Here is a 115,343-nt window from a genome sequence, read left to right as displayed (position 1 = left end):
GAATTATCTCCATACTAGATGGCATGGACTACTATACTTGGACGATTAATATCTATCTTTTGACGTCTACAATTGCTACGATTCTTGTAGGTAAGCTTTCGGATATGTTCGGTCGTAAACCGTTCATATTAATCGGAATATTGCTATTTATTATTGGAGCTTTTTTAACGGGAACTTCAACAAATGTAGTGCAGTTTATTATTTATCGAGGAATTCAAGGGATTGGCGCGGGGATTGTACAGTCCACTGCCTTTATGTCCGTAGGAGATTTATTCGCTCCACGTGAACGAAGTAAGTGGATGGGCTTGTTAACAGCTGTCTTCGGATTCTCGAGTGTTATTGGTCCAACACTTGGAGGATATCTGATCGATCACATGGACTGGCATTGGTTATTCTGGATCTTCTTACCACTTGGGATTGTTGCGTTCATCATGATTCTTATTCTTTTCCCAAAAGTGGAACGCAAAGCAGGCGTGCATATTGACTACTTGGGCTCATTTTTACTCACGACGACGATTGTACCTTTATTATTAGCTTTCTCCATGGCCGGTCCAAAACATGCTTGGGGATCCACAATGATTCTCAATTTGTTCGCTGGAACCATTGTTTCAGGAATTCTATTTATACTGGTAGAGAGAAAAGCAGAGAATCCTGTTCTTCCCTTACATTTGTTCAAAAATAGTGTAGTTACAATCTCCAATATTATCGGATTCCTGATGAACTTCGGCATGTTAGGGGCAATGATCTATCTGTCCTTCTTCGTTCAAGGGGTATTGGCTATATCCGCCACCTATGCGGGGTATGTAACTATGCCGATGTCTATATTTATGGTGATTACAAGCGCTCTTGCTGGACAGCTCATCTCTAAGACGGGTAAATATAAACGTTTTGCCTTGATTGGCGTACCGATTATGATCTTAGGTATGGCCATTATGATTATTATGACGAAAGTATGGATGGCTGTTCTAGCCATGTGTGTATTCGGAATTGGTCTAGGCTTAGGGATGCCTGTATTTTCCTTGGCTACGCAAAATGCCGTATCCCACAAAGAACTGGGCGTGGCTACCGCTTCTTCGCAGTTGTTCCGAAACTTGGGAGGTACCATCGGTATTGCTGTTATGGGTACTGTAATGTCTAACAGACTTGTAGTGAATTTGAAGGATGCTATGCAATATTCGAATGCACCGAATCTTAGTACATTAGATCCTGCTACCGCTAAGAAAATGTTATCGTTTGCTAATCCTACGAATCTGATGAACAAACCCTTACTTGAGCAGACGCAGGCATCGTTGCCACCAGAAGCTCAAGGGTTATTCACACAAATGATCGATAACATTCGCGGGGCCCTTGGAGACACCTTGTCCACCGTGTTCTTGACCGGAACGCTAGTCTTAGTCATCGCGCTAGTCTTGGTGTTCTTCTTGAAGGAGATCCCACTGCGAACTTCCAATGCCGCAGCATCAAAGGATGCAACTAGGGAGCAAGAAATACAACCAGCCACTATGAGCTAATTTCTACAGATAAGCAAAGTCGGTGCTAAAAGCACCGACTTTTTTTGATTTCATAAGAAATGTGTTCCGTCTATACGTCGCTAACAAAGAAGCTAATTTACTTTTTAAAGGAAAATATAAGAGTAATTAGAACATTACACCTGCTTGGTATCTACTGTAGCTAGTGAACATCTCTTAACGTTGAAGTAGACCTCCTATATGGCAGGTCTTTTTACTTTTCTAAGAAAGCGAACTGGTCGCTCGTGAGAAGATTACGGAATACATACTTACTTGAGGGATACTTGAATTGTAGAGCAAACCCACCCTCTTCAATCGTCACGGATTGCAGTGCTCTAGTACGGACACGACTTCGAATTAAGTTGTGAACTAGTCTCTGATTATGTTGGCGTATCGCTCGTGCAAGTGCTCGTGCATATTCTTGGTTCACTGCTAGTGTAGTGTAGAGGGGGAGGACGTCTCTGGCTACTAAACGATGAATGCGGGCAGGGAAATAAAATTGGACTGAGCCCGGTGGAATCGTAACCCCATTCGTATAACTATCTCCAAAAGTCCCTACTTCTAAAGAGATGAAATAGCCAATTCCATTGGTGCCGAGCCCCTGCCTGGATGCAAAGGGTGCCACGGACGCTAACAGCAGCCGTAATTGATCCAGATTAGCGGAGACTACCGCCTCACTCCACTGTTGGGCAAATCGACGATTAAAAGCGATCGCGCGGTAAAAGGGAAGAAGGGCGATGGCTATCTTTTGTAATACACTGGCAGTTATTTCGGAATTTGGGTTAAAGGTTGTGGCTGATGAAGCAGAAGGGACATTCAGAAAAACATTTTTTGTAGAATTCGGACTATGACGTCGAATTTTATGTGTAGAAACACGCGTTGATTTGAAAACATGTTTGTTCAAGACATAACCACCTTATTCACATTGTTATCTTCATACAATGTATGGCGTCGGGGTAGCTTTGGGAATTCATTTGTTCAAAAAATGTAAGGAGATTAGTAAGTATAATTTTAGGTATGAATTTGAGTTGTTATTTTCTTCTAATTCATCTAATATAACTGCATGAAAGTTAGTAAAGGAGAGGTTAATATTGGCGAGTCTACTAGGCGGTTTGTTCAACAATTATTCAGAGGTATCAGCGGAAGAGCTTACTCAACAATATGGTATGTATCTAATGCCAAATGAAAAAATTCGATCGGGATTTAAGCTGATTAGAGATTCTTTTTTATTTACAGATCATAGGATTGTACTCATTGACCATCAAGGTGTAACGGGAAGAAAGACTAGAGTCGCCTCAATTGCATTAGACTCTATTTATGAAGTGACAATGGAGACCGGAGGAACTGGATTTGATGATTCTGAAATTACTTTACACTATATAACGTCTCCATTTTATAAATCGAATAATGTGCAGGTAGCCAGTTACAAGTTCGAATTCGGCAAAAAATTCAATGTTCAATCGCTGTATATAGCTTTTCTAACATTGGCTCATCAAAATCATCAGCGTATTAATGGGTAAGAACGAAGGTATACTCAGTTTTTATTCGGGGAAATAAATATTGTCCATGATTAAAGCAGGTCGTTAACAACGACCTGCTTTGCTATATTAAGCGTCTTAGCCATCCATGCGGGCGATTTCTCTATGCACAATAGGAGCGACTTTTGTACCAAAGAGTTCAATAGCATGGAGTACCTCTTGATGGGGCATGGTCCCTACGTTGACATGTAAGAAGAATCGATTCACGCCTAGATTTTTACGAAGAAGAATGATCTTCTCCGCTACGTATTCTGGATCGCCTACATATAAAGCACCTTTCAGACTTCGAGCCGCATCAAATGTAGCCCGGCTGTAATGCTGACCCCAGCCCCGTTCACGTCCGATGACATTCATTTGAGCTTGAGTAGGTGCGAAGAAAGCTTCTGCAGCCTGATCGTTGGTGTCTCCAACAAAACCATGAGAGTGTGTGGCGATCTGTAAGGTTTTAGGGTCATGTCCAGCTTGGATAGCCGCCTGTTTGTAAAGCTCAACTAAAGGAGCGAAGTTCTCAGGCATCCCGCCAATAATGGCAAAAGCAATCGGAAGACCTAAGACACCTGCGCGGATAGCAGATTCCGGATTCCCCCCGCTTGCGATCCATACGGGTAGAGGGCTTTGAATAGAACGAGGGTACACCCCCAAGTTGTGTATTGCTGGCCGATGTCCCCCACGCCAGGTCACTTTTTCGGAAGCTCTTATGGCTAATAATAGTTCTAAATTCTCTTCGAACAGTTCATCATAGTCTTCTAAGCTGTACCCAAATAAAGGGAAGGATTCTGTAAAAGAGCCTCTCCCTGCCATAATCTCCGCCCGTCCATTCGATAGGCCATCTAGGGTCGAGAACGACTGATATACTCGAACGGGATCATCAGAGGATAATACTGTTACAGCGCTAGTTAGACGTATTCGCTTCGTAACACTTGCTGCAGCAGCTAATATCACCGCAGGAGCTGTACCTGCGTAATCAATACGATGATGTTCACCTATGCCATATACATCAAGCCCCACTTGATCCGCTACTACAATTTCTTCTACAGCATTGCGAAGTCGCTCCGCGTGACTCATGACAAGGCCCGTCTTTAAATCCGGTGTAGTCTCTAAAAATGTACTTATTCCAAGCTCCATAGGTGCCATAGTGATTCGCCTCCATTAAAATGTTATACTATGTATAGTGTACTCATTTTTATATGGTTTCTCAACTTTAGTAAGTAGCTAATGAAAAGGTGAACTTACAAACAAAGATTGAAGTTAGATTCAATCGGTTATATTAGAGTTTGATTTCTGCATTTACTTCATTCATGATCTAATTTATTTTATTAAAAAGAGAGGGATTTCTATGATAAAAAGTCTACAGCGAATTAATGAACTCGCTAAAAAGCAACGGGAGGAAGGACTCACTAACGCAGAAAAAGTGGAACAACAAGTGTTGCGTGAGGATTATTTGTGTGAGATTCGAGGACAGGTGCTTCACACATTTTCGGGGCTAACCGTCATTGATCCACTTGGAAATGATATTACTCCCGATAAAGTTCGTTTTGAGAAAGAACAAGCACAAAAAAAACTCCCAGAGTAAGGGAGTTTTTTTGTGTAGTCCGGTTATCTTCGATTCCGTCCTGTAATAAGGGAGAAGATCAACCAAATTACTGCGATCACGAGCAAGATATGTATTAATCCACCTGCGATATGAAACGAAAACCCTAAAATCCAAAGTATCATAAGTATAAGAAAGACAGTCCAAATCATAATATTCACTCCTTGTTTGTTGTAGTATAATTCAGTGTTCCAAATCTTCGAATTGTTTATTCTTATGTTTGGCTAACTCTTTAAATACATTAATCATTTTTAGACAGATCGAAACATAGAAGGAGTTAAAAGAAAAAAAAAGGAATCGGTATTCACCGATTCCTTTGTAGTAATGTTTAATTTAATGTCCCATCATCATGGCAGCATTCGGTTGTTCGGAACCTTCCTCTAACTCATCCCCAGGTTTTACTTTGGGTTTACGAAGAATGAGGCTAATTAAAATCCCTGCTACAGCAAGCCAAGCGGTAATATAGAACGTATCGCCAAAGGCATGAGTCACACTGATGAGTGGGTTCGTTTTAGCACCAGCTTCTGCAAGGTAGTGATTAGACTGAGAAGTAAGGTATCCTGTTAGACCTGCAATAGCAAATGAAGATACGACTTGCTGCGCTGCCGTGGTGAGTGGCGTTACACGACTAACTAATCGACGTGGCGCAGAATTGAGTACATGTGTATTCAGCGCCATCATCGATAGACCCATACCAGATCCAATCATACCTAACGAAATCATGATGCTAGTTAGTGATGTATCCATACTAATACCCGATAACATGAATAATGCGATTGATATAATAATCATTCCAACAAATACAAGTGGACGTGCGCCAACTTTATCGAATAAAAACCCGCCAATCGGCATGAAAACTACAGATCCTAAAGCCATCGGAAGAGACAGAATTCCACTCTCTAAAGCTGTTTTGCCAAGCACACCTTGCAGATATAGTGGAACCATAAGAATGGCACCAAACATCGCAATTTGAGTTACCCAAGAGAGAATGACACCTCGTGTAAAGTCAGAAGACTTGAATACTCGGAGTTCAAGCAAAGGCTGCTGTTGCTTCAGCTCAACAATAATGAAGAGAATTAATGCCACACCACCTACAATAAGTCCGGTTAATGTCTTGGTAGAACCCCAATCTGTTGCGCCTTCACTTACACCATAAGCTAGCATGGAGAATGCAATAGGGGCGAGAATCATACCTAAAATATCTAAACTAGGTACTTTGTGTCTTTCAATATTAGGCAAATACTTGATACCTACCAGCAAAGCAGCAATACCAATGGGTAAGTTGATAATGAAGATCCAATGCCACGAAGCTACACCAATTAACCAACCAGATAGAATAGGGCCGGCAGCCGGTGCAAGCAGCATAGGAATACCTAGCATCCCCATAACTGCACCTCTTTTTTCAGGGGGAGCTAGTTTGAAGATCATGGCCATTCCGATAGGAGATACCATACCTCCTCCAACACCTTGAATAATTCGGTATATGATGAGTTGTTCAGGCGTCTTCGCAAAGGCGCATAAGACTGAACCTAAAGTAAACAAAGCAATGGTAATAAGAAAAATACGCTTAGCGCCAAATTTATCAGTCATCCATCCAGCAAGTGGAATAACAGCAGCAAGGGCGAGGGTATATCCTGTAATCGTCCATTGGATGACGTTCAGTGAAGCATGGAAGTACTCTTGCAGATTAGGAACAGCTACGTTGACTACCGTACTGTCCAGGATAACCATAATCATCCCGATAATTACAGCTAGAAGTGGGGCAATGATCTTTTTCATGGAGAATTCCTCCGGTGATGCCGTGCTTGGAAGCGTTTGTTGCGCGGTTGACATAATCACAATCTTCCTCTCTTATCCATGGATCTGGCTTGACTAGCCAGCCTTATCTCTATATATTTGACTTAAGGTTTTCTTGAAAAACTGATAAGTCATTACTAAGTTTATAACTGTATTTTTGTGTATTGTCAATTTAATTTGAGAAGAGGATTTATATTGAGCATTGTCAAGCAGACCATTATGGAATCCGCTGAGCGTTATTTTTCAGATAAAGGATATCTTGAAACTTCTATTCAGGATATTGTGAACGATTGCAGTATTGCTAAGGGTTCATTTTATAAATTTTTTTCATCCAAAACAGATTTGTTCATTGAAATCCATCTAATGAAGGAAAAAGGTCTTTTAGAAGGTATCGGACGAATTTCTGCACAAGAACATAAAGCTCCAAGAGATATTTTAATTGAAGTCATTGAATACGAATTCCAATTTTTCATTACCAATAAATTCATCATGAAAGAACTGATTGAACTTAATGTAACGGATAGCAAAATTTCTTCATATTCCTCTCGCCTGAGAGCTAACATCCTACAGACGAGCAGAGAAAACTTGATACGAAGATTTGGTCATGAGATCGACCCTCATATTTGGGATTTGGTCATGATTTACAGCGGTATTTTTCATAGTTATTTATTTCTACTCATTATGGAGAACAGATTACTGAACATTAGAGAGGTAGCGGAGTTTATTGTGGACCGCGTGGAAGACGTGGTGACAGGTTTGCTGCAAAAGAATAGTAAGCCTATTATTCAAAATGATATCATGTCAAATTATGTACACTGTACTTTAGCGGGAGAATCCATCTGTATTGCGGATCAAAAACTTGCGATATTCGAAGCTATGAACTCCACCATTCAAGAGTTGACCGTAACGAATTATCGAAAATCAGAATTATTAGAAGCTGTGGTCATTGTCCAAAAGGAAATGGAACAAGAGCAACCGCAAAGGGTTTTGCTTCATGCCATGCTTCATTTTCTTGCTGAAGAACATGATCTCAAAAGAATGGTTCACCATTTAGAGCGATTCCTTCCGGCTCATTAACTTTTTATAACTGCGAAAGACCTGCCAAAAGCAGGTCTATTTTTAATGAATTGAATATCTATTATAAAAATAAGTAAGTCCAAAGACATAGGAAATATGACGAATATAATAATTCATCTTCTGAATATTGGTTAGAGAATATTTTTATCAATTAAATGAATATTTATATTAGAATAACTGTCCTATGAATGAGATAGCTATTAATATCCAGTACATAAAATAATCTCAAAAAAGACCCGCGTATATGTGGGTCTTTTTCTTGTGAACTTTTTAACCAAGCAGAGTATTGCTCAAAGGGGGACAAGAGATAAATACTAAAAATACTGGATTCCTCTTATAGAACATTTGAATTGATCTACCTCCATTAATTCTGCATACTATATTCAACAATTAAGCTTGGAATAGTATGGCTTTATGCAATTTTAAAAAATTGGAGGATATTGGATGAACTATGCGCTTAAGTCTATGAAATTGTGGTGGTTGAGTTTGCTGATTCTTTTAATTATTGGAAGTAGCTACGGTTTTACTCCAGATGCAATGGCTGGCGGACAAGATATCGTAAATGCTAATCAGTGGAGAGACACCGCGGGTAATCCGATTCAGGCTCATGCAGGAGGAGCTCTGAAAGTTGGAGAGTATTATTACTGGTATGGTGTAGAGCGTAATGATGATCCAGGCAAGACGTTCAAACAAATCAACATGTACAAATCCTCCGACCTGAAAAATTGGACTTTCGTTCATTCCTTAATCACTCAAAATTCACATCCTGATCTTATTTCTAGCAAAATAGAACGCCCCAAAGTTATCTATAATGCAGCAACTGGAAAATATATAATGTGGATGCATTATGAGAACGGTGCAGACTATTCGTTGGCTGAGTCCGCTGTTGCAGAGAGCTCTACGATAGACGGGGACTATACCTTTTTAGGGCATGCCCGTCCTCAAGTCGGAGGTATATCATATGAATCTCGTGACTGTACTGCGTTCGTGGATGACAATGGGGTAGCCTACTTCATCTCCTCATCCAATGGTAACGCCAATCTAAATCTCTATCGACTGGCTCCGGACTACAAATCTATCCAATCTTTACAAGCGTCTTTGTTCAGCGGTCAGTATAGAGAGGCTCCAGCTCTTATCAAAAGAAACGGGTATTATTATCTACTCACCTCGGGTGCTACGGGTTGGAATTATAATCAGGCGAAATACGCTTACTCTAGCTCATTATCTACAGGATGGTCTGCTTTATTGAGCATAGGCAGCCCTTCGACTTACGAAGGGCAGGGCAATTACATTCTCCCTGTAATCGGAACGAGCGGAACGGATTACCTATATATGACCGACCGTCATGCAGGTGCTTTTGGAGAACCTTTTAACAATGGTAAATATGTATGGCATAAGATTCAGTTCGTCAGCGATACAAGTCTTAAGCTTGATTGGTTCCCTAAGCTAACGGTCGATACGTCCTTAGGTCTAATTACGAAAGTGAATCAAAATGGAGGAACGGGACTAGCTTTTAAAAAGGATTTTGGTCCAGATCCTACTTATTTAAGTATCAGTTACCCTGAAGAATACAGTTATATGAGCGATATTAAAAGTGTGGAATCCGTATGGGAGAAAATTGCTGTAGACGAAACCTATTTCATCTTAAAGCATAAGCGAACAGGGAGAATTCTGCATAGCAACCTTGCCACAACCAACAAACTGGACTTAGTAGATTCATCAGTCAGTGGCCCCGACGTTCAGTGGAAATTGGAGAACGCAGGAGGAGGGTATTCAAAAATTGTTCAGCGAAGCTCCGGTTATGTCATGACTTCGTATCCATATGGAGCCAATTTGTCACTTCAACCGCCTTCTAACTCTTCCAACACAACGAAATGGTTACTTGTTAACGAATAAGCTATTCTGTGCTACTTTCATAATTTGATATTTGATAAAAAGCAAAGAAACACATTCTTAAAGCGTGTGTTTCTTTGTTATGGTTAAGCCTACTTCTTCACCGTTGTAGCCGTAGTAGGTCTCCATTTCACAATCTTCATCAGCTGTTCTTGCATATACAGGGGAGAATGATGAAAATCGCTTTCAATCCAGTAAAATACGAGACCTAACAAAGCGTGAATGGAATAGGTGGCAAGGAGTTCCTGATTGATATCATGGTCGGGGTATTCCAAGTCATGCATGGATATATCTTTGAGGGCAATGAACATTTTTTCTCGAACATTGGAAAGAACATCGCTCTTTAATATAATTTTGTACACTAAGGCATGCTGATACACATGGTCAAAAATCATCACCGAATTTGCAGGTAATTCATGAACTCGAAACACATCTATTTTCTCATAAGGGGCTCGGAATGATCGAAGTAAATCTTGAATTAATTCTGAGATGATGTCATCTAGTAGGGCTTCTTTACTCTCATAATGAGTATAAAAGGTACCTCGGTTATAATCTGCAAGCTCCACAATTTCAGTTATGGAGATGGTCTTGAAGCTTTTCTTTGCCATAAGATCCAGCAGAGCTTTTTTTAATGCCTGTGTACTGCGTGCAATTCGCCGATCTTTTTTCTTCTCTTGTTCGCTCATGATTCTACATCCTTTAATATATGAATTGATTTATTGAACATTATCTAGGAACTTGTACGTTAGAGAACAAATAGGCTTAATCTAATGATTGTAAGGCATGATGTACACTTATTATAATAAGATTACAGATGTTTATTAATCAACAACTGTTAAATATTTATGATTATATTATTGGAGGCGTTCATCTTGAGACTTTCTGGAAAAGTAGCAGTAATTACCGGAGCGGCATCAGGTATGGGAAAAGCGATTGCGGAATTGTTCGCAGTTGAAGGAGCAAAAGTAGTTGTCTCGGACCTTCGAGTTGAAGCTGCACAAACTGTTGTTGCTGACATTGAAGCCAAAGGCGGAACAGCCTTAGCGGTGGCGGCTAATGTGGCAAAAGAAGAAGATGTGCAGCATCTAATAGATACTACAGTAGAACAATTTGGTACGCTCGATATCTTAATCAACAATGCCGGAATTATGGATAACTTTGTTCCCGCGGGTGATGTAACGGACGAGCTGTGGGAGCGCATATTTGCTATTAATACCACTGGTCCAATGAGAACAACTCGGAAGGCACTTTCAATATTTTTGGATAAAAAGAGTGGAGTCATTGTAAATATTGCTTCGGCAGGCGGTCTGTATGGATCCCGCGCAGGAGCAGCCTATACAGCCTCCAAACATGCGGTAGTTGGATTCACAAAAAATGTGGGTTTCCAATATGCAACTTCAGGCATTCGCTGTAATGCGATTGCACCGGGTGGTGTCAGTACCAATATTGGGACTACGATTAATGCACCCAATCCATTTGGGATGGAAAAAGCTATGGCAGGCATGGGTTTGAATCCTCGCGCTGGTGAACCCGAAGAGATTGCTAAAGTTGCCCTCTTCTTAGCCTCGGATGAATCTAGCTTCGTCAATGGTGCAGTCGTAACCGCCGATGCGGGTTGGACAGCTTATTAATAAGCGGATCCATTTCTAACTTTAAAAAATTATCGAAAAACGGCTTGCGAATTCCATTCTAAAGAAAAGAATGGATTCACAAGCCGTTTCTATTAAAATATGACATTAGAATTAAAATTAGGAGATTAGAAAGAAGACTGCGTGAATGTTACGGAAGTATTCGGCGTATCTCCGTGTCCCACTATAGTATATGTGTCATAAGGAAGGTTAGGAACAGTAAAGGAGAAATAAGCAGGTGAGGTATTGGATGCACGAACTTTGGAGAACACGACAGCACCACTTGAATTGGTTACAGTAAATGTTCCTTCCGGTCCGTAATAAGCGCCGCCACCTGTCAAATAGCCGGAGAAATACAGATTGCCTTGACCCGTTACTTGAACACTCGTCTGTGCAGCAGAAGCACCAGCAAAAGGGATTACCGTGAAGATTAGAAGCACCAGCATAAAAATAGACAATGTTCTCTTTTTCATAAATAAATTCATCCTCTCGCTAACATGAATTAGGGGGGACTTGGATGTCATTTCTGCTCGAACGCTGGCCAGCATTGCTTCGTTATTCAGCTCCCTACATAAATATACCATTAAAATCAAAAAATAATATATATACCAAAAAATAATTATAAAGGGGTAATACCTCCTAATTTCATAAGCTAAAATTACTAATTTTATACATTTATTATACATAAAATCCATTCAATAGATTCTGCGAATCAGTCAATGACTCAAAAGATTAGAGCCAGTGCTGAGGTCGAAGGAGTGCGGGTGGAATAAGGGTGTGAAGATTACCTTTGGAAGCTTGAAGCTGAGTTTGAGTCAAAAATATACAATGGGTGAGATCTGCATCGCTAAAATCTGCATCTCGAAGATCGGCGCCAAGAAAATCTGCCCATCTCAGATCTGCTTGCCGGAGATTCGCAGCAATAAGATAGGCTCCACGTAAGTCCATATATCTCAAATCTGCGCCGGCCAGACTGGCTCCAATCCAGTCCTCCCTAGTATCGGCTTCTTTAGTTGCTGCTAAAGGAAGAGAACCGTCGTGTAATGTTCTACCTTCGGCTCTCACTTTTTCACTGGTAAATCTTAATAAAGGTCGAATACTATCTCGTAACTCAGGAATATTCACTAAAAGGAGATCTGAGTACGGTTGCTGGATGATCTGATTAATTACACTGCAAAAATGCTCTAGGTCGGGATGAACCGGGGTCGCTGCGGAATAGCATATAGCTTCTTGAAGATACGAGAGCAATTCATGAAGCTGAGTCATGACGGGAAATACAGCAAACATCTCCGAGGCTAATTCAGGGAACTGCCGCCAGTCTCTCCCTTGAAATGTGTGCCGAGATACATATTGACCTGCTCCAAAACAGTCATACACGGTGCAACCTCGGAAGCCAATTTCTCTTAGATGAGTATGTATATCGCATTGAAATGTAGCGTTCAAATGATGACAAGCCTGTCCGGCACATTTGGTCATAGCAAAGTCTGTCGAAGCGGTGAAGGCAAGAGCGGTGCAGCATAATCCAAAGCATTGACTACAGTCTGCTTTTAAATGATGTCGATATAAGTATTCTTCATTGTGGGGTGAATGTTGAGTTTGAGGCACCATATTCATAACTCCTTCGTCATAGCACACATATATGTAACATTATAAATGAACTCTGCAGATGATCAGGATACTTTTTCATTTATAGTTGTTTTTGCCAGAATCATAATTCAATCGAGCAACGAATCTAATAGTAGAATGGTTGCATGTCTATAGTTACCAAAGCACTATTTTCTGCTTTTTTTATAATTGCTATTGACGACTAGTAAAGAACGGAGTAATATCACATCTAAATCATAGTAAGTCGATAAGTATTATGTAATTAAATCGACCGGACCACCGGAGGCACTGTTCATCTTGAGATGAATGTGTCTATTTTGTGTTAGCTGTTCATTACGAAATTAATTTGGGGGGAACGTTATGAAGGCTAGAGTCGACAAGTTCACAGGAGCTGCCGTTGCACTGTCCCTTACGATGTCTCTCTTGTTGACTGGATGCGGGGAGAGTAAGACCTTGGCCTCCAAAAATCAAGGGAAAAACGGGTTGGAAGTTAGTGAACTCCGATATCAGGGAGCGGTAGGATCCGTCAATTTCACGGAACTAGCCGAAGATCTTGGGTATCTTGCTCCGCTCAAACTTAAATACATTGGAAATACCATTAGTGGCCCGCAGGATATTCAATCCGTGGTGACTGGAGATATTGATTTTGGTGGTGCCTTTAACGGGGCTGTTATCAAGCTCCTTGCCGCTCATGCACCAATTACACCCGTGATTTCTTATTATGGGGTGGATGAAAACACATGGAGTGGCTATTGCGTACTAGATGGAAGTCCCATTAAGACCGCTAAAGACTTAATAGGCAAGAAAATTGCAGTCAATACGCTAGGTGCACATCATGAATTTGTAATTAAGGAGTATTTGCATAGACAGGGTCTCACTCCAAAGGAGATTGAACAAGTGACCCTAGTCGTTGTTCCTCCCGTTACTTCTGAACAGACACTGCGTGCAAAGCAGATTGATGTGGCTACTTTAGGTAGCATATTGCGGGATAAAGCTTTAGAACGAGGAGGCATTCACCCCTTATTTACCGACAAAGATTTATTTGGCACGTTTAGTGCTGGAACCTATGTACTAACCAATAGATTCATCAAAGAGAATCCTAAGGCTACCCGCAAATTTGTTGAAGCTACAGCGAAAGCCATTGAATGGGCTCGTTCCACACCAAGGGCGGAGGTTGTCGCCCGGTTTGAGAAGATTATTCATCAGCGTGGGCGAAAAGAAGATACTTCAGCAGTGAAATTTTGGAAGAGTACGGGTATTGCCGGCAAGGGAGGCGTTATTGCTACCAAGGAATTTTCGACTTGGGTAGATTGGTTGGTAAAGGAAGGAACGTTAAAAAAGGGTCAATTAGATGGCAAGATTTTATTCGATAATGAGTTCAATCCCTATAGTAAGTAATGAAGCAGGAAAGTAACAGAATCTATAACGCAAAAGGAGCCTTCCTATGAATGCCAAAATTAGCATACAGCAGGTACAGAAATCTTTTCGTGTGAGGAGAAATCTAGTCGATTCTAACGATCAGAAGAAGCCACTACTTGCGCTTGGGGAGATAACACTTGATGTGAAGCCTGGGGAATTCATGGTCATCGTCGGTCCTTCAGGTTGTGGGAAGTCGACGTTACTGGATTTATTAGCAGGGCTAACCCGTCCAAGTTCAGGTCAGATTCTGTTGGATGGACAGCTCATAACAGGGCCTAATCTGGATCGTGGTATTGTATTTCAGCAATATGCACTATTCCCTTGGAAAACGGCGTTGGCTAATGTGGAATTTGGTCTTCAGACGAAAGGGGTTCCTAGAAAAGAACGCAGAGATATAGCGCAGTCATTCATTCAGTTAGTAGGATTATCAGGGTGCGAGAATCGATACCCGCATGAGTTATCTGGCGGAATGAAGCAGCGTATCGCCATTGCTAGAAGCCTAGCTTACGATCCGGAGGTGCTCCTTATGGATGAACCTTTTGCTGCACTCGATGTGCAGACAAGAGAGACGCTTCAAAGCGAATTGCTGCGGATTTGGGAAGCTACCAAGAAGACTATCATCTTTATCACGCATGGCATTGAAGAAGCCGTGTACTTAGGTCAGCGAGTGGCTGTGATGTCATCCAGACCAGGGAGAATCAAAGATGTGATTGAAATTCCATTTGATAAATGCACAAAAGGGGAAGATGTACGTACACATCCGGCGTTCATCCGATTAAGGCATCAGATTTGGGATCTACTCAAAGATGAAGTGGAGCGTGCTCAAGCTCAAGAGAGAGGGGATACTTTGCAGTCCTCGAGATAGGGCAATTAAAGGAGGAAGCATATATGAGCAACACACCAATGAGCAATGCCCACACGGGCGATACGCTTGTACTTTTGAAAAAGGAACGAACGACACAGCGAAGACAGAGGGGAATGCGCTTAACTTTCACTACGTTATATCACGTCTTCAAACGAACCATCGTGATTTTACTTTTCCTGTCCTTGTGGGAGGTTGCTCCAAAGCTTGGATGGGTGGATGCTACATTTTTTCCGCCGTGTAGTGAAGTGCTCAAAGCTTGGTGGGGGTTAGTGCAGTCGGGAGACTTAAGCGAACATGTAGAAGCTAGTCTTGCTCGTTCCTTAGGTGGATTTTGCTTAGCGCTTCTCATTAGTATTCCTTTGGGACTCGTGGTTGGGTGGTGGAAGTCCGTTGCTGAATATTTGAATCCTTTACTTGAAATATTTCGTAATACGGCGGCCCTTGCCATTCTTCCAGTGTTCATTCTTTTACTAGGGCTTGGGGAGACCTCTAAGATTGCGATTGTCTTTTATGCATGTGTATTTCCGTTATTGCTGAACACGATTAGTGGTGTGCAAAATGTAGATCCTTTATTAATTAAATCTGCTCGTTCTATGGGTCTTTCTTCTGTAAGTTTGTTTCGGCGGGTCATTGTGCCCGCTTCATTACCTACTATTTTTGTAGGAATCAGGCAAGCTGGTGCGGGCTCCGTGTTAGTCTTAGTTGCGGCAGAAATGGCGGGGGCTAAATCGGGGCTGGGCTACTTAATTCAGTATACACAGTTCAGCTTCCAGATTCCTGAAATGTATGCCGGTATTCTCTCTATCTCTGTGATTGGCTTAGGCATTAATTATGCATTGGTATTCCTTGAACGAAGACTAACAGCTTGGAAGTCGACCTATACAGATGGATAAAACAGGCCAATGACCAACGAGGAGTGTGATGATTGTGACGCAGAGTTTAAGGCAGATGAACTTGAATGTGTTTATTTTGAATGCGGGTCATCATGAGGCGGCCTGGCGATACAAAGGGACAGAACCCCATCAAATGACGGATATTCGTTATTTCCAGAAGTTAGCCAAGATTGCGGAAGACGCCAAATTCGACTCGCTTTTCCTAGCGGATGGACTCGCAATCAACAATCATATTCGCTATGGCAGTTTCATTGGGCTCGAACCGTTCACTTTATTGTCTGCTCTTGCTGCTGTTACCCAGCATATTGGTCTGATTGGCACTGTATCCACCACCTATAATGAACCCTTTCATGTAGCTCGTAAGTTTGCCTCCTTGGATCACATTAGCCGAGGCCGCGCAGGATGGAACATAGTAACATCGGGGAGCGAAGCGGAAGCGGGAAACTTTGGTAGTGTGCCGCATTTGGAGCATAGCCAGCGATATGTCCGTGCAAAAGAGTTCCTTGAGGTGACGACACGTTTGTGGGATAGCTGGGAGGATGAGGCGATAGTTATGGATCGCAGAGCTGGTCAATTTGCAGATCCATCCAAGGTTCGGGAGATCCATCATGAGGGGGATGTATTCTCTGTACGAGGTCCTCTAAATGTACCTAGATCACCCCAAGGCTATCCAGTATTAGTCCAAGCGGGATCTTCTGAAGATGGAAAAGCGTTCGCTGCTCGTTATGCCGAGGCTATCTTCACAGCTCAACAGACCCTAGAAGAAGCAAAGCGATTTTATACGGATGTGAAGTCTCGCTTATCTTCCTACGGAAGACATCCCGACGAACTGAAAATACTTCCAGGGATCTGTGCCATCATTGGAGACACGGATGCGGAGGCGAAGGAAAAGGAGCAAGAGCTGAACGAGCTTACTATTCCTGAATATGGTCTAAAACAATTATCCAATATGCTTCAAGTCGATCTATCATCCTTTCCACTCGATGGACCTTTGCCCGAACTACCCGGAATCGAACGTATAAATGGCAACAAGAGCCGCTATCAACTTGTTACGGATTTATATACGCGAGAACAACTCACGATTCGTGAACTGATACACCGACTAGCGGGTGGAAGAGGACACCGGGTAATAGCTGGAACCCCGGCACACATTGCAGATGAGCTTGAAGCTTGGTTTACTCAGGGTGCCAGTGATGGTTTTAATGTGATGCCCCCTTATCTTCCCGAAGGTCTAGAACGATTTGCACAACAAATTGTTCCTGAATTACAGCGCCGTGGACTTTTTCGAAGGGAATATACGGGAGCGACCTTACGGGAACATTTTAACTTAAGCAGACCTGCGAATCAGTTCGTATCGACACCTGCAGTGCAGCATTAATCATTGAATCAGGGGAAGCTCAGAATGGAATTCTAGCATTGGCAGACCTTAATCTACCACCGTGCTCGGTTGGACTAGATTACAGTGTCTGATGTTATAGATTGCCAGTGTAATGATACGAATACTTTTGGGCCAAAATCGAAGGAGGTAATGAGATGAGCACAGTAGATCATAACGATGTCGTTAATGCAGAAGTTGAGGTGAAGCCGGTTGGCGGGAGAATAGGTGCGGAGATTGCGGGCGTGAAGCTTGGAGCGCATCTAAGTGAGAAGACGGTTCATGAGATTCGTCAAGCATTACTAGAATTCAAAGTGTTATTTTTTCGCGGTCAGTCGCACTTGGATGATGCAGGGCAAGAAGCGCTCGCTCATCTCTTCGGAGCTCCAGTAGCTCATCCAACGGTGCCGATCAAGGAAGGAACGGATTATGTATTAGAACTGGACTCCTCTCATGGAGGCCGGGCAGATTCTTGGCATACAGATGTAACATTTATCGATGCTTACCCGCAAGCCTCTATTCTTAGGTCCGTAGTTGTTCCTGCATCGGGCGGGGATACGGTATGGGCCAACACCGCGGCAGCTTACAATCATCTGCCAGAAGAGCTAAGAAACTTAGTGGATCGGTTGTGGGCCGTGCATTCCAATGCATACGACTATGCCGCTCACCGCGAGAAGATTGAGGAAGAAGCTCTCAAGCGCCATAAAGAGGTGTTCGCTTCAACCGTTTTTGAGACGGAGCATCCTGTGGTGCGGGTACATCCAGAGACTGGGGAGCGTACCTTGGTGCTAGGCCATTTTGCTAAAAAAATTGTGGGATTCTCTTCTAACGATTCCGCGCAATTGATCTCCTTACTGCAGTCTCATATCACTAAACTAGAGAATACAGTACGTTGGCGCTGGTCTGCGGGTGATGTAGTAATCTGGGATAACCGAGCCACTCAGCATTACGCTGTAAATGATTACGCAGATCAGCACCGTGTGGTTCGGCGCGTAACAATTGACGGAGATGTTCCCATCAGTATCGATGGGAGAACAAGTGTTACGCGTACCCCAGCAAAGGTAGCTGGAAGTACGGACAGTCAAACTGCATAAAAAATGGTTAGACTCCATGGGTAGAGAACATCTACATACCTTACATGGAGTCTTTTTATTTATTTCGCAGAAACTAATCAATCTTCTATTATTTTCAAATTAGGTTTCAGGTCATACGATTTTTGCAACTCTCGCTAAAATTAAATTAGAACAAATCTAGTAAAATCAAACGATAACTGGATGTTTAAAACGCATTATATGGAAGAAAAGAAATGAAAATGGCAATTAGTTGGAATTTTTTCATTAAAACTCTTCATTTAATGCTAAAATAATCCGATGAGTACTAATGTATGTACACTTACGCAGATTATAGGGATAATTAAAAAAATGGCAAAGCTATTGAAAAATAGTGACGCAAAGCTAAAGGGACTTGTCTGAGAAGATATGTCAGCCAGTTGTACAAAAACATGGGTGAGCTGTGGAATGGAACATTCCGCGGGTTCGCTATTTTTTTGTGAAAAAAGAGCTTTAGTAGAAAGGACATCAGACATGAAGGTTAATGCAAGACTTTATGAAGCGTAGCAAGCCGTGGTATTCTTCGTAGAAATACATATGAGATTTGTAAAGGAGAGCTTTCAGCATGAATAAGTCTAATGTATCGGTTAAACAATTGAATGTTTTAAGGAAGCGCAGTATTTTGACTCGAAATATGATTCTGACCAGTTTCTACATCTTCATCACGGGTGTGATCATGATTGGATACAGTTATTATCTACAAGGCAACGTATTGACCAAGCAGCTTCAATCGGATTCAGGTAAGACGATGGAGGCACTTGTCAAAAATGTACCTTCCGTAGATGCTGAAGCCGCTTTAAATAGCAAAGATCCTAACTCACCGATTCAGAAGAAATTATCTCAAGTCTTTAACGATCTCTCAAATACACATCCTAACATTGCCCAAGGTTATATTTTTGGACCTGAACTTGTAGATGGGAACAAGACCTCTATCGTAGCACTACCTACAGCTATTCTAGAAATTTTTGCCAAAGATAATATGAAGCTTGGCGATTTGTATCAGCAGCCTAAGGTTCATGCAGATGCAGTACGAGAGATGTTGAAATCCAAGAAGCTTGTCTATACGAATGCTTATACAGACAACTACGGTACTTGGATTACCGTGCTTTATCCTTTCCAGAATGATAAGGGTAAGATTATCGCATATATGGGGATTGACGTGGATGCGAGTCTTATTGCTGCGGGCAAGAAAGAGCTTATCACCTACTCTGTGATTGCATTAATGCTAACGCTGCTCGTGGTATTAATTTTGCAATATTTCACAATCAAGAAAACTTTCGCCCCTATTAAAGCGTTAAAAGGTGCATTAGAGAAGCTGAGTGAAGGTGACTTTACCGTCCAGCTTAAAGCGGGTGATGATGAGTTCGGCCAAGTCAATGCCAAGTTCAATACGACCGTTAACCATATCAAAGAATTGGTGACGACGATGAAGTCGGTATCGGAACAGTCTGCAGAGCAATCCAAATACTTATTCTCGGCTGTCGAATTGAATAATAAGAATTCATCAGCTATTACCAAAAACATCGAAGAGATGTCCGACCAGATCTCTATTCAAAGTACGTCGATTACGGAAAGTGTTGTCTCTCTTGAAGAGATCTCCTCTGGAGTCACAACGATTGCCAGCAATACCACGGACCTTTCGCATATCTCTCTTCAAATGAAAGAGCAGTCAGAGAAAGGGAACCAAAATATTGAGCAAGTCATAACGCAGATGCATTCGATTCATACGTCCGTAAAAAATGCTGTGGATATTATTCAAAACCTTCAGACCCGCTCGAATGAAATTGGGCAGATTGTAGAGGTCATTACAGAAATTGCTTCTCAGACCAATCTCCTATCTCTAAATGCGAGTATAGAAGCAGCTAGAGCTGGGGAACATGGACGTGGATTTGCGGTAGTCGCAGATGAAGTGAAAAAGCTATCTGAGGAGAGCCGTAGTTCGGCTGATCAGATTATTGAGTTAATTAGTTATATTCAGAATGAGACAACATCCGCAGTGAAAGCAATTCGTGATGGTGAGAAAAATGTAGCCGTAGGTATTGAAATTGTAAGAACTACAGGTACATTGTTCAATGGAATGTCAAATGCAACGGATACTGTAACTAGTCAAATTCAAGAAGTCTCTGCAGCTACCGAGGAAATGGTGGCAGAGACTGAACAGATTACATCTTCAATTAAAAACTTGGCTGTACTTGCTGAGAATAATTCTTCTGCCTCAGGTGAAATTCGTAAGAGTGCTCAAGATCAACAAGCTTCTTTTGTTACGATTTATGAATCCGCTGAACAGATGAAACAAATTTCCAAACAGTTAGAAGGGTTAGTCGAAAAGCTTCACGTATAATTTACAGAGAATCGGATATGGGGGTGAACAGCTTTGAACAGCACGATGTTGATAGACCACAATAAAGAATATATATTGCAGGAATTACAGCTTCCATTACCAGGTTTCCACCTGTATACAGAAGAATCTTCGCACAACGCAGACTTTAGTATTCAGTCTATGGAAATCCCTCTATATATCAGATTAGAAGAGCAGGAGCACTGCCGCCGTTCCTATGATTTTGAGACGTGTATGTTAACTAGTTATGTCATCTTCTTACACCGAATGACGAGTGATCCTGATCTTCTAATCGGTGTGAAGACTAAGCAGGGAAATCTGCTTCCACTGAGAATTAATCTCCAAAGTACTGATACGTTTCGAAATGTGTATGGACAGATTGCAGTTAAACTCGATCGCTTACAAGCCATGCTCTATACGAACGAGAATATGGAAGAGATGATCGGTCAAGCGATACATTACCCGGCGGTCTATGGCTTTGCTGATGCTTCTTCTTCTCATGGTTTGAATTGGTACGTTCAAGAAGAACCTGAGCGCTGGGTACTGCATATTTCATTTGCAAGCAATTTATATAACGAACCACTAATTTTAAAGTATAGCCAGCATTTTCAGCATCTGCTAAATGGAGCACTTCAACAGGCTGACCTAATGATTGGTCGGCTTCCTATCATTACGGAAGTAGATGTGGCTACGTATGCAGAGCTGAATGATACGAAAAGAGAACTACCTGAAGAGGCAACACTAGTGGCTATGTTCAGGAGCATTGTAAATCAGTTTCCCAATCATATTGCCTTATCGGAAGGTCAAGATCATCTTTCTTATAAAGAGTTGGACCGTGCTTCTAATCAAGTGGCGCACATGCTTCTTTCCCAAGGTTTAGATAAAGGTCAGTTCGTGTCTATTTTTATGAAAAGAAGCCTGAGTACGATTGTTAGTCTACTGGGGGTGCTTAAAGCGGGGGGAGCCTATATTCCGCTAGATCCTGCGCATCCTGATGAACGCAATGCCTATATTATTGAGGATACGAAGTCCTCTATCATCCTTACTCAGCACGAATTCTTGCCAAAGTTAGCGGGATTATTATCTGATTTTGAAGCGAAACCGCAACTCTTTTGTGTGGATGATGTTAGGCACAACTATTCAGAAGAAGCTTGCCATGTACTGAACCAGCCAGAGGATCTGGCCTATGTAATCTATACGTCTGGTTCTACGGGTAAACCGAAGGGTGCGCTGATTGGGCACAAGGGAGTGGTGAATTTGGCCTTATCTACCCAAGCCAGTCTACACTTAACCGAAGAGGATATTATTTTGCAATATGCTACGTTTAGCTTTGATGCTTCCGTATATGATATTTTTAGTTCGCTTGTCAGTGGGGCTAATCTTCATCTGCTCTCAGATGAAGAACGGTTTTCGATTGATGCGTTCACTGAGGCAGTGGAAGAGACGGGGGCTACACGTGTATCTATATTACCTACCGTATTCTTCAACCAATTGGCTACCTATATTCTGCTGGAAGATACAGATAAATATCGAAATATTAAGAGTATCGTAGTGGGCGGCGAGGCCTTATCTGGAGAGACCGTTCGTCTATTCCAGAGGAAACTTCAAATTCCAGTCGTAAATCTTTACGGCCCTACAGAGATCACGGTTGTAGCTACAGGTCATACTGTAGACTATCCTGTTCCAGAGAACCTCTCCTCTATCTATATTGGAACTCCACTTACGAACTACGAACTGTACATCGTAAATGAACAAAATGAACTTTGTCCTACTTGTGTAACTGGCGAATTACTTATTAGTTCAGTTGGTATTGGGAAGGGATATTTGAATCAACCCGAGAAGACGAAGGAAGTATTTATCTCCGATCCTATTCATCCCGATTCAGGTAAGAAATTTTATCGATCTGGAGATATGGTCCGCCTATTACCCCATGGACAAGTGGAGTATCGAGGCAGAAAAGATGCTCAGGTTAAAATCAGAGGATTCCGAATTGAGCTCGGAGAAATTGAGGATAATCTAGCAAAACACCATGCCATCAAAGATATTGCTGTTCTACCCAAAACCGATGAAGAGGGGAGCAAAATGCTTGCCGCTTTCTATACCTCTCATGATGGACTCGCTGTGTCCCATATGGATTTAGTTCAATTTCTTAGCAAAAAAGTGCCGAATTATATGGTGCCCAAACACTTCTGCTTTATTGAAGACATGCCCTTATCTCCAACGGGGAAAATAGATCGCAAGAAGCTGGACCTATTAGAGATTTCTATGCCCCCGCTCGATTCTGAATACATCCCTCCTGTGAATGAACTTCAATGGGAGATCAGCCGTGCATGGGAGAAGGCGCTTGGACAGACGAATATTAGTATCCATGACGATTTCTTCGACATGGGTGGATACTCCTTGAAGATTCTTGAAATTCTTGTGGTACTGAAGCCAAGTTTCCCTCAGCTCAAAATCAACGATTTCTTTGTATATCCGACGATTGCAACATTGTCGCAGAGGATTGAGGAATTAATAGCTTCTGGCGTGCCTCAGATGCAAGTTGATCTTACGCTTCCGCAGCAGCCTTTAGCAGAGTTCCCTGAATACTTTTATGGGGTTCCTAAAACGGACAGGGTTTTGTCAGACCAACAGTGTATTTTACTGACCGGAGCTACAGGCTATTTAGGGTCTCACTTGTTATATGAACTACTGCATCAATCTACTGAAGCTACCATCTACTGTCTAGTACGCCCTTCGGAAGAGCAACAACCTTTTGATCGGTTAGTTCAAGTGATGAAAGGATATTTTGGCGAGGAGATTGCTGAACGCATGCAAAGACGAGTCTTAGCAATAGAAGGAGATTTGGAGAAAGATAATCTCGGTCTAAGTATGCTTAATCGGATCATCGTAGATGAACAAATAGATTCTATTATTCATTGTGGAGCTGAAGTAAAACACTTTGGAGATGCAGAGTATTTCACTAGAGTGAATGTGGACAGTACAAACCGTCTACTGGATATGGCGAGAAGAAAACCTCAAATTAGGTTCCATTTCATTTCCACGTTGGGCATTCCGGAAGATCTGGCGGCTGGAGGTCAGTGGGAATCTATTGTGGATGGATCAGGATATGAGACATCAGCGATCGATAATGTATACACAAATAGCAAACTTGAAGCGGAGAAGTTAGTCGTTCGTGCTGGGCAAGAAGGGATAGCTGCAAGCATCTACCGTGTAGGTAATCTCTCTTGTAATTCTACGAATGGGATATTCCAAAAAAATATGGATCATAACGCATTTGTGAGAATGCTAAAAGCGATGCTACTTCTGAAAAAAGCACCCAAAGTGAAGTGGGAAGTGGATGTCACTCCTATTAATTACGCGGGGGCATCGATTACCTCCTTGCTGCTACAGCAGACCACAGTTGGACGTATGTTCCACATCTGTAATCCTGTCTCTGTTCCCTATGAGCAGATGGTCAACTATTTTAGGGACTATGGGTATGAAATTGCGTTGCTGGATTGGAAGGAATATGAAGCATGGGTTCTAGATCTAGGACAGGCCAAAGATCAAGAAGGGCTTGAGCTTGCTATGGCACAGCTTGAAGGGGATGGAGCTAAAGATTCCATTTTTAGATACGTGTGTCCACAGACCTCTACATATTTAGTAGGTACGGGTGTGGAGTGTGCCGAGCCGAATGAACACTTTTTTAAGAAACTGATTGATTATGCCATTCAGATTGGATATTTTAATCCGCCTGAATTGTTAGTATAAGCAGATAAAAACCTTGAAGGGCACGAATCCTTTCAAGGTTTTTTTGCGTTCCTTATGATGGGAATTTTAATTCTTTATATTTATCTCATGAAGCTATGGAACGGGTACGTGTAAATAACTGACGTAGGGCGGAAGCATTAACGAGTACGAGTCCTGTGATGATAATGAGTACACCTACTAGCATGTTCCAAGAGATAGGTTCATTATATATAACCATCCCAAGTCCAATAGCTATAATAGGAGAAATGTATAACCAAGTGGAAGGGAAAAGAGGTGTTGTTTTTACAACGAGCCAATAATAGAGTGTGTGCGCTACCATAGAGCCAATCACGATGAGGTAGATTAGAGAATAAATGGCATGTGGCTGAAGTAATACGTTCAGATGAATGTCTTCTGTACATAGCGATACTGTTAAAATACCCGCTCCCCCATACATCATCTGTACGGCATTAAGGGCGACGGGAGATACATTTTGGAACCTAGGCATGACTTGCTTAAGATAGAGGGTGCCTCCTGCATAGAATACCTCCCCCATTAATACAGTGGCACATGCGACGATCCAAAGGAAACCACCTTGATTCGTGGTTAGTGCAGGTAGTAGGAGTATCACCACACCAGCAAAACCAATAGTGCAACCAACGAAGGATGAGACTTTTGACTTTTGATGAAGTATACATGTCTGTAGGATTAAGATCATCAGCGGACCTGTCGCTGTAAGTGCTGCGGCGATGCCAGAAGCTATGTATTGTTCGGCCCAATATAGTGATCCGAATGTTCCAAAAGTTAAGCCGAGGCCGGTAAGTAACATCTCTTTTCGCAGAAGTAAGGATAAGGAAGCTTTACCTCTCCAGACCATGAAGCAGAAGAGGATCAGTCCTGCCAGAAAAAAGCGTAACCCTCCACCAAAGAAGGGGGTAAGTCCTGCATCAATTCCCCATTTAATTGCTAAAAAAGTTGTGCCGAAAATTAAACAAATCATTGAAAATGCTACATAAATCATTCACGATTCCTCCCTTTTCCTCTATTATAAGAGGTAGGAAACAGAACAGATGTAAAGCGATAGAACAGATGGGGTGTGCTGCTGAGGATGGAACGTATAGGAGGAGAGGATATGTTGAAGCCAGAGATTAGAAGTGAAATTGAATTAAACGCTAAGCAGAACATACAGAACAAAAAAATTTCGCCTATAGATCAGTACAAAGAAGCGGTACATAGCCGCCCAACGCTGTTATTTCGGCAAGTGTATAATTATTTGATCGAAAAATTAGCACAGGGAACATGGAAAGAGCATGAGAAACTCCCTTCTGTACGTAGCTTGTCTGAAGAACTACATGTTCATCGGTTAACTGTATTCAAAGCCTATCAGTTGCTCAAGGATACGGGGCGCATTTATGTCAAAGAAAAATCCGGTTATTATGCCTTTCCTATGACAAAGAAAGAATACCCTCTTCCCAACCATCTTGAGTATCACCCACCGGAGAATTTCCTGCTCGGTTCGGATCAATATTCTTTCTCACAAGCCTTAGTAGATCCTACTTTACTGCCCAATCGTTATTTCTCAGAGTATGCCAAAAAAGTATTTGATATCTATCCTAAAGTGCTTAGCACGTACTCTTCAGTTCAAGGCGATGAGGAGCTTCGATCCGTCCTCTCTGTTTATTTTGCAAATACGCATCAGCTCTATTTGGAACCAGACAATATTTTGATTACGACGGGTGCTCAGCAGGGGATTGATCTTATTACAAGAGCGTTCGTAAGGCAGGGGGATTATGTACTTATAGAAAGGCCGACTTATCATGCGGCCATTACGATATTCGAAGACCAAGGCGCCCAATTAATACCTATCGATATTCATGCAGAAGGCTATAATCTGGCTGCTGTAGAAGAACAGATGATTCGATACCAACCTCGTGTTTTTTACATCAACCCTACGTTCCATAATCCAACAGGGCATACGATACCGGCTTCTCAGCGCAAAAAAGTAGTAGAGTTAGCAGAAAAATACCAGTGTCTGGTCGTGGAAGATGATTCTTTTCGCGATATATACTTTGGTGACACCGCCCCGCCACCACCTGTGGCTTCTTACGATACGGAAGGATGGGTAGTGTATATTCGTAGCTTTAGTAAATATGCAGCACCTGGACTTCGAATTGCTGCTCTATGTACACATTCACCTCGGATGAACGCCCTAATGAACTATAAATATCGGATGGATAACGGAGCCCCCCTGCTGAATCAGAAAGTATTTCTTCTATATCTTGCATCCGAAAGACTAACGGGGCATTTAGAGAAGCTTCGAACGGCACTTTGCTTGCGTAAAGAAGCTATGGAACAAGAACTATATCAGGCAGGTTGGTCTTGGGATAGTCCGAAGGGCGGGCTAAGCTTGTGGGTGAAACTGCCTGCATTTGCTGGAGATACCCAGAGCATTATGGAACGTTGTCGTCAAAATAATGTTGTTTTCTCACCAGGGATTGCTCACGATTCTCTGCGCCAAATGGATCGCTATATTCGTTTAAGTTATTCGTTCATGAATGAGGATCAGATTCGGAAAGGGATGAAGATTCTTATTGAGGCTGTGAGGGAAGGACATCAAGATGTAACAGATGTTCCTTAATAACTTCGTGGGCCAAATTCACACCGATCGACAATGCAAAAAGCATTAGGAGTTTTATACTCTCAATGCTTTTTGCATTTTATATCGAAATGATATGTCAAGAATAATGAATACAGTTTCCGTTTCTTATTATTACTTATAGGTTTTGGCCTTTACAGCGTAAAGTTTCTCTAACTTACGGGCTGTAGTACGCCAACTGAATTTCGCTGTAACATCTTTTCGGGCTTGATGGGTCAGTTTTTTGGCTAGGGAAGGTTGCTTGGCAATTTTGATGATTTCTCTAGCAAAATGTTCGGGGCTGCGAAACTTGGATACTAAAAGACCATTATGACCGTGCCGAATAATTTCTGGAATTCCCCCATTTTTAGAGGCTACAGCCGGTACTCCTGAAGCCATGGCTTCGACATTCACTAGACCAAAGGCTTCGTGTCCTTGAGATGGACAGACGAAGCAATCTCCGGAACGGTAGAATTGTGGCATTTGACCGCGAGACACGGCGCCTTTAAAGGTTACAGGAATGCGAAGAGAAGAGGCTACTTGTTGTAAATGCCGTTTGTAGCTTGATTTGCCAGCCCCTCCCGCAAGGACAAGACGAGCCGATGGAATAGATTTTTTAACGAGATGTGTGGCTTTCATAAGAACGGGAATTCCTTTTATAGGAGTCAATCTGCCCGCATACAGAATAACGAACGGGCTTACCTTTGTTCGGATTCTTTCTTTTCTGAGTATGAATTGATTCAAGTCTACCCCCAAATGGACATGATGGACCTTATGTTGGAGGCTGGGGAATTTGCGCTTCACATGATTTTGTAAGGAAAGGCTGTTCCCTATGATAAGGTTTGCTTTCCCTAAATCACTTAAGGCCTGCTTAGCTGAAGTCTTGGAAGAAGAAATGAATGTAGTAGAGTGTAGAAAAATAGAGATGGGCGTACGTGGAAAGCATTGTCTAACCATTGGAATAAATCTTGGGCGGTTGTCAATTTGTATCATATCAAAATGTTTGCCTTTTACTGCTCTAAGCACTTGGGTGAGGTAGGATTCTTTACTCTTTCCCGTTACACGATAGATCGTAATATGACCGTGGATACTTTTAGCAGGGAGATGACCGCGTAATTTACTGAGGATGGTCACACGATGAATTGGAGATATTTTTTTAGCAATTTGATAGATACAATGTTCCACGGAACCTCCTACTGAAGGAGGAACTGGATTTTGTTCTGGCGCAATGATAAGAATGTGCACATCTGCACCTCCACACTCGAAATGGCATTCCCATTAATCTATTCAAAATGCAAGAAATTTCTTGGACGAACAGGCAGTAATAATAATACGAAATAGAGATAAATGTAACAGCGGTAGAATCTATGTAGCTCTATTGTTATGAGATATATATATCTTGAATTTGTCGAAAAGAGGCATGAATTTGAAAGGTTGAAGTGAAATTTTGTGATACAATAAATTCGTCTGTTTATTTAGAGTTGGACCGTTACTGAGGGGGAATAGAACATAATGTCACACACACCATTTATTGCTGTTGAAGGTCCGATAGGCGTTGGTAAGACTACGCTCGCTTCGATGTTAGCGAAGGAATTGAAGCTTCCCATAGTTCATGAAATTGTGGAGGAGAATCCTTTTATTGATAAATTTTACGACAATATGGAGACTTGGAGCTTTCAACTGGAAATGTTCTTTCTATGCAATCGATACAAGCAGTTGCAAGATACAATCCAAGCCTATATTTATCAAGGCAAACCGGTAATTTCGGATTACCATATTTACAAGAACTTAATCTTTAGTGAGCGAACGCTGCAAGGGAGCGAACGCGAGAAATACCGCCAAATTTATCATATTCTGACGGATGACTTCCCCTCACCGAATATCATTGTATATATAAAAGCAGATCTGAATACGCTTCTCTCCAGAATCGCCAAGCGAAATCGATCCTTCGAGCAGGACATGGATCATCAATATCTACTTCAACTTATCGAAGATTATGAGACAGCGATGAATTCACTCGCTCAGCATGGTCCTTCTATTCATATTCTTACAATTGATGGAAACTCGGTAGACTTTGTGGAGAACTCGCAGCATTTTGAACACATCGCGTCTCAAGTAAAGGAGCTTATGTCATGAATTCATATCACATCCCAGACAACGCCATTATAACGGTGGCCGGAACCGTTGGAGTGGGGAAATCTACGCTTACTACGGCATTAGCCAAGCAGCTTCAATTCCAGACTTCGTTTGAACAAGTCGATTCCAATCCCTATTTAGAGAAGTTTTATCATGATTTTGAGCGCTGGAGCTTCCATTTGCAGATTTACTTCCTAGCGGAACGGTTCAAGGAGCAGAAAAAGATTTTTGAATCCGGCGGTGGCTTCGTGCAGGATCGTTCGATCTATGAAGATACGGGGATTTTTGCCAAAATGCATGCAGATCAAGGCACGATGTCGAAGACCGATTATCATACTTATACTAGCTTGTTCGAGGCTATGGTGATGACGCCATTCTTCCCTCACCCGGATGTACTGATCTATATTGAAGGAAGTCTTCCGTCTATTCTTAGTAGAATACAGGAGAGAGGTCGCGAGATGGAGATTCAGACCGATGTGTCCTATTGGGAGCACATGCATGAGAGATATTCGGTCTGGATTAACGAATTCACCGCTTGTCCTGTGCTTAGGCTGAACATTGACGAATATGATGTGCATGATTCCGAATCCATGTCGAATATACTTACAAAAATAGGGCAGACCATCGCAAAGAAAGCTTAAACACATATGAACACGAAGAAGTAAGAGCTTAGATAAGAACAACACCCCATCATGTTAGTGAGGGGTGTTGTTTGTTGTGATTCCAAGTAACGGCTTCACGATGTGCTTCAAGGTATTCATTTGACCCTGAGTGCCAATCTGTTCGGGTGACAAGTAGATGGAGGTTAAAGTCAGTCCATCAATAAAGGTAAGGATAACTTTAGCAATGTCTTGGGTAGACAGAATCGGATGAAATCGTCCGAGCTGTACACCCATTTCTAAGAAATCAGAGCAGGCTTGTAGTGCAAGCTTGTAGCGTCTTTCCACCCTTTGTTGATGGGTCTTATTCTGCCAGCTGGTCATGAGGAACTCAATAATGGCGGGAAGATAGCTGTCTCGAACTAGGATGATCTGCTGTATTTCTTGATCCATATAACGCTCTAATGCATCCCAACCCGTAGTTGTACTTTCATATAGAAGAGATAGCCGTCGCTGATTCAGGTCCACATCAAAATCTTGCTGATCCCGTTGCTCCATTAGTGCTAACATTAATTGTTCTGTACTGGAAAAGTACATATATACACCGCCACGACTCATGCCGGATACACCAACAACATCTTTCATGGTCGCAGCTCGAAATCCTTTGGCTATGAACACTTGAGCGGCCGCGTCTAAAATCTCAAGTTGCCGTAATGTCTTATGTTCTTGCGATACCTTAGGTGACACCTAGGTTCCTCCATTCTACAGCAACTAATGCTTAGGGGTGTAACATAGATCTGTGTATCTTTTTTTCATAGTAACAAACTACATCATCTATTAAAAGCAAGAGAACCTGAAAAATTCGTATTAGCTCATATGAATTACTAAAACACTCAAACGCTACTATTCATGCGATTTAGATGCAATATTACTTCCTCAAAAACCTTATTTGCTTTCGTGTAAATAGTTCAATATGCGGATTGCTGAAACCTTTAGATGTCGCTACGATGTGATTATACTGAGCCTAAGTTAGGTAGGAAGTTCTAGGTTCTTATACATGATTTAATGGGACAAAACAGAGGAGGGATTTTACAGCAATGTACACTATGCAAAAGTCTAAAAGCTTCTTGTTGCGCCGAATGATCATCGCTGGAGTCATGTTTACGATGGGATGGAGCGTCAATATGGATACGGGGACAGCTTTCGGGCAAATCAAATCAGATGGGGGAGATCTTAACGTCATTTCGTGCAGTTCAAGTTCATGCTTATCCAGTGCTCTGAAGAAGGTAATCCCAGGCAAGCGCATTGTCCTTGCACCAGGAACCTATACGGGGAGTTTCTCCTCAGATGTTCAAGGCACAATAGATGCACCGATCACTATAGAAAGTCTCGATGCAGCCAATCCGGCTATACTCGCGGGTTATTCCTTAGCTTCGGGGTATGACCTCAGAGTGCGAGGGAATTATTGGATCATACAGAATCTAAAGTTCACCAATGCTCAGAAAGGAATTTTACTTGATCACTCTAGTTACACAACAATCCAACATGTGGAAGTGTACAACATTGGAAATGAAGGCGTCCATGTTCGGGATGGATCGTCCTATAGCACGGTTCAAGATTCCTCCATACATGATACTGGAAAGACTCAAGCGGGGTATGGGGAAGGAGTATATGTAGGATCTACCGACTCGGCAGGCTATAATCAAAATACACATTATAATACGATTCGAAATGTTGTGTTTGGTCCTAATATTACAGCCGAGCCGATTGATATTAAAGAGCGAACGCTTGGAACTCTAGTGGAGAATTGTACGTTCCATGGGCAAGGGATCAGCGGGGAGAACTTTGCTGATAGCTTTATGGATGTGAAGGGAAGTAACGCAATCATTAGGAATAATGTGGGTTATCAAGAAGGAAACAATGTAATTGTAGATGCATTTCAACTACATGAAGTGGTTAGCGGATGGGGAATGAATAATACATTCTCCAACAATACGTTATATTTGACCAATGCTTCGGCATATGTCATTGGTGCTTACAACAACACAACGGCGACAGCGATAAATAATACGAGAAGTCCCGCAGGCAATATGTACAAAGGGAATGTAAAAGTTCAGTAACAGATCTATTTCAAAAAGCCCCTATGAATCCGTGGCGAATGATGCTGCAATTCATAAGGGCTTTTTCTCAACGTTTAGTATCCTTCTATGGGAGAAGGTTGTCCTTCTATTACATCTATGAAGGCCGTGTATATATTAGGTGGATGCTCGGCAATGCGGTGACATAAATAAAGGTACCATTCTTCTCCATAAGGGAGATAGATTCTTACCGGAATATCCGTTTGTCTAGCCTGCAATCCAGCTTCAGGTCGAACACCAAATAGTAATTCAAGTTCAGCTTGTGGGTGATGCAAGTAACCTAGCCGAGTTACGTCTTGAATGAGCACTTGATCATGTGTTGCAATAGATACAGACTTTCCTTGTTCCTGAGCGATTTGTATTAAGTTCAAATAATGTGAGTTCAGTTTCTTAGAGCGGGGAAGAGCGACATTCGCAGCTTCTTGGAAGGCCCCTTTTACGATCCGCAGAGAGCAATCTATAGAATGTAGTGCTTGGAGATCTGCCGTTGAACGCATAAGCTGGGCCTGAAGGGTGATAACTAGATTGGGAAACTCAGCCGCAGCCTTATGGAATACTTCTAGCACGGCATCGGTCTTGGCCATTTCTTCCATACCTACAAAGATTTTCATCCCATGGTTGTGAGCTTGCTTGGCTAATATTTTAAGGTGCTTCAGTGCCAGTTGTGTATTAATCGATAACCCGATGTGCGACAAGTCTAGAGATATATAGGTCTGTAACTGTTGCTGCGCCGATGTGTGGATCAGTCGTTCAAACTCATGTACTACACGTTCACATTCTGTGGTGGAGGTAGTGTTCTCTCCTATGTATTCTATGTTTGTACTATACCCACGCTGATTCAGAGCTTCAGCTATAGTTAGGGCGGGCTTCTGATCTATGCCAGCCATGAAACGTTTGGCAGCGCTGCTAAGAAGTGGGCTGATGTCCGAGGACTCTAATATACGGGATTTCAGCTCATTATTTCGTGCAATGCCTTTTAATGAATGAGCAAAAGCAAGTTCTGTAGATGAGTAATTCATATAAGATGACTCCCCCTTCGTATGTTCTGCTCTTAGCATAAAGCTCTAAAGATGAAGGAGTCTTGTACAATATTGCTCTGTTTATAAGCTTGAAGCATAACGTCCCGGCGGGGCGCCTACATGACTTAGGAAAATACGGCTGAAATGACTTTGGTCATAGAATCCTGCCTCCAGGGCAATCTCTGTGATGGAGCGCTTCGGTTGTTCGCTGTTCTTACGAGCCAGCTCTTTTTTGGCATAGTTAATACGAAGTAAAATCTGATAGGCAGCAGGAGGAAGATTACACTCGCTTTGAAAAATACGGATAAGATGATATCTACTGACGCCTGTAAGATTCTCCAGCATATCTAAAGTGATTTTCTCTCGAAAATGGGAATGTATATAGTCTTGGGCTATTCGAAATGTTGCTCGCTCGCGGCCCTTGCGAATAGGAAGGTTTTGTCGTCCTCCACTGAAATGAATCAGTGCAGAGATCAGTCCCATAACAGAAGATTCAATTTCCATAGGAGTCTGTCTGGTCTGAAAAGCCCGCATACTGCGCGTCATCCATGCACTGCATGCACTAGCTTGTTGATCATTCATAATGAGCAGGTTCTGAAGGGGAGTAGGATTATCTACCCATAGATGAATCCAATCTGATTGAATGAACAGCATATCGTAAGACCAATCGCTATGCGCTTGGGGTTGGCAGGCATGTGGCATATGAGGGGGGAAGGAGATTAGGTTTCCTTCTGCAAGTTCCATCGACTTACCGTCGCACCATGCGGAGGTTGAACTTTTACGAACTACGCCAATGGAGAGTTCATCATGGAAATGTTTTTGGTAACAAATGGGCTGAGCTGTGCAGTTTTTGGCCTCAAGAAAGGGAAGTTCGGCCTCACGATAAAAGGATAATCCCATGAGTATACCTCCTAATTTTTGAATAGTAGAATGCGATAGACTGGATTCTTTTCTCTTCATCATAACAATTATGCCAGTGTTCCGTATGAAATTATATTTATTCAACTAGGCTCTAGTCTCTGGGAATCGCTCGTTTATCCAATGAGCAACATGGGTAAGCTCAAATATAGAGCTATAATTATCTACTGTATATTTGGGATAGGACTACTTCATAACAAAAGGAGAATTCACCATGAACATCGAACACATCACGATTGCCGGTAGTGGAGTATTAGGTAGCCAAATCGCTTTTCAGACCGCCTTCGAAGGATTCCAAGTTACAGTCTACGATATTAACGATGAGGCTTTACATAAAGCTAAAGATAGAATATTTGAGCTGAAATCTCGTTATCAAGAGGATCTGAAAGCTACCGAGGAAGAAGTGAATACAGCATTTGATCGCATAGCTTATAACAGTGATTTAACTAAAGCTGTTGCGGATGCCGATCTCGTCATTGAAGCCATTCCTGAAGTCGTAGATATAAAGACAGACTTTTATAAAAAGCTGGGGAACGTCGCTCCAGAGAAAACTATTTTTGCCTCGAACTCCTCTACACTCCTCCCCAGCCAATTTGCAGAAGCAACAGGGCGGCCGCAGAAATTTCTGGCCCTTCACTTTGCGAATGAGATCTGGAAAAACAACACTGCGGAGATCATGAAACATCCGGAAACGAATGAGGATGTATTCAATGAAGTCATTGCATTCGCCAAAGCGATTGGCATGGTGGCTCTCCCGCTCCAGAAGGAACAGCCAGGTTATATTCTGAATTCACTCCTAGTACCACTGCTCGATGCGGCGCAGATGCTTTTAATCAAAGAAGTAGCAGATGTAGAGACGATCGATAAAACGTGGATGGTTGGCACCGGGGCCCCGCTGGGTCCATTTGCTATCTTAGATGTCGTAGGAATCAATACTGCTTATAATATTAGCCTTGCCAAAGCCAAAGCAACAGGCAATACAGATTATCAAAAGGTAGCTGACCTAATGAAGTCGGAGTATATTGATAAAGGAAAGTTAGGTAGAGCAACTGGGGAGGGCTTTTATTCGTATCCGAATCCAAGTTTTGCACATCCGGAGTTTTTGAAGAGCTGAGAGTGAAATGTATTAGGAAATAGGAAGTAGAAAATATGAATTAAGTAGAGGCTAACAGAACTTAGATCTAAGTTTTGTTAGCCTTCTTTAATATGTCCTAGCTAATTTTAGTTTAAAGAACTGATTCTGTAGATGTTCTCTTGTTTAAAATGGGAGCTGCCACGGCTATAAGAATGATTCCCATGACAGCGGGTGCAGCATGACCCAAGGATACATAGATTTGACCTCCAATGATTGGCCCAATCATTCTGGCTAGAGCCTGAATCGATTGGCTGCCTCCCTGAATCCTTCCTTGTTCACTAGAGTCGACCGACTTGGAGAGCATCCCATTAAATGAAGGCCCAAAGATCGAATCACCGAAACCAAATATAAACATCCCCGCGATGAGTAGAGGATAGAATGAGAACAAAGCGGAAAGTGCGATCAGACCGTAGCCTATAATCTCGGACACCATTCCTAACATAGCTATCTGTTTGTCCGTACTCTTTTTCAAAAGCCTTGGCATGATGAAGCCTTGTGAAATGATGTCTTGGAAGCCCATGATGGAGAACATCAGTCCGATCAGTGCAGGTTTCCAGCTGAACGTATCCAAAGTAAATTGTGAAAAAACGGCCTGTAAAGATCCATTAGGTATCCAAAGTAAGAACGCTGAGATGAACAGTCTTTTTAAGTTTTTCGTGGATAGCAAGTGAACAAGCTGTATAAATGGATTTAGTCTTCTTAATGTGATTTCTTGTAGTCGGTTCTTCTTGTTCAAGCTCTCAGGCATAAAAAAGAATCCATACAGAACATTCAATAAAGTAATGATGGCTCCAAAATACATCGGTACTGCATAACCAAACTTGGCAAGCAATCCGCCTAGAGTTGGACCAATGATCGTGCCTACACCTACAACCGCACTCACCCATCCAAAGTATTTGGTTCTCTGCTCGGGGGGAATGATGTCTGCAAAGTAAGCAAAGATCGTGCCTATGCTACCACCTGTTATCCCCTCTATGATGCGCCCAGCAAATAGTATCCATAGCGCTCCCCCTAAGCCAAACACAAAGTAGCCGATGGCTGAACCCAAAAGGCATATTAAAAGCAATGGACGACGGCCATATTTATCGCTCAAAGCTCCAAGTACGGGAGCTGCAAAAAACACGCAAAAGGCATAAACAGAGGTCAGCAGGGTAACAACAATCGCCTGTTCACCCGGTTCACTTATATAAGGCTGCACTAAAAATGGGACGACAGGCGTGATGATACTGAAGCCTATTCCGCAAAGAAACACAGAGATAAGCCCGAATACTAAAGCGTGTTTATCTATGCTTTGTTTTGTGTTCTGTTCTGGGTTCTGTTCTATGATCTGTTGATGTTCTGATCTCTGAGGTTTAAATCTGGACATGTACTTGATCTCCTTAAATTCGATAAGATACGATATTTTTATTTCCTAGGAAACAAAAATATCGTATCTTATGTTTGTTTCCTTGTCAACAATACAATAGCTAAAAAAATAGCCCGTCCGCTTGCAGAACAGGGCTAATGTATATTTTCTTGTTTCTTAATTTAAACTACTCCAGTTTCAAATCTCTATCCAATTTCTTAATCTCTTCATCTAAATGCCTATTATAGTTGTCCACGAAATTCAGCATACTGTCAAATTGCTCCTCAGTAATCTGCTCGAACACGGATTGATCTCGCTCTTGAAACTCTTTGTGAAGATCCTCATGGATTGTATAAATTACTTTCCCTTGTTCCGTCAGCCTAAAATAAATTTCTTTCTTATTATCCGGCTTCTGATAGCTCTCAATTAAGTTTTTTTCTATCAGCTTCTTCGTTAATTTACTTATGGCACCGCGAGTCATATAAAAATATTCCGCAAGTTTGGTCACGTTGGAATCTACATGTTGTTCAATGTATTCAATACAGTGTACTTCAGAGGGAGTATAGCCCTTAAGAGCAACTTCCATCTTAGATTTATTAAGCGACACCATCTTGTTATATAAATCTCTAAAACCCAAGATGACTCGTTTTTCTTTGTTCATGGACAGTCCTCCCGTTGGTACATTAACCCTAACATATAATATATTTTTGTTTCAAGTTACCTTTACCAACATAAATATTATATCAATACTAAGCGTGATGCGATTCAATCATGTAACTAATGATGGTACGGGGAACCACTCGGAACATTGTCAATCCAAATTTGAATTTTATCCAAAGTTGCTAATTAAAAAAACAGTAGGACATAGGGCAAGTAAGCTGAGAAGTTCTTCAAAATTTCTCTTTTTGTATGTCGGAACGTCCTTAACCGTTAATGTGAATGTAACTTTAGCTTAAGAAGAGGTGTCTTAGTAACAAGGAAGGAGGATACTTAATTGCGTATATTGCATACTCCCCACATTCAACTACTTAAGACGCATCATAATCTGATGCTTTCATTCTTTGGTATGTTGATCTCGAGACTTGGAGATGGCATATATTCTGTTGCTATTATTGCTATAGCTTTTGAACTCACACATTCTAGTTCAGGAACAGGCATAGTGTTAGCATCGTTTGCTGCTGCAAATGTGATATTTGGTAGTCTGGCAGGTGTGTTCTCAGATCGTTTTCAACGCCAAAAATTAATGATAGGGTCGAGTTGTGGATGTGGTGTTATCTTGATAGGGATGGGTCTGCTTTTGTACTATGATCTGTTAAACATTATTAATTTTGCTATTCTTTCTTTTATATTGGGCGCTTGTTCGCAGTTTTTTGAACCTACACTACATGCCCTTCTACCTCAGTTTGTAAAGAAAGAGGACCTCACGACAGCGAATGCAACGATAGGCATGACAGAAAGTATAGGTTATTTGGTAGGTCCTGCGCTGGGTGGGATTTTACTTGCATATACTTCTGTAGAGTTTGTACTTATCCTCAATGCATGTACATTTTTATTTGCGATGTTCATGGCCTTATTTCTTAAAATACCCAAAAGAGAGAAGCTGGGTAACAACTCAAGCTCTTTCATTCGAGAGGTTATGAAGGGCTTCTCATTTGTATTTCAAGACCGATTTTTGCTGCGTTTATTTATCATAAATTCAATCTCCATCCTTGCATATTCACCTTTTTTTGTGCTTTTACCCGCATACTTAGATCATGAGATTGGGCTGGATGTATCCCAACGTCTGGAACTTACTGGATATATCTATTCAGCTTTGGCCTTAGGTCAGTTTGTTGGATTTGGGCTACTGCCATATTTGAAAATAACGCCACGCTCCTCTATTGGATTAAGTTATCTCATTCAGGCGATTGGTTTTGGTAGTCTAGCCTTTGCGCATCATCAAGGAGTCGTGATTGGATTTGTGTTCATTGCAGGTATATCATTTGGGATCTCGGGAGCTGCTTTTAATACTGTATTACAATCAGGAACGCCTTCCACACTCATGGGTAGAGTATACGGAGTGAATTACACAGTACAGGGTATGCTGAATACTTTGGGCAGAAGTTCATCTGGATTTCTGGCGGAAAGTCTGGGTAGTAGAGTGTTGCTTATGATCATGGGAGGGTTGTTCTTAACTTCTTCCTTCTTATCTCGAAGGTATCCCAAGGAACCTTCCTTAGAAGAACATAATATTTCAGGTTGAGGAGAGAATAAAGATGAAAAAATATATGTATGTCCTGTTATTGAGCATTCTCGGATGGACTGTTCAAGCGAATCTTACACACGCCAAAGATAATACGATACTTCACAGTACACCCGTTCTCAAAGTTAACGATTATGTAGTCGCCTTTACCTATCCCAAACCACCATATATCGATGAACATCAACGATTGATGGTTCCCCTGCGCGCAGTTGCTGAAATATTGGGAGCTAAAGTGAGCTACGATCCTGCCCGTAAATCAGCATCTTTGTCCCGTGGACAAAGCAACCTCAATGTAACGATCGGTTCAAGTAGAGCCTTCTTCAACGAACAAGAGAAGGGGATGGATACAGTACCCGTTGTCTCTGAAGGCGCGGTGTTTGTTCCCTTAAGGTGGATTACGGAATCTCTACAATTAAAATTGAATCATCATAATCTCGGCGTTGTAACAGTAATAGATCCGCAAGCCTTGAAGGCGGGCCGTTTTTTTTACTTAAGTGATGACGATCGCTTTGGTATTCAGCGCTTGAGCAATCCCTATGTATTTCAAATCTCAGATTTCACAGTGAGTCCGGCTACATTATCTGCCTTTAGCAGCTCACAAGGATATGAATATGCCCAATCCTTACAGTTCAAAGCTAAGAACATTACGGGTCACGATCTTCCTCAAGGCGCGGCAGATTTTCATATGATTATTAGTAATAGTTCCGATGGGGTGTTTTTTAATGATACAGAAATGACGTCAGTGGATATTAAAGACAAAGTACGGCCTGCCATACAAAAAGGTGGATTACTCCGAGCGGATACGCAGTTCACAGTTCAATTCAAGAAATCTAACTCTTTATCTTTTGTGCTAGTGGCACCGAGATCACTAAAAGTAACTCCCTAAACGGGAGCTTTTTTATTTAATAACGTATTTATATTTCTTCTGCTAATGTGATCTATGAGTAAAAAATGAAATACATATTCTTTTATATATTTTCTACATAAAGGTAGAGCGTTTCATGTGACGCTTCATTTTTTTCATGCCTCGATGGCTATAGGTTATACACTAAGGTTGTAGAAGTAACAGACAAATGTTATTATATAGAACGAACGTTCAGTATATTAATTAATTAATGAATTGCAGAAAATAAATAGAATTAAATTATGCATTGGAGGCTCACTCATCATGTCTTTACTTACTAGAAATCGGGGAGCTCTACTGCTCTTAATGTTGAATATTTTCCTCATCTTCACGGGCATTGGACTTGTCGTTCCCATTATGCCGCAATATATGAATACCCTTCACATCAGTGGGTCTACAGTGGGATTACTCGTTGCAGCATTCTCTTTAACTCAGCTCTTATGCTCACCATTTGCAGGCAAACTTTCGGACACTTGGGGACGGAAAAAAATGATTGTCCTTGGTATGGGCGTATTCGCCGTATCTGAATTGTTATTTGGTATCGCTACTGACTCCTTACTGCTGTACCTTTCCCGAATGCTTGGAGGTGTAGGGGCAGCGATGATTATGCCAGCCGTCATGGCGTATACCGCAGATATGACATCGAACGAGGAACGCGCAAAAGGTATGGGACTTATCAATGCAGCGATTACTACGGGTTTCATTATTGGGCCGGGCATTGGAGGATACTTAGCTGTATTTGGAATTAGAGCTCCATTCTATGCTGCAGCTGTCGCCGGAGCTTTTGCAGGACTACTTTCTTTGTTCATTCTACCTGAATCCAAACCGCAAATTAGTGAACAGCCTGTGGTTACTAAAAAAGAGGGTACTCAGAAGAAACAACCCGGCATGATTGCACAACTGCTGCTCTCTTATAAAGAACCTTATTTTTTCAGCCTCATTATTGTGTTCGTCATGACATTTGGTTTATCTAATTATGAGACGGTATTTGGATTGTTTGTAGACCATAAATTCGGTTTCACTGCGAAAGATATCGCCTTTATCATCACATTTGGCTCCATCGCAGGAGCTGTCGTGCAGTTAACGGTTTTTGGGTGGATACTGAATCGTTTTGGTGAAAAACGGGTTATTACAACCTGCTTACTGCTCTGTGGAGTATTTGTACTACTGACCTTATTGGTCAATGTATTCTGGATGATTGTCGTGGTTACGTTCATCGTCTTCCTAGCTATTGATATATTGCGCCCAGCGATTAGCACTCAGATGTCTAAGATGGCTGAGCAGCAGCAAGGTTTTGTAGCGGGTCTGAATTCAGCTTATACAAGCCTTGGGAATATCGCAGGACCTATTGTTGCTGGAGTTCTGTTCGATCTAAATGTGAATTATCCATACCTTATTGCAGGAATCGTGCTCATTCTATGTTGTGTCTTGTCTTTGCGCGGCGGGGTAAAGGATACATCAACGCTTCATGATTCTGCCTTGTAATCTAAAAAATTATCTAAACATAGATAGGACTTCGTGAATTTGGTATAGTGTGAAACGTATGGAATCCAATAGTTGGAGATGAGCGGGGATTGAATAAAAAACAGCTTCAAAGTGAACAAACTAAAAAAAAGGTTGCAGATTCCGCAAGAGCTTTGTTTGTTCAGAAGGGCTATACAGCTACTTCCATTGAGGACATTGTTGCCGCAACAGGGAGTAGCAAAGGCAATATTTATTATCATTTTAAGAGCAAAGAGGGGCTTTTCCTTTATTTGTTAGATGAATGGGACCGGGAATGGCTAATTCATTGGCAGCAGAAAGAAGCTTCTTATAAGACGATTACAGATAAGTTATACGGCGTAGCGGAACATCTTGTGACCAACGATTTGAATCATCCGCTAACCAAAGCCGCTGACGAATTTTTTAGCAATGGCAATGTGAAAAGTGATGTAGAAGAACGAATCTCTAGCATGATTAAGTCCCACATTGGTTTTAATCGGGATTTGTTGCAACAAGGCATGGAGCGTAAAGAATTCGCAGCCAGTGATGCGGATATGCTAGCCGTCATTATGGAAAGCCTGATTGTTGGGCTAGGGCAAATGTCGCGGAAATCCGATACAGAAAGTGCACTGATATTGTATAAGCAGGCCATTACTGTATTTTTAAAAGGAATCTGTGAACCATAAAATGTACACAAAAAAAGCGATCTTCCGGTTATAACAACGGGAAGATCGCTTTTTTGATGCTGCCTGTAAATCGTGATATTTATGAAGATGGCTTACCATGCGGGGTAGAGCTCAATTGTTGAATTTGCTCCTCCAGAATGCCGCTTGCTTTGCCTAAAAACTGAGTAATGAGCTCCAGTTCATCTTCTGTATAAGATGAAGCTAGGCTGAGCATGGCTTGATGAAGAGGGGAATAAGTGTTGCTGATCTCTTCTTTATGTTCATATTGAGGGACAATAATGACACGGCGACGGTCTGAGGGATCATGTTCACGGCGAACGTAACCAATCTTCTCCAAGCGATCCACTAGGGCGGTAATCGTGCCGGTAGCGAGTCCCGTTTTTTTGGATAACTCACCAGCAGTAATGGGCCCCGTCTCGCGCAGAATATCTACAGAAATAAAGTCATTATTGTACAGCCCGAGTGAAGCCGCAACATTTTGTTGATAGAGAATCGTCCTTGAACCTAGGCCACGCATAAGTAAGGTGAATTGTTCCTTAGAGTGGGATGAGGGATCAGAATATTGGCTTGACAAAATGTAAACCTCCTTTTAAAATAATATTATCTTGATGAACGAGATATTAGGTTTACGAAATATTTGATGAACAAGTGAATATCTGTTTTTATTTTAGCGAATTTCCGTACTTTTTGCAATGTATATGGAATTTGAGGGAAGGATATATTACAGAACCTTGTGGAAAGCGCGCCATGCTACGTAAGACATTAGAACAGATTATATGTAATCAACGTGAGGAGCATTCTGAAGTGAAAGACACCATTACGATTCGAGGCGCACGTCAAAATAATCTGAAGAATATCTCGCTATCGATTCCTAAATATAAATTGGTTGTTCTAACCGGTCCTTCAGGTTCAGGCAAGTCTACGCTCGCTATGGATACACTGCAACGCGAATGTCAGCGTCAATATATGGAATCGATGGGCATGATGGCAGATGGAATCACGAGGCCCAAAGTCGATTCGATTGAAGGACTATCCCCATCCATCAGCATTGGGCAACATGTTACCAATCGCAATCCACGTTCCACTGTAGGAACGGTAACGGAGCTGTATACCTTTGTCCGTTTTATTTTTTCAAGATTAGGGGAACGTACATGTCCAGCATGTAATCGGGTTATTCCTCCAAGGTTTGAACCTACCCATACGAGTGCTGGTAAAAGTTCAAGTAGATGGCAGGATGAAGACGAGGAGGTAGCTCGCCCGACCCTTCATTGTCCGCATTGTGAAGCGGAACTTATGAAGCTAACGATGCCACATTTCTCTTTTAACACACCAGAGGGAGCCTGCGAGACATGCAGTGGACTCGGGCATGTAGCAAGTATTAATGAGCTTGCTGTTTTTAATTTGGATCTCAGCTTGAGCGAAGGCGGAGTAGCCTCCCTAAATGGGGTTCATCGCGATATTCAGACCCGTATATTAGTGGCTGCTGGCAAGCATTTTGGATTCGTTCTAGACCCGGATTTACCTTTGAAAGAGTATGGTGAGATTCAGCGTGATCTATTGTATTACGGGGTAGAAAGTGAAGCCTTCAAACGGCATTTTCCGGAAGTGAAACCTGTATCAGGCACTAAGTTCGAAGGGGTTATCCCGGGACTCTGGCGTCGATATAAAGAGAAGGAAGCAGAAGGAGGGTCGGCATCTGAGAAAGAAGGTGGTTTCTTTCAGGAGCAGTTGTGCCCATCCTGCCACGGTGCTCGGCTGAAGCAAGAAGTTCGTCTTGTGCGGGTAGCTGGTATCACTATTACAGAAGTGGCAGAGGGTTCTTTAGGTGAAGTACTTGCTTGGTTGAATAAGGTGGAAGCCACGCTTCCTGAGGCAGGGCAACACCTGCTTGAACCAGTTCTTCATGACATGCCTTCTCGGTTAGAGCGAATTATGGATGTTGGACTTGGGTATCTCTCGATGAATCGTCAAACGGTCACTTTATCAGGCGGAGAGGCGCAAAGACTGCGTCTTGCTTCACTTCTTGGTTCAGGGCTAACAGGTGTTCTCTATATATTAGATGAGCCAACAACAGGACTTCATCCTAAAGATACATCAGGGCTTATTCATGTGCTTCGGCAGCTTCGAGATCTGGGGAATACCGTGCTTGTAATTGAGCATGATATCGAGATGATGCGCGCAGCGGATCATATTGTCGATATCGGTCCTGGAGCTGGACTGCACGGGGGAACCGTGGTAGGTGAAGGAAGTCTAGAAGATCTTATGCAGAGCGAACATTCAGTGACTGGGGCGTATTTGCGGCAGGAGAGTCTACCAGCTCCTATACGAACTCGCAGATCCGGTGCAGGAGATCAGATCATTATTCATGAAGCTCGCATTCGTAACATTAATATTCCCAAGGTATCTTTTCCTTTAGGTTGTCTCATTTCAGTAACAGGCGTATCAGGATCTGGAAAATCCACCTTAGTCTTTGATGTGCTGGCAGATGGCAAGAATCAGGAGCAGAAGAAACAGAAGGGCTACAAAGATATGGCGGGATTTGAGCATATAGATAACCTCGTGATCTTTGATCAGACGCCGATGGGTAGAATACAGCGTTCCAATGTAGCTACCTATACAGATGTGTTCACACATCTACGCAAACTGTACGCTGGATTACCTGAGGCGAAGACTAGAAAATTGACGACAAAACACTTTTCTTTTAACACGCCAGGTGGACGCTGTGAGACATGCCAAGGTTTGGGAGTACTGACTGTAGATATGAACTTCCTGCCTGATCTTGAAGTGAAGTGTCCGGACTGTAAGGGAAGACGATTCACAGATGAGGTTCTTGAGGTTCTATATCAAGGTCATTCGATCTCAGATGTACTGAATATGTCCATAGAAGAAAGTCTGCCAATTCTCCAGTCTGAATCCAAAATGGCTAGTATGATTGAGACACTTTGCGAAGTTGGACTTGGATATTTACAGTGGGGCCAATCCGTAAAAACCTTATCTGGTGGTGAGGGACAGCGGATCAGATTAGCCAAGGAACTTAGCAAACCTTCAAAGAACCATACTCTTTATTTGCTTGATGAACCAACTACGGGACTTCATCCGACGGACATTGATCGTCTACATGTACTCTTGGATAAGCTCGTAGATGCGGGGAATACGGTGGTGGTAGTGGAACACAGTATGGAGCTTATTCGTGAATCCGATTGGGTGATTGATATCGGTCCTGAAGGAGGTGCAGCGGGTGGAACCTTGGTGGCGGAAGGCACGCCAGAGCAAATAGCTACGGTTTCAAATTCTTATACAGGGCAGTATTTGAAAAAAATTCTTGTAGAAGGACTTTGATGGATCCTCAAGAACGCTGGGGGGTGATTTCAGCACCATTCCATATGCCACATGCCACATGATAATAAGAAGAACATAGGTATTTAGAATTCAATATTTTTAAACAGATCTATAGGGAACATGGAGGGGAACCAATCATTATGGTAAAAGCAAAAAATAATGTAGGTCTGATTATTGCAGGTCTACTGTTAGCGACACTTATGGCTTCTATGGACAATACCATTGTGTCAACTGCGATTGGTACGATTGTAGGAGATTTAGGTGGTTTTGATAAATTAATGTGGGTGACATCAGCCTACATGGTGGCCGAGATGGCTGGGATGCCGATTTTCGGTAAATTGTCTGATATGTATGGACGTAAACGATTCTTTATTTTCGGGATTATCGTATTCATGATCGGTTCTGCTCTTTGTGGAACAGCTGATACCATTATTCAATTAAGTATTTATCGGGCCATTCAAGGGATTGGTGGCGGTGCGTTAGTACCGATTGCCTTCACCATTATGTTCGATATTGTAGCTCCTGAGAAACGGGGTAAAATTGGCGGTCTCTTCGGAGCTGCATACGGGATTTCGAGTATTTTTGGTCCTTTACTTGGTGCATATATTACGGATTATATTAACTGGACATGGATTTTCTATATTAACTTGCCCGTAGGTATCATTGCATTTGGTATAATTGCCTTCTTCTATAAAGAGTCGGTTAAGCACTCTAAAGAAAAGATCGATTATCTTGGAGCTACAACTCTTGTTGCTTCAGTAGTATGTCTGATGTTCGGACTTGAACTCGGTGGCAAATCTTACGCTTGGGACTCCGCCATGATTTTAGGGCTGTTCGCTGCTTTTGTATTGCTGGCTGTGGCCTTTGTCTTCATTGAACGACGAGCCGAAGAACCGATTATTACGTTCGGTATGTTCAAGAACCGTCTGTATACAACAAGTAATATTATCGCTCTGTTTAGTGGCGCGGCATTTATTACAGCATCGGTGTACATTCCGATCTTCATTCAAGGTGTTCTAGGGGGATCTGCAACGAATTCGGGATTGGTTCTTCTTCCGATGATGGTGGGCTCGGTCGTTACGGCGGCGGGTGGTGGTTTCCTTCTGTCTAAGCTCAACTATCGTTCGATCATGATTCCAACGTTAGCGCTGCTTGTAGCAGGAATCGCCTTGCTTACCTTGTTAACTCCTGATATTTCGCGGGTTTTGGTAACGCTCTTTATGATCTTGATTGGTCTAGGGATTGGTTCATCCTTCTCCGTACTAAGTAACTCGGCTATACATGGTTTCTCAGCGAACCAACGTGGGTCTGCAAGTTCCACGCTTAGCTTTACGAGAGAACTTGGGATGACCCTAGGTATTACCGTGTTCGGTATTATTCAAAGCCATCTATTTGCTAACAAACTGACAGCGATGTTCAGTGGCGGGGGTCCAGCTCCAGCCGGTGTGGATCTAAGTGATCCGAGCAAGATTTTAACTCCAGGCACTCGTGAGAACATTCCTACGCAAGTGTTGGATAAAATTACAGATGCGTTGTCTTCTTCTCTTGTGCAGACTTTTGCATGGGCCATCATCCCTGCGGTGATTGCAATTATTGCAGCCTTTGCCATGAGCAGAGAGAAATTTGATCCTGCATCTGAATTGGAAGAATATACGGCGGCGCATTAGTACAAGACGATATGGCTGGTAACAGTTATAAAAGAGCACGGATGGCGAAATGCCATCCGTGCTCTTTTGTATATACATTTAAATTTAGCTTACTTGCTTCAAAGGTACAGACGCCGACGTAGGTCTAGTAAGAGAGTAGATGGCGCAGAGCAAGGCAATGACGACAACGATGGCACCAACCCATGGCATGCTTGCAACCGTACCCGTCTGCTCTAGAACTACACCCCCGATGGCAGATCCTAAGGAAATCCCGATTTGAAGCGCGGAGCTGTTGAAACTCTGCTGGATATCTGAGTGTTCGGGATCAATTTGAATGAGATAATTTTGCTGCGGTGGAGCAAGGCTCCAACTAAGTGCACCCCAAATGACCATAACGATAAGGAATGAGATCAAGGAGAACGTAGATAGTGGGACTAACACTAAGATCACCGCAAAGGAACTGATGACTAGAAGAATACTTTTACGTGACCCCAGACGATCTCCGAGGAATCCTCCGAGTGCGCCCCCTCCTACTGCCGAAATTCCAAAGATAAAGTAACATATGCTAATCCAGTACTGATCTAAATGCATTTGGGACACTAGAAAGGGTGTGAAATAGGCATACAGCGTATAGTGTCCTGCTAAGGTGAACAGCGTTGCTAGATGAGCACCAACTACTTTTGCATTGCCAAGGGCTTTTATTTGTACGGATAGTGGTTTGACCTTGTCAGCAGGTATTTTTTCTAGGAAGAAGTAAATGAGTACCATGGAGACTAGAGCTAGGACAGCTATTCCGAGAAAAATTACTCGCCAACCAAACGTATTGCCTACAAGAATACCTAGCGGTACACCGAGCACTAAGGATGAGCTAACGCCCATGAACACTACACCGATCGCTTTGGCACGATGCTCTGCGGCAACAACTTTTGCAGCAATGGTAAGAGACAGAACGATAATTAGCGATGTGCTTAGCGCCGTAACAATTCGTGAGAACATCATCATTGCATAATTCTGACTGAAGTAAGTAATGAGATCCCCTACAAAAAAGACGACTAAAGATGCAAGGTACAGTGATCTTCGTTCAAATCTTGCAGTTAACGTAAGAAGGATAGGGCCTGCAATAGCATAGACGAGAGCAAACACAGTGATAAGCTGTCCTGCCTTACCTATCGGTACATGGAGATCATCTGCAATTAAAGGCAGAATCCCTCCCACAATGAGTTCAACTAAGCCTACACAAATGGCAGAGGCAGCTAGGACTAGCACTTTAAGATTCAATATTCTGTCATTCCTTTCTGGAAGTAGATGTTAAAAAACCACAAAATCCTGATTACAAAATAGATTGCTCCATTTTGTAATCAGGATTTTGTGGTTCCTGGTAGAGACCCTCAAACCATATCATTGAGGTTATACATTGGACATTGATTATAAGTATACCTATTTTAATACAAGTGTACAATGTTGTTTTTAAATTAATTCACCTACACATATAAGGGTAGAAGAGAACCGCTTGCTTGTGATCCTTCTTTTATTTTGCCATAATGAACAAATAGATATTTTATTGCGAACGGGGAACTCAATTATGGAAGCTAAAATGAGCACGAAGATGAGCACCAAAATGAACACAAAAGACACGATTTATACCAAGAAATCCCGCTATATCAAGGTGTATAACCAGTTACTCGAAATGTTTGAACAAGGGGTATATCCTGAAGGAACCCGTTTACCTGCAGAAGCGGATCTATCGAAGATTATGGGTGTTAGCCGAACAACGCTTCGCCAGTCTTTAGCCCTGTTACAGGAAGATGGCTTTGTGGAAGCGAAGCATGGGTATGGGAATATCGTGCGCAAAATGGGGGATGGACATTTCATTGGACTCGAGCGAATTGGAAATCCTTTTCAAAAATGTTGTACAGCCTCGGTAGACCAGATGACGACAGTCTCTCGTCTGGAAGGATCCACATCCTATGTTAATACGGTACTTCGGCGGGAGGTTCCTGTCTATTTGGGCGTGGAGCGTAACTTTTTGAACAGCAGTACTCAGGTGGGTTTCTGTTATAGTATTATACCGAGCGATACCTTGAACAATTATAACGTTAATCTCAATGATAAGAAGAGTGTGGAGCAATACTTAGAGGAGGGAATTTACGCCTTCGCCCACAAGTCAGAGATGGAGATCAAATATATTCAGGGTACCGAGATGCTCAAACTAAGTGGATTGTTCACAGACCAAGATATTTTTGTGTTGCTTATGGAAAATATTATGGATCATCGCGGTATGATCGTCGTTCATAACAAGTATTATATTCCGCTAGAGCTGGCATCATTGCGATTGTCTTCGTTTGCTTAAGTGCATCCTCATTATTAAGGTGGGGGGCCTACTATGACATTTCATGAGATAGTAACATGAGAAATTAAACATATATACAGATCTCTGTGTGGAGTGAAGGAGATGATGATGGAAGAATATCACATGATTAATGGAGCTTGGGTGATCTTGAGGAATTACCCAGTAAGATCAACCACATCGCGTTGCACTTGATAGAGGACATAATTATGATTCCAAATTGTAGTTGTGACGATGGTCTGCTGCTGTTTTTTTTCAAAGAAATATCCATTTCCCTCATGCTGGACATAGTGCCAACCTTGAGACTGCATCCGTTGTTTTAAAATTTGAGTGGGTTCGATTGATTTCGTAAGATAATATCCGTTCGCAGATTGATGTCCTTCCATTTTAATAATCTTTTGCTCCGTAGTGTGTAGCGTATACATATACTGTAAGTTACGGAGTCCAATAGAGTTCACGATGAGGACCGCGCTTAATGCAAGCCCCCCTATAAGACTAGCAAGCGCTATTTTCCAATGCGTTCTCATTTCATAACCTCCTTCACTCTGATCTAGTTATTCCATATTTTGTAATTATAGCACAAATGAAAAATACAATACCGATTCCATCCTTTCTTGGTCTTTGTTCATTTGATGTTAGAAAAAGGCGGATTCGTTGACTCTCTCTGAACTTGGGAGTTCCCGTGTTCTTCGATCGATAAGCCAGTACATACCAATGCATAGAACTACTACTCCGCTAAAGCCTATTAAGGCCGTGCTACCAATGTATTCACCGAGTATTCCACCACACAAGGATCCTAGTGGCATAGCTATGCCACTCAAGCTGTACGATGCCGAGAAAACTCTACCTAACACATGTTCAGGGATTGCTTTTTGCAAATAGCAGATCTTTTTTATCGACCAATCTTGGTAATGCTGACATTTGGGCTGGATAAATTATGATGTTGAACACAGAGATTAAAGGGGAGAGGATTAAGACAAGGACAACATTTAACATTCCTAGATAACTTGCTAGAGGTATGATGGTAAGTAGAACGGCTTGAATAAGCTGTGTATTCATCAGCAAGAAACGAATAGAGATACGGTCAATTAGTGGTCCGCTGAAAAATTGCATGAACCTTGGAATTAACGTAAGGAATCCAGCCAAGCCTGTATAAAACGTACTTCCTCCTAGTTCGGAGACAAGCCACATGGCCGCTACAGCATATAAGGAATCCCCAATATTAGAGATCACTCTACCCATGAACATTAATTTGAAATTTCTATTCATAAAAAGATGCACAGTTTGTTATTTCCCCTCATCTTGTGTCTCGGTCGTTTTGTGTCTCGGTCGTCGAAATGATATTCACACCGATACTGAATTCTTCACGTTCTTCAGGGAGAGAAGGAGAAGAGATAGTCTTGTCTACCCATCGCTCAAGGAAATCTCTAAAATCTTGGGTGAGCTGTTGATGCTGGTCTATTAACTGTAATCATTTTAGCTTGTGTACTATTCCTTGCGTCCGTTGGATTGAATGTCTATCAACATTCACAATTAGACAAGCAATCAAATCAAGTATTAGACACAGATAGTAAGTTTAAATCTGAATTAAATAGCTTGGCAAGTTGGATTCAGGAAGATGAAATGGAATTAGCATTAGAGCACGCAGTCAAACTAGATGCGCTAAGCAATTACATTTCCTATACTAAGCAAAAAGTGGGATCTTTGAGCTATACCGCAGTAATTGTAACGCAATTAAGACAGCATATACGATTAAATATAACACTGAATAACAAAAAAGAGATTTCCAATTTAATGATGGCACTTTACAAAAATCCAACAGACGAGGATGTTACAAATAAGGTACTGCTCCTACTGCTGAAATAACTGTTAAAAATTGAGATATAGATGACTGAATAGACTTCTCTAAAAGAGAGTTCAGTCCATAATTACTTTTCCTTATTAGCTACTTGTTGAGCACGAAAAGAGATTCGTACTATGTTTAGTTTGAGTCTCTTTTCGCTATGTGTCCAATCGGCTTCACATGGAGTTTTTTTTTTAACATCAAAACCCTTTATCCAATAAATTCCTGCACCCACTCATTATTATAAAACCCAATACCAATCTGTTTATAACTCGTATTTAAAATATTCGCTTTGTGCCCCGGACTATTCATCCAATCTTTCATGACTTGGGCAGGTGTAGTCTGTCCGTTGGCAATGTTCTCTCCCGCAGAACTAAACGTGATGCCATATTCCTGCATCATATCAAAGGGAGAGCCGTGGGTCGGAGAATTGTGATCGAAGTAATGGTTGTTATACATATCCTTAGCTTTATCAAGCGCCATGGTTGAAAGGTCTTTACTTATCGTTAGAGCAGCAGCTCCGGCTTTGGACCTTTCTTGATTGACTAAAGCCAATACCTGCTGGGCAAAATCTTCGGACGAATTCGTATTGGAAGTCGGATTTTGGTTGTTATTTTGTTCCTGACTTTGATCGGTATTTTCGCTTATATTATTCTCCGGCTGGCTTTGATTAGGATCTTGAGATGTGGGGTTCTCTTCTTGCTTGTCTGGTGCTGGAGAATCGGTGCTGGCTTGATCTTTTGAAATCTGGTTGAGCAATTCGGAGAAGCTATTCGGCGTTTCTTTGATCGTAATTGAAGATTTGCCGGTGAGCGAGGTAGCAATCGATGATGTTTTTGGTACAAAATTAGAAGGAGGCGTACTGCTTAGGGCTTGGGGAGTACGGTGAAGGCTTTGGGGAGATACTTGTTGCTCAGACCCTTTTCCTTGGGTTGAACAGCCTAATACGGCAATGAATAGGGTGAGGGTTGTTGCTGTAATGCCCACTTTTCTTATGATTTTATCCAATTTTCTCATGATCTTACCGACCTTTCTGTAATGAAATTTTTTCCTGTTTAAACTGTCCTGCCCACTCTTGATTTATTCATAGTTTCTAACATATAATCAGTTGGTTATATGTTGGTATAAAGGTGTATTCGTAAGGAGCGTTAACATGGACACTGAGATAGAACGAGTAGCTGCCATTTTAAAATTGCTAGCTGATCAGACCCGGCTCACGATATTAGCGTTGCTTAGTTCTAAAAAGCTATGTGTATATGAGATCGTGGATCTACTGAAGACGAGCCAACCTAATGTCAGTCAACATATGAGAAAATTAAAAGATGCAGGATTAGTGAAAGAGGAAAAAAGAGGCCAGTGGGTGCTCTACTCCCTACATATAGAGGACAAGCCATATATAGCTGAAATTTTGAAAGTTATGCCTTCTCCGTGTATACAAATAGTAAGTGAAAGAAGGCCTCACGATGAACATGATTCCTGTGCCAGATGAGAATATGAACGAGATAGAGAACAAGGATCTGCTTGATTTCATAAATTATTACTTATGGAAAGGACCTATAGCTAAAGTAGTGGATGGAGCGGAGGAAGCTCTAGCCTTGGCTGAGCGCTGTATACCTTTTCAAGAATCCGTAAAATGGAGACAGGCACTTGGTGGAATATTCACTTCGGTGGATGAGCTATGTCATATTCCCGGAATTCAAGGGGATGACTTGAAACAGTTAGCTGTACAGATTGAAGCCTTAGATTTAACTGGACTGAGGGTATTAATGCCATTCACAACGAAGAATAACCGCGTAGATGCCTATGTGAACGGGCCGGACTGTCTCCATGTGATCTTGGATGAAATCCATAAAGCGAAAAGGTATATTCATATGTCTGTGATGTTATTTTTCAATGATCGATCAGGCAATCAAATTACCCAAGCACTTCTGGATGCACTTCATCGCGGTGTACAGGTACGGTTGATGGTGAACACTACGGTCACAGCCATTGGGTATGGTAAAAATCTTAAAAACGGTAATTTTACACGCATGTCAGAGCCGCTAAAATCAGCAGGTGCGCAAATCATGAATACTTTCGAAAGTTGTTATAGCAATAAGGAGTGGGCCGCAAAAAGAGAAGAACTTAAGGCCAAGGGCGTATCTGAAGCTAATCTAATCGTACAAGATTATATACAAAAAGAAATCACCACCGGACTTAATGTCATTAATCACCGTAAGTTCATCGTAATCGACGGGATATCTGCAATTATTGGGAGCATTAATGTAGGAGATCAATATTTATTCGATACGCCCCTTTTATTAGAAGAAGAATCTGCTGAGAACGGGATGAAGCTCGGAATTCCCAGTCGTGCAAAAGAATGGCATGATGGATGTTTTCGAATCCAAGGGGCAGCGGCACAATCGTTAAATGAAGTCTTTTCGGTTCAGTGGTCGGTATTGGACGGGGATCTGTTCGATACGAAAGATAGTTTCTATCATCCTCAGGTCGATCTGAACTTTGGGGAAGAAGAATGCACGGTATTTGCGAGTTTTCCAGGAAATCCGGTTAATTTGATCCAGCAGTATTATTTATCGCTTATCAGCTATGCCGCAAGTGATGTCATCATCGTAAATCCCTATTTGATTGACAAGGCTTTTTGGGATCGATTGAAAAGCTTAGACGAAGTGCAATCTCAGCACATTACGATTTGCAATCCGCTACGCGTGAATGACCACCCTACCAATAAATCTGCAGTACGCGGTAATATGTATGAACCTTTCCATAAGGGTGTAGCTTATTATGATTATAGCAAGACCAAACGGTTCTCTCATTGGAAGATCAATTATGATAAATATGCAGATAGTATATTTCATGGATCCTATAATATGAACGAACGAAGTGCTTGCCATGACTTCGAAGTAGGTATTCTAGTGAAAGGCAAAGCATTTGCGCAAAAAGTAAAACGAATGATAGATTATGATCTGAGTGTCTCGGAACATATCAAGGACAGTAAGGAATTCTTCAAACATCCTTCCTTGCATATAAGTACTTATTTCAATAGATTAACTAGTTATTTCACGTAAACAAAAGCATCTTAGCCACGAGGAGCTCCACTCCTGGTGGTTTTTTGTTTGAGCAGGTTTTTGTTATCGACAATAATCGATAAATTATGGTACTCATCTAAGAAATCTTAGATTTAGGGCTTGGTACTTATCTCCTATAATGAAATCAGTAAGAGGTTCACAAGAAATTTATAAAGCTGGAGGAGTCAGGAAATGAAAAAAAGAAACAAGATAAAGCTGTCGATCTGCGCGCTTACTGCACTTACGCTTCTTGTAAGCGGTTGCGGGAATTCAGATACGAAAAGTAACGGTGATTCATCGGCGAATAAGGATCAGAAAGTAAAGATTCGTATGGCTTACTGGAACAAAGAAGACAGCATGAAAACACTGCTGGATCTCATCAAAGTAAAACTGCCTAATGTAGAGCTGGATTATCAATTTATTGATAATAAGCAATATGACAACATCATTGCTACCCAGCTAGCAGCCCAGTCTGGACCAGATATTATTGCCGTAGCTCCAGCGGCCAGTGCTAAATATGCCAAGCTTGGATATTTAGATGACATTTCTTCCTTGGCTAACTTATATAGCGATGCAGGTAAGAATGTATATTCTACAGACGGCAAGTTGTATGCGATTCCAGGCATTAGTTGGTTTGAAGGCATTTTCTATAACAAAGAAATATTCTCTAAATACAATTTGAAACCCCCTACAACGTTTGAAGAAGAACTGAACATTCATGAAGTATTGACCAAGAATGGTGTGAAACCTCAAGCATTTGGGGCTAAATCTTGGGAACCGATGATGAAATCTTCTATGGGTCTTGTGATGAACGACTTCCTATCTAAGCCAGAAAACAAAGACTTTGATGTGAAGTTTGGTCAAGGACAAACCATGCTAGATGGTAACTGGAATGCTTCTTTGGATACATGGTCACAGTTGATTCAAAAAGGATACATCAACAAAGATATGCTAGGCGTAGATTACGACCAAGCCTTGGATGAGTTCGCGACAGGCAAAGCTGCGATGTGGGAATCGGGTCCTTGGGCACTAGAGACCATCAAAGCGAAGAATCCTAACATCAAAATGGACATGTTCCCGTTCTATGGCTCTGCTCCAGGAGAAGGATGGTTAATTGGGGGTCCAGGCGTAGGATTTGCCGTAAATAGTAAGTCCAAACAAAAAGAAGCTGTGATGCAAGTATTGCAACTGATCTCTACACCAGAAGGACAAAAAGCATTCTGGAATGATAATAAGGGTGGAAGCAGTTATCTGAAAGGCGTAGAATTCGAAATTCCTGCTGAATATGAAGGCGTTAAAGAGACCTTTAAGGCAGGGAATGTGTATGCACCTTGGAATAACTGGGGCAACAATGCACAATCCATCATTGAAGATTATGGTAAACATTTGCAAGAATTACTTGGCGGTCAAAGTGATGTAAGTGAAGCACTCAAGGCTACAGATAAAAAAGCAGCAAGTCTTCATAAGTAAGGCAGATCATAAGCTGGGCAGATGTCAAGCTGTGGCTTTCAGGGGATGGTTAGTCACAGCAGCTTAGCTTCAGAGGAGTGGAGAGAAATGCAAAGAAAATTAGGCAGGGAATTTCAATACTCTATCTTGATTATTCCTGCACTCATATTTTATGTACTGTTTTGCGTGTACCCGTTTCTAACGATGTTCTATTATAGTGTTACAGATTACTCTGTGGCGCAAATGACGAATCTTAGCTTTATTGGATTTGAGAATTACACCAAAGTATTTGATAACGACTTACTAATGGCGGGATTTAAGAACTCGTTACTCTATGCTATCTTGATGACTGTATTTCAGACGGCGCTCGGTATTATCCTTGCGGTGTTCCTTGACCGAAAGTTAGCGACCAAAAATATTTTGAGATCCGTATTTTTTTTACCGGCGGTATTCAGTCCACTAGTTATTGGATTCCTCTGGAACTATTTGATGTCGACGTCTGATTTTGGACTGATTAATAGAGGCCTGAATGGTTTGGGCTTAGATAAAATCAACTTTTTGGGAGATGCGAATCTCGCTTTATACTCCGTAGTTCTTACACAGCTCTGGCAATGGACAGGTTGGGCTATGGTTATCTTCCTAGCGAATTTACAAGGGATTTCCAAAGATTTGTATGAAGCGGCTGAAATAGATGGTGCATCTTCTTGGAAAAAATTTTGGAAAGTCACGCTTCCTTTGTTACAACCTTCGGTCAATGTAGTTGCTGTAACCGCTATGATTGGTGGACTTAAAGTGTTTGACATTATTATGGCTCTAACCGATGGAGGCCCGGGTAATTCAACCCAAACGATTATGACAGCATATATCAAAACGTCGTTTACTGAAGGAGCCTATAATGAAGGAGCCGCGTCGGGAGTAGTCTTCTTTGTGGTGGTCATGATTATCACTCTAGTGATGATGAAACTATTAGGTAAATGGGGGAGGAATATTCAATGATTAAACGCAGACGGGCAGGACAAATCGGTGTAGAACTGATGATGATTGTATTGGCTGCTATATTCTTTATCCCTGTATTTTATTTGTTTGTCACCACCTTTAAAACACCGGATGAAGCGACTTTACATCCTATGTCTTTGCCAGAGAACTGGAGCTTTGCTAATTACAAAGTAGCCTGGGATGTGATGCAGTTCCCACATGTTTTACTGAATACCCTTATTGTCACGGTGACGTCGGTAGGATGTATCATTATTTTCTCTTCTATGGCGGCCTATGGTCTAGCTCGTCGGAATCATGGATTCCACCGAGTACTTTTTTATCTGTTCTTAGCAGGCATGATGGTTCCGTTCCAAATGGGGCTTGTAAGTCTCTATAAATTGATTATGGGACTTGGAATTATGGACAGTTTATGGTCCGTGATTGTTGTTAATATTGGGAGTGGCTGCGTCATTGCCATCTTCTTATTCCATAGTTTTATTCATTCGGCCGTCCCGCTTGAGCTGGAAGAGGCTGCATTTATAGACGGATGTTCGGTGTGGGGTACATTTTGGAAAATTGCATTTCCCCTCTTAACCCCAGTTATTGCGACCGTAGCGATAGTGACCACACTGAATGTATGGAATGATTTCATGAATCCCTTATTATTCTTGCAATCTCGTGAGCATAATGTGATTCTGCTGGAAGTATTCCGAAATATCGGTCAGTTCTCGGTAGACTGGACCAATTTGTTCCCGATGCTTCTGTTAGGTGTATCCCCGCTTCTTATTTTCTACCTCTTTATGCAGAAATACATGATTAAAGGCGTAGCTGCTGGGGCACTTAAGGGCTAATTCAAGTCCTACTTAACAGATAAGCAGATCAGGAGGACTAGAATAAATGAGCATACCAGCGATAGAGGCGTTAATAGAACGAGTTATAGGCAAAGCGTCGTCCAAGTTTAAGCTTGAGATGATAGAGAATCATAAGGGCGAGGATTGGTTTGAATTAAAAAGTATACAGGATCTTGTCCTGATTCGAGGATCTTCAAAGAGTGCATTAGTCTCAGGATTTCACTGGTATTTGAAGCATCAATGTCACCTGCATAGGTCTTGGTGTGGCAATCGATTATCACTTTCATTACCTTTGCCAATACTTGATGAACCGATACGCAAACAAACTCCATTCTCCCTGCGATACAATTTGAATTACTGTACCTATTCCTATTCAATGCCTTTCTGGGATTGGAATCGGTGGGAACAAGAGTTAGATTTCATGTCAATGAATGGTATTAATCTGATGCTGACCGTAACCGGCCAGGAAGAGGTATGGAGACGAACGCTATTAAGATTGAATTATTCAGAACAGGAAATCGCAGAGTATTTGTGTGGTCCCGCCTTTTTTGCATGGCAGTGGATGCAGAACCTCACTTCATGGGGGGGACCACTTCCGAAGTGGTGGTACAGCGAACAAGCAGAACTCGCGCGAAAAATCCGCAATCGTATGAAAGAACTAGGCATAGAAGCTGTTGTTCAAGGGTTCAGTGGGATGGTACCTCAGAATTTCACAACCAAGTTCGCCAATGCTGCGCCCGTTGACCAAGGGATATGGTGTGAGTTCGATCGCCCATTTTTATTGCTCCCTGATGATCCCATGTATAAGCCCGTAGCGTCGATTTATTATGAAGAACTTCATGCGCTATATGGTACAGATGTTCATTATTACAGCATAGATCCGTTTCACGAAGGGGGCCATGCTGAGGGGGTAGACATTGCTCAGTATGCTGAGCAAGTGGAACAATCTTTACTAGAGCATGATTCTCAAGCCATATGGGTTCTTCAAGCTTGGGAAGGTAATCCGAAGCCGGAATTGCTTGCGGCTATCTCTACACAGCGTACTTTAATTCTAGATTTATGGTGTGAATCCAAACCTGCATGGAAAGAGACAGATGCTTTCCAAGGTCATCCATGGATTTGGAATATGATTCAGAATTACGGGGGAAAGAACGGACTGTATGGTAATTTAAATACGATAGCTACAGCACCTCGAGAAGCCATTCAGCATTCAAGTGCTGGAGACTTGCGTGGCGTTGGCATGGCCATGGAAGGCATCGGGACTAATCCCATTATGTACGATTTACTGGCGGATATGGTCTGGGGTGAAGAGACACCTGAGCTCAATGAATGGCTTAAAGGATATATTGTCCGCAGATATGGAGAGGTTCCAGCAAGTGCTCATAATGCATGGTCCCTGTTGAAGGATAGTGTATATAGTAGTGAAGGTGTACAGCAAGGTGCAGCCGAATCCATACTTTGTGCACGACCCGCTCTTGAGATTGAACACGTATCAACATGGGGTCCGAAGTATATTCATTATGATGTGGAGAACGTCCGTGAAGCTTGTCGGCAACTCTATATGGCTTTTGATGCATGTGGAACTTCTGAGGGGTATTTGTATGACTTGGTAGATGTGACCCGGCAGACACTAGCAGATCTGTCCCGAGAGAAGCACAAGCAAATGGTAGAAGCTTATCAAGTAAGGGATGTGCCTAATTTCGAGTGTAAGTCGAGGCTGTTCCTTCAATTGCTAGCAGATCAAGATCAATTGCTTCGTACACGTAAGGAGTTCATGCTCGGTCCATGGCTGGAAGAGGCCAGAGCCAGAGGAAGAACGGAAGAAGAGAAGCGAAACTTTGAATATAACGCGCGAACTTTAATTACACTTTGGGGTCCAGCATCTTCCTCCATCAAGCTTCATGATTATTCCCATCGGGAGTGGTCAGGATTATTGTCCAGCTTCTATGCCCCTCGTTGGAGCATCTATATCGATGCACTTAGACAATCGTTATTGATGAATCAACCCCTTGTAGAACCGAATTGGTACACGTGGGAAGAGCATTGGACTCGGGAATATAATTGTCCTTTCCCTACAGAACCTGAAGGTTCAGTAAGAGATATCGTAGAGAATATAATTCAAACGTATCTATAGTGCTGAAGACATGTACGCATTCGTAAAAACCGTTCTCAGATGTAAGTCTGAGAACGGTTTCTTGTATTCTTATTTTGATAAGCTTGGTAGAATAAGATAAGGGGGAATTACACCATGTACAGACTTATTATTGCTGACGATGATCATATTGAGCGGGAAGGTATTAAATTTTTGATTCACCGCTGTCAGCTGCCTCTGGATATAAGAGAAGCGAGGAATGGAAGACAAGCGCTGGACATGTTGAAGGAAGAACCTTGCGATGTATTAATTACGGATATCAAGATGCCTTTTATGGATGGTCTTCAACTAGCAAAAGAGGCTCGATCACTACTGCCGCATCTTCGTGTCATTATTCTGAGCGGTCACGGGGAATTTGAGTATGCAAGAACAGCGATCTCTCTTCAGGTTACGCATTATTTGCTTAAACCCATTGAGGAAGAGGAATTCAGAGAAGTGCTTAATGCTACCATGCTCCAGTTAACACTGCAAAGTAAGCCGCAAGAGCCTGATTTTTCAGTCGATTCGGGGGTTGAACGTGAGCCAGCGTCGAAGGGGCGCGCCATTGATGAAGTGATGCGGATGATTGAATCAGAATATTCAAATGATCTAGGTCTGGAGTATCTCGCAGGTAAGGTTCATCTTACACCGAGCTATCTAAGTCATATTTTCAAAAAAGCTACAGGGGTAAGTCTAGTCAAATATATTAATAAGTATCGGATGGAGAAGGCTAGAGAATATCTTGAACATAGCAACTATAAAATTGTGGATGTCTACCGGATGGTAGGGTTCTCGGATCCCTCTTATTTTGGCATGACTTTTAAGGCATTCTATGGATTAACTCCATCCCAGTATCGTGAACGGGTGGGGCTTCCCAAATGAACCGTCTGTTCGTTTATTTTCGAGATAGTGGGTTACGGCGCAAGCTCATGCTTAGTTACGCTCTGATGATCATTATACCGATTCTTTCTCTCGGCTTGTATTCTTACATAAGTGCAAAGGGATACTTGAAAAAACAAATGCTCGAAAGTATGAACAATACGGTATCCCAGACTGCACTGAATTTGGATCAACGCATGGAGAAAATCGGGGACTTTATGGATTTCATGGCCTATAATCCGATTGTAAAAAAAGTAACTGCCAGTGAATTGCCAGATTTGCTATCATATACCAAAGAGCTCAATGACAATATTGAACCAACGCTCTGGTATTACATGAGTATTAATCAAGAGATTCGCGAAGTTATTTTTTATTCCGATTATACTGGCAAACAGATCGGTAATTTTGTCTATCCTAGCCTGCAGGTTCAGGGGAAGTCTTGGTATGAAGAGGCTAGAAAAAGTAGAAATACCCAGTGGCATATAGAAAAGGATGTCTTGTTCGCTGTACATAATATACAAAAAAGCGATAATGCGACTTTTGCAGGTGAACTTTATGTACGTCTGGATGAAGATCTTTTATTCAAGAGTTTGGAACAGGTGTATCAAGGTCAATATGGCATTCTAATCACTAAGCCAGACGGAGGAATTGTATATACAGGCCAAGAGGCGAATCATCTTACGCAGACTGATGTTCGTAAGCTAATCGGGGAGTCTAAGAGGAATTTCAGCATGAATGGGCAAGACTATTTGCTTACTAAAAGTGTACTTCCTCATTCTGGTTGGACATTCTATTATTATGTTCCGACAGAAGGGTTAACCGTGAACACGAATAGTATACTGACGGCAACGGGTACCGTTATAGTTCTATGTTTGGTGATTCTCATGTGTATGATCTGGTTGTTCTCACGCACCCTAGTAAGGCCTATACTTAAGCTCCGTCAGAAGATTCAGCTTGTGGAGACGGGCCACTTTGATATTCCCATTCAGTCGGATGCGAAAGATGAAATTGGTGGATTAACCCGCAGTTTTGCGCACATGGTCAAGAAAATTAGAGAATTAATTGAAGAAGTATATCAAGCTAGACTGCTGGAGAAAGAGGCAGAATTGAAGGCCCTGCAAGCTCAAATTAATCCTCATTTTTTGTATAACACTTTATCCATCATTAACTGGAGAGCCATTCAAGTCGATGCAAAGGATATAAGTAGAGTAGCTAATAGTCTGTCCCGGTTCTACCGAACCAGCTTGAACAAAGGGAAGCAGTTCACTCGGATTCAGGATGAGATTCAAAATATTAAGGCTTATTTAGATATACAGTTACTCATGCATGAGGAAGAGTTCGAGGTGGTCTATGACATTCCTGAAGAGGCCTACTTGTATGAGATTATTCATTTTATACTGCAACCAATCGTAGAGAATGCCATTGTACATGGAATAGATGAGCGTGAAGAAGGCAAGGGCTGTCTTGTAATTCGTGTAGAGTGCGATATTGACGCAGAGCATATTTTCATTATTGTACAAGATAATGGTAAAGGGATGAACGAGGAGCAAGTAGGTGGATGGATGAATACAGAAGTAGGTGGATACGGCATCCGCAACGTTCACGACCGAATTCAGTTGCATTACGGCGAAGCTTATGGGATTTCCATTCATAGTGTGCTTGGTGAGGGTACAGAGGTTAGAATTAAGTTACCTTTACGTCATTAACTTCATCAGATAACTGGAAAACCACTTCAAAGTGGTTTTCTTTTTGCACTAACGATGAAAAATAATACACATTTTAAATACAGTATATGAAAAATTCACAATAGAAAACCTTATCTATCTCGCATACTTTCCTTTCGCCAAACTACATTTTACTATTCTCTCAATATTTTGCTATATGTAAAAAATAAGAGAATATCAAAACAAATAAAAACGTTAAAAACATTAAATTACCTTATATTTCGTAAAAATATCAGATAACTCAAAAGCCGAGAGACCCGATATACTGAGTTCACCGGCCGGTAAGTAACAAAGCGCATCTAAAGGAGGTACTTCATGAAGCTGAGGAATTACTTAATTATCGTTGTACTCTTATCGTGCACACTCCTCTCAGGGTGTAACACAAACGATACGGTTGAAGCATCGACGCCTCTCGTGAAAAATACTTCTATGAATTCCAAAGAACAACAGGAACGAGATGGACAATCTTTATGGTTCGTTATTGATGAAAGCGGTAACAAGATAAAAAGCCTAGATAGTCAGGATCCCAATGTCGTTGCTGTAAACAAAGTAATCACAGAACACTCCAAGATTGTAGATAATTTAGATTATCGTTCATTGCAAGCAACTCGTGAACTTCAATATTATGCGAAGCCTTTTGTACAAGTGCTGCAACAACAAGGTTACCTCACTGCACTTCAACAGATGTATATGAACCATCAAATTATCCTTCAACTGAATCAATTGAGCTGGTATGAGATGGCATTCTACAAGGATCTTAAGACCGTAAGAGTCAAGACAGAGAGCCAAATCGTTATCAAACAGTGTTCCCAGGATTATCTGACTAAGAACAAGTTAATCAAAGGGCAAACCTATTCACAACCCCGAATCGTTGATTTACAAAAAGAAGGGGGCACGTGGAAAATAACTAAGATCGAAAAAGGACCCTTCGTTCTAAAACCATCTGCACCGAATTCAAATCTTCCCACGAAATAGAAAAGAGGTTATGTGATGAAAAATAGATTTATATGGAGTTTTATAATCTTCCTTATGCTCTTTAGTCATGTTCAAAATGTTTTCGCAGCAGATGTTCCAGCAAATCCCGTTACCAAATCCGGCTATACTTTAGATTTTCAAGATGAATTCAACGGAACATCGCTTAGCAGTAGCAAATGGCTTGATTATTATCTCCCTCACTGGGCTAGTAATCGGGAAAATGCCAAAGCTAGATATACAATTTCGGGAGGTGTATTAACGGAACGTCTGGATGCGGATACGCCGAGTTGGAACCCTCAGTATGATAGTACCGTGAAGATTTCAAGTATACAGACTTACGAAAAAGATTGGTGGCACCGCTTCAATTATTCTATGCCGAACGATCATCATGAAGCTGATTTCAATGGTTACAGTACGAAATATGGCTATTTCGAGATTCGCGCTAAGGAATCCAATGCGGGAGGAGGAGGTCATCAAGCTTGGTGGATGGTAGGCACCGAAGATACAAGTAGCGACTCTCGCAACTCCGAAATTGATATTATCGAAACGTTCTTTAGCAAACCGCAAACGTGGAGAATTGCGGCCTACGGCTGGGGAGATCCTAATTTCTTAAGCTCTTGGGAGGGCTCGGAAGACTTAGTACCGAGTGGAACACCTTCTGCAGAATATCATATCTATGGTATGGAGTGGACGCCGACCGAGTTAAAGTTCTATTATGACAATCAGCTTTATAAGACGATTAATCAAGCACCTCAAATGAAAATGGGTATGATTCTAGGTATTTATACAGACGCTGGATCAGGCGAACATAACAATGTATGGCCGAAGACTTGGAATGTAGACTATGTTCGCGTATGGAAAAAGGACGGAGGATATCCAACTTCCTATTATCGAATTAAAAATCATCAGACCGGACAATACATGAACATCAAAGATAAGACGGGGAAAGTACAGTATGGCACCCCTGCTGCTACAGATTACAGCTCACAGTGGTCTAAAGAAAATACAGATGGCTATATTCGCTACAAAAACCGTCTAACAGGTGAATATATGCATACAGAAGATCTTACAGGTAACGTTCAATACGGAAATGTGGCGGTTACCACGTGGCGGAGTCAGTGGAAAGAAGTAAGCGTGTCTGGTTATACTAGACTGCTCAATCGGGACACGGGCCAATACATGCATACGGAAGGGCTAACAGGCGCCGTACAATATGGAGCAGTTCCAGAGACATACTGGACAAGCCAATGGACATTTGAACCGGTAGCGAACTAACTTCTGATATTTAAAAGCAAGCCTTAAGGCTTGCTTTTAAATTTATCACGATGCTTCTTTTTGTTTTAGATAAAGGAGTTATCTTAAAGAGACTGGACTCATAGATTAGCATAGCCATATTTAAACTAATCTTGTTGTATACCTTTAAATTGTTTTACATATACATACCAAACTTTCTTCTATACACGGTGCGTCATTTGGTTAATAATGTAATATTTAAAAATATTTATAATTTTATTGTGATGTGCATAATTTACTCTCAAAAAAATAGCTGATTAGGGTTATTGACACGTTCCTTCTAAGCGCTTAAGATCATTTCAAGAGAAAAAGACAACTTTTAGAAGAAAGTTAAAGAAAAAAGGAAAGGAGTAAACTTTTAAAACTTAAAAGTTAAAAGGTTTAAACTTTAATTCCATTTTTTTCGAATATAAGTTAAAAGGTTTAAACTTTTGTTGAATGAAGCTGAATGAGAGTTATCGGAATAGGGTCAAAGAAAAAATAAGAATATCCTATTTCAAAAAATGAACTTTCATCCGAAGTATGCATTCTACATTCCGATTGAAGCAGCCGAGAGAGGTTATGGCATACTACCTGAGCAATGGCTATAATTCGTCATGATATACTAAGAAAAATGAATAAATGGGGAGTTCTAAGATGAGAGTCAATATATTTGATGTTGCCAAAAAGTCAGGGTTGTCCATAGTAACCGTATCTCGTGTGCTTAATAATGCGCCAACTGTAAGAGAGAACAATCGAAAAAAAGTACTTGAAGCTATTAAAGAACTTAACTATAGTCCAAATTCCGCAGCACGTACCTTAGTCCGTGGAAAGACAGGTGTGATCGGATTAACCTTAACTGCGCTGAATGATTCTGTATTTGATGGCGTTGTGAAATCTGTGTTCGAACATTTAAAAGCTAAAGGGTATTTTTTAGCGATTTCCATTGAGACCAAACGAAGTGAAGATTCGCTTGAGCCTTGTAATTTTCTGTTTCAGGAAGATCGCGTGGATGGAATTATCGTCTTATCCGCATTAGAAGAAGATGCTTATGTTGCAGAATTAGAACGCAAGCATATTCCTTTTGTCATGATTGATAGTCATGGTGATTATCCAGAAGTTACTACGGTGAATGTAGATAATTATCTAGGCGGCTATGAAGCTACTCAGCACTTGATTGGACTTGGACATACAAGAATTGCTCATATCAGCGGCCAAGATTGGTTCCTTAGTGCCCGGCAGCGCAAAGAGGGTTTCATTGCTGCCATGACAGAAGCAGGACTTTCTCCTTCTCTGATTGCTGAAGGAACATTCGGTATTCACTGCGGATATGGAATTATGCAGGACTGGATTGCCAAAGGGCAAGTTCCATCAGCTATTTTTGCTGCCGATGATGTCATTGCCCTTGGAGTGATTCGGGCTTTGATGGAAGCTGGGTATAACGTTCCCCATGATGTCTCCGTCATCGGTTATGATGATCAGACTTTTGCTAAAGAAGTTCACCCCATGCTGACCACCATTCGTCAGCCCGTAGAACAAATGGGAGCACACGCCGTGAACATGATACTGGATATGGTGCAGGGAAAACCGAATGAACACATCAAGATGCAGCTTAAGCCTGAGTTAATATTCAGAGAATCTACTTCCAAATATAAAGGGGTAGTCGATAAGAGGTGACCTAGTTATGGGTTTCTATTTAGGAATGGATGCTGGGGGAAGTAAGACGATCGCAGTGATTACAGATTCCTCAGGCAAGATTGTAGGCAGAGGATTCAGTGGGTGTGGCAATCATCAATTAGGAGCTAATATGGCCCGTAGTAACATCGAGGCGGCTATAGAGCAGGCATTTGCGATGGCAAATTTAGGTTTGAATGATATCTCTTACGCACTATTTGGATTAGCTGGGGCAGATCGTGAGCAAGATTATGTGATATTAAGACCGATGATCGGTCAGCTGGGGTTTGCTGAGTATGATATTGTCTGCGACACGGTGATTGGACTTCGAGCAGGTACACGGCAACCGTATGGAGTGGTATTGATATGTGGAACCGGTACCAATTGTTTAGGAATTGATCCCAATGGACACGAACTACAATGTGGGGGATTTGGCTATGAATACGGTGATTTTGGTGGCGGCAAAGAGCTTGCGATTGAGGTATTCAGAACGGTCATTCGTGCGTGGGAGGGACGAGAGAAGCCTACATTGTTGACGGAGCTTGTACTACAGATGCTGAATTATCCATCCGTTCAGGCGTTATTTCATGATTATCTTAATGATCTTCGCCCTGTACCTAAGGATCTAACCAAGCTTTTATTCATAGCTGCGGACCAAGGAGATGATGCTGCGCTAGGGATTCTCCAGCGGCAAGGGAAAGAACTCGGCATAGCAGCGAGAACGGTTATAGACAGACTTCAGATGCAGAGTATTCCTTTAGAGGTGGTATTAGTAGGAAGCGTGCTGACCCGAAATGCTGGCCAATATATAACCCCGTATATTCAAGAACTTATTCCGACAAGTTGCTCGCTACATATTTTAACCGTCGAGCCAGTGGCTGGGGCTGTATTGTTAGCCATGGAAAAGCACGGACTACCTATTACAGATGATATATATCAACAGCTTGAAGCGCAATTGACACTAGAAGGGATGAGAAGCAGATGAGTAAACACTTGAAGGTGGTCGTTATTGGGGGAGGTTCCTCATATACTCCGGAAATCATTGAAGGATTTATTCAGAACTATGAGAGCTTTCCCGTTCGCGAAGTCGTATTAGTTGACATCCTAGAAGGTCAAAAAAAGTTGAATATTGTAGGAAATCTTGCAAAGCGCATGGTGGAGAAGTCGGGCTTACCTATACAGGTTCAGTTAACTTTAGATCGGCGAGAAGCCCTAGTTGAAGCAGATTTTGTTACTACTCAGTTAAGAGTGGGGCTGCTTAAAGCCCGAATTTATGACGAGAAAATTCCACTTAAGTATGGTGTTATCGGTCAAGAAACCACAGGGCCAGGCGGCATGATGAAGGCGTTCCGAACCATTCCCGTGCTGCTGGACATTTGTAAAGACATCGAGGAGTTGTGCCCAGATGCATGGCTGTTCAACTTTACGAACCCTGCCGGTATGGTTACAGAAGCTATTTTGAAGCATACGAAGGTTAAATCTGTAGGCCTTTGCAACTCTCCCATTGCTGCTTATAAATGGTTGTCTGGATTGTATCAAATACCTGCTAGAGATATATATTGCGAATTTGTGGGACTTAATCATTTGCACTGGATTACACAGGTCAAGGTACATGGCGTAGATAAATTAGAAGAACTGCTGAACAATCGCGATGGCTATTCCGCAAAGAATGTTCCGCAATTTGAGTGGAATGCAGAATTCGTTCGCTCCCTTGGTGCTATTCCATCGTACTACTTGAAATATTTCTATTTAACTAAAGAGTTGTTAGAAGAGCAGCTTCTCTTGCTTGATCAAGAAGGAACACGGGCTGAAGTGGTAAAACGACTGGAAGATGAATTATTTGAATTGTATCAAGATCCTAATTTGTCCGAAAAACCGAAACAGCTGGAGCAGCGCGGTGGGGCTTACTATTCAGAGGCAGCGGTGCATTTGATGAAGTCGATCTACAATGATACTCGCGATATCCAGACACTAAATGTACAGAATCAAGGAATATTAGATTTCTTGCCCGCGGATGCATGTATTGAAGTGAATTGTGTGGTGACGAGTCATGGACCGATACCTCTCCCAGTATCTCATATCCCGACTGCTGCAAAAGGACTAATTCTAGCCGTGAAATCCTATGAACAAATAGCTATTGAAGCTGCAGTTACTGGAGATCGCGGACTAGCACTGCAAGCGTTGGCCATTCATCCATTGGTTCCTTCTGTGAACGAAGCGGAACACATGTTAAATGAAATGATGCAACAGCATCAGCTTTATCTACCTCAGTTTTTCAAGTCATAAGTTGAAAGGTTTGACCTCATACAAGATGAAATCTTTATATCTAGTTGTAAGCTGTGTTTTGGTAGGGAGTATTTTTCTCACACGTGATTGGAGCGACGTCTCTGTGCAGAAAAATTCGAAAATCGTGCTAGATTATTATACGCAAGATGAAATAGCCTACCCTTCGCTTACCCATAATTATTCGTATCTAAGTCAAATTTCAACAGATTCTTATACATTGGATGCCGAGGGGGAAGTAATGGGTACTGCGCCGTCAGCGGCGGTTGCTTTTGCAAATAAAAAGAAAATTCAAACGTATGCAGCCGTCTCGAATTGGCAGGGACATGACTTTAGTCCTGAGTTAGCTCACCAAATCATAAGTGTTCCCAAAGTAAAGAAAGCCACGATAGCTAACCTCTTACAGGTTGTTAAAAGTAATGGTTTTAAGGGGATTAATATCGATTTCGAGAGCGTAGCTGCTAGAGATCGTAAGGCATTTAGTAGCTTTACAGCCGATGTTGCCACAGCTATGAAGGCGAGAGGCTATCTTACAATGATATCAGTTCCTGCCAAATTCACGGATGACCCAAGTAATGATTGGGATGGAGCTTTTGATTTCAAGGCCTTGGGCAAATGTGCAGATTATATTCAAGTCATGACCTATGATCAGCATGGTCCGTGGGGAGAGCCAGGCCCAGTTGCCGGTAAAGATTGGGTAGGCGAGGCTCTTCAATATGCTGTATCTGCGATTCCTGCTAGCAAAGTCATTATGGGCATTGCCTCTTACGGGTACGATTGGAATGTGTCAAAGCATAGTGGAACTACTGTTGGTCTTAAAGATATTCCTACTCTAGTAAAAGCTACACATGCGGTGCCCTTGTGGGATAAGGTTTCTTTCTCTATGCATTTTGACTATCAAGATCCAGAAGGTTCTGACCACGTCGTATGGTATGAGAATGCGGCAAGTATTCAAGAAAAAACGCATGATACCCTAACATATCATATAGCAGGTGTATCGATTTGGTCCATGGGCACCGAGGATCAAGAGTTTTTCAAAGCGATGGCCGCAGGATTGAAATAAGGCCATGAGTGTAATCTGACCATTCCGCGAAAGGGAGAGATACGATTTGAAAAAACAAACAAAATTATTCGTAGTTATGACCCTAACTTTGAGCCTCATATTAAGCATAGCTGGGTGTAGTGGTACTGATTCCTCGTCCTCTAAGAAGAAAAGCAATGGCCTAACAGCGAATGGGCTAGCGGGTGATTTTGAAATTCAATACTTCGTTGGAGGTTATGGAGATGCGTGGTGGAAGGATACCATCGAGCAATTTCAAAAGCTCCATCCCGATCTAACGATCAAACAATCCGCTGGACCCAAAATTAATGATCAGATGAAACCTCGCTGGATACAGGGGAATCCACCAGATGTTGTATATATTGATGGTTCAGGTTCGAACCCCAGACAAATGATGGATGATCATCAATTACTCGATGTCACAGACTGGATCAAAGATGCTAAAAATATAGACGGCGAGAAACTGATAGACCTCATGATTACTGAACCAGAGGTATATAGTGGCAAAACGTACACCATACCGCTTGTCTTCGGAGCTTACGGCAATTTTTATGATCAAGCCTTCTTTGATAAAAATGGTTGGTCTGTTCCTCAAGATTACAGCAGCTTCTTAGCTTTAAGCGAAAAAATCAAAGCTGCGGGAATTAGTCCTTACATTCATCCTGGTGTGTATCCAGAATATATTCATGGAGGATTTTTGTTCCCGGCCATTATTTCAGCGAATGGAGATCATGGGGAGATCCTGAAAGAGATGGGAGATCTCAAAGCAGGAATATTCAAAAGCGAACCAGTCATGAAAGCGCTCAATCAACTGAGCGAAATAAGTAAGCTAGGTTACATCGATCAGGCTTCACCTGCTATCAATCATACTGATTCACAGATGTTATTCTTGCAGCACAAAGCGGCATTCATTCCGAATGGATTATGGCTTGAAAGCGAAATGAAGAATGATACGCCAGCGGATTTCAAGTTTGGATACATTCCATCGCTTACACAAAGTAAAGGAGGCAAACTGATTGCAATTCCGTACAGTACTACGCTGGCTATAGCCAAAAAAGCAAAAAATCCAGAAGCCGCAAAAGCTTTTATCCAATTCGTATTTAAGAAGAAAAATGCATTGAATTGGGCAGAAAAAACAGGGGCACTCATGAATGTGAAGACCGATTTGGATTCCTCAGAAGCTAGCCCTGTAGCAAAAACAGCCATGAAATTTTATAACAGTGACCATACGTTAGTCGCTCCCGTTGTGGTGTTTAATTCTGATGTAGAGAAAGTCATGAAGGATGCAACCATTGCATTAACCGTAGGGAAAATCAAACCTGAAGAATGGGCAGAACGTGTAGAAGCCGCAGCAGCTAAAGCTAGAAAATAGCGGGTACCTGAGGCTGAATTGCCAGTAAGTCAACGCTAGCGCGTGCTTATTGGCAATTTCTTTATAGACTAGAAGGAGTGTTGGTATGTTTCATATCGCAAAAAGAGAGCGTTTCATCATTACATTTCTAATTCCGACGTTTATATTTTTCAGTGTGTTCACTTTATATCCGATTGTTCGAGGGATGCACATCTCACTATTCGATTGGTCAGGTAGCTCTGAATTCATGACGTATGTTGGAGTACAGAATTTTGTGGATATGCTCCATGATCCCATTGTGTGGACTGCTATTAAAAATGACTATTCTCTCGTACTAGGCAAAGTCATCGGTATTATGATCTTAGCTACATTTTTTGCAGTGGCTATTACACGCTTTAGGCTGAGGGGAACAGGATTTTTTAGAATGATTTTCTTCATGCCGAATATCATCTCTGCTGTAGTCATTGGGGTATTATGGAGATTTATCTATAATCCTAACATTGGATTTCTGAATGCAATCCTATCTCTCTTCACCAAACAGCCTATTCGCACGCCGTGGTTAGGGCAAGAAGATACTGCACTTTGGTCTATCTTATGGCCTTCCATTTGGGCTGGAGTCGGATTTTACTTCCTATTATTAATGGCAGCTATCTTAAGTGTACCCACTTCATTATACGAAGCTGCTGAGATTGATGGGGCAACGCAAAGCAGACAGTTCTGGTCCATCACGGTTCCGCTAATATGGGAACAGATGAAGATTAGTATCCTTCACATCGTGATGACGACCTTAAACGGTTCATTCGTTATGGTATGGATCATGACCGAAGGGGGCCCAGATAATTCTACGCAAGTCATGGGTTCGTACCTGTATCAGATGGGCTTCCGTCAATATCACATGGGCTATGCCTCAGCCATTGGTGTACTGATTCTATTCATGTCTCTGATCACGACGCTAATTTTTCAGCGATTGTTACGTCGGGATGAGGTTCAATTATCTTAAGGGGGATAACGTATGTATCCAAGTCAGCCTAGATTTTCGAGACATATTCTTAAAGCACTCTCGCTCATTCTATTAGTAGTATGGTCCGTCGCGGTTCTGTATCCTCTCATCTGGACAGGACTCGGAGCATTAAAAGACAATTCGCAATTTATGTTAGGTAAGCCTTGGGCATTCCCCAGATCCCCTTGGCTATGGAGCAATTTCTCTAATGTATGGAATCAATACCACTTCGGGCAGTATTTTATTAATTCCATAGTGGTTACTGCTATAAGTTCCTTGCTAGCTATATTGTTGTCGGCAACAACCGCCTATGTTTTAGCCAGATTTCCTTTCCGAGGAAGCCAGATTCTGTACTATTTTTACTTGTCTGCCATGATGATTCCAATGATACTCGGACTGATTCCGTTATTCTTCCTACTTAATGATCTGAATTTAATCAATAAGTTAAGCGGTCTTATTATCGTCTATACCGCCTGGGCATTGCCATTCAGTATATTCGTGATGGTGAGTTTCTTTAAGACACTTCCTAAAGAGCTTGAAGAAGCAGCCTATATAGATGGGGCAGGGTATTATCGAACCTTCTTTGATGTCATGTTACCTTTAGCTCGCTCCGGTCTGATCTCTATAGGAATTATGAATGCGCTTAATACTTGGAATGAATATATTATGGGCATGGTCTTTGTTAATGATCCTGTAAAATATACGATTCCGGTAGGAATTGCTGTGATGCAAGCAGAGATGCAGTATCGTACGGAATGGGGTCCATTGTTCGCAGGACTGCTGATGTCCATGCTGCCCGTTATTATCGTCTACATGTTATTTCAACGACATATTGTTGCAGGCGTTACGGCTGGGGCTGTGAAATAAGGATTTGCTTCAGGTGTGAAAAAGCTTGTAACAGGGAGATTGGTTACAACCCACCCCTGTACAAGCCCTCCTGATCAAACTATAAATTACATTTCTGTAAGCGTTATCTTTGTCCTTGGGATATAAATACTGCTCACACTTTCAAATGCGGAATCCGTTCCGATCAAGATCCAAAGTTCGCTTTGTTCATTGGTAGTTACTATAAAAGGGCGATTCTTGTTGTTGAAGTTCTTCAGTTCATATTTTTTATCTTCTGATTTAGCTTTGGCTAAATTACCAAGTACTAGAGCATTTTTGCCTTCTTGAGATTGTTGGCCCTTATCAATATTCATGTGGAAGAAGTTGTCCTTGTCTAAAATGGCTTTAGGTTCTTGGGTCATCAACCCAGCTTTAACATAGACACTTTCTCCTGGAGAGCCGCCAGCACCCATACCATTTTTGGCTGCGTTGGTAGCCATATCAAAGTCAAAGTTCACACGGTAGGTCGTATTCGGTTTTAGATGACTTGTCTTGTCTATCTTTTTCTTCACAAACATAAAGAGATCATCGCTACGATTCATCCCACTTAGATATAGACCTTTTTGTTGGTTATTGATTTCTTTAGGTAGAGGGAGATAAGCAAATTTCAATTTGTAGATCGGCGTATCTTTTTGGGGATAGTCAGCAAATCCACCGACCCAGTGGTCACTATCTTTACTAAAATTTGAAGTAATTACGATATCTTTGCCGAGGGTAATCTCTGCATCCAAATCGATCTGAGATACGAACGAAAGTAGATTTAAATGTTCGATTTGTTTCTTAGTAAGCTCGGCAGAGAAGCCTTCAATTACTCGGGTGTACTTATGCTTTCTGTGAAATGAACCTATGGTTTTTTCTAAGTTAACATATTCCTTATCATTGAGATGTTTATTCAAGATAACAATGACGGGAAATCGATCAGATAGTGCTGCATTCTTTAATTTTTTATTCAGTTCCTGGGTAATCTTCATAGGTAAAATATGCACTTGCTTGTTCGCAGCTAGGCTAGAAGCATAGGATTCATTAAAGCTGCCAAGAGATAAGGCTCCTCCCACAATAGCCATTGTAGCTAGAGTTAGGACGATTTTTTTCTTGTTTGATTTATGCATTTGTAGTCCTCCTAGAATGTAGTCAGTATCCCAAACGACATAAAAAGACATATTGTTGCACATCTGCATCAAAAAGTTTAAACCTTTATACTTTGAGAGGGGGACTGCCATGATTCTATATATTTAGTGAAGGAAGAGAAGAATTGAGTTGTAAGCTTCTTTTATGTATCAAAATACACTTAACTTAGGAGGATCATTATGAAATTAAATCATCTTACCCAATTATCGGTTATTGCTACGCTGTTCTCAGGACTATTGTTCACTAGTATACCTACTGCCCAAGCTGCCAGCTCACCTGTAATTTTAGGCTATTACACACCCGATCAGGCCTCAGATGAGTCATTGAACACGAATTATAGTTATATTACGCACATGTCTACGGATAGTTTTAATTTCAATAGTCAAGGCGTTATTGTGGGAACCGTTCCCACTCAGGCCGTGTCTTTTGCGAAATCCAAAAATATTGCAACGTATGCTTGTATATCTAACTATGGCACCAATGATTTTGATCCAGCCGTAGCCCATGCGGTGTTAACTAATTCAACGGTAAAAAACAAAGCCATCTCCAACTTAGTTACACTTGTTAAAAACAATGGATATAAAGGAGTGAATTTCGACTTTGAGAGTGTCCTTAAAACCGATCGTAATGCGCTAAGCAGCTTCATCCGTGATTTAGCTAACACGTTGCGACCGCTGGGATATCAGACACTTATTTCGGTTCCAGCTAAAATTGTGGATGATCCTAATGATGATTGGGCTGGCGCATTTGATTATGCTTCGCTGGGCCAAAATGTGGATTATATGCAGGTCATGACCTATGACCAAAATGGCCCTTGGTCCTCCCCAGGTCCGGTTGCCGGGAAGGACTGGATCGATCAGTCTTTACAATTTTCGGTATCAACAGTCGCTCCTGCTAAAGTGCTTATGGGATTGCCTGCATATGGATATGATTGGAATCTAACAACCAATAATGCAAACGACGACACACAAGTCCCTTGGAAAGAGATTCCTAACTTAATCTCTCGTACCCATGCTACTACCCAGTGGGATGCTGCATCATCCTCTCCTTACTTGACGTATAAGGCAACCGATGGATCAAATCATGTAGTCTGGTATGAGAACATACGCAGTATTACGGAAAAATCTAGCCTATATACGAAGTATCACTTAGCTGGTATTTCGATGTGGTCTATGGGACTCGAAGATACGAGCTTTTGGCAGGCGATCCATTCCGCTGGGCCAACACCGAATGCACCTACGATTCCAGGGAAGATCGAAGCAGAAAATTATAGTGCCATGCAAGGCGTTGTCAATGAGACAACAACTGATACAGGCGGTGGACTAGATGTTGGATATATTGACCCAGGAGATTGGATGGATTATAACGTAAATGTGCAGACCCCGGGTACGTACAAAATGGAATTTAGAGTAGCTAGTGCAGTTACTGGGGGTAAATTTCAAATTAAAAATGATGCAGGTGCGATCTTGGCAACGATCAATATTCCTAAGACTGGCGGATATCAAACGTGGCAAACGGTGAGTACGAACATCACGTTACCCATCGGAGATCAAAAGTTACGTGTGTTCCTTGCTTCGGGAGAGCCTAATTTGAACTGGATTCATTTCACAAAGTAGGTTCACACTCATGTTGTTAATCATGTGAAATTTGACATCAATTTAATAACGTGATATTGTTTCTCTATCTAGTAATCGCTCGATCGATGTGAGACATAATCAAGCTGCCCCAAATGTTTGGGGCAGCTTTTTCTCATATCAGGAGTGCACCATTACTTATATGTAGCATAAATTGTACTGCAAGTTATTCCATGCTCATATACAATACAGATGTGAGAACATCAGAAAGTGGTTTTTTTATCCAATTTAATTCAAAAAAAGATTCAAACGCAAGTGTTAGCTTTACGTCTGTAGATGACATTATTGATTTTTACTCTAATCCAGACAGGCTTTCAGCCAAGACAGATATGAGAAGTCCTTTAGCCTGTCCTTCAGATGAGGAAAGGTCAGATCATCAGACATAATATTTGGTCGTTCGGAACAGGTTAAACATTATTAGGATGATTATTCAAGATTGTTCAAGCATTGTATCCAAAATTCCATGGTTGACCAAGAGTGCCAAGAAAAGGGGAAACGTTTGAAATCACTACAAGAATATACCCGCTGGAAAAAAGAGTTGGGTCTCCACACGAAGGCTAATGTAAAGAAGAGTATCTGGCAGTTAATTAATACCCTAGTACCTTTCGTCTTGTTATGGGTTCTCGCTTATATGAGCTTATCTGTCTCCATTTGGATTTCTTTAGCTCTGGCCATTCCAGCAGCCGGGTTCGTAGTTCGAACTTTTATTATATTCCATGATTGTTGTCACCTATCGTTTTTTTCAAAAAAGAAGACGAATGCCATCGTAGGTACGATTACAGGAATTCTTACCTTCTTTCCCTATGAACAATGGAAGAACGAACATTCAATCCATCATGCGACAAGTGGTAACTTGAACTTAAGAGGTACGGGTGACATTTGGACGTTGACTACAGATGAGTATATTGCGCTCTCACCATGGAGACGTTTGGGGTATCGATTATATCGAAATCCATTGGTACTGTTCGGGCTTGGACCTATCTTTATTTTTCTAGTGGCTTATCGTTTGAATCGAAAAAATGCTAAACGTAAAGAAAGAATCAACACTTATATTACAAATGCTGCTTTAATAGCCATGATGGTGGTATTGTGTCTGACACTGGGCTGGAAGGAAGTGCTCATTGTCGAGGGAACGATTCTTTATTTAGCAGGAGCAGCGGGGATCTGGTTATTCTATGTGCAACATCAATTCGAAGACACTTATTATGAGCGTGCAGAAGATTGGGACTTCGTGAGTGCAGCCATGGAAGGCAGTTCATATTATAAATTACCAAAGCTTATGCAGTGGATGACAGGAAATATTGGATTTCATCACATTCATCATTTGGATCCACAAGTCACAAATTATAATTTAGAAAGATTGCATAACAGCAGTGCTGCGCTTCAAAATGTTCCTGCCATCGGTATTCGCTTAAGCCTTCAGGCGTTAAGTTACCGACTTTGGGACGAGGGAACTAAGCGATATGTTGGATTTAATTATCTGAAACGTAAAAAGTATGCAGGCCGTCCTTCCTAAACAAATACGAATTTAAAATTTAACCATCCACATGGTCAAAACCTTGTAAGGCATGAGCCTAACAAGGTTTTTTTAATTTACTGCATATCTAAGGAAATATACTATATTTTTTATTTACACTATAATCCAGATACAAGGAATAATTAGTTTAATCGATCTTCATTTAAAGGAGCATACCATATGGATTTAGTCATTTTAATTATTTTATTTGTATTGCTTTTAGCTATGTTAGGTAATCAATACTCGATTATTCATCGGATGAAGAAGATGGAGCAGTCTTTGCACAGTCTCCAAGAGGATGTACAAAGTCTTTTGGAGAAGAAAGATAATCAGTAAATAAAATAAAATTTTAAGAAAAAAGGATCCGCAAAGAAGAAAAGCTCTTCTCTGCGGATCCTTTTGCAATATTTATTTAGATGTTGCTGAAGTCTGGGAAAGGGCCTTTGCTTGGATCTACACCATCAAGTTGAGTATAGGCTTCGAGCGTAATACCACCAGGAGCTTTGAGATAGAAGGTATATGAACCGTGCATTTCCGAAGGTTCATTTACTTCGTACCCGTCAGCTTGTAAACGTTGATTCAATGCATCTACATCTTCTTTTGTGTCTTGGGGGAATCCTACATGGAAGCTTTCTGGATAATTAATTTCTTTACCAAGCATTAGATTGAGCAAAAATCCGTCATCATCCACCATACCTACAAAAGCTTTGCCCGCGGTCGTATACGTCTTCAGACCAAAATATTTTTGCAAAAAATCCCGGACCTCAATTGCATTAGATACCGTTAAATTTAAATGGTTCAGTTTCATAATTATGCCTCGCCTTCTTTTAGGGAATGTGTACATACTTTAGCGATGAAAATAAGGGTACATGTTTTCGCATATTATCTCGATACAAAAGTATCTTTGTACATGAAATAATACCTCAATTTAGATGACTTGAATCATGATTCGCAGATTATAATGATGAGTTACTAAAATTGCATTCGATGGTAATTAATGTTATTATAAATTCGCTTCCTATACGGAAAAGTATTATACTTTTAAAGGAGTTTGGTCTGATTATGAGTACATCTTCTCCTTCAGAGCCTTCATCATTAGTACAGGGTCCTATTGTTAGAACACTATTTTTCTTTTCACTTCCTATTCTTTTAGGAAATGTGCTTCAATCTTTGAACGGGTCGATTAATGCCATATGGGTCGGTAATTTTCTTGGAGAAACCGCATTAGCCGCCACATCAAATGTTAATTTGCTCATGTTCTTATTAATTAGTTCCATATTCGGGCTGGCCATGGCATCAGTTATTCTGATTGGACAAAATTTAGGAGCGAAGCGAATAGAAGAAGCCAAAAAAGTGGTTGGAACCAGTATCATGTTTTTCTTTTCACTTTCCATTATTGTGTCCATTCTCGGTTATGTGGCCTCCCCAATCATCCTAGATTGGATGAATACACCAGCAGACGCCAAATCCATGGCAGTTACATACTCTCAACTTATGTTTCTAGGGACGCCCTTTTTATTTGGTTTTAATCTGGTTATGGCTATATTACGTGGTTCAGGCGATTCCAAAACTCCTTTTTATTTTCTTTTACTGTCTGCGGTTATCGACATTGGACTAAATCCTATACTTATTCGAGGTATAGGGCCCATTCCTGCCATGGGAATTGCAGGTTCAGCGATAGCTACGTTCATCGCTCAGTGTCTTAGTTTTGTTTTACTCGTGATGTATCTATATAGGAAGAAGTATATGCTGCGTATTACCAAAAAGGAGCGTCATTTGCTTCGGTTTGATTGGGAGATTATTCGAATTACTATACAAAAAGGTGTACCTATGGGATTGAATTTGGTCGTCGTCTCTTTAAGTAATTTAATCCTCATTCATCTTGTGAATTCGTATGGGTCTGAAGCAACTGCAGCTTTTGGGGTAGCAAGTCAGATTTCCAATTATGTTCAGATGCCAGCTATGGCTGTAGGCGGGGCTGTAACTTCCATGGCCGCTCAGAATATTGGGGCGGGTCGATGGGACCGGGTATCGCGAATAACATGGACTGGGGTTCTGTTCAATGTTGTACTTACGGGAATTATCGTAGTTTTACTGCATTTTTTCAATCGTCAGGCTCTAGGGTTATTCCTTCCATCTGAGGGAAAGGCAATCGAATTAGGAATGAATATTAATAATATTACGCTCTGGTCATTCATTATATTTGGAATATTTACTGTTGTTGCGAGTGTAATACGAGCTTCTGGTGCAGTCATTGGACCTTTGCTTGTCTCATTCACGGCACTACTCTTCGTACGTAATCCTTTAGCTATTTATTTGAGTCATGCACACGGATTTAATGCGATATGGTGGAGCTTTCCGCTGGGTTTTGCTGTAGCAACAACTTTGAATTTACTGAATTATAGATTTGGTAAATGGAAAAAGATTAGGCTTATTGATGATTCAACAGCTGCCAGTGTATCTTAACCCAACTCAATGGGCTGAATCCTTATTCATGGATTCAGCCTATTTTAATATAATCCTCCAGCATTAAAGAGATCCATAAAGAATCTCTAGTCCAACATCAAACATTACTTCTTTCTCGAAGAGACGTACCATAATCTTTGCTCGTTTTTTATGTTTATCTATTTTTTTTATAATGCTCTCCATATCTTTCAAGGGACCACTTTTGACAATCACTTTAGAATTTTCAATTAACACACTGGAGTACCCTAAGGTTTCGTCTGGACCTATTAATTTGAGAATTTGTGCCACTTCTTCATCGGGTATAGCTTTGAAATAGGCTTCCTGTTGTTCTAGAGGTGCTTGAAAATCATAATGAATTTTGGCTAAATTAAGATTATGATAGTTTAGGAGTCTGTAGATCATGGGGATCTGATTAATTTTGTAATAGGTAGGAAAGTCCATTTGAATATGAAGCAAAATATAGCCTGGAAACATCTTTTTTGTCACATCGCAATAACGCCCATTTTTCTTTTCTGGAATTGTTCTTTTTGGAATTAGGCATTCTAGTTGTGAGTTTCCAAATTTCTTGTGCAGCTCACTTCGGATCCATTCCTCTTTACCAGACTGAACAAACAGAGCATACCATCCCATTTAGCCCCTCCATGTACATAATGAAATCAAGTAAACGCTATCAAAGGGAAATTGTGTAAGTAAAACTCTATCATCGTTCATATGTTTAATCAACGGAGTTAATTGTCGATGTATGATATTCTTTGTCATAATTTGAATAAACATATATAAAGTCTATATATTTACAATTATAAATTTATTTGATAAGCTTTTCATAAGAGTTCATAAAGAATCAATCGATGTTTAGGCACGTTGATCCATTTATGAGTCATAAATACTAAATTTACATTCATTTCCAATTAGTTGAATAGGGATGAAATGGGGAGTTATGTCCTTTTAAGGAATTTCTGAAAAGCTACAAGATAAATATGAGAGATTGGACCCAGGTCCAATCTCTTTTTTGTATGAAAAATGGGGGATATGTAGTAGTGAAGATCGAAGAAACGGAATATATCTTTGCAGAACCTGTCGTAGCCCAATCAAGTGAAGGCATCTATTCCGTAGTGATTGCCTTTTGCAGCCTAGAACTTCCAAGCATAGAAACCTCTGAATGGATTAGACCTAGTCTCCACCCTCAAGAATATGATTATTGGTTACATCTTCAATTTATGAAGCGCAGACATTCTTATTTAATAGGTCGATTCGCTGCAAAACAAGCCGTTTCTACTTGGTCAGGCAAGTTGGCATTTGATCAGATCTGCATAGATAATGGTATATTTCAGCAGCCTGTTCTTCTTTATCCTTCTACCCAGGTAGACATAAGCCTTTCGCATAGTCATCAATTAGCTACAGCTATTGCTTTTCATAAACATCTCTTAATGGGCATTGATATTGAGAGAGTGGACGTTAAGAAAGAGAAGACATTGATGCAGTACTTCTCAGAGAGCGAAAAAAAATCCTTGCTACAGATCTGTGAATCAAGATGTCGATCCATGACTGTAGGATGGACTATAAAGGAGTCTATATCAAAAGCAATTAAGACGGGTTTTACCGTTCCGATGGAGCTATTTGAAATTAAAAGTGTTGCAGCAGAAGCTAGCTACTTTAAAGCTGAGTTTGTACATTTTTCAGTATATCAATCTCTCATATTTTTTATAGAAGATTTTGTGTGCTCTATTACCTATCCTCGAAACATCACATTGCTTATAGATGTGGATCTTCTAAAAAATCGTGTGACTCAACTATTACATCACAGTCATTCCATATAAAGAAAGAAGGCGATAGGTATGGTTTGTTTTGTTTTTCCTGGTCAGGGTTCACAATTCAAAGGTATGGGAGGTTCATTGTTCGCCGAGTTTCCAGTCTTCACTCAGAAAGCTAATGCTATTTTAGATTATTCCATTGAGGAACTTTGTCTTCATGATTCCTTGGATCAACTGCAACATACTGAGTTCACTCAACCTGCACTCTATGTGGTTAACGCACTTCATTACATGAAGAAAGTTCAAGAACTTGGTAGAAAACCTGATTACACAGCAGGTCATAGTCTAGGGGAATATAATGCTCTTTTTGCAGCGGGTGCTTTTGACTTTGAGACAGGACTTAAACTTGTGAAGATGAGAGGAGAGCTGATGAGCCGGGCTAAGGGAGGTGGCATGGCTGCCATCATAGGCTTAGATGAACAAGGGGTTCGTGATGTTTTAATACAATATGGATTTCGAAGCTTAGATATTGCTAATTATAATTCTCCCAGACAGATTGTGATCTCAGGCCCTCTAGCGGATGTCAAATTAGCCATAACCCGATTTGAGACTGTACCAGGTGTAAGTATGGCTGTTCTCTTAAAAACAAGTGGAGCTTTTCATTCTCGTTATATGGAGGCCATTGCCGAAGAATATGAGAAATATGTATTTCCAATACAAGTTAAGCCCTTGGATATTCCCGTGATATCCAATGTTAATGCAAGATGTTATCAACCTGATGAAATGCATACTAATTTAGTAAAACAACTAACCTCTCCGGTAAAATGGACTGAAACTATACGTTATCTTATGGGGTTGGGTGAGATAGAATTTGTTGAAGTAGGTGCAGGAAAGGTATTAACGGGGTTAATCCGACGTATTCAAGCTGAATCCGAACCTTTAATTATCAGCGAACAAGGCTGTGACGTGGATCCGAGGATTTCCCACCTTTCCTCCTCTTTGTCAACATCCATTTCAATATCACAATTAGGTTCTCCTCAGTTCAAGCAGGATTACTCTTTAAAGTATCCTTACATCCAAAGTGGGATGTATTATGGAATATCCTCATCTGAGATGGTAGTGAAAATGGCTCGTGCTGGAATGCTCGGTTTTCTTGGAGTAGATGGATTGGACCTAAGAGAAATCCGCAATGAAGTACGATTAATCCAAAGTAAACTTAGTCCGAGTGAGACCTTTGGTGTCAATCTTGTTCATCATATGAGTCATCCTGAAAAGGAGACGGACATCATCGATCTGTTATTAGAACTTAATGTGAAGGTTATTGAAGTGTCCTCTTTTTTAGGTATAACGCCAGCTATAGCCAAGTTCAGGGCAAGGGGTCTCCGTAGAACAGCATCAGGAGAAGTAGTTGCAGACCATAAGATTATAGCTAAAATATCACGTCCAGAAATTGCTGAAGTTTTCTTAAGTCCTATTCCCCATTCTTTAATTCAGGACATGTTAGCTCAGCGCCTCCTTTCCAGTGAAGAAGCGAGACTTTTACAAGAGATCCCTAGCGCTGAAGATATCTGTGTTGAATCCGAAACAGGAGGGTCTAACTTATGTAGTTCTCCCTACGCGTTATTGCCAACAATTCTTCAATTACGTGATCGTATGATGGAGAAGTATAAGTATATGAGACAAATTAGGATTGGCGCAGCCGGGGGTATTGGGAGTCCAGATGGAGTAGTTGCAGCATTCATGCTAGGAGCTGATTTCATCGTTACAGGATCGATCAACCAGCTTACGGTAGAAGCGAGAATAAGTAACACAGCCAAAAATCTATTACAACAAGCCAATGTACAAGACTTTCAATATGCTCCGATAGGGGAATTGTTTGAAATTGGGATAAAAGCACCTGTGTTAAAGAAGGGGCTTTTATATCCAGCTCGGGCGAATAAGCTCTACGATCTGTACCGCACTTATAATTCTATTGAAGAAATAGATCAACATGATAGAAAAATGATAGAGGATAAATATTTTTATCAATCTTTTGAGGAGATCTATTTAAAAGTCAAACAATCTTCACATCCTCTTGATGTAGATAAAATGGAAAGAAATCCTAAGCAAAAGATGGCAGAAATCTTTAAATGGTATTTAAAGCATGCTACTCAGTTAGCGCTGATAGGAGATGCGAATCATAGTGTGGATTTTCAAATTCGTTCTAGCCCGGCTCTCGGAGCTTTTAATGAATGGGTGAAAGGTTCCCATTTAGAAGACTGGCGAAATCGTCATGTTGATGTAATTGGCATGAAGTTGATGGAAGCGTCAGCCAAGGTGCTGAATAGTCGAGTACATGCTTTATTAGTAGATTAAGGAGGAATAGAAATGAGTCGAGAAGAAATTTGGCATATCGTTATTCAACAGGTTATTGAAGTTATCCCAGAGTTAGAAGGCTATAGTTTCCGTCCTTCTGAAAAGTTAGCTGATTTGGGTGCCAACTCCATGGATCGTGCTGAAATCGTAGCATTAGCATTAGAAGCCCTTGAGTTACGTATTCCAAGGATAGAGCTGTTTGGCGCATCCAATATTGGTGAACTTGTCGAATTATTATATGCCAAATCCATTGCGTGAGCTTGTTATTACAGGGATGGGTGTCCTATCAGCTGTGGGAATGGGGAAGGAAGAATTCAGCTCAGCTTTGATGGAAGGCAGGCATGCTTTTCGAACCATGCAGCGCCCAGGTCGTCAGGAGGCTGGAAGTTGTTACATTGGAGCTGAAATACCAGATGTATATTTTGAACAAGCTTTACCAAAACGGATACAGAGATCTGCAACTTTATCGAGTAAAGCCGCACTATTAACGCTGCAAGAGGCATGGAAAGAAGCTAGGTTACAGGAATTCCCCTCCGAAGAGATCGGATTAATTGTTGGAGGGTCTAACATCCAGCAGCGTGAAATGATAGAAATTCACAACCAATACGCTGGTAGAATTCCATTTGTTCCTCCCACCTACAGCCTTTCCTTTATGGATAGTGATATATGTGGCTTTTGTACAGAAAAGTTCGGAATACAGGGATTAGCCTATACGGTTGGGGGTGCGTCGGCTAGTGGGCAACTAGCTGTAATTCAAGCAGCCGAAGCTGTGCTCTCTGGACAAGTATCTTGTTGTATTGCAATCGGAGCATTGATGGATCTCTCGTATTGGGAATGTCAGGCATTTCGATCTTTAGGAGCGATGGGATCGGAACGATATGCAGAATTTCCTGCACAAGCATGCAGGCCATTTGATCGGCAAAGCGATGGTTTTATTTATGGAGAAGCCTGTGCTGCTGTGGTAATTGAATCGGCTTCATCAGCTCTAGCAAGAGGAATAGAGCCGTATGCTTATGTAAGAAGCTGGGCCCTTGGAATAGATGCAAATCGAAATCCTAATCCATCCTATGAGGGAGAGAAGAAGGTGATTTCACAAGCTTTAAGTAAGGCTAAGCTTCTTCCAAGAGATATTGATTATATTAATCCACATGGTTCGGGCTCTGTCTTAGGTGATCTTACAGAACTGAGAGCACTTAGGGACTCAGGCCTCTCCCACGCTTATATTAATGCAACTAAATCGATTACAGGCCATAGTCTAACTGCCGCAGGAGCTATGGAGATTATCGCAACGATTCTACAGATGAAGTACTCATGGTTACATCCAACTAGAAATTTGGAAGACCCAGTGGATGATACATGGAAATGGATTCAGCAATCTGCTAAAACACATGATATACAGCATGCACTCTGCCTTAGCATGGGATTTGGAGGAATGAATACAGCTGTATGTCTAAGTAGAAATCAAAAGATTTAGTAGAGGGGGGGCATAAAGAGATGATTCTTGCCGGAATCGAAGCAATGAATGTATTTGGGGGTTCAGCTTATTTAAATGTCTTAGAACTGGCCACACACCGGAGTTTAGATACTACCCGATTTGAGAACTTGCTTATGAAAGAGAAAGCGGTTGCTTTACCTTTTGAGGATCCTGTTACATTTGGGGTGAATGCGGCTAAACCAATTATGGATTCATTGTCTTCGGAGGAAAAAAATAAAATTGAGCTTCTAATCACCTGTACGGAATCGGGAATTGATTTTGGTAAGTCGATAAGTACGTATATTCATCATTATTTGGAGCTTAATCGAAATTGTCGATTATTTGAGATTAAGCAAGCTTGTTATTCAGGAACAGCTGGGCTTCAGACAGCGATTAATTTTGTATTATCTCAGGCATCACCCGGCGCTAAAGCGCTTGTAGTCGCTACAGATATTTCTCGTTTTATGACGGTAGATGCTGGGGAGACATTGACAGCAGATTGGTCATTTGCAGAACCCAGTGCAGGGGCAGGAGCAGTTGCTGTTCTTGTAAGTAATAAGCCTTATGTATACCAAGTGGATATTGGCGCTAATGGTTATTATGGTTATGAAGTGATGGATAGTTGCAGACCCACTCCAGATAGTGAAGCAGGGGATGCAGATCTATCACTAATGTCATATCTGGACTGTTGTGAGCAGACTTTTCTGGAGTATCAGAAGCGTGTTGATCATGTGGACTATAAAGATACCTTTCAGTATCTAGCCTTTCATACTCCATTCGGTGGCATGGTAAAAGGAGCCCACAGAAGTATGATGCGTAGAATGGTCAAGGCGAAGCCTTCGGAAATTGAAGAAGATTTTGAGCGCCGTGTAATGCCAGGCCTTATGTATTGTCAACGGGTCGGAAATGTAATGGGAGCTACTTCATTACTCTCCCTTGCTAGTACGATTGATCAGGGTGATTTTTCTTCTCCTTCACGTATAGGTACGTTCTCCTACGGGTCAGGCTGTTGTTCTGAGTTCTATAGCGGCCTTACAGCAAAAGAAGGTCAGGAGCGGCAGAGATCTTTTGAAATCAATGAACATCTAAATTCTCGATATCGCTTGAGTCTTGAAGAATATGAATCTTTGTTCGATTATACCGACCTTCTTAAGTTTGGGACACGTAATAGTACAATTGATCCGGTTATATTCTCACAAGCAAGACTTTCCAAATCCAAAACTGGAAAATCGTGTCTAATCTTGGAGGGAATACGTGAATATCATCGGGAATATCGGTGGATATCATGAATTATGAAACCATATCGGTACGTTATACGGATCAGATATGTTATCTACAAATGAATCGGCATGAAGCGAACAATACAATTAACGATCAATTAGTTGAGGAATGTGCACATGTCCTCTCTTCTTGCCAAGAAAAGATAACCATCGTTGTTCTTGAAGGCTTGCCCAAAGTATTTTGTATGGGAGCTGACTTTGAGAATATGTATGCCACACTTGCATCAGGTCAACCTCTAGAGAATCGACCAGAACCTTTATATGATCTATGGCTGCAATTGAAACATGGTTCTTTTATATCCATAGCTCATGTTCGGGGGAAAGTGAACGCGGGTGGAGTTGGTTTCGTATCCGCTTGCGACATAGTTATAGCAGATGATACCGCGGAGTTTAGTCTATCTGAACTCCTGTTTGGGTTGTTTCCAGCTTGCGTAATGCCCTTCTTAATCCAGAGAATAGGAACTCAAAAAACTCATTATATGACCCTTATGACAAAGCCTATTTCTGTAGTAGATGCTTATGATTGGGGACTTGTTGACGCTTATGATAGTCAGAGTGAACTGCTAATTCGAAAACATTTATTGCGGCTCAAAAAGTTAAGCAAATCCGCAATTAAAAATTACAAAAGATACCTTCGTTCATTCCAACAACAAGTATACACGTCCAAATTATCAGCTTTATCAGCTAATGAAAGCATGTTCTCGGACCCACAGATTTTGGACAAAATTTATAGATTTGTAGAGAAGGGACAATTCCCATGGGAGGAATAGCCGATGCTGACGATATTAAATGATTATTGTAATGGTTATGTGGCCATTCCTGTAATTCTTGCTTGTAAAAAGCAAGGTTTGTTCAACAGACTATCACCTACTACACCAACCTCCTTTAAGGATTTAGCTGAACAGTTACATGGAAATACGGGTCATCTACGTGTTGCATTACGGATGCTGGAGTCCTTGCAATGGATTACGCAAGTTGAGCGAGATAGTTATGTACTAACGAAGAAATCAGACATTCATGCTCTTTTGCCAGAAGATCTTGTCCATCTTGTATCCTTTCCTATTCAATCGTATTTTCGGAAAAATCAAAAAAAATTTCGTCTTTCCTTTTGGATAGAGCAGTCGGAGCAAGGGTGGGGTGTAGGGGACCCTTTAATTGCTCGTTATCTAGATGGATTATTGGCTATTCCATTGTTGCTTAGGATGAAAGAGAAAGGGTATCTGGCAAGCACGAGCGTTGGGAAGCAACTACATCTGGAGGGGTTAAGTCCAATTATCCGTGAAGAAATCGTGCGATTCTTTTTACATCAAGGCTGGTTGGAAGCTCAGGAGGAGGAATATACTTTAACGGATTCAGGACGTTTTATGCAAGAACGGATTTTTATCACGGCTACAATTGCATCGTATGCTCCAATGCTAGAACAAATTTCTGAAGTTTTATTTGGAGACTGCACAACTATATTTAGTCGAGATATACATGGGCATGAAAGGCATGTAGATCGACAGTTAAATGTACTAGGAAGTGGGTTTCAGCATGAGAAGTATTTTTTAGATTTGGAAGAGATTATTTTGGCTATATTCAGTCAAGAGCCTCTGGCAGAACAACCTAAATATATTGCAGATATGGGATGTGGGGATGGGTCACTTTTAAAGAAAATATATGAGATGATTCGAGATACAACTCCTCGAGGCAGGGTACTGGATCAATTTCCTATTCAACTGATTGGTATTGATTTCAATGAGAAAGCATTAGAAGAAACTACACGAACGCTAAAAGATATTCATCATATTGTCTTGCAAGGAAACATTGGAAATCCTGCTCAGGTTCTTAAAGATTTAGAGATGTTCGGCATCCATGATCCAGATCAAATTCTTCACGTTCGTTCATTTTTGGATCATGATCGGCCCTATCTTGCTCCGATGGATATCCAGAAAGTGCATGCACGAAAAAATATTATGCAGGATCACGCCTATGCTGATGAGCAAGGACAGGAGATCTGCGGAGCGGATGTCATGCAAAGTTTGGTTGAACATTTGGAACGGTGGTCCGAGATCATCGGTAGACATGGCTTACTCATCCTTGAAGTACACAGTCTGGAGGCAGACACGGTTGGAGCTTATTTAAGTAAATGTGAGAGTTTGCACTTTGATGCCTATCATGGTTTCTCTCAACAGCTTCTTGTAAGTGCAGAAAAGTTCATTATGGCTGCCGCTGAAGTGGGTCTCTTTCCTAATTCATCATTCTTTAAGAAATACCCCAAAACATTACCTTTTACTAGGATCACTTTGAATCAATTTGAGAAAAAGGACTATATCATCCGTTATGCTCGTGAAGATGATCTGTCTGAACTTATAGAATTAGAAAAGGCGTGTTGGGAGAGTAGTCTGCAAGCTAGTGAATCGATGGTTCTCCAGCGAATTATATCTGACCCGGAGAATCAATTAGTAATCTTGCTCCATCAACGTATTGTTGGTGTTGTATATGCTCAGAGGATTCAAAGTTCTGAGCACCTTCAGGCGATTAGTTATGCTGAAATAGAGAAATTTGCCCAGAAGGATGGCACAATTCTTCAACTTTTAGGTTTGAATATTCTTCCTGAGATGCAGCATCGTAATTTAGGGGATGATCTGCTGGAATTTATGCTAATACGAAGTAGCCTTATTAGTGGAATTCAACAGGTTGAGGGTATCACACGATGCAAGGATTACTATAAACATCAAAGTATTCCTATACAAGATTATATTCAACTACGAAATGCTTATGGGAGTCCCGTAGATATGAATCTAAGATTCCATGAGTGGCATGGTGCCGAGATTAAAGGAATTGTTCCTAATTATCGGCCACTAGATTTCAAAAATAACGGATGCGGCGTATGGATCACATATGATCTAAATAACCGAAGGCACAAGAAACTTACCGGAGGAGCAGATCGATCACCTCGCATAACACGAGATAGTTCCATGCCAGCAACTAAGAAATACAAGGCCATTGAACCATTCATCACACAATCTATTGTGCTTATTCTGGGAAAAGAAGAGCCTATTGCTCTAGATCATCCTTTAATGGAAATGGGCCTAGATTCAGCAGATCTTCTAGAGTTAAATGAAAGAATTAGCCATGAATATAATGTTCTTTTGGAACCGGCATTTTTCTTCAGATATAATACGGCTCAGCGCATTATTCAATTTTTAGAGAAACATCTCCAAGCGCCTGAAGCCGTGGAAGAGACAAAAAAAGAACAAGAAAAGGATGCCACACAATCGATCGTAGCGGAATCTTTAGCATCACAGTCCCATCAAGATATTGCTATTGTATCAGCGTCTTGTCGACTTCCGGGAGATGTCCATCAATTAGAACAATTATGGGATATACTGCTAGGCGAGAGAAGTACCGTGACTACATTACCTAAGGACCGCTGGGAATGGCCGGCACATATTGATGTGGAGGGAACACATCAAGGCATTGATAAAGGGAGCTTTCTTCGCGATATTGCTAGTTTTGATCCTCAGTTCTTCCGTATATCTCCAAAGGAAGCGGAGCTTATGGATCCACAGCAGCGTATTTTGCTAGAACTTGTATGGGAGTGTATAGAAAGAGCGGGTTATTCGGCTAAAGATTTACGAGGCAGTCGAACGGGAGTCTATATCGGTGCGAGCGGTTCGGATTATCAAAAAGTTTTAGAGAAACATCAAGCTTTTTACGGAGCTGGAGGTTCTATGGCTGCTATCCCTAATCGAATCTCCTATTTTTTTGATTTTAGAGGACCAAGCCTACAGATAGATACGGCATGTTCCAGTTCACTTGTAGCTATTCACCAAGCTGTTCATGCACTGAAAAATAATGAGTGTGATCAGGCACTTGTGGGTGGCATTCACCTTATGTGTGATCCGTATAATAGCATAGCTTATTATCAAGCTGGCATGTTATCTGAGGAAGGAACTTGTAGAACTTTTGATAGTGGTGCGAGTGGTTACGTTCGGGGTGAGGGGGCAGGAGTGATCCTGCTCAAGCCACTTACTCAAGCCATGCTAGATCAAGATGAGATTTTGGCTGTGATTAAGGGAACAGCGGTAAACCATGGAGGTCAAGCGGGTGGACTTACGGTGCCTAATCCTCAGATGCAGGCAGAATTAATTATGGATGCATTTCGTAGAGCCAATTTTGCACCAGAGACTGTGGGATATATGGAAGCCCATGGCACGGGAACGAAGCTTGGTGATCCTATTGAGATTAGTGGTTTAAAAGAAGCTTTTTCAAATCTTAAATCAGAGAAAAGCGAAGCATGGTCGGAGCCATCTTGTGGAATAGGCTCGATTAAGACCAATGTAGGACATCTTGAAGCGGCTGCAGGAATGGCCGGGTTATTTAAGGTGATCCTTTGCTTACGCTATCGTATACTTCCAAAAACACTGCATTTTAAACAATTAAATCCGCATTGTTCATTGGATCAGTCCCCTTTTTATATCACTTCGGAATCTATACCATGGCAAACTTCACACGCACAAGGCATGCGCAGAGCGGGGATAAGTAGCTTTGGCTCCGGAGGGACGAATGCTCATCTTGCTATTGAAGAAGCACCTAGCTATCACCGGAATTTTGCTTCAGAACAGACTTATTATTTAATGTGCATGTCTGCCAAAACAACAAGTGCCCTAATCAACAAACAACAGGATATGTTATCTTGGCTAGCCAATGATGGGGGTTCGCATTCTCTAGCTGATATAGCAGCAACGCTCCTTGTAGGAAGAGATCACTGGGACATACGTGTATCCTACGTGGTACAAAGTGTAGCGCAATTCCAGGAAATGCTTACTTTAGATATCGAGAATAAGCCAGTTTATGAACATCAGGGTAGCAGTGTAATCGCCAAACTTCGATTAGAACCATTATTTGCTGAAATGGGACAAAACATAATTGAAGAGCTCCGTCAACCTAATTACGCAGGTTCAAAACATCAGTATACGGCCTTAGCAGAACTATATCTTCAAGGCTATGACTTAGATGTGAAGGGATTATATACGGGGTATTCTTTTGCTAGAGTTCCTTTGCCTACCTATCCTTTTGAAAAATCTAAGTATTGGTTAGCCACTACTCAAAGTTCATTTTCATCGCTCCAAAGTTCTGCGTCCCGAATGCCACAACTAGAAAAATGTAGGGATAAGGGCTTACGAGAAGCTACTACATCTTCTCAGGACTTGTACTCAACACCTCCACCTTCGGATGCAGTACTAGAGGACTTGACTGTCAACCATGAATCACTTCTTATACCTAAGATAAATGCTCCTTTTGTTACCTTAAAACCACTGAATAGTCAGCCTATAGATAAGTTATGGGTAGACAAGGACACCGTTCACGAGAGCGAATTAGTCCATGATGATCTTAGGAATAGCGTAGATTCCAATGATCTTGATAGCGGACATCGGAATCTGATTTCTGAATTAATCCAAAGTTTATCCGAAGCGCTATATCTGTCTGAGAAAGAAGTGGATGTGGATGAAAAATTTATAAATTTAGGTTTGGATTCTATTATAGGCGTGGAATGGATTCGAACTCTAAATGCAAGATATGGTACGCATATTCCAGCGACAAAAGTCTATGATTATCCAACCCTTAGACAATTCTCTACGTATTTGGAACAAGAAATGAATGGCTTTAAATCAGGTAATGGCAGGGCGGAATTGCCTATACTTCCTGTATTTGTTCCCGATAAATATGAAATACAAGAAATTGCACCATCTAATGTTGTGTCAACAGAGGTTATCTTAGAGTATCTCACGAATAGTCTAGCCGATGCCTTATATCTAAGTGTGCCGGATATTAATCCACACCTGAAATTTATTGATATGGGATTGGATTCTATTTTAGGAGTAGAGTGGATTCAAGCTATCAATCGTAAATTTAGTCTATCGCTTCCTGCAACTCAGATCTATGCGTATCCCACATTGCAAGATTTCACAGGCTATATTGAAGAACTACTTGATAGTCAAACTAAAAAGGTTCAAGCTGACTGCGAACCTACTTCTCAACTTTCTATGGATGAGTTGTTCGAGCAAGTGTATTCTGGGAATCTGGCGCGTGACAAAGCAGAACAACATCTTGAATCGCTTCGATCTTCAGGAACTTTAAAATAATGAAATAGGAGAATGAGAATGGTTGCTGCTGGAATTGAAGCAATGAATGTGTATGGAGGAAGCGCCTCTCTGGATGTTCTTCAGCTTGCCAAATACCGAGGATTGGATACATCTAGATTTGAGAATCTACTGGTCCAAGAAAAGACAGTAGCTATGCCTTATGAAGATCCGGTAACCTTTGGGGTAAATGCCGCTAAACCAATATTAGACACTATGTCCGATCAAGAAAAGGGACGTATAGAACTACTAATTACTTGTACGGAATCCGGTATTGATTTTGGGAAATCAATTAGTACCTATATCCATCATTATTTGGATTTGAATCGAAATTGTCGCTTGTTCGAAATTAAACAAGCATGTTATTCGGGGACCGCGGGTTTTCAGATGGCTATAAATTTTATTCTCTCTCAGACCTCTCCTGGAGCAAAAGCACTAATAATAGCTACAGATATCTCACGATTTTCTGCAAAGGATGCGGCTGATGCAGCTACGGCGGACTGGTCGTTCGCTGAACCGAGCGGTGGATCAGGAGCTGTCGCAGTGTTAGTGGGAGAAGACCCTATTGTTTTTGAGGTAGATGTTGGAGCAAATGGTTATTATGGATATGAAGTTATGGATACTTGTCGTCCTGTCCCAGATGTTGAAGCAGGAGACGTAGATCTTTCTTTACTATCATATCTGGACTGCTGTGAGCAGACTTTTCTTGAGTATAAACGGCGGGTAATTGGTGCCGATTACCGCAGTACTTTTCAATATTTAGCCTTTCATACTCCTTTTGGTGGAATGGTCAAAGGTGCTCATCGAACGATGATGCGAAAGGAATCTAAGGCCAAATCTACAGAGATTGAATTAGATTTCAATAAGCGTGTTATGCCTGGCATTCGTTATTGTCAGCGAGTAGGCAACATTATGGGAGCCACACTATTCCTTTCTATAGCTGGAACCATTGATTATGGACAATATGAGACACAAAGCAGAGTGGGGTGCTTTTCTTATGGATCAGGCTGTTGTTCAGAATTTTATAGTGGCATTGTGCATAGAGAAGGGCAACAAAAGCAAAAAAAATTCCAAATTGAACACCATTTGAATCGACGTTACTCTCTTTCCATGAATGAATATGAACGTATTTTGCAGGATGAAAATGCCATAAAGTTTGGAACAAAACATGGTCAGCCAAATTCTCAATTAATTGCAGGAGCTTGGGAGTCTATACAACATAATCAATCACTAGCACTTGAATCTATCGAAGGTTATCATCGCAATTATAATTGGAGGACCTGAATGAAAATATCTTCCGTAGTTCATATGGTTGAACAAGACGGTATTGTTCAAATTACAATGGAGGATCGCCAACATAAAAATATGTTCTCTGAACAGCTAATTGAGGGTTTACGAGAGTCTTTTGCTACCATTGAACACCTTCCACAATGTAAAGTGGTGATTTTGACAGGGTATGATAATTATTTTGCATCGGGTGGAACGCAAGAAGGATTACTCGCTATTCAAGACGGACGTTCAAAATTTACGGATTTGAATCTATACTCTCTTGCTTTGAACTGCCGTGTTCCTGTCATTTCGGCAATGCAGGGCCATGGGATTGGCGGTGGCTTTGTCATGGGTCTATTCTCTGATGTAATCATCCTAAGTCAAGAGAGTATATATAATACTAATTTTATGAAATATGGGTTTACCCCTGGGTTTGGGTCGACCTATATCGTGCCGCGTAAATTGGGATTTGCCTTAGCTCAAGAAATGCTGCTAACTGCTGAAAATTATAGAGGAGCAGAACTTGCTCAAAGAGGGGTGCCTTTTAAGGTATTGCCACGAACAGAAGTGCTGCAATATGCCTATAAAATAGCTGAAAGTCTTGCAGATAAACCTACAGAATCACTGATTACGCTCAAAGATCATCTGGTCGCTTCCATTCGTTCTGAACTGGGACCTATTATTCAGGAAGAGTTACAGATGCATGAGAAAACTTTTCACCAAGAGGGGGTCCGGCAGCGAATCGTCTCTTTATTTGGTCAATAACCTTATTTAATGGAGGGAATGCGGATGAAGGTAGAAGACATTTTGGATGCATTGGAGCAACGACAAATGAGTCCAGAAGAAGCGAAAAAGTGGCTAAAGCAACTCCAGCATCCGCAGGAATGCGATTCAGCAGGCACTAGATATGAGGACAATGCTCCTTTAGGTGAACGTAACCCCACCAAGCCAGACCGTGAGGTCATTGCTATCATCGGCATGTCGGGAAGATATCCTGGTGCGAATGATTTAGATGCGTATTGGGAAAATCTTATTGAAGGTGTGCATAGCATACAGGAAATTCCCAAATCCCGCTGGAATACAGACACCTACTTTCAATCCGATCCTCAAAAAGGTAAGATTTACGCCAAATGGCTGGGAATGTTAGACCATATCGATGAGTTCGATCCTTTGTTCTTCCACATCTCTCCTCAAGAAGCCGAGCATATGGATCCCCAGCAACGAATATTTATGCAGGAAGGGTATAGTGCTTTCGAAGATGCGGGATATACGCCCCATCAGCTAAATGGTAAAAACTGCGGAATCTATCTCGGAATTATGAGTGAAGAATATGGAAGTATATTACGAGAGGGTTTGGCTAGTAGATCACATATAAGATTTAATCATACTTTAGGTAGTAGTCATGCAATAGCTGCGGCACGTCTGTCGTACTACCTAAATCTCAAAGGTCCTGCCATTCCTGTCGATACGGCTTGTTCATCGTCATTAGTATCTGTACACTTAGCTTGTCAAGCACTATTATCTGGTGAGATTGATATGGCCTTGGCTGGCGGGGTAACGTTGTATTTGATTCCAGATACTTACCTGAGTATGTGTGATGCAGGAATGTTATCGCCTGATGGACAATGCAAAGCTTTTGATAATTCTGCAAATGGTTTTGTCCCTGGAGAAGGGGCCGGGGCTATCGTACTGAAGCGATTAAAGGATGCCGAAAAAGATGGGGATCACATATACGGTACTATAATTGCTTCTGCCATCAACCAGGACGGGAAGACTAATGGAATTACAGCACCCAGTCAACATAGCCAAATGGAACTAGAACGTCATATTTATGACAAATTCAATATTGATCCTAAAAGTATAAGTTATGTGGAAATGCACGGAACAGGGACAAAGCTGGGTGATCCGATTGAGCTTCAAGCGCTTGCCTCTGTCTATGATGACAAAACCTCCACTCACCCAAAATGTGCTATTGGATCAGTAAAAAGTAACATCGGTCACACTTCCGCCGCAGCGGGTATAGCGGGGATTCACAAAGTCGCCTATTGCATGAGGTACAAGAAGCTCGTACCAACACTACATTTTAAAGAACCTAACGAGCATTTTGCCTTAGATCATTCTGCCTTTTATGTGAATACAGAATACAAACATTGGGAGACAGCGGATAGTCCTAGACGCGCTGCGGTGAGCTCCTTCGGTTTTAGTGGGACGAATGCTCATCTTATTATGGAGGAATATGTGGATCAGAGGCCCGTTATAAAACATACGGGTTCTTTGATTTTTGTATTATCTGCTGAGAGTCAGGAACAGGTATATCAGTACGCTCAATCACTACTACGATGGTTGGCTTTAGAAGATCAAGCCGAGTTAGCTGATATAGCCTGTAGTCTGCAATTGGGGCGAGAAGCATATCGTGTTCGTCTTGCTCTTATTGCGTCGTCTAGGGATGCACTCCTATCCACCCTGAAGCAATATTTAAATAATGAGAATTCGTCGAGAAGCTGGGTTACAGGTGAAGTACAGTCTGCTCCACATGGGGATGTCTACACTCCAGAAGTCAGAGAGGAGGTAGCGATACTTTTGCATGGTCTCCTCAAGGAGAAAAAGGCTAAACCAATTGCAGATTTATGGGTTCAGGGATTTCAGGTGGATTGGTCTAGTTGGTATGGCGAGGCAATGCCTAGAAGGATTAGTCTACCTACGTATCCCTTCGCAAAAGAAAAGTATTGGTTGACAAATGCAAAGTCAGAACTGCCTGCTAATTCATGGGTATTACTTCAAAAACATTGGGAGCCTACAGATCCATCTATACCTTTGAATCCTTTCACTGATCTGGGAGAGGTTGTAATCCTTGCATCCAAGGAGACTCAGCCCTTGGCAAAAAAAATAGCAAGCCAGCTACTCGGCAGCCGAGTTCTATACCTCGAACATAGTATGGATGACGACAGACAAGAATGGAATTCTTTAATTTCATGTACTAAATTCATTGACCTTATTGGTTGTGGGACACAACGCTTTGATGAATGGAGTTGGATTCCTTGCCTACAACGCTGGATTGAGCAGAGTTCCCAAGAAAAGTACGAAATTAAGTTCCTTTGTGTTACCCGTGGGCTTGAAAATAATAGATCTCAAGTGAATGTAAGTGGTGCATCTAGAGTCGGTCTGTACCGTATGCTACAAAGTGAATATCGTTATACCCACTCCAGGCATATCGATATAGACATTAATGAAGATGATTATACTTTAATTGAATATATTAAAGCTGAATTGAATATGGAGTCTATGGATACTGAAGTTAGGTATGCTAAGGGCATACGTTATCGTGCCTGTCTGAAAGAACAAGAAAAAAACGAAGAGCTTCAATGTGTCCGAATGTCATTCTCTCCAGACCATGTACTTTGGATTACGGGAGGAACACGTGGAATTGGTGCGTTATGTGCAGAACATTTTGTGAAAAACTACGGAGTGCGTCGTATTGTTCTTATGGGCAAAGAGAGTATACCACCAAGGCACAAGTGGAAAAGTCATCTAGAAGATTATGGGAGTTCACTCGGGATCAAAATAGAGAAAATCCTTTCATTAGAGGGGATGGGGGCTCAGGTGAAGACACTTTCCGTTTCTTTAGGTGATGTGGAAGGGCTTCATCAAAGTGTTCAACACGTAACATCAGAATGGGGGCCCATCGGGGGTGTCCTTCACTGTGCTGGCATGGAGAGCTCAGATACCCCTGCATTTATACGTAAATCCTTAACTTCAATTCAAGAAGTTGCCCTACCGAAAGTCGAGGGTTTGAATCATTTATATGCTTGCCTCAAAGATGAGCCTTTGAGGTTCTTTGTGCTATTTTCATCCGTATCGGCTACCATACCAACGCTTGCTGCGGGACAAAGTGATTATGCTATGGCGAACGCATACATGGATTATTTTGCTCAAGATCAAGCAGCAGTTACTCCCATAGTTAGTATCCAATGGCCCAATTGGAAAGATACGGGGATGGGGGAGGTTAAGTCTAAAGCTTACAAAGATACAGGCTTACTTAGTCATACCAATGAGCAAGGTTTGCAGATGCTCGATTATATTCTTTCACAAGGCATGGGACCTGTTGTTCTTCCAGCATATATAGACAGAGATAATTGGGCAGTTGAACGGTTAATGCAAAGCAATAAGCCTCAAGATCAAAACTCAGACGCTTCGAATTTTCCAGCGCAGAATCAATCTAGTAAAGAAAACGAAAATCTTTCAAATATAGTGAGGGGTCTGACTAGGATCTTTGCACAAGAATTGAAATTGGATACGCACAAAATTCAACCGTATGTTCCTTTTGCTCATTATGGTGTGGATTCCATTCTTTTAGCGCAAGTAGTCAAGGTAATTCGGCAGAAAAGTGGAGTGGATTTAGACCCTTCCCTGCTCTTCGAGTACCCTACCGTGGATGCTTTGGCTATTTATTTACAAAATAACTTTCCGTCATCTATGGATTCGTTATACCTGTTCGGAACAAGTGTTATGCAACCAAACACTGCGGACGAGCAAAAAGAAACTGAAGAGACCTATCTTGTGAATACCCATGACTTTGGAACCCTTAGTGAAATTGCCATTATCGGCATGTCCTGCCACTTTCCTGAAGCCCCTTCTTTGGAAAAATATTGGGAACTTCTTACCAAGGGTGAATCTTCAATCGGACAGATACCATCAGAACATTCAGGTGAAGATGGTGAGTTGTTTTTTGCAGGAGTAATAGATCGAACACCTACAGTCGCAAGTACCTATTTTCAAATCTCGACTGAGGACGCAGCCGCGATGGACCCGCAAGCGCTCCTTCTGTTGGAGGAGAGTCTTAAAACGGTATACCACGCAGGATATACGCCAGAGGAACTTCATGAGAAATCTGTGGGTGTGTACATAGGGGCAAGGAGTAGACATTTACCTCAAGAGGAGCTTCTTCTTGCTGCAAAAAATCCCATTCTTGCTGTCGGTGCGAATTATCTTGCCTCTAATATCTCACGTTTCTTGGATGTCAAAGGCCCGAGTCTAGTCATAGATAGTGCTTGTTCTTCTGCACTTATAAGTATGAATCTCGCGATTCAAGCTTTGCGTAATGGAGACATTGAATATGCACTTGTTGGTGGCATAAACCTATTCCACACTGACAAAGAGCATCAGTTATTTAAGCAACGTGGTCTTCTGAGTCAAGATTCGGAATTTCATATCTTTGATCGGCGATCCCAAGGCGTCATTCTAGCAGAAGGAGCGGGAATGGTGCTTTTGAAGAGCAAGGAACAAGCGCAAAAGGATGGAGATTCTATTCTAGCGGTAATTAAAAGTGTTGCAGTGAATAACGATGGAAGAACAGCTGGACCTTCAGCCCCTAGTTATAAGGGCCAATGTGATGTGATGCGAAGAGCCTTAGAATTAAGTGGCAAACAACCTCAAGAAATTGATTATATCGAGGCAAATGGATCTGGATCTCAGGTATCCGATGTACTGGAATTGAAAGCAATTCAGGCCGTATATCGAACGAAGAGTAAGTTACCCTTAGGTATCGGATCAGTTAAACCTAATATTGGTCATTCACTATGTGCTGAAGGTATGGCAAGTCTCATCAAGCTTATTCTTATGTTATCTCATGGTCAAAAAGTGCCTTTTCTATCAGGACAGCAACCAATGAAGCATTTCAAGATTGAGGACTCCGCGTTGTACTTCAACCGAACTTCCGAGAAATGGTCAAGCCCTAGAGTGGCTGGGGTAAGTTCTTTTGCAGATGGGGGGACGAATGCGCATCTTATCTTGGAGAGTTATGAAGAAGATTCGAGGACAACTATTCGGCGATCTCTTCCTCTGCCAAGCGACCTCTTTGAATTACCGAAGGCAACGTCTGATCGGAAAGGGAATCGACGGATGGTATGGGAATCATTTGGTCTGGAGGGATAAATTATGAATCGTGAATTCATCATTTCTTATAATCATCCTCTAATTCACAATCATCAAGTTAACGGCCAAGCCATGTTACCGGGCTTAGCGTATATAGACTTGATTTTTCAGATATTTCGAGAACAGAACCTACGCTATTCCCATCTTATTATGAAGAAACTCACCATTTTCAATTCTTTAATTGTACTTAAGGACGAAGAAATCGCCTTAACTATAGAGGCAGAAGAGTCTGACACAGGGATATGGAAGGTTCGTATACGAGGAAAATCCGTATCTGTTGTTAGAGACGCTCTCCTCTATGCAACGGTAGAAATTCATCCTTGCAAATCTTTACAATTCGACGAAGTCATCGACTGCCAGAAGATCGTTCAGTCAGCCTTACATGCCAAGACCTTACAGAGTGTATACGAGCAATGGATTTCAAGAAACGTGATTCATAAGGACTTTATGCAAGCTAAGGGCAATGTATATGAGTACAATAATGCTATTTGTGTACAGGCTGAGCTGCACTCAGATGCACTTGAAAGTGCGGAAGGATTTATGTTCCACCCTGCATTATTGGATGGCTGCGGAGCTGGTGTCATAGGAAGTTGGTATGAAGATCTGCTGAAAGACGATACCGTGATGTTCTTGCCTCTGTATTTTGAATCATTCCGGGCAACCGAACTTATGGACACTAGCAGTTGGGCCAAAGTAGATATATCTTCTATAGTACGAAGTGGAGATCTCCTATCTTATACAATGGGGTTTTTTAATCATCACGGGCAAAAGATAGCAGAACTGATTAATTTTACATTGAAGTTAATACGGAACCTAGAAGAGAAGAACATTACTAAGCCAGATCTGTACATCAAGCATTCTGATGAACTTTCTACTATACATGAAGTGGAAGCATCTATTGTATGCCTAATCGCTGATTATTTAGAGTTGGAAACAATAAAGATACGTAAAGATATAGGTTTTTTCGAGATGGGCCTTCATTCGGTTGACCTTCTAAATCTGGCTGTATCTATAGAACAAAGCCTTGACAAGCCAATATCACCTACATTGTTATTTGAACACAGCACAATTACTCAGTTGGTTCAGTATTTAACAGAGCAGGGACAAATAGATCTAAATAAACTACGGGATACTCAGGATACTAGTATAAATTCATCTTTAACAGAAGGAATGAATATAGAAGCACGGGAAAGTACTGTACCCCTAGCGAATTCAGATATTGCCGTAATCGGTATGTCTGGACGATATCCCCAAGCGAGAAATATAGAAGAATTCTGGTCTAATTTGAAGGCTGGAGTCGATGCTATAACAGAAGTAACTTTAGACCGTTGGAACTGGAAACAGACCGAAGATCTAGAGACTCCTTCAGGCAAATCGATTTCTCGGTGGGGAGGCTTTGTGGAGGACTATGATTGTTTTGATGCATCCTTTTTCCGAATTACTCCCAAAGAAGCAGAAGCTATGGATCCGCAGGAACGTCTTTTTTTAGAGGTATGTTGGGAAGCCATAGAAGATGCGGGCTACACCCCTAAAAATATAGTGAAATCTAAGGGGAAACAGAAGCGAAATAAGGTGGGTGTATTCGCCGGTGTTATGCATAAAGATTACGCTTTTTTAGGTGCTGAAGCTGTAGCTAGAGGTCAAGCCGTATCAATAGCTATGAATGATGCCCCGATTGCCAATCGCATCTCATATTTTTGTAATTTTCATGGTCCAAGTATGACAATTGACACCGTATGTTCTTCTTCCTTAACAGCTGTACATCTCGCTATGCAAAGTCTAAGACTTGAAGAATGTGAGGTGGCTCTGGCAGGAGGAGTAAATCTATCCCTTCATCCAAATAAATATATTTCATATGGATTTATGGGTATGCATGCAAGTGACGGACGTTGCCGCTCTTTTGGCAAAGATGGTGATGGGTACGTATCCAGTGATGGCGTGGGGACTGTTGTGCTAAAGCCTTTAAAAAATGCGGTAGAAGATGGAGATCATATCTATGCTGTAATTAAAGGAAGTGCAATCAACCACGTCGGGGCAGGAAGTGGAATTACAGTTCCAAGCCCTGTTGGACAAGCTGAGTTAATCCGAGATTGCCTGGAAAAGGCGAATATTAAAGCAAGAACCATTTCTTATATCGAAGCACACGGAACGGGTACTTCACTTGGCGATCCTATTGAAATGGAAGGTTTAATACAAGCTTTTAATCAACATACAGAAGATAAGCAATTCTGCTCTATAGGATCAGTCAAATCTAATATTGGACACGCCGAATCTGCTGCCGGAATAAGTGGATTACAAAAAAGCATCCTTCAGCTATATCATAGAACGTTGGTACCCTCACTACATGTGGAAGAAGCAAATCCTTATATTGATTTTATAGACTCCCCATTTCGGATTCAAACGCAGTTAGAGGCATGGTCACAGCCTTTTATGGACATAGATGGTGTACAGACTACCTTTCCTAGGCGTGCAGGATTAAGTTCATTCGGTGCAACAGGCTCGAATGCTCACCTCATTATGGAAGAATATATTCCCAATTACCAGCTGGACGGAGAACAACCAAGGGATCCTTTTAACCAGATTAGACCCTCGCTTGTTCCCGTATCAGCTAAGAATGAAGAGCAGCTACATCAATACGTTGTTAAAATTATGGATTATCTCATATTATGTACCGCTCAAGTTACATGTAGCGAGTATCGAACTAAAATGTTGTTGGAAGACGTAGCATTCACACTACAAACAGGAAGAGAAGCGTGGAACGAACGGGTAATTTTTATAAGTAATGACATTGAAGAATTGATCCATCTTATGGAACAATTTCTAAAGGGCGACTTGAACAATCCTCAAATATATAGAGGTCAATCGAAACAATCCCCTTGGTTATCTAACTTATTTGCGGATGATATGGACACGCAGGCATTACTCGACCAATGGATGCACCAAGGGAAATGGGGGAAGATCGCATCTCTTTGGACTCATGGAGTACATGTACATTGGAATGAATTACTTAAGAATCAGGAACCTCATCGTATCAGTCTGCCGACCTATCCTTTTGTTAAGGAACGCTATTGGTTACCCCAAGAACAAGAGACATCTAAATCTCGGAAACAAGTTAGAAATACTCATACATCTGAACATCCCTTACATCCCGGCCAATCAAGACACAAGAAGATTCTTCAAAAGCAGTGGCGGATTTCTAAACGATCTAAGTCAAATAGTAGCCTACGTTCCTTATGTATTCTAGCATCTGAACATACAATGGTGTTAGCTTCAGAACTAGCAAGGCTAGTACCGGGAAGCCATATTCTAACAATAGAAGCACCAGTAAAAGATGAGGACAGAGAATGGGGAGCATATTCGGGTTTCGTCGATATCACGGGATGTGCTGTACTAGAGGACGAATCTTTAGCTTGGATATCTTGTCTTCAGAACTACGTGGAATATGCAGATTCAGATAGAAAAATAGCCATATTGATTACAAAAGGACTCGAATCCTACAAAAATATCACCCCTAGACTGCACGGTGCGAGTCGCGTGGGTCTGTATCGAATGCTACAAAGTGAATATGGTGAAGTGTGTTCACGGCATGTAGATGTAGACGTGAATAGTTCTGATGAAACCATTGCAATTCAGATTCTAAATGAGCTGCATATGTATAGTGAAGACTCGGAAGCATGCTATAGAGAAGGGACAAGATATGAGGCTTATTTAGCAGAGTTACCGCTTCATGGTCCTCATATAGACAGGAAAATTAATTTTATTAAAGGTGTGCTCTGGATCACGGGAGGAACTCGTGGAATTGGGGCGTTATGTGCGAAGCATTTTGTAGAGCATTATGGCGTAAGAAAGATTGTCTTAACTGGTAGAGAGGTGCTGCCCCCTAGAGAACAATGGGAAGACCTAGATAAGGAGATGGATTCTACTACTTTTAAGAAAATAGAAGCTATACTCGCTTTGGAAGCACTGGGCGCAGAGGTGAAAACGTTTGCATTAGATTTGACCGATGTCCAAGAGGTTCAGCAAACAGTTAATAAAGTCAAGGAGCAGTGGGGACCGATCCAGGGAGTCCTTCATTCCGCTGGACTTGGAGATCTTGATACTCCAGCATTTATTCGTAAATCATTAGGAACTATTGAGACGGTACTAGCTCCTAAAATCAAGGGACTAGATTGTCTATACCAGAGTATGAGGGGAGAACCCTTATTATTTTTTATCCTCTTCTCTTCTGTATCCGCCATTGTCCCATCCCTAGCCTCTGGACAGAGTGATTATGCTATGGCTAATAGCTATATGGATTATATGGCTCAGGCACATCGAAATGAGCATCGAATAATTAGTATTCAATGGCCTAGTTGGAAAGAAGTAGGGCTCGGTGAGGTGAAGAGTACAGTGTATAATCACTCTGGGCTTTGGAGTCATACCAATGATGAGGGATTGCAATTATTAGATTATGTAATAGCCAATGATGTTGGAGCCGTAGTGCTTCCCGCTATTGTTAATCCTTTGCTATGGAATCCCTCCCTACTGATGAAGCGTACATTGCTCTCTGGTATAAGCGAATCAACTCATACGGATAACAGAGTAAATAAATCTATGTTAAGCCAACATTCCCCACTAAAAAAATCAAGTCAAGTTGGAGAAAATGGGGAGCCACCGAGCCTGCTAAAGTCTACTGAGGCATGGGTGAGTCAGTTATTTGCAAGTGAGCTTAAACTTAAGGAGGATCATCTAGATGCACAGATGCTATTTAGTGAATATGGCGTAGACTCGATTTTATTAACACAGGTGCTGCGCTCCTTACGAAATGAGATGCACATTGATTTGGCTCCATCTATTTTATATGAATATCCTAGTGTAAGCTTATTTGCTGCTTGGTTAGAGGAGAATCATCAAGCCACACTTCGCGAGATGTTCAAACGGGCAGTACGAACGGATGAAAGTGTAACTTTAGTCGATTGGTTCATAGAATCAGACGCTTCAACGGACAATTCACCATCTAGGCTCATAGAAACACAAAGTACATTAACTACATGCCCAGAAGGTTATAACATTGCTATCGTCGGAATGTCTTGTCAATTTCCAGGGGCACGAACGTTGGATGAGTATTGGGAATTACTAAGTCAAGGCCGTTCTGCTATACAGCGTGTTCCAGCTGACTTTTGGCCGTGCGAGGAGCGCTATTATGCGGGGTTATTAGATCGTTCAACCCGTATATCTCCAGAATACTTCCATATTAGCGAACAGGATGCGAAGGCGATGGACCCTCAAGCCCTATTGCTTTTAGAAGAGAGTCTAAAGCTGCTCCATCATGCAGGATATACCACAGAGGAGATTAAGGGCCAATCGGTTGGTGTCTATGTTGGAGCAAGAAGTCAACATGTACCGGATGAGCGAGACCTTATTGAAGCAAATCATCCTATAGTAGCTTTTGGAGCGAATTATCTAGCTGCGAATATTTCTCATTATTTTGATCTGCATGGTCCTAGTCTTGTGGTAGATACAGCGTGTTCTTCTTCCTTAGTAGGGATGAATATTGCTATTCAAGCCTTACAAAGAGGTGATATTAATTCGGCCCTTGTGGGTGGCGTGAGTATGTTGAGTTCGGATCGAATTCATCGGCTATTTCAGCAGCGCGGCATCTTATGTCCAACATCTGAGTTTCATGTTTTTGATGCCAAAGCCAATGGGGTAGTCTTATCTGAAGGAATCGGTATGGTGATGCTGAAATCTGTTGAGCAGGCAGTCAAGGATGGGGATTGTATCTATGCTGTTATAAGCGGCATGGAGGTGAACAATGACGGACGTACTGCTGGACCGGCGGCACCCAATGTACATGCACAAATGGAAGTGATGCGTAAGGCGATCGTTACAAGCGGGAAGTCTCCTCAAGATATTCGGTATATTGAGGCCAATGGTTCCGGATCGGAAATTACAGATCTCTTAGAGTTAAAAGCTATTGAGCAAGTCTATCGCAATGACAGCAATATGCCACTAGGCATCGGATCCATCAAACCCAATATAGGACATCCGCTGTGTGCTGAAGGGATGGCCGGACTAATCAAAATTGTATGTATGCTAGAGCAGCAAGTGCGGTTACCATTTATATCCGGACAGTCCGCCATGAAACATTATGATTTAGATCAATCTCCTATATATTTTGATAGGGCATTCACACCTTGGGAAGGAAATTCCGTGGCAGCACTGAACTGTTTTGCCGATGGGGGAACCAATGTACATGTCATACTCGAAAGATGGATAGAGAAGCGTTCGGTGAACTTGTTAAGAAAACCTCTTCCACTTCCGGTGAGGATGCTTGAACATACAGACTTTTTAAAAGATAGCGATTCAGACATATCGAATTGGTGGCGCTCACCAGAGATAAATGTAAGGGGGGAACACGGATGAGAACGCATATAAAGATGGGGAATGAACATCCATTCCTCAAGCACCATCATGTGCTCGGCAACAAAGTACTACCTGGATTAGCTTATATTGATATGTGCTATCAATGGTTCAGAGAACAGGGCTTTGACTACCGTTCCATGGAGCTTCGTCATCTCAGATTATATCGTCCCCTGAAGGTTCAGGAGCATGAGGAAGTTACATTAACTTTTGAATGTTACCGCACTGAAGCCGGGCATTGGCAGATTCAATTAGCGGATCAAGTGCAGCAGGAAACACCATTGCCCAGTTCCTCCCTATACATGTCTGCTGAAATGCATGGAGTTGAATTATGGAATACCGAAGATGATACTATAGATGATCTTGGAACGAACAGCATCTCGGATGGCGAACGAGTAACAATGAATGAGATTTATGGACGTTGTAAGCAGCAAGGCTTGATTCATAGTGGCTGGATGCAGGCTGAAGGTAGCATACAGCGTGGTTCAGCAAGTATAAAGATGGAACTATCCCTGCAAACGGATTTTCTACAACATGCATCCTCGTTCATGTTTCATCCCGTACTTCTAGATGCAAGTGCAGTTGCGGGAGGAGCAATGTTCACCCTATTCGGAGAACAAAATGAATTATTTCTTCCTATTTACATTGAGTCCTTTCGTGCAGGAGAACTCATTCAGCGTACATGTTGGACAACTCTTCGATCCTCCACTGTGAAAGTAAGTGACGAGCTCCTATCGTTGTGTTTAGAGTTTTACAACGGTTCGGGACAAAGGATTGCCGCCTTAACTAATTTTAAAAGCAAGCATGTACGCATGGAAGAAAGTCCGGCAGATAGCATCTACCAAGCCAAAAGAGAGTATCAGATCTATATAATTCAAAAAATAGCACAGCGCTTAAATCGTCCCGAAGCAGAAATTAACCTTCACATGGGCTACTATCAAATGGGGTTGAATTCGGCCAGTTTGCTTGGGCTTACGCAAGAAATTGAACAGATCATTGGTAAAAATATTTCTCCGACGCTACTTTTTGAATATACTACGATTGATCATTTGACGGATTATTTAGCTAGCGCCTTTCCAAGGATAGGTCTTGTCCAAGAGGTAGAATTAACAAAGATCCCTCTGATATTATCTGATCATCTACCGCAACCGAATGAAGATATCGCTGTAATAGGGATGGCCGGTCGGTATCCGGGTGCATCCAACTTGGATGAATTCTGGACAAATTTATTAGAAGGTAAGGATAGCATTCAAGAAATTCCAGCATCTCGTTGGGCATGGAAAGAATTCAGCGACATGCGCTCTCCATCTGGCAAAAGCATGTCTCGATGGGGAGGATTTGTCGCTGATTATGATTGTTTTGACCCGCAATTTTTCCATATTACGCCTAGCGAAGCAGAGCGACTCGATCCCCAAGAAAGACTTTTTCTGCAGACGTGTTGGGAGACTATAGAAGATGCTGGATATACCCCAAGCACGTTGACAACTCCAAATAAGCGACAACGCAATGCAGTCGGTGTATTTGTTGGAGTGATGCATAAGGATTATGCGCTTATCGGACTTGAAGCTTCTAAAGAAGAGCCCGTCTCACTATCACTTAATTATGCTCCCATAGCTAATCGGGTCTCTTATTTTTGCAATTTCCATGGTCCCAGTATTGCAGTGGATACCGTATGTTCTTCTTCCCTAACCGCAGTCCATCTGGCTATCGAGAGCATACAGCGAGGAGAATGCAGCGTGGCGCTGGCGGGAGGAGTGAATCTATCCCTTCATCCAGCTAAATACATCACTTATGGCATGATGGATATGCACTCCAGTGATGGTCGCTGCCGAACCTTTGGTAATGAAGGAGATGGATATGTGTCTAGTGAAGGAGTAGGTGCTGTTTTATTAAAACCCCTTTCCCGAGCGATTGAGGATCAAGACCAGATTTACGCGATTCTTAAGGGGAGTGTCATTAATCATGGAGGGCAGGCTAGTGGAATTACTGTTCCCAGCCCTTCTGCACAAGCAGATTTGATACAGCAGGGTTTGGAGAAAGTAGGTATACATGCTCGCACTATTACTTATGTGGAAGCACATGGCACGGGAACTATATTAGGTGATCCAATCGAGATGCAAGGGCTTACTCAAGCGTTTCAAAACTATACAAATGATCTGCAATTTTGTGCAATCGGTTCGGTAAAATCTAATATTGGTCATGCCGAATCAGCTGCAGGCATTGCTGCGCTTCATAAAGTTATTTTGCAACTCCATCACAAAACGTTAGTGCCTTCTTTACACTCCGCACAATCTAATCCTCATATTGATTTCTCCAATTCCCCTTTTGTTGTTCAACAAGAGGCTAGGCCTTGGAATCAACCTGTGGGATTTGTGCAAGGGCACAATATTCAATTTCCAAGACGGGCAAGTATTAGTTCATTTGGTGCTACTGGATCTAATGCACAGGTGATTGTAGAAGAATTTCACCCAACACAATCCACTACTTTTGAGATAAATAATCAAGACAATAGTTCGGGCAAAAAGCAATGGATTCCAATTTCTGCAAGAACGCAAGAGCAATTGCAAGTCTATGCCCGGCGGTTAGCTGATTTTGTCACAAGATCGAGGACAGAGACGTTTGATCTGGAAGCTTTGGCGTATACCTTACAGATAGGGCGTGTGGCTCAAGAGGAGCGGGCGATCTTCCAAGTGCAAGATACAGATGAATTGCTTCAATATCTAGAGCTTCTTGCAGAAGGATCATCGAATATCGAAGGACTATTTCGAGGGAAGATCGATAGAATGAATACGCTGCTGACATCTCCTAATGAGGGTCAACGCACTATGGAAGAGTGGATAAAGGAAAGAAATTTTGAACTTGCAGCAAAATCATGGATTCATGGTGAACTCCTTTCTTGGCAAGACTTGTATCCAAGTGGGCTCCCATATCGAATGCATTTGCCTACGTATCCTTTTACTAGAGAAAGATACTGGTATCCAGAGCAGATACTTGATCCATACTCCAAAGCAGTGCCCTTACAATCTGGACCCTATATTCATCCTTTATTACACAGCAACATCTCCAATTTTAGAGCTCAACAATTTCATAGTCAGTTCACAGGCGAAGAGTTTTTTCTTAAAGATCACCTTGTTCTGGGAAAAAGGATGCTCTCAGGTGCGGCACATTTAGAAATTATAAGGGCAGCTATGGAACAGTCTCAGTCCACGGACAATAGGGTGTCTCAAGATTTTACAGTGTTACGTATGCAGCATATTGTCTGGGTTTCTCCAATAACGGTATCTTCGAATTCTCTTGACGTTACAGTGGGACTTTTCCCAAGAGAAAGTGATATTCACAACATCGCTTTTGAAATTTGTGAAGGTCACCAAAGTGAAAAATCGACAGCGGCATTAACCCGTGAAGCTAGAGTATATAGTCAAGGAAGTGTATCTTGGGTTGCTTCTCCTAGAGAGGCACATATTGCGCTGAATTTACGGGATGTACAGGAGGAGTGTTCCCAGCAGGTATGGGAGTCGGAAGAGGTTTATGCTGTTTTTCAAAAAATGGGAATAAACCACGGGCCTACACACCAAGCTATAAATAAAGTGTATGTGGGAACTAACCAAGTGTTGGCAAAATTACAACTGATGAATTCGTTAATAGAAGATAAAAGCTCCTACATGCTTCATCCAGTTCTCATAGATGCAGCATTTCAAGCATGTGTTGTTTTATTTGTATCTCAAGTAGAGAATTCTCAAAGTGCAGTAGTGCCGTATACTCTTGAGGAACTAACGCTGCACCATGCTTGTACTTCAGAAATGTGGGTATGGATTCGTTACAGTACCGATCGTGGGAATGATGCCATAATTCCCAAGCTGGATCTGGATCTCTGCGACAGTACAGGAAAAGTGTGTGTAGAATTGAGGGGATTTTCTGTACGAGAAATGGAAAGCGCCGTAATCACTCCGCTTAAAGAACCGTTTAATGAAGCAGACAAGTACTGGGGTACTGTATTGATGCATCCGGTGTGGAAAGAACAGCGTGAAGAGCATAGACATTCGCTTACTGAACCTGACTCAGCTCAGGTAAAGAAGATCATAGTCTTATGTGATTTGCCCCATTTAGCTCCCTTGCAAGGAGAGAAGGATGTAGATGATACCATCTATCTCCTATTTAACAGCGCTGAAGCACCGAGTATGCATTATCTTGATGATGGGGCTGTTCAATTATTTTCACACATACAACGTCTCATAAGTACTACGCATATCGGGCAAATTCAAGTTCAGATTGTAACACCTAGGGTGGGTCAGGGAAGATTATATGGTGCTCTTCTTGGAATGATTAGGTCGTTGGAACTTGAGAGCCGAAGGGGAAGTGGACAGGTAATCGAAATAGATGTGAAAGCATCTAGGGCTTTCTTGAATGAGAAATTATCAGATTATGCAAGGGGTAACAAAGAATATTATGTTCGTATGGTAGGTCAACAAAGACAAGTTCAAGTCTGGGAACCGATTGATCCTATATCTAAGGGGCATATAATAATGCCATGGAAGAACAAGGGAGTCTACCTCATCACCGGAGGGGGAGGCGGACTTGGTCTTATTTTTGCATGCGAAATTGCTCATACAGTGGAAGAACCTATTATTATTTTGGCGGGACGTTCTTCAATAAATTCAACGATACAGTCTTCGCTGCAGGAACTTCAACAGGTTGGCGCTCAAGTGGGTTACATGCAGATGGACGTAGCGAATCGATCAGATGTAGAAACAGGATTAAAAGAAATCGTCCAACAATATGGACGTCTGGATGGCATTATTCACTGTGCGGGAGTTGTGAATGATCAGTTGATCTTACACAAAACCTCTTCACAATTTGAGACGGTGCTTGCTCCAAAAGTGAATGGAATTATACATTTGGACGAAGCTAGTTCGGCCATGAGTCTGGATTTTATTATTGCATTTTCCTCCGCAGCTAGCGTCTTTGGGAATATAGGACAGGCAGATTATGCAACAGCTAATGCCTTTATGGATCTTTATGCGGAATATAGGAATGAACTTGAGAAAAAAGGGCTTCGTAGTGGACGGATGTTATCTATAAATTGGCCGTTGTGGGAAGATGCTGGCATGCACATGGAAAGCCAAGCGAAGCAGGACATGATGAGGAGAGGTCTTCTTCCTTTACAGACAGATTCAGGGATTCAATCGCTGTATGAGGCTTGGACGACAAGACACCATCAGGTGTTGGTATTGGCAGGAGATATTCCCACAATTCATCAGAGGATGTGCTATGCCTCTACTATAGAAAATACTTTAACGGCCAGCAATCAAGAACTGTCTGCAACCGTTGAAGAGGTTCATGATAGAGTGGTGCAATATTTGAAGGAAGTTCTGTCCTCTATTATTAAACTGCCTAAAGAACGCATAGAGGTTGTTGCATATATTGAAGATTTTGGAATGGATTCTATTGTAATTCTGCAGGTCACCAATGAAATGGAAAAAAAGTTAGGTTCATTATCTAAAACCTTATTCTATGAATACAGAAATTTGAACGAATTAGCCCATTATTTACTTCGTCAATATCCAGATGCATGGTTGACCGATGATTCTTCGGAACGCAACAAAAGAGAACTGAGCAAGCTTAAGAACATGGAGGAGAATCCACAGAGAATAAGCTCAATGGCGACCCATCTTCCTTCTAATGTTCGTCTGTCCTCTCTTTCGAAGTTGAATAGGGCCCCTCTGCCTTTGGTTCAGAAATCTTCATCGATAGCACCACCTACACAAGCCACGGACATTGCCGTCATTGGCCTATCAGGACGTTACCCTGGGGCACGAAACCTTGAGGAATTCTGGCATAACCTGAAGCACGGCGTAGATTGTATTACGGAAATACCGCACGAACGTTGGGATTACAGTCAACAACCTGCTGATCTTCATAGTCGGAATAGCCGATGGGGTGGATTCATTGAAGGCGTGGATGAATTTGATCCGGGATTTTTCAACATCTCTCCCCGAGAAGCAGAAACGATGGACCCTCAAGAGCGAATCTTTCTGGAACGCGTATACGAAGCCATGGAAGATGCAGGATATGTGCGGAACGTATACCGTGAGAATGGTACCGAGCATACAGGAAACATCGGAGTATATGTAGGCGTAATGTATGAAGAATATCAGTTGTACGGTGCTCAGGAGCAGCAGCAGGGTAGACCTGTAGCTTTATCTGGCAATGCGGCTTCCATAGCGAACCGAGTATCCTATTATTGTAATTTTACCGGACCTAGCATGACTATAGCTACCATGTGTTCTTCGTCGTTAACAGCCATACATTTAGCTTGTCAGAGCTTGATTAGCAATGAGTGTAATCTTGCTATTGCTGGTGGGGTGAATTTATCGATTCATCCGAATAAGTATTTACTCTTAGGTCAAGGACAATTTGTATCTACTAAAGGTCGATGTGAGAGTTTTGGGAAAGGCGGGGATGGTTATGTTCCCGCTGAAGGGGTAGGCGCTGTACTACTTAAGCCCTTGGCAAAAGCGATAGAGGATCATGATCCGATCTATGGTGTTATTAAGGGGACGGCGATTAATCATGGTGGGAAAGTTAGTGGGTACACGGTGCCTAATCCTAATGCGCAAGCTGAAGTGATTCGTCGATCCCTTCAACAATCAGGCGTAGATGCCCGGGAAATATCTTATATAGAAGCACACGGCACTGGGACATCACTTGGAGATCCTATCGAGATGGCAGGACTTGTGAAAAGCTTTGAAGGGTCTACCCAAGATCGGCAATTCTGTGCTATTGGATCTGTGAAATCTAATATCGGACATGCTGAAAGCGCCGCAGGCATTGCGGGACTTACCAAAGTGTTGCTTCAACTTAAATACAGCCAATTGGTTCCTACGCTCCATGCCAAAGAACTGAATCCCAATATTGATTTTGCTCAGACACCGTTTGTTGTTCAACAAGAACTTACCTCGTGGTCTAGACCCATGATTAATAAAAATGGAGAAAGTAAGGAATATCCCCGTACCGCTGGATTATCTTCATTTGGGGCGGGAGGCTCCAACGCACATGTAGTAATTCAAGAGTATATTCCTGTCTACTCAGAGCAAAAGAACATGAAGGATTTTGAAAGCGAGTCTGTTCTAATTGTGCTATCCGCTCGCAATGAGGAGAGGTTAAAGGAGCAAGTAGAACGACTTTTGCATGACATTCAACATCGTCCTATTGAAGAGCATGATCTTGGGAATCTAGCTTACACTCTTCAAATTGGACGGGAGGCAATGGAGGAAAGATTTGCGTGCACTGCAACTTCTATAAGTGAAATTCAGAGAAAATTAAAATCTTATATGGCAGGCGCATCTATACCGAAAGAATGGCACCAAGATGGGGTCAAGCGTAATAAAGAGATGGTATCTTCGCTTATGAAAGATGATGATATGTTAAGGACCTTAGATATGTGGATGGTCAAAGAAAAATATGAACAAGTATTAGAACTTTGGGTTAAGGGTTTTCCTATCCCTTGGTTGAACCTATATCCAGATCCAGATAAATACCATCGGATGCATCTGCCTACTTATCCCTTTGCCAGAGAAAAGTACTGGGTACCCCATTCGACTTTGAACCGTTACTGGAACAATAAAGTTGACTGGGCTGTATCCCAAAAGCAAGGACTGCATCCATTGGTTCATGCCAATACCACAGATTTACTTGAACAACGATATACTTCAACATTCTATGGCAATGAATTCTTCTTGACCGATCATAAAGTGCTTGGCCGCAGTATTATGCCCGTTGCTGCTTATCTGGAAATGGTACGATCGGCAGTAGATGAAGCTACTCTTTCTCTAAGAAAAGAACAATGCTGTCTTCGATTTAAACATATCTATTGCTTACATCCCTTATCTATGAGTACAACACCTGTTAAAGTTCATATTGGTCTGTATCCAAGTGGACAAACCCAATTAGATTTCGATATATATAGCTATCTTGAAGATAGGCAAGAAAAGATGTCCTATTGCAAGGGAGCTGTAGAATGGAATGTTAGGGACGAAGAAGAGACTTTGTTAGATTTGATTAGACTTCAGAGAGAATGTAACCAAGGTGTTGTTGAATCGGATCAAATTTATGAGACCTTCAGACAGCTGGGAATAGAGTACGGTAAAGGATTTCAGGGATTGCAAAGACTTCATATTGGACTAAATGAGATCATTGCGGAAATTGTGCTTCCAATGCAGATTAAGGATACTTTTGATGCCTTTGTATTACACCCAAGTCTCTTGGATGCAGCTTTTCAAGCCACGTTAGGATTTCATCTAAATCAAAGTGAATTACAAGAAAAGGGGATTTTCCTACCTTATGCTATAGACGAAGTCAATGTGTTGGCTTCTTGTTCATCAACGATGTGGGGTTTAGTACGATATCACGGTGAACAGTATTCTGAGAACAGTATGGAGAAGTTTGATATTGATCTATGTAATGAACAGGGACAGATATGTATACGTATGAAGGGCTTCTCCATACGTAATTATAATGAGCCTTTGGGGCTTGTAGGAACTGAAGCGAATCAGAAGATGAAGTTCAAGTCTGATATGAGAACGTTAACTTACAAGACGGTCTGGGAACCGATGGGTTTAAAAACAGGGATGAATTGCAGCAACATAGCTATATCTACAGCTCGTGTCATTATATTTGGTGAAGCGGGACAATGGAGGGATTCCTTTTTAGATTCCTACACAGATGCCGTATGGATTGACATTCAATCCCATGAGAGCGTAGATACCCTCTATAGTAAACTTCTTAAATTAGGACAATTCAGTCATATTATCTGGCTTGCTCCTTCTGAGGAAATCCATACTGCAACCGATGAACAGTGGATTAAAGAGCAGCAATCAGGTGTTTTTCATGTTCATCGACTTGTTCAGGCCGTGCTTCAGTTAGAACTTGAAGGAACATCCTTGGCATGGACATTTATTACATTTCAAGCGCAGTCTATTCATAGATCGGACAGGATTCGTACAGCACACTCCAGTGTACATGGATATGTCGGTTCTATGGCTAAAGAGTTCGCAGCTTATTGGCATGTAAGCTTAATTGACCTTGAACTGGGAGCTTTACCCTCAGCAAAAGATCTGATGAGCATCCCTAATGATCTAAAGGGTATAACGGTCGCTTATCGCAGCGGAGAATGGTTCTATCCACAGCTTATTGAAATTCAAGGGCAGTTACCTGAATCTACGAAATATAAGAATCATGGGGTGTATGTAGTGATCGGCGGTGCGGGAGGGATAGGTGAAGCGTGGACGGAGTATATGATTTCAAACTACCAGGCGCAGGTGATTTGGATCGGTCGACGTAATCCAGATGCCGCAATTATAGAAAGCCTTGAACGACTAGCTCAGCTTGGCCCTGCTCCATATTATATTTCTGCCGATGCTTCCGATCTGGAGAGCTTGCAGCAGGCATACAGACAGATTAAACAACAATTCCCTATCATCCATGGCGTTATTCATTCAGCTATCGTGATGGAAGATCATACGATAGCGCTGTTAGATGAGCAAAGCTTGGGAGCTGTCCTATCCGCAAAAGTAGATGTGAGTGTAAGGATTAGTCAGGTTTTCAGCCAAGAAAAATTGGATTTTATTTTATTCTTTTCTTCATTTAATGCTGTT

The 115,343-nt window shown here is 41.6% G+C and carries 81 protein-coding genes, 1 pseudogene and 2 riboswitches (2 of these 84 only partly in view); of the genes and pseudogenes, 60 read left to right on the top strand and 22 right to left on the bottom strand.

The genetic code is table 11. The features are described from left to right. A protein-coding gene (locus J2Z69_RS06200; RefSeq protein WP_209860110.1) for an MDR family MFS transporter crosses the window boundary here: on the top strand, nt 1-1,511 show its 3' portion. It extends 106 nt beyond the left edge of the window; 1,511 of the gene's 1,617 nt are visible here — the last part of the coding sequence; its start codon lies off the left edge, out of view; it ends in the stop codon at nt 1,509-1,511. Between the two features lie 211 nt (nt 1,512-1,722). Here J2Z69_RS06200 and J2Z69_RS06195 read toward each other — a convergent pair whose 3' ends face one another. Continuing rightward, complete coding sequence (locus J2Z69_RS06195) at nt 1,723-2,412, bottom strand: hypothetical protein (RefSeq protein ID WP_245338967.1); 690 nt, start codon at nt 2,410-2,412, stop codon at nt 1,723-1,725. A gap of 187 nt (nt 2,413-2,599) precedes the next feature. Between J2Z69_RS06195 and J2Z69_RS06190 the strand changes: the two genes are divergently transcribed. Then, complete coding sequence (locus J2Z69_RS06190) at nt 2,600-3,028, top strand: PH domain-containing protein (RefSeq protein ID WP_209860108.1); 429 nt, start codon at nt 2,600-2,602, stop codon at nt 3,026-3,028. Between the two features lie 96 nt (nt 3,029-3,124). On the opposite strand, the gene J2Z69_RS06185 is transcribed toward J2Z69_RS06190, so the two are convergent. Next, nucleotides 3,125-4,171: an LLM class flavin-dependent oxidoreductase gene (locus J2Z69_RS06185; RefSeq protein WP_209860550.1), complete on the bottom strand. Its 1,047-nt coding sequence runs from the start codon at nt 4,169-4,171 to the stop codon at nt 3,125-3,127. Nucleotides 4,172-4,382: 211 nt separating this feature from the next. Here J2Z69_RS06185 and J2Z69_RS06180 point away from each other — a divergent pair, with 211 nt between their 5' ends. After that, nucleotides 4,383-4,619, top strand: a complete 237-nt coding sequence (locus J2Z69_RS06180; RefSeq protein ID WP_209860106.1) for a DUF896 domain-containing protein — start codon at nt 4,383-4,385, stop codon at nt 4,617-4,619. Nucleotides 4,620-4,642: 23 nt separating this feature from the next. Here the strand turns inward: J2Z69_RS06180 and J2Z69_RS06175 are convergent, their stop codons facing one another. Continuing rightward, on the bottom strand, nt 4,643-4,789 hold the full coding sequence (locus tag J2Z69_RS06175; protein WP_209860104.1) for a lmo0937 family membrane protein: 147 nt from the start codon (nt 4,787-4,789) through the stop codon (nt 4,643-4,645). Between the two features lie 181 nt (nt 4,790-4,970). Then, nucleotides 4,971-6,470, bottom strand: a complete 1,500-nt coding sequence (locus J2Z69_RS06170; protein ID WP_209860103.1) for an MDR family MFS transporter — start codon at nt 6,468-6,470, stop codon at nt 4,971-4,973. A gap of 159 nt (nt 6,471-6,629) precedes the next feature. On the opposite strand from J2Z69_RS06170, the gene J2Z69_RS06165 reads away from it, so the two are divergent. Together J2Z69_RS06165 and J2Z69_RS06160 are read left to right on the top strand one after the other, a co-directional pair. Next, complete coding sequence (locus J2Z69_RS06165) at nt 6,630-7,511, top strand: TetR/AcrR family transcriptional regulator (protein ID WP_209860102.1); 882 nt, start codon at nt 6,630-6,632, stop codon at nt 7,509-7,511. A 444-nt stretch (nt 7,512-7,955) separates the two neighbouring features. Further along, nucleotides 7,956-9,407, top strand: a complete 1,452-nt coding sequence (locus tag J2Z69_RS06160) for a family 43 glycosylhydrolase (protein ID WP_209860101.1) — start codon at nt 7,956-7,958, stop codon at nt 9,405-9,407. 89 nt (nt 9,408-9,496) lie between these two features. On the opposite strand, the gene J2Z69_RS06155 is transcribed toward J2Z69_RS06160, so the two are convergent. After that, nucleotides 9,497-10,090, bottom strand: a complete 594-nt coding sequence (locus J2Z69_RS06155; protein ID WP_209860100.1) for a TetR/AcrR family transcriptional regulator — start codon at nt 10,088-10,090, stop codon at nt 9,497-9,499. Between the two features lie 183 nt (nt 10,091-10,273). On the opposite strand from J2Z69_RS06155, the gene J2Z69_RS06150 reads away from it, so the two are divergent. Next, nucleotides 10,274-11,035, top strand: coding sequence for an SDR family oxidoreductase (locus tag J2Z69_RS06150; RefSeq protein WP_209860547.1), 762 nt, complete (start codon nt 10,274-10,276; stop codon nt 11,033-11,035). A gap of 125 nt (nt 11,036-11,160) precedes the next feature. On the opposite strand, the gene J2Z69_RS06145 is transcribed toward J2Z69_RS06150, so the two are convergent. Continuing rightward, on the bottom strand, nt 11,161-11,505 hold the full coding sequence (locus J2Z69_RS06145; protein ID WP_209860099.1) for a hypothetical protein: 345 nt from the start codon (nt 11,503-11,505) through the stop codon (nt 11,161-11,163). A 259-nt stretch (nt 11,506-11,764) separates the two neighbouring features. Beyond that, nucleotides 11,765-12,640, bottom strand: coding sequence for a pentapeptide repeat-containing protein (locus J2Z69_RS06140; RefSeq protein WP_209860097.1), 876 nt, complete (start codon nt 12,638-12,640; stop codon nt 11,765-11,767). Between the two features lie 357 nt (nt 12,641-12,997). On the opposite strand from J2Z69_RS06140, the gene J2Z69_RS06135 reads away from it, so the two are divergent. From J2Z69_RS06135 to J2Z69_RS06105, 7 genes are all read left to right on the top strand, one after another. Then, nucleotides 12,998-14,035, top strand: a complete 1,038-nt coding sequence (locus J2Z69_RS06135) for an ABC transporter substrate-binding protein (RefSeq protein WP_209860095.1) — start codon at nt 12,998-13,000, stop codon at nt 14,033-14,035. A 46-nt stretch (nt 14,036-14,081) separates the two neighbouring features. Beyond that, a complete protein-coding gene (locus J2Z69_RS06130; protein ID WP_209860093.1) occupies nt 14,082-14,921 on the top strand; it encodes an ABC transporter ATP-binding protein in 840 nt (279 codons plus the stop codon). A gap of 113 nt (nt 14,922-15,034) precedes the next feature. Beyond that, nucleotides 15,035-15,814: an ABC transporter permease gene (locus J2Z69_RS06125; RefSeq protein WP_209860545.1), complete on the top strand. Its 780-nt coding sequence runs from the start codon at nt 15,035-15,037 to the stop codon at nt 15,812-15,814. Between the two features lie 34 nt (nt 15,815-15,848). After that, a complete protein-coding gene (locus J2Z69_RS06120; RefSeq protein WP_342591553.1) occupies nt 15,849-17,192 on the top strand; it encodes an LLM class flavin-dependent oxidoreductase in 1,344 nt (447 codons plus the stop codon). A 155-nt stretch (nt 17,193-17,347) separates the two neighbouring features. Beyond that, the gene (locus tag J2Z69_RS06115; protein ID WP_209860091.1) at nt 17,348-18,283 is read left to right on the top strand and encodes a TauD/TfdA dioxygenase family protein; all 936 of its coding nucleotides are present in this window, start codon (nt 17,348-17,350) and stop codon (nt 18,281-18,283) included. Nucleotides 18,284-18,602: 319 nt separating this feature from the next. Further along, a riboswitch (cyclic di-GMP riboswitch) is annotated at nt 18,603-18,686 on the top strand. Between the two features lie 177 nt (nt 18,687-18,863). Continuing rightward, on the top strand, nt 18,864-20,639 hold the full coding sequence (locus J2Z69_RS06110; RefSeq protein WP_209860089.1) for a methyl-accepting chemotaxis protein: 1,776 nt from the start codon (nt 18,864-18,866) through the stop codon (nt 20,637-20,639). A 33-nt stretch (nt 20,640-20,672) separates the two neighbouring features. Beyond that, entirely contained in the window at nt 20,673-24,389 is a 3,717-nt protein-coding gene (locus tag J2Z69_RS06105) for a non-ribosomal peptide synthetase family protein (RefSeq protein WP_209860087.1), read from the top strand. Nucleotides 24,390-24,474: 85 nt separating this feature from the next. Here the strand turns inward: J2Z69_RS06105 and J2Z69_RS06100 are convergent, their stop codons facing one another. Next, nucleotides 24,475-25,389, bottom strand: a complete 915-nt coding sequence (locus tag J2Z69_RS06100) for a DMT family transporter (RefSeq protein WP_209860085.1) — start codon at nt 25,387-25,389, stop codon at nt 24,475-24,477. A gap of 111 nt (nt 25,390-25,500) precedes the next feature. Between J2Z69_RS06100 and J2Z69_RS06095 the strand changes: the two genes are divergently transcribed. Continuing rightward, nucleotides 25,501-27,006 carry an aminotransferase-like domain-containing protein gene (locus tag J2Z69_RS06095; RefSeq protein WP_209860083.1) on the top strand — a complete coding sequence of 502 codons (1,506 nt, stop codon included), beginning with the start codon at nt 25,501-25,503 and terminating at the stop codon, nt 27,004-27,006. Nucleotides 27,007-27,138: 132 nt separating this feature from the next. On the opposite strand, the gene J2Z69_RS06090 is transcribed toward J2Z69_RS06095, so the two are convergent. Next, on the bottom strand, nt 27,139-28,248 hold the full coding sequence (locus J2Z69_RS06090; protein WP_209860081.1) for a glycosyltransferase family 4 protein: 1,110 nt from the start codon (nt 28,246-28,248) through the stop codon (nt 27,139-27,141). A 267-nt stretch (nt 28,249-28,515) separates the two neighbouring features. Here J2Z69_RS06090 and J2Z69_RS06085 point away from each other — a divergent pair, with 267 nt between their 5' ends. Both J2Z69_RS06085 and J2Z69_RS06080 read left to right on the top strand, forming a co-directional pair. Continuing rightward, complete coding sequence (locus J2Z69_RS06085) at nt 28,516-29,139, top strand: deoxynucleoside kinase (protein WP_209860079.1); 624 nt, start codon at nt 28,516-28,518, stop codon at nt 29,137-29,139. Continuing rightward, entirely contained in the window at nt 29,136-29,780 is a 645-nt protein-coding gene (locus tag J2Z69_RS06080; RefSeq protein ID WP_209860074.1) for a deoxynucleoside kinase, read from the top strand. The genes J2Z69_RS06085 and J2Z69_RS06080 overlap by 4 nt, the downstream gene beginning before the upstream one ends. A 54-nt stretch (nt 29,781-29,834) precedes the next feature. On the opposite strand, the gene J2Z69_RS19400 is transcribed toward J2Z69_RS06080, so the two are convergent. After that, nucleotides 29,835-30,485, bottom strand: coding sequence for a TetR/AcrR family transcriptional regulator (locus tag J2Z69_RS19400; RefSeq protein WP_209860073.1), 651 nt, complete (start codon nt 30,483-30,485; stop codon nt 29,835-29,837). Between the two features lie 350 nt (nt 30,486-30,835). Here J2Z69_RS19400 and J2Z69_RS06070 point away from each other — a divergent pair, with 350 nt between their 5' ends. Then, nucleotides 30,836-31,858, top strand: coding sequence for a right-handed parallel beta-helix repeat-containing protein (locus J2Z69_RS06070; RefSeq protein WP_209860072.1), 1,023 nt, complete (start codon nt 30,836-30,838; stop codon nt 31,856-31,858). A 74-nt stretch (nt 31,859-31,932) separates the two neighbouring features. Here J2Z69_RS06070 and J2Z69_RS06065 read toward each other — a convergent pair whose 3' ends face one another. After that, entirely contained in the window at nt 31,933-32,895 is a 963-nt protein-coding gene (locus tag J2Z69_RS06065; protein WP_209860070.1) for a proline dehydrogenase family protein, read from the bottom strand. Between the two features lie 81 nt (nt 32,896-32,976). Further along, a complete protein-coding gene (locus tag J2Z69_RS06060; protein ID WP_209860068.1) occupies nt 32,977-33,795 on the bottom strand; it encodes a helix-turn-helix domain-containing protein in 819 nt (272 codons plus the stop codon). Between the two features lie 232 nt (nt 33,796-34,027). On the opposite strand from J2Z69_RS06060, the gene J2Z69_RS06055 reads away from it, so the two are divergent. Continuing rightward, nucleotides 34,028-34,927 carry a 3-hydroxyacyl-CoA dehydrogenase gene (locus J2Z69_RS06055; protein ID WP_209860066.1) on the top strand — a complete coding sequence of 300 codons (900 nt, stop codon included), beginning with the start codon at nt 34,028-34,030 and terminating at the stop codon, nt 34,925-34,927. A 112-nt stretch (nt 34,928-35,039) separates the two neighbouring features. On the opposite strand, the gene J2Z69_RS06050 is transcribed toward J2Z69_RS06055, so the two are convergent. Then, the gene (locus J2Z69_RS06050; RefSeq protein ID WP_425354985.1) at nt 35,040-36,338 is read right to left on the bottom strand and encodes an MFS transporter; all 1,299 of its coding nucleotides are present in this window, start codon (nt 36,336-36,338) and stop codon (nt 35,040-35,042) included. A gap of 142 nt (nt 36,339-36,480) precedes the next feature. Then, nucleotides 36,481-36,954: a MarR family transcriptional regulator gene (locus tag J2Z69_RS06045; protein WP_209860062.1), complete on the bottom strand. Its 474-nt coding sequence runs from the start codon at nt 36,952-36,954 to the stop codon at nt 36,481-36,483. Between the two features lie 333 nt (nt 36,955-37,287). Between J2Z69_RS06045 and J2Z69_RS06040 the strand changes: the two genes are divergently transcribed. The 4 genes from J2Z69_RS06040 (at nt 37,288) to J2Z69_RS06025 (ending at nt 41,607) form a co-directional block, all read left to right on the top strand. Beyond that, nucleotides 37,288-38,535 (top strand): MFS transporter, encoded by a 1,248-nt coding sequence (locus J2Z69_RS06040; protein WP_209860060.1) that lies wholly within the window; start codon nt 37,288-37,290, stop codon nt 38,533-38,535. 13 nt (nt 38,536-38,548) lie between these two features. Further along, nucleotides 38,549-39,421, top strand: coding sequence for a copper amine oxidase N-terminal domain-containing protein (locus J2Z69_RS06035; protein ID WP_209860059.1), 873 nt, complete (start codon nt 38,549-38,551; stop codon nt 39,419-39,421). 282 nt (nt 39,422-39,703) lie between these two features. Further along, nucleotides 39,704-40,924, top strand: a complete 1,221-nt coding sequence (locus J2Z69_RS06030; protein WP_209860057.1) for an MFS transporter — start codon at nt 39,704-39,706, stop codon at nt 40,922-40,924. Nucleotides 40,925-41,013: 89 nt separating this feature from the next. Continuing rightward, the gene (locus J2Z69_RS06025; protein ID WP_209860055.1) at nt 41,014-41,607 is read left to right on the top strand and encodes a TetR/AcrR family transcriptional regulator; all 594 of its coding nucleotides are present in this window, start codon (nt 41,014-41,016) and stop codon (nt 41,605-41,607) included. Nucleotides 41,608-41,686: 79 nt separating this feature from the next. Here the strand turns inward: J2Z69_RS06025 and J2Z69_RS06020 are convergent, their stop codons facing one another. Beyond that, nucleotides 41,687-42,124, bottom strand: coding sequence for a MarR family winged helix-turn-helix transcriptional regulator (locus J2Z69_RS06020; RefSeq protein WP_209860541.1), 438 nt, complete (start codon nt 42,122-42,124; stop codon nt 41,687-41,689). 287 nt (nt 42,125-42,411) lie between these two features. Between J2Z69_RS06020 and uvrA the strand changes: the two genes are divergently transcribed. Next, nucleotides 42,412-44,946: an excinuclease ABC subunit UvrA gene (gene uvrA / locus J2Z69_RS06015; RefSeq protein WP_209860540.1), complete on the top strand. Its 2,535-nt coding sequence runs from the start codon at nt 42,412-42,414 to the stop codon at nt 44,944-44,946. 140 nt (nt 44,947-45,086) lie between these two features. Beyond that, nucleotides 45,087-46,613, top strand: coding sequence for an MDR family MFS transporter (locus J2Z69_RS06010; protein ID WP_209860053.1), 1,527 nt, complete (start codon nt 45,087-45,089; stop codon nt 46,611-46,613). Nucleotides 46,614-46,697: 84 nt separating this feature from the next. Here J2Z69_RS06010 and J2Z69_RS06005 read toward each other — a convergent pair whose 3' ends face one another. Continuing rightward, nucleotides 46,698-47,870, bottom strand: a complete 1,173-nt coding sequence (locus tag J2Z69_RS06005) for an MFS transporter (RefSeq protein ID WP_209860051.1) — start codon at nt 47,868-47,870, stop codon at nt 46,698-46,700. 57 nt (nt 47,871-47,927) lie between these two features. After that, nucleotides 47,928-48,027: riboswitch (purine riboswitch) on the bottom strand. 147 nt (nt 48,028-48,174) lie between these two features. Between J2Z69_RS06005 and J2Z69_RS06000 the strand changes: the two genes are divergently transcribed. Next, a complete protein-coding gene (locus tag J2Z69_RS06000; RefSeq protein WP_209860049.1) occupies nt 48,175-48,942 on the top strand; it encodes a winged helix-turn-helix domain-containing protein in 768 nt (255 codons plus the stop codon). Between the two features lie 155 nt (nt 48,943-49,097). Here the strand turns inward: J2Z69_RS06000 and J2Z69_RS05995 are convergent, their stop codons facing one another. Together J2Z69_RS05995 and J2Z69_RS05990 are read right to left on the bottom strand one after the other, a co-directional pair. Next, on the bottom strand, nt 49,098-49,466 hold the full coding sequence (locus J2Z69_RS05995; RefSeq protein WP_209860047.1) for a hypothetical protein: 369 nt from the start codon (nt 49,464-49,466) through the stop codon (nt 49,098-49,100). Between the two features lie 331 nt (nt 49,467-49,797). Then, nucleotides 49,798-50,208 carry an MFS transporter gene (locus J2Z69_RS05990; protein WP_245338963.1) on the bottom strand — a complete coding sequence of 137 codons (411 nt, stop codon included), beginning with the start codon at nt 50,206-50,208 and terminating at the stop codon, nt 49,798-49,800. A gap of 327 nt (nt 50,209-50,535) precedes the next feature. Here J2Z69_RS05990 and J2Z69_RS05985 point away from each other — a divergent pair, with 327 nt between their 5' ends. Next, a complete protein-coding gene (locus J2Z69_RS05985) occupies nt 50,536-50,805 on the top strand; it encodes a hypothetical protein (protein ID WP_209860043.1) in 270 nt (89 codons plus the stop codon). A 187-nt stretch (nt 50,806-50,992) separates the two neighbouring features. Here J2Z69_RS05985 and J2Z69_RS05980 read toward each other — a convergent pair whose 3' ends face one another. Beyond that, a complete protein-coding gene (locus J2Z69_RS05980; protein ID WP_209860041.1) occupies nt 50,993-51,799 on the bottom strand; it encodes a CAP domain-containing protein in 807 nt (268 codons plus the stop codon). A 136-nt stretch (nt 51,800-51,935) separates the two neighbouring features. Between J2Z69_RS05980 and J2Z69_RS05975 the strand changes: the two genes are divergently transcribed. The 17 genes from J2Z69_RS05975 to J2Z69_RS05895 all read left to right on the top strand — a co-directional run bounded on the left by J2Z69_RS05975 (nt 51,936) and on the right by J2Z69_RS05895 (nt 72,338). Further along, nucleotides 51,936-52,271 carry an ArsR/SmtB family transcription factor gene (locus J2Z69_RS05975; RefSeq protein ID WP_209860035.1) on the top strand — a complete coding sequence of 112 codons (336 nt, stop codon included), beginning with the start codon at nt 51,936-51,938 and terminating at the stop codon, nt 52,269-52,271. Beyond that, a complete protein-coding gene (locus tag J2Z69_RS05970; protein WP_209860034.1) occupies nt 52,246-53,847 on the top strand; it encodes a phospholipase D-like domain-containing protein in 1,602 nt (533 codons plus the stop codon). The genes J2Z69_RS05975 and J2Z69_RS05970 overlap by 26 nt, the downstream gene beginning before the upstream one ends. A gap of 192 nt (nt 53,848-54,039) precedes the next feature. After that, a complete protein-coding gene (locus tag J2Z69_RS05965; RefSeq protein WP_209860033.1) occupies nt 54,040-55,317 on the top strand; it encodes an ABC transporter substrate-binding protein in 1,278 nt (425 codons plus the stop codon). A gap of 87 nt (nt 55,318-55,404) precedes the next feature. After that, on the top strand, nt 55,405-56,292 hold the full coding sequence (locus tag J2Z69_RS05960) for a carbohydrate ABC transporter permease (protein WP_209860032.1): 888 nt from the start codon (nt 55,405-55,407) through the stop codon (nt 56,290-56,292). Then, nucleotides 56,289-57,122 (top strand): carbohydrate ABC transporter permease, encoded by an 834-nt coding sequence (locus J2Z69_RS05955; RefSeq protein WP_209860030.1) that lies wholly within the window; start codon nt 56,289-56,291, stop codon nt 57,120-57,122. The genes J2Z69_RS05960 and J2Z69_RS05955 overlap by 4 nt, the downstream gene beginning before the upstream one ends. Before the next feature lie 46 nt (nt 57,123-57,168). Then, nucleotides 57,169-59,256 (top strand): alpha-N-acetylglucosaminidase, encoded by a 2,088-nt coding sequence (locus tag J2Z69_RS05950; RefSeq protein ID WP_209860028.1) that lies wholly within the window; start codon nt 57,169-57,171, stop codon nt 59,254-59,256. A 114-nt stretch (nt 59,257-59,370) separates the two neighbouring features. After that, the gene (locus tag J2Z69_RS05945) at nt 59,371-60,135 is read left to right on the top strand and encodes a response regulator transcription factor (RefSeq protein WP_209860026.1); all 765 of its coding nucleotides are present in this window, start codon (nt 59,371-59,373) and stop codon (nt 60,133-60,135) included. Then, entirely contained in the window at nt 60,132-61,838 is a 1,707-nt protein-coding gene (locus J2Z69_RS05940; protein WP_209860024.1) for a sensor histidine kinase, read from the top strand. Before J2Z69_RS05945 ends, J2Z69_RS05940 begins: the two co-directional genes overlap by 4 nt. 333 nt (nt 61,839-62,171) lie before the next feature. Continuing rightward, on the top strand, nt 62,172-62,831 hold the full coding sequence (locus J2Z69_RS05935) for a hypothetical protein (protein ID WP_209860022.1): 660 nt from the start codon (nt 62,172-62,174) through the stop codon (nt 62,829-62,831). A 15-nt stretch (nt 62,832-62,846) separates the two neighbouring features. Beyond that, nucleotides 62,847-64,106, top strand: a complete 1,260-nt coding sequence (locus J2Z69_RS05930; RefSeq protein ID WP_209860020.1) for a glycoside hydrolase family 16 protein — start codon at nt 62,847-62,849, stop codon at nt 64,104-64,106. A gap of 654 nt (nt 64,107-64,760) precedes the next feature. Beyond that, nucleotides 64,761-65,780, top strand: coding sequence for a LacI family DNA-binding transcriptional regulator (locus J2Z69_RS05925; protein ID WP_209860018.1), 1,020 nt, complete (start codon nt 64,761-64,763; stop codon nt 65,778-65,780). Between the two features lie 7 nt (nt 65,781-65,787). Continuing rightward, nucleotides 65,788-66,762 carry an N-acetylglucosamine kinase gene (locus J2Z69_RS05920; protein ID WP_209860016.1) on the top strand — a complete coding sequence of 325 codons (975 nt, stop codon included), beginning with the start codon at nt 65,788-65,790 and terminating at the stop codon, nt 66,760-66,762. After that, entirely contained in the window at nt 66,759-68,063 is a 1,305-nt protein-coding gene (locus J2Z69_RS05915) for a 6-phospho-beta-glucosidase (RefSeq protein ID WP_209860015.1), read from the top strand. The genes J2Z69_RS05920 and J2Z69_RS05915 overlap by 4 nt, the downstream gene beginning before the upstream one ends. Before the next feature lie 103 nt (nt 68,064-68,166). Continuing rightward, nucleotides 68,167-69,123, top strand: a complete 957-nt coding sequence (locus J2Z69_RS05910; RefSeq protein ID WP_209860013.1) for a glycosyl hydrolase family 18 protein — start codon at nt 68,167-68,169, stop codon at nt 69,121-69,123. A 46-nt stretch (nt 69,124-69,169) separates the two neighbouring features. Continuing rightward, nucleotides 69,170-70,492: an ABC transporter substrate-binding protein gene (locus J2Z69_RS05905; protein ID WP_245338961.1), complete on the top strand. Its 1,323-nt coding sequence runs from the start codon at nt 69,170-69,172 to the stop codon at nt 70,490-70,492. Between the two features lie 85 nt (nt 70,493-70,577). After that, nucleotides 70,578-71,471 (top strand): carbohydrate ABC transporter permease, encoded by an 894-nt coding sequence (locus J2Z69_RS05900; protein ID WP_209860011.1) that lies wholly within the window; start codon nt 70,578-70,580, stop codon nt 71,469-71,471. 12 nt (nt 71,472-71,483) lie between these two features. Further along, entirely contained in the window at nt 71,484-72,338 is an 855-nt protein-coding gene (locus tag J2Z69_RS05895; RefSeq protein ID WP_209860010.1) for a carbohydrate ABC transporter permease, read from the top strand. 86 nt (nt 72,339-72,424) lie between these two features. Here the strand turns inward: J2Z69_RS05895 and J2Z69_RS05890 are convergent, their stop codons facing one another. Beyond that, nucleotides 72,425-73,465, bottom strand: a complete 1,041-nt coding sequence (locus tag J2Z69_RS05890) for a hypothetical protein (RefSeq protein ID WP_209860008.1) — start codon at nt 73,463-73,465, stop codon at nt 72,425-72,427. Nucleotides 73,466-73,663: 198 nt separating this feature from the next. Here J2Z69_RS05890 and J2Z69_RS05885 point away from each other — a divergent pair, with 198 nt between their 5' ends. The 3 genes from J2Z69_RS05885 to J2Z69_RS05875 all read left to right on the top strand — a co-directional run bounded on the left by J2Z69_RS05885 (nt 73,664) and on the right by J2Z69_RS05875 (nt 76,970). Continuing rightward, complete coding sequence (locus tag J2Z69_RS05885; protein WP_209860006.1) at nt 73,664-75,100, top strand: glycosyl hydrolase family 18 protein; 1,437 nt, start codon at nt 73,664-73,666, stop codon at nt 75,098-75,100. 517 nt (nt 75,101-75,617) lie between these two features. Further along, nucleotides 75,618-76,634, top strand: coding sequence for a Delta(5) desaturase DesA (desA, locus tag J2Z69_RS05880; RefSeq protein ID WP_245338960.1), 1,017 nt, complete (start codon nt 75,618-75,620; stop codon nt 76,632-76,634). 180 nt (nt 76,635-76,814) lie between these two features. Next, complete coding sequence (locus tag J2Z69_RS05875; RefSeq protein ID WP_209860000.1) at nt 76,815-76,970, top strand: hypothetical protein; 156 nt, start codon at nt 76,815-76,817, stop codon at nt 76,968-76,970. A gap of 76 nt (nt 76,971-77,046) precedes the next feature. On the opposite strand, the gene J2Z69_RS05870 is transcribed toward J2Z69_RS05875, so the two are convergent. After that, complete coding sequence (locus J2Z69_RS05870) at nt 77,047-77,442, bottom strand: VOC family protein (RefSeq protein WP_209859998.1); 396 nt, start codon at nt 77,440-77,442, stop codon at nt 77,047-77,049. Between the two features lie 254 nt (nt 77,443-77,696). Between J2Z69_RS05870 and J2Z69_RS05865 the strand changes: the two genes are divergently transcribed. Beyond that, a complete protein-coding gene (locus J2Z69_RS05865) occupies nt 77,697-79,100 on the top strand; it encodes an MATE family efflux transporter (RefSeq protein WP_209859996.1) in 1,404 nt (467 codons plus the stop codon). Between the two features lie 63 nt (nt 79,101-79,163). Here J2Z69_RS05865 and loaP read toward each other — a convergent pair whose 3' ends face one another. Then, nucleotides 79,164-79,730 (bottom strand): antiterminator LoaP, encoded by a 567-nt coding sequence (gene loaP / locus J2Z69_RS05860; RefSeq protein ID WP_209859994.1) that lies wholly within the window; start codon nt 79,728-79,730, stop codon nt 79,164-79,166. Between the two features lie 407 nt (nt 79,731-80,137). Here loaP and J2Z69_RS19395 point away from each other — a divergent pair, with 407 nt between their 5' ends. From J2Z69_RS19395 to J2Z69_RS05800, 13 genes and pseudogenes are all read left to right on the top strand, one after another. Continuing rightward, a complete protein-coding gene (locus J2Z69_RS19395; RefSeq protein WP_209859985.1) occupies nt 80,138-80,917 on the top strand; it encodes a 4'-phosphopantetheinyl transferase family protein in 780 nt (259 codons plus the stop codon). 18 nt (nt 80,918-80,935) lie between these two features. After that, nucleotides 80,936-83,206 (top strand): ACP S-malonyltransferase, encoded by a 2,271-nt coding sequence (fabD, locus tag J2Z69_RS05850; RefSeq protein ID WP_209859983.1) that lies wholly within the window; start codon nt 80,936-80,938, stop codon nt 83,204-83,206. A gap of 12 nt (nt 83,207-83,218) precedes the next feature. Beyond that, nucleotides 83,219-83,464 (top strand): acyl carrier protein, encoded by a 246-nt coding sequence (locus tag J2Z69_RS05845; RefSeq protein ID WP_209859981.1) that lies wholly within the window; start codon nt 83,219-83,221, stop codon nt 83,462-83,464. Continuing rightward, on the top strand, nt 83,445-84,680 hold the full coding sequence (locus J2Z69_RS05840; protein ID WP_209860536.1) for a beta-ketoacyl synthase N-terminal-like domain-containing protein: 1,236 nt from the start codon (nt 83,445-83,447) through the stop codon (nt 84,678-84,680). The genes J2Z69_RS05845 and J2Z69_RS05840 overlap by 20 nt, the downstream gene beginning before the upstream one ends. 20 nt (nt 84,681-84,700) lie before the next feature. Further along, nucleotides 84,701-85,969: a hydroxymethylglutaryl-CoA synthase family protein gene (locus J2Z69_RS05835; RefSeq protein WP_209859979.1), complete on the top strand. Its 1,269-nt coding sequence runs from the start codon at nt 84,701-84,703 to the stop codon at nt 85,967-85,969. Next, nucleotides 85,966-86,730: an enoyl-CoA hydratase/isomerase gene (locus tag J2Z69_RS05830; protein WP_209859978.1), complete on the top strand. Its 765-nt coding sequence runs from the start codon at nt 85,966-85,968 to the stop codon at nt 86,728-86,730. The genes J2Z69_RS05835 and J2Z69_RS05830 overlap by 4 nt, the downstream gene beginning before the upstream one ends. Before the next feature lie 3 nt (nt 86,731-86,733). Then, nucleotides 86,734-92,091, top strand: a complete 5,358-nt coding sequence (locus tag J2Z69_RS05825; protein WP_209859976.1) for an AprA-related methyltransferase — start codon at nt 86,734-86,736, stop codon at nt 92,089-92,091. Nucleotides 92,092-92,109: 18 nt separating this feature from the next. Then, complete coding sequence (locus tag J2Z69_RS05820; RefSeq protein WP_209859973.1) at nt 92,110-93,372, top strand: hydroxymethylglutaryl-CoA synthase family protein; 1,263 nt, start codon at nt 92,110-92,112, stop codon at nt 93,370-93,372. Beyond that, nucleotides 93,373-94,122 carry a polyketide synthase gene (locus J2Z69_RS05815; RefSeq protein WP_209859971.1) on the top strand — a complete coding sequence of 250 codons (750 nt, stop codon included), beginning with the start codon at nt 93,373-93,375 and terminating at the stop codon, nt 94,120-94,122. A 174-nt stretch (nt 94,123-94,296) separates the two neighbouring features. Next, nucleotides 94,297-96,108: pseudogene (locus J2Z69_RS19465) on the top strand (type I polyketide synthase); the annotation flags it as partial. Between the two features lie 183 nt (nt 96,109-96,291). After that, on the top strand, nt 96,292-99,288 hold the full coding sequence (locus J2Z69_RS19460) for a type I polyketide synthase (protein WP_425354984.1): 2,997 nt from the start codon (nt 96,292-96,294) through the stop codon (nt 99,286-99,288). A 3-nt stretch (nt 99,289-99,291) separates the two neighbouring features. Continuing rightward, nucleotides 99,292-105,693 carry an SDR family NAD(P)-dependent oxidoreductase gene (locus J2Z69_RS05805; RefSeq protein ID WP_209859969.1) on the top strand — a complete coding sequence of 2,134 codons (6,402 nt, stop codon included), beginning with the start codon at nt 99,292-99,294 and terminating at the stop codon, nt 105,691-105,693. After that, nucleotides 105,690-115,343: the 5' portion of an SDR family NAD(P)-dependent oxidoreductase gene (locus J2Z69_RS05800; RefSeq protein WP_209859968.1), read on the top strand. Its footprint extends 8,430 nt past the window's final position; the window shows 9,654 of its 18,084 coding nt (coding positions 1-9,654); the start codon lies at nt 105,690-105,692; its stop codon lies off the right edge, out of view. Before J2Z69_RS05805 ends, J2Z69_RS05800 begins: the two co-directional genes overlap by 4 nt.

Source organism: Paenibacillus shirakamiensis (assembly GCF_017874255.1).
In the GTDB taxonomy this organism is placed as follows: Bacteria; Bacillota; Bacilli; order Paenibacillales; family Paenibacillaceae; genus Fontibacillus; species Fontibacillus shirakamiensis.
This window is presented reverse-complemented; position numbering and strand designations above follow the sequence as displayed.

Bases quoted from the DNA above. Each gene is read 5' to 3' on its own strand.
- J2Z69_RS05995 (WP_209860047.1), bottom strand. From the start codon at position 49,466: ATGAGAACGCATTGGAAAATAGCGCTTGCTAGTCTTATAGGGGGGCTT.
- J2Z69_RS05830 (WP_209859978.1), top strand. From the start codon at position 85,966: ATGAATTATGAAACCATATCGGTACGTTATACGGATCAGATATGTTAT.
- J2Z69_RS05940 (WP_209860024.1), top strand. From the start codon at position 60,132: ATGAACCGTCTGTTCGTTTATTTTCGAGATAGTGGGTTACGGCGCAAG.
- J2Z69_RS05890 (WP_209860008.1), bottom strand. From the start codon at position 73,465: ATGCATAAATCAAACAAGAAAAAAATCGTCCTAACTCTAGCTACAATG.
- J2Z69_RS06125 (WP_209860545.1), top strand. From the start codon at position 15,035: ATGCGCTTAACTTTCACTACGTTATATCACGTCTTCAAACGAACCATC.
- fabD (WP_209859983.1), top strand. From the start codon at position 80,936: ATGGTTTGTTTTGTTTTTCCTGGTCAGGGTTCACAATTCAAAGGTATG.
- J2Z69_RS19460 (WP_425354984.1), top strand. From the start codon at position 96,292: ATGGATGACGACAGACAAGAATGGAATTCTTTAATTTCATGTACTAAA.
- J2Z69_RS05895 (WP_209860010.1), top strand. From the start codon at position 71,484: ATGTATCCAAGTCAGCCTAGATTTTCGAGACATATTCTTAAAGCACTC.
- J2Z69_RS05870 (WP_209859998.1), bottom strand. From the start codon at position 77,442: ATGAAACTGAACCATTTAAATTTAACGGTATCTAATGCAATTGAGGTC.
- J2Z69_RS05805 (WP_209859969.1), top strand. From the start codon at position 99,292: ATGAATCGTGAATTCATCATTTCTTATAATCATCCTCTAATTCACAAT.
- J2Z69_RS06055 (WP_209860066.1), top strand. From the start codon at position 34,028: ATGAACATCGAACACATCACGATTGCCGGTAGTGGAGTATTAGGTAGC.
- J2Z69_RS06115 (WP_209860091.1), top strand. From the start codon at position 17,348: ATGAGCACAGTAGATCATAACGATGTCGTTAATGCAGAAGTTGAGGTG.
- J2Z69_RS05840 (WP_209860536.1), top strand. From the start codon at position 83,445: ATGCCAAATCCATTGCGTGAGCTTGTTATTACAGGGATGGGTGTCCTA.
- J2Z69_RS05875 (WP_209860000.1), top strand. From the start codon at position 76,815: ATGGATTTAGTCATTTTAATTATTTTATTTGTATTGCTTTTAGCTATG.
- J2Z69_RS05930 (WP_209860020.1), top strand. From the start codon at position 62,847: ATGAAAAATAGATTTATATGGAGTTTTATAATCTTCCTTATGCTCTTT.
- J2Z69_RS05900 (WP_209860011.1), top strand. From the start codon at position 70,578: ATGTTTCATATCGCAAAAAGAGAGCGTTTCATCATTACATTTCTAATT.
- J2Z69_RS05815 (WP_209859971.1), top strand. From the start codon at position 93,373: ATGAAAATATCTTCCGTAGTTCATATGGTTGAACAAGACGGTATTGTT.
- J2Z69_RS05975 (WP_209860035.1), top strand. From the start codon at position 51,936: ATGGACACTGAGATAGAACGAGTAGCTGCCATTTTAAAATTGCTAGCT.
- J2Z69_RS05960 (WP_209860032.1), top strand. From the start codon at position 55,405: ATGCAAAGAAAATTAGGCAGGGAATTTCAATACTCTATCTTGATTATT.
- J2Z69_RS06010 (WP_209860053.1), top strand. From the start codon at position 45,087: ATGGTAAAAGCAAAAAATAATGTAGGTCTGATTATTGCAGGTCTACTG.
- J2Z69_RS06110 (WP_209860089.1), top strand. From the start codon at position 18,864: ATGAATAAGTCTAATGTATCGGTTAAACAATTGAATGTTTTAAGGAAG.
- J2Z69_RS05845 (WP_209859981.1), top strand. From the start codon at position 83,219: ATGAGTCGAGAAGAAATTTGGCATATCGTTATTCAACAGGTTATTGAA.
- J2Z69_RS06030 (WP_209860057.1), top strand. From the start codon at position 39,704: ATGTCTTTACTTACTAGAAATCGGGGAGCTCTACTGCTCTTAATGTTG.
- J2Z69_RS06095 (WP_209860083.1), top strand. From the start codon at position 25,501: ATGTTGAAGCCAGAGATTAGAAGTGAAATTGAATTAAACGCTAAGCAG.
- J2Z69_RS06145 (WP_209860099.1), bottom strand. From the start codon at position 11,505: ATGAAAAAGAGAACATTGTCTATTTTTATGCTGGTGCTTCTAATCTTC.
- J2Z69_RS06070 (WP_209860072.1), top strand. From the start codon at position 30,836: ATGTACACTATGCAAAAGTCTAAAAGCTTCTTGTTGCGCCGAATGATC.
- J2Z69_RS06060 (WP_209860068.1), bottom strand. From the start codon at position 33,795: ATGGGATTATCCTTTTATCGTGAGGCCGAACTTCCCTTTCTTGAGGCC.
- J2Z69_RS05990 (WP_245338963.1), bottom strand. From the start codon at position 50,208: ATGAATAGAAATTTCAAATTAATGTTCATGGGTAGAGTGATCTCTAAT.
- J2Z69_RS05820 (WP_209859973.1), top strand. From the start codon at position 92,110: ATGGTTGCTGCTGGAATTGAAGCAATGAATGTGTATGGAGGAAGCGCC.
- J2Z69_RS06085 (WP_209860079.1), top strand. From the start codon at position 28,516: ATGTCACACACACCATTTATTGCTGTTGAAGGTCCGATAGGCGTTGGT.
- J2Z69_RS05825 (WP_209859976.1), top strand. From the start codon at position 86,734: ATGCTGACGATATTAAATGATTATTGTAATGGTTATGTGGCCATTCCT.
- J2Z69_RS05835 (WP_209859979.1), top strand. From the start codon at position 84,701: ATGATTCTTGCCGGAATCGAAGCAATGAATGTATTTGGGGGTTCAGCT.
- J2Z69_RS06140 (WP_209860097.1), bottom strand. From the start codon at position 12,640: ATGGTGCCTCAAACTCAACATTCACCCCACAATGAAGAATACTTATAT.
- J2Z69_RS05965 (WP_209860033.1), top strand. From the start codon at position 54,040: ATGAAAAAAAGAAACAAGATAAAGCTGTCGATCTGCGCGCTTACTGCA.
- J2Z69_RS05945 (WP_209860026.1), top strand. From the start codon at position 59,371: ATGTACAGACTTATTATTGCTGACGATGATCATATTGAGCGGGAAGGT.
- J2Z69_RS06130 (WP_209860093.1), top strand. From the start codon at position 14,082: ATGAATGCCAAAATTAGCATACAGCAGGTACAGAAATCTTTTCGTGTG.
- J2Z69_RS06155 (WP_209860100.1), bottom strand. From the start codon at position 10,090: ATGAGCGAACAAGAGAAGAAAAAAGATCGGCGAATTGCACGCAGTACA.
- J2Z69_RS06065 (WP_209860070.1), bottom strand. From the start codon at position 32,895: ATGAATTACTCATCTACAGAACTTGCTTTTGCTCATTCATTAAAAGGC.
- J2Z69_RS05935 (WP_209860022.1), top strand. From the start codon at position 62,172: ATGAAGCTGAGGAATTACTTAATTATCGTTGTACTCTTATCGTGCACA.
- J2Z69_RS05920 (WP_209860016.1), top strand. From the start codon at position 65,788: ATGGGTTTCTATTTAGGAATGGATGCTGGGGGAAGTAAGACGATCGCA.
- J2Z69_RS06185 (WP_209860550.1), bottom strand. From the start codon at position 4,171: ATGGAGCTTGGAATAAGTACATTTTTAGAGACTACACCGGATTTAAAG.
- J2Z69_RS05980 (WP_209860041.1), bottom strand. From the start codon at position 51,799: ATGAGAAAATTGGATAAAATCATAAGAAAAGTGGGCATTACAGCAACA.
- loaP (WP_209859994.1), bottom strand. From the start codon at position 79,730: ATGGGATGGTATGCTCTGTTTGTTCAGTCTGGTAAAGAGGAATGGATC.
- J2Z69_RS05925 (WP_209860018.1), top strand. From the start codon at position 64,761: ATGAGAGTCAATATATTTGATGTTGCCAAAAAGTCAGGGTTGTCCATA.
- J2Z69_RS06160 (WP_209860101.1), top strand. From the start codon at position 7,956: ATGAACTATGCGCTTAAGTCTATGAAATTGTGGTGGTTGAGTTTGCTG.
- J2Z69_RS06000 (WP_209860049.1), top strand. From the start codon at position 48,175: ATGGAAGCTAAAATGAGCACGAAGATGAGCACCAAAATGAACACAAAA.
- J2Z69_RS06100 (WP_209860085.1), bottom strand. From the start codon at position 25,389: ATGATTTATGTAGCATTTTCAATGATTTGTTTAATTTTCGGCACAACT.
- J2Z69_RS05970 (WP_209860034.1), top strand. From the start codon at position 52,246: ATGAACATGATTCCTGTGCCAGATGAGAATATGAACGAGATAGAGAAC.
- J2Z69_RS06020 (WP_209860541.1), bottom strand. From the start codon at position 42,124: ATGCGTGGCCTAGGTTCAAGGACGATTCTCTATCAACAAAATGTTGCG.
- J2Z69_RS06045 (WP_209860062.1), bottom strand. From the start codon at position 36,954: ATGAACAAAGAAAAACGAGTCATCTTGGGTTTTAGAGATTTATATAAC.
- J2Z69_RS06180 (WP_209860106.1), top strand. From the start codon at position 4,383: ATGATAAAAAGTCTACAGCGAATTAATGAACTCGCTAAAAAGCAACGG.
- J2Z69_RS05955 (WP_209860030.1), top strand. From the start codon at position 56,289: ATGATTAAACGCAGACGGGCAGGACAAATCGGTGTAGAACTGATGATG.
- J2Z69_RS06175 (WP_209860104.1), bottom strand. From the start codon at position 4,789: ATGATTTGGACTGTCTTTCTTATACTTATGATACTTTGGATTTTAGGG.
- J2Z69_RS06035 (WP_209860059.1), top strand. From the start codon at position 38,549: ATGAAAAAATATATGTATGTCCTGTTATTGAGCATTCTCGGATGGACT.
- J2Z69_RS06080 (WP_209860074.1), top strand. From the start codon at position 29,136: ATGAATTCATATCACATCCCAGACAACGCCATTATAACGGTGGCCGGA.
- J2Z69_RS06170 (WP_209860103.1), bottom strand. From the start codon at position 6,470: ATGTCAACCGCGCAACAAACGCTTCCAAGCACGGCATCACCGGAGGAA.
- J2Z69_RS05865 (WP_209859996.1), top strand. From the start codon at position 77,697: ATGAGTACATCTTCTCCTTCAGAGCCTTCATCATTAGTACAGGGTCCT.
- J2Z69_RS05950 (WP_209860028.1), top strand. From the start codon at position 57,169: ATGAGCATACCAGCGATAGAGGCGTTAATAGAACGAGTTATAGGCAAA.
- J2Z69_RS05915 (WP_209860015.1), top strand. From the start codon at position 66,759: ATGAGTAAACACTTGAAGGTGGTCGTTATTGGGGGAGGTTCCTCATAT.
- J2Z69_RS05885 (WP_209860006.1), top strand. From the start codon at position 73,664: ATGAAATTAAATCATCTTACCCAATTATCGGTTATTGCTACGCTGTTC.
- J2Z69_RS06135 (WP_209860095.1), top strand. From the start codon at position 12,998: ATGAAGGCTAGAGTCGACAAGTTCACAGGAGCTGCCGTTGCACTGTCC.